Source organism: Halobellus salinus, assembly GCF_014646875.1.
Classification (GTDB): Archaea; Halobacteriota; Halobacteria; order Halobacteriales; family Haloferacaceae; genus Haloquadratum; species Haloquadratum salinum.
This window is the reverse complement of record NZ_BMOC01000015.1, coordinates 1-89217: the sequence shown is the minus strand read 5'-3', so window position 1 is coordinate 89217 and position 89217 is coordinate 1. Positions and strand designations below refer to the sequence as shown.

The 89217-nt window shown below is 68.0% G+C and carries 87 protein-coding genes, 1 tRNA gene and 1 pseudogene; 50 read left to right on the top strand and 39 right to left on the bottom strand.

Going from position 1 to position 89217, the window contains the following annotated elements:
- Positions 1-138: 138 nt before the first annotated feature.
- Entirely contained in the window at positions 139-2022 is a 1884-nt protein-coding gene (locus IEX72_RS11790) for a helicase C-terminal domain-containing protein (RefSeq protein WP_188787595.1), read from the top strand.
- Between the two features lie 57 nt (positions 2023-2079).
- Positions 2080-3069, top strand: a complete 990-nt coding sequence (locus IEX72_RS11785) for a DUF5784 family protein (RefSeq protein WP_188787593.1) — start codon at positions 2080-2082, stop codon at positions 3067-3069.
- A 36-nt stretch (positions 3070-3105) separates the two neighbouring features.
- On the opposite strand, the gene IEX72_RS11780 is transcribed toward IEX72_RS11785, so the two are convergent.
- Positions 3106-3390: a DUF5789 family protein gene (locus IEX72_RS11780; RefSeq protein ID WP_188787591.1), complete on the bottom strand. Its 285-nt coding sequence runs from the start codon at positions 3388-3390 to the stop codon at positions 3106-3108.
- 156 nt (positions 3391-3546) lie between these two features.
- On the opposite strand from IEX72_RS11780, the gene IEX72_RS11775 reads away from it, so the two are divergent.
- Together IEX72_RS11775 and IEX72_RS11770 are read left to right on the top strand one after the other, a co-directional pair.
- The gene (locus tag IEX72_RS11775) at positions 3547-4374 is read left to right on the top strand and encodes a PHP domain-containing protein (protein ID WP_188787589.1); all 828 of its coding nucleotides are present in this window, start codon (positions 3547-3549) and stop codon (positions 4372-4374) included.
- Positions 4375-4438: 64 nt separating this feature from the next.
- Positions 4439-4603, top strand: a complete 165-nt coding sequence (locus IEX72_RS11770) for a DUF6757 family protein (RefSeq protein WP_188787587.1) — start codon at positions 4439-4441, stop codon at positions 4601-4603.
- 325 nt (positions 4604-4928) lie between these two features.
- On the opposite strand, the gene thsA is transcribed toward IEX72_RS11770, so the two are convergent.
- From thsA to eif1A, 4 genes are all read right to left on the bottom strand, one after another.
- Positions 4929-6584: a thermosome subunit alpha gene (gene thsA / locus IEX72_RS11765; RefSeq protein ID WP_188787602.1), complete on the bottom strand. Its 1656-nt coding sequence runs from the start codon at positions 6582-6584 to the stop codon at positions 4929-4931.
- 518 nt (positions 6585-7102) lie between these two features.
- Positions 7103-7645 (bottom strand): KH domain-containing protein, encoded by a 543-nt coding sequence (locus tag IEX72_RS11760; RefSeq protein WP_188787585.1) that lies wholly within the window; start codon positions 7643-7645, stop codon positions 7103-7105.
- A gap of 74 nt (positions 7646-7719) precedes the next feature.
- Positions 7720-8619 (bottom strand): serine/threonine-protein kinase Rio1, encoded by a 900-nt coding sequence (gene rio1 / locus IEX72_RS11755; RefSeq protein WP_188787583.1) that lies wholly within the window; start codon positions 8617-8619, stop codon positions 7720-7722.
- Complete coding sequence (gene eif1A / locus IEX72_RS11750) at positions 8616-8906, bottom strand: translation initiation factor eIF-1A (RefSeq protein WP_188787581.1); 291 nt, start codon at positions 8904-8906, stop codon at positions 8616-8618. The genes rio1 and eif1A overlap by 4 nt, the downstream gene beginning before the upstream one ends.
- A 155-nt stretch (positions 8907-9061) precedes the next feature.
- Here eif1A and IEX72_RS11745 point away from each other — a divergent pair, with 155 nt between their 5' ends.
- Positions 9062-10369: an amidohydrolase gene (locus IEX72_RS11745; RefSeq protein ID WP_188787580.1), complete on the top strand. Its 1308-nt coding sequence runs from the start codon at positions 9062-9064 to the stop codon at positions 10367-10369.
- Positions 10370-10425: 56 nt separating this feature from the next.
- On the opposite strand, the gene IEX72_RS11740 is transcribed toward IEX72_RS11745, so the two are convergent.
- Genes IEX72_RS11740 through IEX72_RS11715 form a run of 6 tightly spaced genes read right to left on the bottom strand, consistent with a single transcriptional unit; the run spans position 10426 to position 19773 of the window.
- Positions 10426-11094: a MinD/ParA family ATP-binding protein gene (locus tag IEX72_RS11740; RefSeq protein ID WP_188787579.1), complete on the bottom strand. Its 669-nt coding sequence runs from the start codon at positions 11092-11094 to the stop codon at positions 10426-10428.
- Entirely contained in the window at positions 11091-11999 is a 909-nt protein-coding gene (locus IEX72_RS11735; protein ID WP_188787578.1) for a DUF7857 domain-containing protein, read from the bottom strand. The genes IEX72_RS11740 and IEX72_RS11735 overlap by 4 nt, the downstream gene beginning before the upstream one ends.
- A gap of 30 nt (positions 12000-12029) precedes the next feature.
- Positions 12030-12959, bottom strand: coding sequence for a DUF7856 family protein (locus IEX72_RS11730; protein WP_188787577.1), 930 nt, complete (start codon positions 12957-12959; stop codon positions 12030-12032).
- A complete protein-coding gene (locus IEX72_RS11725; protein WP_188787576.1) occupies positions 12956-13294 on the bottom strand; it encodes a DUF7855 family protein in 339 nt (112 codons plus the stop codon). Before IEX72_RS11725 ends, IEX72_RS11730 begins: the two co-directional genes overlap by 4 nt.
- A gap of 37 nt (positions 13295-13331) precedes the next feature.
- Positions 13332-13616, bottom strand: a complete 285-nt coding sequence (locus tag IEX72_RS11720) for a DUF7854 family protein (protein WP_188787575.1) — start codon at positions 13614-13616, stop codon at positions 13332-13334.
- A gap of 1 nt (position 13617) precedes the next feature.
- On the bottom strand, positions 13618-19773 hold the full coding sequence (locus tag IEX72_RS11715) for an LAGLIDADG family homing endonuclease (RefSeq protein WP_188787574.1): 6156 nt from the start codon (positions 19771-19773) through the stop codon (positions 13618-13620).
- Between the two features lie 98 nt (positions 19774-19871).
- Here IEX72_RS11715 and IEX72_RS11710 point away from each other — a divergent pair, with 98 nt between their 5' ends.
- The gene (locus tag IEX72_RS11710) at positions 19872-20831 is read left to right on the top strand and encodes a sugar phosphate nucleotidyltransferase (RefSeq protein ID WP_188787573.1); all 960 of its coding nucleotides are present in this window, start codon (positions 19872-19874) and stop codon (positions 20829-20831) included.
- Positions 20832-20858: 27 nt separating this feature from the next.
- Here IEX72_RS11710 and IEX72_RS11705 read toward each other — a convergent pair whose 3' ends face one another.
- The 6 genes from IEX72_RS11705 to IEX72_RS11680 all read right to left on the bottom strand — a co-directional run bounded on the left by IEX72_RS11705 (position 20859) and on the right by IEX72_RS11680 (position 29116).
- Positions 20859-21590, bottom strand: a complete 732-nt coding sequence (locus IEX72_RS11705; RefSeq protein ID WP_188787572.1) for a diphthine--ammonia ligase — start codon at positions 21588-21590, stop codon at positions 20859-20861.
- Between the two features lie 182 nt (positions 21591-21772).
- Positions 21773-22477 carry an HD domain-containing protein gene (locus IEX72_RS11700; RefSeq protein WP_188787571.1) on the bottom strand — a complete coding sequence of 235 codons (705 nt, stop codon included), beginning with the start codon at positions 22475-22477 and terminating at the stop codon, positions 21773-21775.
- Positions 22478-22627: 150 nt separating this feature from the next.
- Positions 22628-25237 (bottom strand): BGTF surface domain-containing protein, encoded by a 2610-nt coding sequence (locus tag IEX72_RS11695; RefSeq protein ID WP_188787570.1) that lies wholly within the window; start codon positions 25235-25237, stop codon positions 22628-22630.
- A 930-nt stretch (positions 25238-26167) separates the two neighbouring features.
- Positions 26168-27415: an ABC transporter permease gene (locus IEX72_RS11690; protein ID WP_188787569.1), complete on the bottom strand. Its 1248-nt coding sequence runs from the start codon at positions 27413-27415 to the stop codon at positions 26168-26170.
- Positions 27402-28307, bottom strand: a complete 906-nt coding sequence (locus IEX72_RS11685) for an ABC transporter ATP-binding protein (protein WP_188787568.1) — start codon at positions 28305-28307, stop codon at positions 27402-27404. The genes IEX72_RS11690 and IEX72_RS11685 overlap by 14 nt, the downstream gene beginning before the upstream one ends.
- Positions 28308-28435: 128 nt before the next feature.
- A complete protein-coding gene (locus IEX72_RS11680) occupies positions 28436-29116 on the bottom strand; it encodes a conditioned medium-induced protein 4 (protein ID WP_188787567.1) in 681 nt (226 codons plus the stop codon).
- A gap of 84 nt (positions 29117-29200) precedes the next feature.
- Between IEX72_RS11680 and IEX72_RS11675 the strand changes: the two genes are divergently transcribed.
- The 3 genes from IEX72_RS11675 to IEX72_RS11665 are packed head-to-tail and all read left to right on the top strand — an operon-like array spanning position 29201 to position 31306.
- A complete protein-coding gene (locus IEX72_RS11675; protein WP_188787566.1) occupies positions 29201-29782 on the top strand; it encodes a biotin transporter BioY in 582 nt (193 codons plus the stop codon).
- A 28-nt stretch (positions 29783-29810) separates the two neighbouring features.
- Entirely contained in the window at positions 29811-30587 is a 777-nt protein-coding gene (locus IEX72_RS11670) for an energy-coupling factor ABC transporter ATP-binding protein (protein ID WP_188787565.1), read from the top strand.
- Positions 30581-31306, top strand: a complete 726-nt coding sequence (locus IEX72_RS11665; RefSeq protein WP_188787564.1) for an energy-coupling factor transporter transmembrane component T family protein — start codon at positions 30581-30583, stop codon at positions 31304-31306. Before IEX72_RS11670 ends, IEX72_RS11665 begins: the two co-directional genes overlap by 7 nt.
- Positions 31307-31338: 32 nt before the next feature.
- Here IEX72_RS11665 and IEX72_RS11660 read toward each other — a convergent pair whose 3' ends face one another.
- Entirely contained in the window at positions 31339-31791 is a 453-nt protein-coding gene (locus IEX72_RS11660) for a ferritin-like domain-containing protein (protein ID WP_188787563.1), read from the bottom strand.
- Between the two features lie 131 nt (positions 31792-31922).
- Here IEX72_RS11660 and IEX72_RS11655 point away from each other — a divergent pair, with 131 nt between their 5' ends.
- From IEX72_RS11655 to IEX72_RS11610, 10 genes are all read left to right on the top strand, one after another.
- A complete protein-coding gene (locus IEX72_RS11655) occupies positions 31923-32075 on the top strand; it encodes a 50S ribosomal protein L39e (RefSeq protein ID WP_188787562.1) in 153 nt (50 codons plus the stop codon).
- Between the two features lie 2 nt (positions 32076-32077).
- Positions 32078-32356, top strand: a complete 279-nt coding sequence (locus IEX72_RS11650; protein ID WP_188787561.1) for a 50S ribosomal protein L31e — start codon at positions 32078-32080, stop codon at positions 32354-32356.
- A 1-nt stretch (position 32357) separates the two neighbouring features.
- Entirely contained in the window at positions 32358-33023 is a 666-nt protein-coding gene (locus IEX72_RS11645; protein WP_188787560.1) for a translation initiation factor IF-6, read from the top strand.
- Between the two features lie 124 nt (positions 33024-33147).
- Complete coding sequence (rpl18a, locus tag IEX72_RS11640; protein ID WP_188787559.1) at positions 33148-33339, top strand: 50S ribosomal protein L18Ae; 192 nt, start codon at positions 33148-33150, stop codon at positions 33337-33339.
- Positions 33339-33791 (top strand): prefoldin subunit alpha, encoded by a 453-nt coding sequence (gene pfdA, locus IEX72_RS11635; protein ID WP_188787600.1) that lies wholly within the window; start codon positions 33339-33341, stop codon positions 33789-33791. Before rpl18a ends, pfdA begins: the two co-directional genes overlap by 1 nt.
- A gap of 7 nt (positions 33792-33798) precedes the next feature.
- Positions 33799-34983 (top strand): signal recognition particle-docking protein FtsY, encoded by a 1185-nt coding sequence (gene ftsY, locus IEX72_RS11630; RefSeq protein WP_188787558.1) that lies wholly within the window; start codon positions 33799-33801, stop codon positions 34981-34983.
- A gap of 246 nt (positions 34984-35229) precedes the next feature.
- Positions 35230-36633, top strand: a complete 1404-nt coding sequence (locus IEX72_RS11625) for a signal recognition particle protein Srp54 (protein WP_188787557.1) — start codon at positions 35230-35232, stop codon at positions 36631-36633.
- A gap of 94 nt (positions 36634-36727) precedes the next feature.
- Positions 36728-37309, top strand: coding sequence for a magnesium transporter (locus IEX72_RS11620; protein WP_188787556.1), 582 nt, complete (start codon positions 36728-36730; stop codon positions 37307-37309).
- Complete coding sequence (locus IEX72_RS11615) at positions 37310-37867, top strand: magnesium transporter (protein WP_188787555.1); 558 nt, start codon at positions 37310-37312, stop codon at positions 37865-37867. It abuts the gene before it with no gap.
- A 70-nt stretch (positions 37868-37937) separates the two neighbouring features.
- Positions 37938-38978: a nucleoside recognition protein gene (locus IEX72_RS11610; protein ID WP_188787554.1), complete on the top strand. Its 1041-nt coding sequence runs from the start codon at positions 37938-37940 to the stop codon at positions 38976-38978.
- Between the two features lie 12 nt (positions 38979-38990).
- Here IEX72_RS11610 and IEX72_RS11605 read toward each other — a convergent pair whose 3' ends face one another.
- Together IEX72_RS11605 and IEX72_RS11600 are read right to left on the bottom strand one after the other, a co-directional pair.
- The gene (locus tag IEX72_RS11605) at positions 38991-39404 is read right to left on the bottom strand and encodes an RNA-binding domain-containing protein (RefSeq protein ID WP_188787553.1); all 414 of its coding nucleotides are present in this window, start codon (positions 39402-39404) and stop codon (positions 38991-38993) included.
- Entirely contained in the window at positions 39401-40072 is a 672-nt protein-coding gene (locus IEX72_RS11600) for an AAA family ATPase (RefSeq protein ID WP_188787552.1), read from the bottom strand. The genes IEX72_RS11605 and IEX72_RS11600 overlap by 4 nt, the downstream gene beginning before the upstream one ends.
- A 110-nt stretch (positions 40073-40182) precedes the next feature.
- On the opposite strand from IEX72_RS11600, the gene IEX72_RS11595 reads away from it, so the two are divergent.
- The 3 genes from IEX72_RS11595 to mdh all read left to right on the top strand — a co-directional run bounded on the left by IEX72_RS11595 (position 40183) and on the right by mdh (position 42034).
- Positions 40183-40256, top strand: a tRNA-Arg gene (locus IEX72_RS11595).
- A 178-nt stretch (positions 40257-40434) separates the two neighbouring features.
- Positions 40435-41064, top strand: coding sequence for a DJ-1/PfpI family protein (locus tag IEX72_RS11590; RefSeq protein ID WP_188787551.1), 630 nt, complete (start codon positions 40435-40437; stop codon positions 41062-41064).
- Between the two features lie 55 nt (positions 41065-41119).
- Positions 41120-42034, top strand: a complete 915-nt coding sequence (gene mdh / locus IEX72_RS11585; protein ID WP_188787550.1) for a malate dehydrogenase — start codon at positions 41120-41122, stop codon at positions 42032-42034.
- A gap of 156 nt (positions 42035-42190) precedes the next feature.
- Here mdh and IEX72_RS11580 read toward each other — a convergent pair whose 3' ends face one another.
- The gene (locus tag IEX72_RS11580) at positions 42191-43924 is read right to left on the bottom strand and encodes an excinuclease ABC subunit C (protein WP_188787549.1); all 1734 of its coding nucleotides are present in this window, start codon (positions 43922-43924) and stop codon (positions 42191-42193) included.
- 74 nt (positions 43925-43998) lie between these two features.
- Between IEX72_RS11580 and IEX72_RS11575 the strand changes: the two genes are divergently transcribed.
- From IEX72_RS11575 to IEX72_RS11565, 3 genes are all read left to right on the top strand, one after another.
- Positions 43999-44274, top strand: coding sequence for a hypothetical protein (locus tag IEX72_RS11575; protein WP_188787548.1), 276 nt, complete (start codon positions 43999-44001; stop codon positions 44272-44274).
- A 99-nt stretch (positions 44275-44373) separates the two neighbouring features.
- Entirely contained in the window at positions 44374-45387 is a 1014-nt protein-coding gene (locus IEX72_RS11570; protein WP_188787547.1) for an ABC transporter ATP-binding protein, read from the top strand.
- On the top strand, positions 45384-46304 hold the full coding sequence (locus IEX72_RS11565; protein ID WP_188787546.1) for an ABC transporter permease: 921 nt from the start codon (positions 45384-45386) through the stop codon (positions 46302-46304). Before IEX72_RS11570 ends, IEX72_RS11565 begins: the two co-directional genes overlap by 4 nt.
- Positions 46305-46322: 18 nt before the next feature.
- Here the strand turns inward: IEX72_RS11565 and IEX72_RS11560 are convergent, their stop codons facing one another.
- Positions 46323-47393, bottom strand: a complete 1071-nt coding sequence (locus tag IEX72_RS11560) for an ATP-binding protein (protein WP_188787545.1) — start codon at positions 47391-47393, stop codon at positions 46323-46325.
- Between the two features lie 320 nt (positions 47394-47713).
- Complete coding sequence (gene ligA / locus IEX72_RS11555; RefSeq protein WP_188787544.1) at positions 47714-49834, bottom strand: NAD-dependent DNA ligase LigA; 2121 nt, start codon at positions 49832-49834, stop codon at positions 47714-47716.
- A 243-nt stretch (positions 49835-50077) separates the two neighbouring features.
- Here ligA and IEX72_RS11550 point away from each other — a divergent pair, with 243 nt between their 5' ends.
- From IEX72_RS11550 to IEX72_RS11530, 5 genes are all read left to right on the top strand, one after another.
- On the top strand, positions 50078-51328 hold the full coding sequence (locus tag IEX72_RS11550; protein WP_188787543.1) for a pyridoxal-phosphate-dependent aminotransferase family protein: 1251 nt from the start codon (positions 50078-50080) through the stop codon (positions 51326-51328).
- A gap of 75 nt (positions 51329-51403) precedes the next feature.
- Positions 51404-52114, top strand: a complete 711-nt coding sequence (locus IEX72_RS11545) for a cupin domain-containing protein (RefSeq protein ID WP_188787542.1) — start codon at positions 51404-51406, stop codon at positions 52112-52114.
- 45 nt (positions 52115-52159) lie between these two features.
- Entirely contained in the window at positions 52160-53542 is a 1383-nt protein-coding gene (locus IEX72_RS11540; protein ID WP_188787599.1) for an O-acetylhomoserine aminocarboxypropyltransferase/cysteine synthase family protein, read from the top strand.
- Positions 53539-54744, top strand: coding sequence for a homoserine O-acetyltransferase MetX (metX, locus tag IEX72_RS11535; protein ID WP_188787541.1), 1206 nt, complete (start codon positions 53539-53541; stop codon positions 54742-54744). The genes IEX72_RS11540 and metX overlap by 4 nt, the downstream gene beginning before the upstream one ends.
- 241 nt (positions 54745-54985) lie before the next feature.
- Positions 54986-55360 carry a hypothetical protein gene (locus tag IEX72_RS11530; protein WP_188787540.1) on the top strand — a complete coding sequence of 125 codons (375 nt, stop codon included), beginning with the start codon at positions 54986-54988 and terminating at the stop codon, positions 55358-55360.
- Positions 55361-55369: 9 nt separating this feature from the next.
- Here IEX72_RS11530 and IEX72_RS11525 read toward each other — a convergent pair whose 3' ends face one another.
- Entirely contained in the window at positions 55370-56743 is a 1374-nt protein-coding gene (locus IEX72_RS11525; RefSeq protein WP_188787597.1) for a cobyrinic acid a,c-diamide synthase, read from the bottom strand.
- Between the two features lie 211 nt (positions 56744-56954).
- Here IEX72_RS11525 and IEX72_RS11520 point away from each other — a divergent pair, with 211 nt between their 5' ends.
- From IEX72_RS11520 to IEX72_RS11510, 3 genes are all read left to right on the top strand, one after another.
- On the top strand, positions 56955-58256 hold the full coding sequence (locus tag IEX72_RS11520; RefSeq protein WP_188787539.1) for an O-acetylhomoserine aminocarboxypropyltransferase/cysteine synthase family protein: 1302 nt from the start codon (positions 56955-56957) through the stop codon (positions 58254-58256).
- A gap of 75 nt (positions 58257-58331) precedes the next feature.
- Positions 58332-58721: a ferredoxin Fer gene (gene fer / locus IEX72_RS11515; protein ID WP_188787538.1), complete on the top strand. Its 390-nt coding sequence runs from the start codon at positions 58332-58334 to the stop codon at positions 58719-58721.
- A 268-nt stretch (positions 58722-58989) separates the two neighbouring features.
- A complete protein-coding gene (locus IEX72_RS11510; RefSeq protein ID WP_188787537.1) occupies positions 58990-59253 on the top strand; it encodes a hypothetical protein in 264 nt (87 codons plus the stop codon).
- A 653-nt stretch (positions 59254-59906) separates the two neighbouring features.
- Here the strand turns inward: IEX72_RS11510 and IEX72_RS11505 are convergent.
- Entirely contained in the window at positions 59907-60380 is a 474-nt protein-coding gene (locus IEX72_RS11505) for a redoxin domain-containing protein (RefSeq protein ID WP_188787536.1), read from the bottom strand.
- 109 nt (positions 60381-60489) lie between these two features.
- Here IEX72_RS11505 and IEX72_RS11500 point away from each other — a divergent pair, with 109 nt between their 5' ends.
- The 4 genes from IEX72_RS11500 to IEX72_RS11485 all read left to right on the top strand — a co-directional run bounded on the left by IEX72_RS11500 (position 60490) and on the right by IEX72_RS11485 (position 63403).
- The gene (locus IEX72_RS11500) at positions 60490-61482 is read left to right on the top strand and encodes an A24 family peptidase (RefSeq protein ID WP_188787535.1); all 993 of its coding nucleotides are present in this window, start codon (positions 60490-60492) and stop codon (positions 61480-61482) included.
- Between the two features lie 86 nt (positions 61483-61568).
- On the top strand, positions 61569-61937 hold the full coding sequence (gene hisI / locus IEX72_RS11495; RefSeq protein ID WP_188787534.1) for a phosphoribosyl-AMP cyclohydrolase: 369 nt from the start codon (positions 61569-61571) through the stop codon (positions 61935-61937).
- Positions 61938-61941: 4 nt separating this feature from the next.
- Entirely contained in the window at positions 61942-63126 is a 1185-nt protein-coding gene (locus IEX72_RS11490) for a DUF7118 family protein (protein WP_188787533.1), read from the top strand.
- A gap of 4 nt (positions 63127-63130) precedes the next feature.
- Positions 63131-63403, top strand: a complete 273-nt coding sequence (locus IEX72_RS11485) for a hypothetical protein (RefSeq protein ID WP_188787532.1) — start codon at positions 63131-63133, stop codon at positions 63401-63403.
- A gap of 5 nt (positions 63404-63408) precedes the next feature.
- On the opposite strand, the gene glmM is transcribed toward IEX72_RS11485, so the two are convergent.
- Positions 63409-64776, bottom strand: a complete 1368-nt coding sequence (gene glmM / locus IEX72_RS11480; protein WP_188787531.1) for a phosphoglucosamine mutase — start codon at positions 64774-64776, stop codon at positions 63409-63411.
- A 95-nt stretch (positions 64777-64871) separates the two neighbouring features.
- Between glmM and hisA the strand changes: the two genes are divergently transcribed.
- Positions 64872-65597, top strand: coding sequence for a 1-(5-phosphoribosyl)-5-[(5-phosphoribosylamino)methylideneamino]imidazole-4-carboxamide isomerase (gene hisA, locus IEX72_RS11475; RefSeq protein WP_188787530.1), 726 nt, complete (start codon positions 64872-64874; stop codon positions 65595-65597).
- A 50-nt stretch (positions 65598-65647) separates the two neighbouring features.
- Here hisA and IEX72_RS11470 read toward each other — a convergent pair whose 3' ends face one another.
- Entirely contained in the window at positions 65648-66643 is a 996-nt protein-coding gene (locus IEX72_RS11470; protein WP_188787529.1) for a tyrosine--tRNA ligase, read from the bottom strand.
- 110 nt (positions 66644-66753) lie between these two features.
- Between IEX72_RS11470 and IEX72_RS11465 the strand changes: the two genes are divergently transcribed.
- The gene (locus IEX72_RS11465) at positions 66754-67071 is read left to right on the top strand and encodes a PLDc N-terminal domain-containing protein (RefSeq protein ID WP_188787528.1); all 318 of its coding nucleotides are present in this window, start codon (positions 66754-66756) and stop codon (positions 67069-67071) included.
- Between the two features lie 17 nt (positions 67072-67088).
- Here the strand turns inward: IEX72_RS11465 and IEX72_RS11460 are convergent, their stop codons facing one another.
- From IEX72_RS11460 to IEX72_RS11450, 3 genes are all read right to left on the bottom strand, one after another.
- On the bottom strand, positions 67089-68018 hold the full coding sequence (locus IEX72_RS11460; protein WP_188787527.1) for a branched-chain amino acid transaminase: 930 nt from the start codon (positions 68016-68018) through the stop codon (positions 67089-67091).
- 116 nt (positions 68019-68134) lie between these two features.
- Positions 68135-68839 carry a 3,4-dihydroxy-2-butanone-4-phosphate synthase gene (gene ribB, locus IEX72_RS11455; protein WP_188787526.1) on the bottom strand — a complete coding sequence of 235 codons (705 nt, stop codon included), beginning with the start codon at positions 68837-68839 and terminating at the stop codon, positions 68135-68137.
- Entirely contained in the window at positions 68836-69546 is a 711-nt protein-coding gene (locus IEX72_RS11450) for a DUF120 domain-containing protein (protein ID WP_188787525.1), read from the bottom strand. The genes ribB and IEX72_RS11450 overlap by 4 nt, the downstream gene beginning before the upstream one ends.
- A gap of 367 nt (positions 69547-69913) precedes the next feature.
- Between IEX72_RS11450 and IEX72_RS11445 the strand changes: the two genes are divergently transcribed.
- A complete protein-coding gene (locus IEX72_RS11445) occupies positions 69914-71128 on the top strand; it encodes a PQQ-dependent sugar dehydrogenase (RefSeq protein WP_188787524.1) in 1215 nt (404 codons plus the stop codon).
- 27 nt (positions 71129-71155) lie between these two features.
- Here the strand turns inward: IEX72_RS11445 and IEX72_RS11440 are convergent, their stop codons facing one another.
- Together IEX72_RS11440 and IEX72_RS11435 are read right to left on the bottom strand one after the other, a co-directional pair.
- Positions 71156-72658, bottom strand: a complete 1503-nt coding sequence (locus IEX72_RS11440) for a sodium:solute symporter family protein (protein WP_188787523.1) — start codon at positions 72656-72658, stop codon at positions 71156-71158.
- A complete protein-coding gene (locus IEX72_RS11435) occupies positions 72651-72878 on the bottom strand; it encodes a DUF3311 domain-containing protein (RefSeq protein ID WP_188787522.1) in 228 nt (75 codons plus the stop codon). Before IEX72_RS11435 ends, IEX72_RS11440 begins: the two co-directional genes overlap by 8 nt.
- Before the next feature lie 264 nt (positions 72879-73142).
- On the opposite strand from IEX72_RS11435, the gene dnaG reads away from it, so the two are divergent.
- The gene (dnaG, locus tag IEX72_RS11430) at positions 73143-74918 is read left to right on the top strand and encodes a DNA primase DnaG (RefSeq protein ID WP_188787521.1); all 1776 of its coding nucleotides are present in this window, start codon (positions 73143-73145) and stop codon (positions 74916-74918) included.
- A gap of 10 nt (positions 74919-74928) precedes the next feature.
- Here the strand turns inward: dnaG and IEX72_RS11425 are convergent, their stop codons facing one another.
- From IEX72_RS11425 to IEX72_RS11415, 3 genes are all read right to left on the bottom strand, one after another.
- Positions 74929-75378 carry a GNAT family N-acetyltransferase gene (locus IEX72_RS11425; RefSeq protein WP_188787520.1) on the bottom strand — a complete coding sequence of 150 codons (450 nt, stop codon included), beginning with the start codon at positions 75376-75378 and terminating at the stop codon, positions 74929-74931.
- Positions 75375-76640, bottom strand: a complete 1266-nt coding sequence (locus IEX72_RS11420; RefSeq protein WP_394354609.1) for a DUF92 domain-containing protein — start codon at positions 76638-76640, stop codon at positions 75375-75377. Before IEX72_RS11420 ends, IEX72_RS11425 begins: the two co-directional genes overlap by 4 nt.
- A 137-nt stretch (positions 76641-76777) precedes the next feature.
- On the bottom strand, positions 76778-77536 hold the full coding sequence (locus IEX72_RS11415) for a potassium channel family protein (protein ID WP_229663824.1): 759 nt from the start codon (positions 77534-77536) through the stop codon (positions 76778-76780).
- A 228-nt stretch (positions 77537-77764) separates the two neighbouring features.
- Between IEX72_RS11415 and IEX72_RS11410 the strand changes: the two genes are divergently transcribed.
- Complete coding sequence (locus tag IEX72_RS11410; protein WP_188787517.1) at positions 77765-78373, top strand: undecaprenyl diphosphate synthase family protein; 609 nt, start codon at positions 77765-77767, stop codon at positions 78371-78373.
- A gap of 182 nt (positions 78374-78555) precedes the next feature.
- Here the strand turns inward: IEX72_RS11410 and uppS are convergent, their stop codons facing one another.
- Positions 78556-79497 (bottom strand): polyprenyl diphosphate synthase, encoded by a 942-nt coding sequence (uppS, locus tag IEX72_RS11405; protein ID WP_188787516.1) that lies wholly within the window; start codon positions 79495-79497, stop codon positions 78556-78558.
- A 316-nt stretch (positions 79498-79813) separates the two neighbouring features.
- Here uppS and serS point away from each other — a divergent pair, with 316 nt between their 5' ends.
- The 3 genes from serS (at position 79814) to IEX72_RS11390 (ending at position 82233) form a co-directional block, all read left to right on the top strand.
- Positions 79814-81196 (top strand): serine--tRNA ligase, encoded by a 1383-nt coding sequence (gene serS / locus IEX72_RS11400; RefSeq protein WP_188787515.1) that lies wholly within the window; start codon positions 79814-79816, stop codon positions 81194-81196.
- A gap of 110 nt (positions 81197-81306) precedes the next feature.
- Complete coding sequence (locus IEX72_RS11395; RefSeq protein WP_188787514.1) at positions 81307-81594, top strand: HalOD1 output domain-containing protein; 288 nt, start codon at positions 81307-81309, stop codon at positions 81592-81594.
- A gap of 66 nt (positions 81595-81660) precedes the next feature.
- Complete coding sequence (locus tag IEX72_RS11390; protein WP_188787513.1) at positions 81661-82233, top strand: DUF367 family protein; 573 nt, start codon at positions 81661-81663, stop codon at positions 82231-82233.
- A gap of 24 nt (positions 82234-82257) precedes the next feature.
- Here IEX72_RS11390 and IEX72_RS11385 read toward each other — a convergent pair.
- Positions 82258-82620, bottom strand: a pseudogene (locus tag IEX72_RS11385) (DUF5518 domain-containing protein).
- 107 nt (positions 82621-82727) lie between these two features.
- Here IEX72_RS11385 and IEX72_RS11380 point away from each other — a divergent pair.
- On the top strand, positions 82728-83702 hold the full coding sequence (locus IEX72_RS11380) for an NOG1 family protein (protein ID WP_188787512.1): 975 nt from the start codon (positions 82728-82730) through the stop codon (positions 83700-83702).
- A 194-nt stretch (positions 83703-83896) separates the two neighbouring features.
- Here the strand turns inward: IEX72_RS11380 and IEX72_RS11375 are convergent, their stop codons facing one another.
- Positions 83897-85216 carry a TIGR00341 family protein gene (locus IEX72_RS11375; RefSeq protein ID WP_188787511.1) on the bottom strand — a complete coding sequence of 440 codons (1320 nt, stop codon included), beginning with the start codon at positions 85214-85216 and terminating at the stop codon, positions 83897-83899.
- A 209-nt stretch (positions 85217-85425) separates the two neighbouring features.
- Here IEX72_RS11375 and IEX72_RS11370 point away from each other — a divergent pair, with 209 nt between their 5' ends.
- Both IEX72_RS11370 and IEX72_RS11365 read left to right on the top strand, forming a co-directional pair.
- Positions 85426-86127 carry a rhomboid family intramembrane serine protease gene (locus tag IEX72_RS11370; RefSeq protein ID WP_188787510.1) on the top strand — a complete coding sequence of 234 codons (702 nt, stop codon included), beginning with the start codon at positions 85426-85428 and terminating at the stop codon, positions 86125-86127.
- 111 nt (positions 86128-86238) lie between these two features.
- Positions 86239-86472: a DUF7385 family protein gene (locus IEX72_RS11365; protein WP_188787509.1), complete on the top strand. Its 234-nt coding sequence runs from the start codon at positions 86239-86241 to the stop codon at positions 86470-86472.
- 42 nt (positions 86473-86514) lie between these two features.
- Here the strand turns inward: IEX72_RS11365 and IEX72_RS11360 are convergent, their stop codons facing one another.
- Positions 86515-87849 (bottom strand): RNB domain-containing ribonuclease, encoded by a 1335-nt coding sequence (locus IEX72_RS11360; RefSeq protein WP_188787508.1) that lies wholly within the window; start codon positions 87847-87849, stop codon positions 86515-86517.
- Positions 87850-87974: 125 nt separating this feature from the next.
- Here IEX72_RS11360 and IEX72_RS11355 point away from each other — a divergent pair, with 125 nt between their 5' ends.
- Entirely contained in the window at positions 87975-88718 is a 744-nt protein-coding gene (locus tag IEX72_RS11355) for an AzlC family ABC transporter permease (RefSeq protein WP_188787507.1), read from the top strand.
- Positions 88718-89053, top strand: coding sequence for an AzlD domain-containing protein (locus IEX72_RS11350; RefSeq protein WP_188787506.1), 336 nt, complete (start codon positions 88718-88720; stop codon positions 89051-89053). The genes IEX72_RS11355 and IEX72_RS11350 overlap by 1 nt, the downstream gene beginning before the upstream one ends.
- Positions 89054-89217: the final 164 nt, after the last annotated feature.

Here is an 89217-nt window from a genome sequence, read left to right as displayed (position 1 = left end):
GTTTGTGCCGTGGAGTGTCGGATTCACGCCCGCGGTGAACGGCGGGACTCTCTCCTTGATTCAGGTAGGGCGACCGGGATCCTCTGGTCGCCGCCCACCGTCTGAAGGTTTTTTATCCGGGAACGGCGGAGACACAGTGTGGACCCGGACCTGATCCCCGAGTCGTTTCCCGCCCCCGAGTTCCGCGGCGCCCAGAGACGGGCGCTGTCGGACATCCGTGACGCCTTCGCCGCGGGCAACGACATCGTGCTCGTGCGCGCGCCGACGGGCTCCGGGAAGTCTCTCCTCGCGCGGGCGGTCGCGGGCGCAGCGGCGACGACCGACGACGTCGCGCCCGCCGACGCGACCGCGGCGTACTACACCACACCGCAGGTCTCCCAGCTTGACGACGTCGCCGCGGACCCGTTGCTTGACGACTTCAACGTGATCCGGGGAAAGTCCAACTACACCTGCATCCTGAACGGCGAGACCGACACGCCGGTCGACCGCGCCCCCTGCGCCCGCCAGGCGGGCTTCGACTGCTCGGTCCGCCACCGGTGTCCGTACTTCTCGGACCGATCGATCGCGTCGAACCGCGCGATCGCGGCGATGACGCTGGCGTACTTCATGCAGACCGCAGGGTCGGAGGTGTTCCGGAAGCGCGACGTCGTGGTGATCGACGAGGCACACGGGCTCGCCGAGTGGGCGGAGATGTACGCGACCGTCGAACTGAAGCCACGAACGGTCCCGGTGTGGGACGACGTTGGGGTTCCGGACGTGACGACCACCGCCGACACCGTTGAGCGCACGATACGGTTCGCGGAGACGCTGGAAGGCGTCTGCAAGCGTGCGAGCGACGACCTGACCGGGAGGCCCGAACTGACGCCCGAGGAGGCCGCCCGCCGCGACCGGCTCCAGGAGCTCCGCTCGGAGCTCACCTGGTTCGTCTCCGACGCCCGCGACCCCGAGAGCCCGACCACGTGGGTCGTCGACCAGCCCGACGGCGAGGGTGGCCCGATCACCATCAAGCCGCTGGATCCCGCGCGATATCTCCACCACACCGTGTGGGACCGCGGCAACAAGTTCGCGCTGCTGTCGGCGACGATTCTGAACAAGGCGGCGTTCTGCCGCGGTGTCGGTCTCGATCCCTCGAACGTCGCCCTCGTCGACGTCGAACACACCTTTCCCGTCGAGAACCGGCCGCTGTACGACGTGACGCGCGGGAAAATGACCTACGAGGAACGCGAGGAGACGCTTCCGAAGGTGGCGAAGGCGCTGGTGCGGATCGCCGCCGCCCACCCCGACGAGAAGGGGCTCGTCCACTGTCACTCCTACGCGATCCAGTCGGAACTCCGGACGCGACTCGCCCGGTTCGGGCTGGGGGGTCGCGTCCGCGCTCACGACCGCCAGAGCCGCGACGCCGCCCTGGAGTCGTGGAAAGCCACCGACGACCCCGACGTCTTCCTGTCGGTGAAGATGGAGGAGGCGTTGGATCTGGCGGGCGACCTGTGCCGGTGGCAGGTGGTCTGCAAGGCGCCGTATCAGAACACCAACGACTCGCGGGTCGCCCGCCGGCTCGAGGAGGGCCAGTGGTCGTGGTACCGCCGGACCGCGCTCCGGACCGTGATCCAAGCGTGCGGCCGGGTGGTCCGCGCGCCCGACGACTACGGCGCGACCTACCTCGCGGACTCGTCGCTTGTGGACCTGTTCGACCGGACCCGCGGGGAGATGCCGGCGTGGTTCCGCGACCAGGTCGACCGGCTGTCGGTACCGGACCTCCCCGACTTCGAGGCAGCCGCCGACGCGGCGGCGTCGTCGCGGCCGGGTCGGAGCCGTGGCTCTCCGGGGTCGACATCCCGGACCGGGCGCGGCTCGGGCGGAAGCGGGCGTCGCGCCGGAAGCGCCGGCCGGAGCGGCCGCGCGGCCGACGGGGACGAGTCCGATGGCGCCTCCGACCGGGGCGGCTCCGGCAGCACCTCCGACGGGGACGGTTCCGACGCCACCTCCGACCACCCGCTGTCGGACGTGTGGGGCGACGGGTAGCGGACGGGAGTCGATCGGAGCCGACAGTATAAACCGCAGGGTGCGCTACAATCGCGTGTGGCACGCCCACTACGTTTCCGACACGCCCCCGGCCGCTGGACCGAAGACCGGGTGGTCGGGCAGGTTTACCGCGATCTCGACCGGAATCTCGGCGCGACCCGTCGCCAGCCGTGGTTCCGACCTCCCGACCGGTACGCGGGCGAGCGCTTCGAGATGGACAACGGCGACACCGCGCTGTTCGTGTGGAACGACACCGAGGCCTACTGGATGGGCAACACCGAAACGCCGGAGGCGCTCTGGCGGACCGAAAAGTACAGTTTCGACAGTGTCCCGGACGACGTCTCGCGGTGGGCGACCCGCGAACTCACCGCCGAACTTCACGAGGAGAGCCCGTGGCTCAAGCCCTACCCGCACCTGTCGTGGTTCTTCCTCCCCGTATTCCTCTCGAAGGACGGCCGGGAGGCGACGCGGGCGTTCTTCTTCGATCACGCCGCCGGGTTCCCCGACGCGACCCGCGAAGAGGCCTTAGAGTTCTACGAGTCGTTCCTCCGGACCCGGGCGCTGGACGACTGGCGGGAGGTGATGGCGGGGAAGCTCGGGACCTCGGAACACCTCGACCTCACCCGGATGACCGCGGCGATGGGTGAGTTCAACGCGGGCCACCTTCTGGTCGAGGCGGGCTACGACATCGAGCCCGAGATCGAGGTGTCGACCGGTCACGCCATCGACTACCGCGCGGAGATGGGCGGGGACGCGGTACTGGTGGAGGTGACCAGACCGACACCGGTGGGGAAACGGCGCGCGGGGACCCCGGTTGCGGCGGTTCGTGACACCGCAGAGACGAAATCTGACGGCCAACTGGAGGCCCACGGCGGCGGTGTCACCCTGTTTGTCGACTGCTCGTCGTTCCCGGACGACGAGTGGCAATCAGTGCTCGGAGAGCGGCCGGAGGTCCACCACCGACCGGCGGTCGTGTTTCGGCTCCGCCCCTCCGGCCGGGTCGAGGGGTACACAAACGGGTCGGTCACCCTTGATATCGGGGTGTGAGTCGACCAGTTCCGAGACGCTGAACAGCGCCGCGTTTCAGAACGAGACCTGGTCGGGACCGTCTTCACCCATCGCGTAGGCGTCCCGGTCGCTGTAGTACCGCCGGCCGATGGCCTCGTGGCCGACCCCACACAGGATCGCCGAGTGCGCGTCGACGGCATTGGTGAACGTTTCGGCGCCCGCACGCTCGAGTACGTCTCCGAGGCGTGCAGTCCCGTTGGGGAGTTCGATTGTCCGATCGCCGTACGCCTTGGTGAGTTCCTCGGTTGTCGCCGGGAACTCGTGGGCATGCATGAGGTCACCGGTTCGGTTCAAGCGCATTACACCTGTCCGTAGTGACCGGAGGTTCTTAATGGTTTTCCATTACAGTATGGGGTGGCCTACCAATACCTAATCCGACCTTAGTTGTCATAATATGGGTTGCGGATCCACCGGGCAGCCCAAAGGATTTACTCCACAGCACCCCACATCCGTTCAGTGACTCACGACGTTCCCGGGTGCGACGACGACCGGCCCGCGGCGGACCTCCACGTCCACACCACCGCCTCCGACGGCACGCTGACCGTGCCGGAACTCCCCAGCGTGGCCCGCGCGAGCGGGCTCGACACCGTTGCAGTCACGGATCACGATCGGATCCACCCGGAACTCAACGCGCCCGTCCAGGAGATCGACGGGGTGACTGTGATCCGGGGGATCGAACTTAGGGTCGACGCCGGCCCCCAGCGCCTCGATCTCCTGGGGTATGGAGTCTCCGAAACCGATACACTCGTGGCGGTGACCGGCCGGATCCAACGGAATCGCAAGCGCCGCGCCGCGGAGATGGTCGATCGGGTGGAAGACCACGTCGGTGTCGAGGTCGCAGTTGAGGTCAGCGAGGGGATCGGCCGCCCCACGATCGCCCGCGCGATCGCCGACAGCGACGCGCCGTACGACTACAGCGGCGCCTTCGAACACCTGATCGGCTCCGACGGCCCCTGCTACGTCGAGCGGGAGATCCCCACGTTCGCCGAGGGCGCCGACGCGCTCCGGGAAGCGTGTGCGGTGGTCGGGTTGGCACACCCGTTCCGATACCCCGACACCGAGGCGGCGCTCGACTGTGCCCGCGGTCTCGACGCTGTCGAGCGGTACTACTCCTACAGCGGGGCGGCCGCAGAACGCGAAGACACAGGGCGCGTCGACGAGGTGGCCGCCGAGGCGGACCTCCACCGGACCGGCGGCTCCGACGCGCACAATCGGACGCTCGGCGTTGCCGGCCCGCCCGCGCCGGCGTTCAATCCCTTCGCCGACCGGCTGAACCTGGTCTGACTCTGTTTTCGACGGCGATAACCGGGGGCGTGGACTTAAACCGCAGTGGGACCCAAAAGAACGTATGCAGTGCCACTACTGCGATCGGGACGCCGCCTACGCCGCCGAGAAAGACGGACTCAAGGTGGGGCTCTGCGAGCGGCACTTCCGGACGCAGGTCGAGTCGCTGGCGGACTCCGAAGAACTGGCCGCGATCAGAGAACAGATCGACATCGACCGGACCGAGTAGCCGTTTTGTTCTGCGGCTACTGTCTGCCGAGCGGGTGCCCGCAGCCGGAACACATGTGACCGATTATAACTCCCGGTGGTACGTCGAGTCGCCCACTTCGGGGCGCTTCGGCGGCGGGCATCGCAGACGCTTCGGCGGTCGTGGAGGGCTGATCGGCCTCGTCGTACGGGGCTTCGGCTGTTCGGTTCGCGAAAGAAAATCGGGTCGTGCGTTCGGCGAGCGGTTCGGGCTACGGTCGTAGGGGGTGAGGCGTTCGTGACCGACGCTTACACCGGCTGCGTCAGGCGACGCCTGAGGGCCTATGGAAAACAGTCTCCGACTGCTTTCACATAGCGCCGCCCATGCCACCCATACCGCCCATACCGCCCATGCCGCCGCCCATACCGCCGCCGGGGGCGCCACCCTCGTCGCCGCCGTCGTCGCTGCCGCCACCCTTGAGGTCACCGGCAGCGATGACGTCGTCGATGCGGAGGATCATCACGGCCGCCTCGGTGGCGGACTCGATAGCCTGCGTCTTGACGCGGAGGGGTTCGACGACGCCGTCGTCCTCCATATTCACGATCTCGCCGGTGTAGGCGTCGAGGCCGGCGGCGAAGTCGCCGTCGGCGTGCTCCTTGCGGAGGTTGACGAGCGACTCGATGGGATCGAGGCCGGCGTTCTCCGCGAGCGTGCGCGGGATGACGTCGAGTGCCTCGGTGAACGCCTCGATGGCGAGTTGCTCGCGGCCGCCGACGGAGCTTGCGAACTCGCCGAGCTTCATGGAGAGTTCGGTCTCGCTCGCGCCGCCGCCGGGCATAACGCGGCCATCCTCCAGCGTCGTCCGGACGACACCCAGGGAGTCGTCGATCGCGCGTTCGAGCTCGTCAACGACGTGCTCGGTCCCACCGCGGAGAATGAGCGTGACGGACTTTGCGTCCTCGACGTCCTCAACGAAAATGCGCTCGTCGCCGCCGATGTCCTTCTGGGCGACGGAGCCGGCGAAGCCGAGGTCGTCGGCCTCGATGTCGTCGAGCGAGCCGACGACGTTACCGCCGGTTGCGCGGGCGAGTCGCGTCAGGTCGGAGGACTTCGCGCGGCGAACCGCCAGAATGCCCTCCTTCGCGAGGTAGTGTTGGGCCATGTCGTCGATGCCGTCGCCGACAAAGACCACGTCGGTGCCGACGTCGACGAGCTGGTCGACCATCTCCTTGAGCTGTTTCTCCTCTTGATCGAGGAACTGCTGGAGCTGGTCGGGGTCGGTGACGTTGACCTCGGCGTCGATCTCGGTTTCGCGGACTTCCAGCGCGCCGTCGAACAGCGCGACGTTGGCGTCCTCGACACCGAAGGGCATGTTCTCGTGGACGCGCTCTTTGTCCACGATGACGCCCTCGACGAGCTCGGAGTTGTCGATCGAGCCGCCGACGACCTTCTCGACGGAGACGTTGTCGATGTCGATGCCGTCGTCGTCGGCGACCGCCAGCACGGCGTCGACGACGAGTTCGGCGAGCAGGTCCTTCGAGGATTCCGCGCCCTTGCCGGTCATCGCCGTCTCGGCGATCTTCCGGAGGGTCTCGGTGTCCTCTTCGGAGACCTCGATGGCGTTGTCTTCGAGGATCTCCTTGGCCTGCTCTGCGGCCTGGCGGTAGCCCTGCGCGATGGTGGTGGCGTGGACGTCCTGGTCGATGAGCTCCTCGGCCTGATCGAGGAGTTCACCGGCCACGACGACCGCGGTCGTGGTCCCGTCGGCGACCTCGTCTTCTTGGGTCTCGGAGACCTCGACGATCATGTTCGCCGCGGGGTGGTCGATGTCCATCTCGCCGAGGATGGTGACGCCGTCGTTGGTGACGACGACGGATCCACCGGAGTCGACGAGCATCTTGTCCATCCCTTTCGGACCGAGTGTGGTCCGTACGGATTCCGCGACCGCCTTGCCGGCGGAGATGTTCATCGACTGGGCGTCTTTACCCTGTGTACGCTGGGAGTCGTCGCCGAGAATGATCATCGGCTGTCCCTGTTGCATTCGCTGAGACATAATCACCCGTTGATTGTTTGTGATTCTATATAAGTGTGTCGTTTGCAGCCACGAAAACCACCGGACGTGCCCGATTAATCCGTGGTAACAATACACAAACCAGACGGTTTATACGTTATATTTGCGCCGGTGGCCGGCTCCCCCGGCGAGGAGGATGTCACTCGTCTCTCGATTCCACGTGCTGATCGCTCGGGGGTCCCCAGTACGTCGTGTGGAGTACGACCATCCGTTCGGCGGCTCCGGTCGGCGGTCGGTCCAGTTTCTCGCTTCGGCGAGCCTTTTCAGAATCCGCTCGCGAGTTTTGCTTTCGAGTTCTGCCACCTGTTCGCCCGCTTACGACGTGATCTAACCTCGGTCATACGCCCTACCCGTCGAGGGCGACGTCGTACTTGCCCGCGACATCTTCGAGGGAGTGAGCGTCGCCGTTCTCCAGTTGCTCGCGGCTCGCCTCAAGGGCTGTGCGGGTCTCCTGTTCCGGCCTCGCCCGGCTATCCGGACTGCCGAACGTCGAACCCTTGTGTGAGTTCGTTGTGTTTCCGCTCGAGGAAGGAGTAGACCGCGCCGTGGGGGGCGCCGTCAAGAATCATACCGACCGCGCGCCGGACCGCGCTGACTTCTTCAGGCTGCCCGATGGCACCGAGGGTCGACCCTTTGATCACGACCTCCGCGCCCGTGAGTTCCTCCATCAACTCGCGGGTGCGGCCGTCCTCGCCGATCAGCCGCCCCTTCTGTCGTCGGAGGTCGTTTTTGTTCCGAGTGTGTGAGTCGAGATCCACTAGCTCGAACGTCCGAAGCTCGTCGTCGAGGATCGATAGCGCCGACTCGGGGGTGAACCCCCGTCCGATCGCCCGCACGATGTCGGGTGCGAGCATCCCGCTCACGGGGTCGCCGACCTGGTCGATCGCGACCGCACCGGACCCGGAGTCGATGTCGAGTCGGACCTCCGCCCGCTGCTCGATCTCCCGCATCGTCTCCCCGCCCTCGCCGATGAGGACACCGATGCGATCCTGCGGAACCTTCACGTGTTGCATACACCGAACTACCCAGTGAGTGGAGTTAAGAACTTTGTTGCGGTGCGCGGGTGGAGTCGACACCGCCCGCAGTCTCAGGCGTCCGGACCGTCGGGCGTCCCGCCCGGTTCGGGCTCGACCACCGTCACGAACTCGTAGAGCTCCGAGTCGTCGGTGTCGATCCCTTGGCGGCCGAAGAACGCCGCAACGTTACGACAGTCCCGCCGGAGGAACTCCTCGGCGTTGGGGTGGTGGACCGTCACTGCCTGTCCCAGGTCGATTACAACGAGTTCGCCGTCGTGGATGATCATGTTGTACTCCGAGAGGTCGCCGTGGACGAGGCCGGCAGCGTGGAGCCGACGCATATACTCACGGACGACCTCGTAGGCGGTCTCGGGGTTCTCGACATCTACCTCCGCCAGCCGGCGGGCCCGCTCCTCCACTAGCCCGACGAGTTCCATCACGAGGACGTTGCGCTCGACCGCGATCGGTCTCGGGACGCGGACGCCCGCCTGCTCGGCGCGCCGGAGGTTCGCGAACTCCTTTTGAGTCCACGCCAGGACGACTTTCTTTTTGTCGCTACCGATTCCCTCGAACCGGGGGTCGCCCTCGAGGTACTCCCGCATCTGCTGGAAGTTCGACGCGTTGATCCGGTAGATCTTGATCGCGACGTCGCGGTCGACCCCGTCGTCGCTGGCGAGCGCCTCGTAGACGTTGGCCTCCTTGCCGGTCGAGATCGGCCCGCCGAAGGCGTCGACGTGGCCGTCCTGGACGAGTTTGTAGATGGCCGCAAAGGTCGCGTCGTCGAAGACCGACTGTTCGACTTTGAACTGGTCGGCGTCGGTCAGCCGCTCGCGAAACTGGCTGAACTCCCGATCCCGGCTCCGGGCGATCCGGTCGGCGTCGGTGTCGGAAACGTCGATCTCCTCCCACTCATCGCCGGGGGCGTTCGCTTCCTCGGGCGCTAAAAATCCGAACTCCTCGTCGTCCGTCACTGAATGTGCCCTTCCTCGCGGAGCTGGTCGGCTTCGGCCTTCTCGTACCGCCAGGTGATGTCACCCTTCTCGTCCTGCCAGTCCCAGGGCTCGACTAACACGACATCGTCCTCGCGGATCCAGATGCGCTTCTGCATCCGGCCGGGGATCCGGGCGGTGCGCTCGACGCTATCGGCACACCGGACCGTCACGCGGTTGGCGCCGAGCATCTCCGTGACGACCGCGAACACCTCGTCGTCCTCGGGCAGCCGGAGGTCACGTCGCGCCTCGTTTCCCTCATCGCTCATACGCGGGCGTTCGTCGCCGGCCGGTTTAAGTTCTGCGAGAGTTGTCGTGATCGACGCTTCGGGGCGGCTCCACGTCGTTGCCGGCGCGGACCCACCGCGCGATGACGGCCGTTCCGACCCGGAGGAATCATACCCCTGCCGTCGGTACCGCGATCATGGCTTCCGACACCCTTCTGGTCGCGGGCGGACAGGTCCTACACCCGGATTTGCGGGTGACTGACGCCGACGTGCTCGTCGACCGCGACGCCGGCCGGATCGAGGCGGTCGGCCCTGACCTCTCGGCCGACCGCGACTTCGACGCGTCGCTCGACGCGACCGACTCCCTGGTGCTTCCCGGGCTGGTCAACGCCCACACCCACGTCGCGATGGCACTGCTCCGTGGGTACGCCGACGACAAGCCGCTCGAGACGTGGCTTCGCGAGGACATCTGGCCGGTGGAGGCGGAGCTCACCGCCGGGGACGTCCGCGCCGGCGCGGAGCTCGGGATCCTGGAGATGATCCGCTCGGGCACCACCGCGTTCGCAGATATGTATTTCCACATCCCAGAGGTCGTCGCGGCGGTCAGGGCCGCGGGGGTCCGTGCGCGGGTCGGCCACGCCGCCGTCACCGTCGGAAAGGACGACGCGGCCGCCCGCGCCGATGTCGAGGAGAGCATCGCCGTCGCCCGTGAGTTCGATGGCGCCGCCGACGGTCGGGTCCGGACCGCGGTGATGCCGCACTCGCTGACAACCGTCTCGGAGCCGTTACTACGGGAGGCGGCCGCGGCGGCGCGCGACAACGGGATCCCGGTGCATTTCCACGCCAACGAAACCGAAGACGAAGTCGATCCCATTGTCGAAGAACGGTCGGTGCGGCCGCTCTCGTACGCCGACGACGCCGGGCTTCTCGCCCCGGACGATTTCCTCGCCCACGCCGTCCACATCGACGAAGCCGAAATCGACCGGCTGGCGGCGACCGGGGCCGCGGTCGTCCACTGCCCGGCGTCGAACATGAAACTCGCCTCCGGGATCGCACCCGTCCAAGAACTGCTCGACGCCGGCGTGACGGTGGCGCTCGGCACCGACGGCGCGGCCTCCAACAACGACCTCGACCTCTTCGACGAACTCCGTGACGCCGCGATGGTCGGAAAACTCGCTGCCGACGACGCCGCGGCGGTCCCCGCGGCGGCGGCGGTCGAGATGGCGACACAGCGCGGTGCGGAGGCAGTGTCGCTACCGGGCGGCCGGATCGAAGTCGGCGCGGCCGCGGACCTTGCGGTCGTCGACCTCGACTCGCCGCATCTCACGCCGCCGCACGATCTGGTGAGCCACCTCGCGTACGCCGCCAGCGGCTCCGATGTCCGTCACACTGTGTGCGACGGGCGAGTCCTGATGCGCGACCGCGAGGTACTGACGCTTGACGAGGAGCGAGTGGTCGAGACCGCCCGGGAGCGGGCGGCCGGTCTGATCTCGCGGGCAACGTAGCGCGGCGCTGCGGCTGTCCAAGCGCCCGCACGCGTCACGCTAGCGGCGCTGCGGGCTTACACCCGCTTCGCTCGGCGGACCGCGTCGGCGACCGTCCCGATCGCGTCGGCCGCTCGGGTCAACGGAGCGGTCCGGACGACGGGCCGGAACGCCTCCAGCGTCCGTGCCACGCGGGGGTCTGCGGGAACGACGACCGCGGGCGCCCCCAGCACCTCCTCAAATGCGGTTTCGGGCGCGCCGTCGACAGCGCGGTTTATGACGACCGCGACGAGGCCGGCGTCGAGTTCCCGGGCGAGTTCCCGCGACCTGACGGCGTCGGCGAGCGCATACTGTCGTGGGGACGCCACAACCACACACGCGTCCGCGATGGCGAGCGGGACGCCGGCGTCGGCCCGCAACCCCGCCGGGCAGTCGACGACAACGTCCCCGTACGCCCGTTCAACCCCACGGAGGACCGCATCGAGCGCCGTCACGTCGGCGGCGCGAGCCCCAGAGAGCGACCGACCACACGGGAGCAACCGGACCGGGCCACACGCCTCACGCACCGCCTCGATCGGCTCAGCGCGACCCGACAGCACGTCGTGGAGGTCGGGGCCAGGGCCGGTCGGGAGGTCCGCCATCCCCAGGTCGGCGTCGACGACGGTGGCGTCCAGCGCTGCACCGAGTTCGACCGACACCGTGGACTTTCCGACCCCGCCTTTGCCGCCGGTGACCGCGAGGATCACCGCCTCCCCCCGGAGTCGGAGTTGCTCGTCCCGTCCGTCCGGAGTGCCTCGGGTTCCCGGAGGCGCCGTGCCCCTGCCGACGTATCCCCGCCGGCCGCGGCGACGAGCGGCGAGACCACCGGTGCCGGTTCCGCCGTAGTCGCTCGCCCGAGGAGATCTTCGAGTCGGTACCGGACCGCGCGGAGCGCGGCGATGTCTCCGTCGAGGTCGTCGGGAAGGTCGGCGACGCCGTCAACGCCGCACCCCTCCAGTACGGCGGCCGCCTCGTCGGCGGTGGCGCCGGCGAGCCGTTCGGCGCGCTCGATCCGGGTTTCGGCCGCATCGAGCCACGCCACAACCGAATCCGGGACGTCGGAGAGATTCGAGTCGGTGCGTTCGTCGGGGCAACGGGCCCGGCGGTCGGCCACCGGAGCGTCAGGGTTGACGGTCGGAGGCGTGGGGACCGCATCCGCCGGTGGGGTCGCCCGCCCGAGCGACCGAACCGCGTCGCTGACGCGGTCGGTCGTCCGCGGTTCGTCCGCGTCTGCGGGGCCGAGAACGTCGAGTGAGACCGGGCCAACACCACGGTCCGGGTCCGAACGCAGACCCGGATCGGCGGGCGCCGCTTCGGCCGCATCGCCGTCTGCGGTCGGACACGCGTACCCGATCCCGACCCGCGAGTCCGCGGGAACCGTCCCCGAGAAGCCGTCCTCGTCCCAGCCAACCGCCGGAACACCCTCCTGGCGTGGCGGGAGCACGGGGCCGTCAAGATCGTTCTCGACGCGGACGCGGACCGCGACGGCGGTGTCGTTACGCAGGGTTACCGCGACGAGCACGCCGCCGGCCGTGGCGGTCGTGGTGACGTCGGCCCGCACCGGCCGTGCGTCCGTGCTGCCGGTCGACGCGTCGGGTGAGTCGGGTGCCACACGGCGGATGGCCGCGGTTCCGTATATAAATTATCGCACCACGGTGTCGCCGCACCCGATCACCAGCGGCGCGTTGAGTCGCGTGGCCGTCGCGTCGGGACCGCCGAGCGCGGTGGCGACCTCAGGGTCGACGATCACGGGGGCACAGAGCGGCGCAATCGCGGCGATCGCGAGGGCGTCGCAGAGGGTGGCGGTGGCGGTGACACCGCCGTCCAGCGCCCCGGAGCGCCCGTTGAGCGCCGACTCGACCCGGCTGCGCGCGTCGTGGAACGCCGGCTCGACGGCGTCGGCGCGCGTCGCTCTGCGGGCGCGCCGGAGGTTTTCGGCTCGGTCTTCGAGCCGGAGCCGATTCTCTCGGGTGTCGCGGGCCTGCCGGGCGCGTTCTTCCAGGGCCGCCAGCCGCTGCGCCGCAGCGACCCGCTCTGTCGACGCCTCTGAGAGCTCCCGTGTCGCTTCCGACAGCGCCGCCTCCGCCTCGGCGACGCCGTCGTCTCGGCTTTCGGTCCCGTCGTCGCGGCGGGCCTCAACCCGGCCCCGGAGGGTCGCAACCCGCTCGCGTAGCCGCTCTGTTGCCGATCCGGCCGCCGCAGCACGGCGTCGCGCCGCCCGCAGGTCGGCGCTGTCGACCGTCGGGACCGACAGCTTCCGGAGCGACTGCTTGACGCCGCCGAGGTCGGTACAGTGGGGTGTATCGACGCCGCGTGCCGCCCCGACCGCAGCGAGGGCGGCGTGTCGATCCACAGTGATCCCGGGCGCGAGGTGGCAGACGTGGCGGTGCACCCGGGTCGGCAGCGGAGCGTGGACGGTCGGCCGGTCCGGTCGCGTCGGACAGCCGGTTCGAATCGCGTCACGGATCGCGGCCGGTGAGATGTCGGCGTCGGCGCCGCGGAGGTCGACGACCGGCCCCTCGAACGTGGACCCGTCCGGGAGCCGCACCAGGACCGCCGGAGCGTCGCTCACAGCTCGCTACCGCGCATGTCGTCCGCGTCGGGGTGGTCGGTCCCGGCCGCGAACCGGCCGTACGGGGTGTGTGGGGAGTCCCGGTGTGCGTAGTCAACGGCGGCCTCGCGGACAGCGTCGGGCGCGTCAGCGAACTCGTTGAACGGCTCGGTTCGCTCGAGTTGAACGTCGCCAGCGTGGCGTTCCCGGAGTCGGCACGCCAGGAACGCCCCGTACTCGGTCTCTCGGAGGAGCGCGGCACGCCCGAACCGACGGACGACGGTCTCCTCGTGGGATCGACACACGTTCCGCAGCGTTTCGCGCGCTCGGCGCGAGTAGGTCACCACAAGCAACACGACACGGAGCGGTCTCCGGCATCGTGTAAAAACCCACCTACACCGGCGAGACCTCGACGTCGAGCGCGGCCGGCTCCTCGTCAAGGAGGTCGGCGATCCGCTCGCGGGCCTCCGGGCGACTCTCGGCGACGACGACCAGCCCGTTGGCCCGTCCGGAGCCGGCCGCCCGGTACGCCCGCACTCCCTCCTCACCCTCGAAGTCAGTGGCGTAGCTGCGTAACACTCCGGCCACGCGCTGCTCTGTCGCTTCCAGGTCGGACTCGCCGTCCTCGAAGTCGCGGAGCGCCTCCTCGATGTTCCTGAGTGCGGAGATGCGGTCCATCCTATGTGGTCCGGAGGTAGTCGGTCCGCGGTTCGTACACCTCGCCTTTCCGACGGAGGTTCTCGATCTCCTGTTCGGCCTTCGACTCATCGAGGCCGAGGTCTTCGCCCGCCCGTGAAACCACCTCCGAGACGGGCGCGCCCTCGTCGTACTCGTCTTCGAGTTCTTCGATCAAGTGTTTGAGGTCTTTGATCCGATCACGCTGGTTCTTCGAGGTCCCCGTCTCGACGATGTCAGCGTCGAACTCACCCGTCTCGGGGTCCATCCCGATGTCGCGGAGGCAGGATTCGACGATCTCGGTGACGCGGACGGCGTCCTCGCGCTTGACCGTGTCCGACAGCCGAAGCCGGGCCGACGCCTCCGACAGCCGCACGAGCGCCTCGAGTTTCCGGGCGGTGACCGGCACCGGCGCGTCCTCGTCGGCGCCCTTCGCGCGGAAGTCGACGTAGAACTGTCGGATTACCTCCTTGGCCTCCTCAGTCATCGTCGGGTAGCACGTCCGTTTGGCGTACGCGATATACTTCCGGAGGAGTTCGGCCTCGATCTCGGGGGTCACCTCCGCCGTCACGCTGTCGATCTCCGACTCGGTGAACTCCGAGTTCGGCACGTTCGTCCGCTGGGTGTGGAGTTCGCCCGCGTAGTTCGTGTTGATGATGTGCTCTGCGAGTTTGGCGTCGGTCTCGGGATCCGGGGAGTCGGTGACGGTGAAGATCAGGTCGAACCGCGAGATCAGGGCGGGTTCGAGGTCGATCTGCTCGCCGATCGGCTCGTACTGGTCGAACCGCCCGTACTTGGGGTTGGCTGCACCGAGCAGCGAACACCGGGATTTGAGGGTGGCGTTGATTCCGGCCTTGGAGACGGAAATGGATTGCTGCTCTAGTGCTTCGTGCATCGCACTACGGTCCTCGGAGTTGTGGACGATCATCCCGTTGGCGACGAAATTGTGGGTTCCGTCAACGGTGAGGTCGTACACTTTCGGCTCCTGCCTACGGGTTTCGATCTCGCTCCGGAGTCTGGCTACCGTTGTGCGTACCGACCTGAGAAGGTCGAACGCCGTCTCCCGAATCGTTCCGAAGTTGTCGACGTCTACGCTTCCGGAGAACCACCGGGAAACAGTCGATCCAGCGACATCTAGTTCGGCTGCGAGCCGCTGGAAAGAAACCTCGTGTCGGTCGAGTTCATCGCGAAGCTCTCCCCACGTCGTTGCCGACAGATCCTTGTTCAGAAGTTCATCGGCCTGATCACACGCGTTCTCCGACGAACACCCGAGGAGATCCGCAAGTTTCCGTTCGAGTACCGGTATCCGAGTGTCCGAGGTCGCTGACGTCACTGGCTCGACGGACTCGACTTTTCTCCACCGGACGTCGCCGTCGATTAGTCCATTGAGTCTTTCGAGGTCGGTACCAGCAACACCGTCCAGAATCGTCTGGAGACGGTCAGCGATCGTGGTTCTGAGAGCATTTTCGTTCCCCCACAGTCTAGATATTTGCTGTTGAGAGTACAAAGAGCCTCGTGCAAGTTCCCGTTGACTGACGTGGTACTCGTCGCACAGGACCTCTAGCTGAGTCCATCCCGTCGAGTCGACGAGGCGTTCTCGGTCCTTTGAGGCCTGTCTTCGGCGTTCTTCGAACGAACGTCGGATCTTTTCGGCGCGGTGAAGCGACGGGTTCGCATCTCCGTTCTCGAAGTTACAGTACGTCGCGTCGTTAATTCCGCATTCGGACTGATATAATCGAAGTTGGTCCCGTAATCGTTCGAGCTGATCACCAAAGTCCGGGAGTACGTCGAGAAGCGCCCTGTCGCCAGTGGTGCGCCGAGTCGCTTCCTCCAGCGCCGACTGTTTCCTATCGAGTGTGAATCCGATATAGCTCTCGTACGCCGCGAGGGAGCTGTCGGAGGTGATGGCGAGAACGTAGAGATCCCGCTTCTCCGAACGGGAGCGGGTCTGAATCTGACTCTGGATCCCGAACTCCGAAAACAGCATTTTCGTTCCGAGCAACAACTCGTAGCTGCTTGAGTAGATCTTGACGGCTCGCTTACCGACAGTGGCTTCGGAGTCGGCGAGTGCACGGATGAACGCTGCCTTGGTTTTGCGACTACTGCGCGTAACCTCGCTGGGGACGCGTTTCCCTTCGTACGTTTCCAGGTTCAGTCCGGCTTCAAGCAGGTCGTCGACGTACACCTTTCCGTGAAGGCGGACGGTCCCAACCCCGTCTGCTCGCTGCTCACTCGGGTGTCGAACTGCCTCAGCGCCGTAGGCCGCGTCACAAACAGACTCGAAGTGGCGGAGCAGCTGCTCCTCGCTGTTTGTAAATCGGATTCCGTAGCTACCCTCTGAATCGTTGCTGTAAACATTACCGTCGCCAGCGATATAACCCAAAATGGCGCCTTTCGACGGTGAAAGGTCGGAATCAGAGTCATATGCTTGCCTATCTGTGTCATTTCGGGCTGCTGGTTCAGCTATTGCTCCTCCATCAGCTGCACGCTCCCGGACCGCTTCTGGAACGTATGCCCAATCGCCGGAATCGAGATCTTCGGCCGCCCGCTCTGTACGTTCACCATCCTCGAACACGAAGAACGGATGATCAGCGGTCGTTTTCACTGACTCGCCACTCTCCAGTGTTACTTGATAAACTTCCGTAGGAGCCTCGTACTCGTGGACTGCTGTAACGGGTCGTTGAACCAACGTTCCATCATCGGCGAGCGTCCAAACGTCTGGAGCGTCTCCACGGATCGTTCGCCCGTTCGAGAGCGATTCGATGGCCCCATCTTCGGCCGCCTGGTACGCCAGCTCTCGGATCGGCCGAATCCCATCGGCAGTATGAACGAGTGTATCGCCCGTGACACACCGCATCTTATCGAGTTCGTCCACAGCCGCGATCCCCTTGTCGGCGAGCACCAGCGCACCGGCCTCCAGCGTCCACTGCTGGCCGTCGCCGAAGTCGTCGCGAACGGCCGCAGCAGTATTGTGTGTGACCAATCCGTTTCCGAGGAAATTGTGCGTCCCGGGAACGGTCAGGTCGAAGACTTCCTTTTCACCGGTGTCGACCGTCTCGACGACTTCATCCCAGGTGAGATCCGCATCCGCGGCTTCCCTGAGTGCGGGCTGTACATCGCCGAGATCGAGCGAGTCGAGTATCTCGTGGGCGCGTGCACGTCCCGGGTTGTCGCCGCGGGTGACGTTCATATAATACTGGCCGCCGCCACCTCCGACTTCGGCGGTCGCCAGCGCGCCGCCGATCGGGATCGTCTCGTCGCGTCGATCCGTCGCACCGACTATCGTCGAAAGCGCAGCCTGTTTTTCACTGGACTCGAAGCCGACCACCTCCGCGTATCGATCGATATTACGCCCGTAGATCGCGAGGTGGTGCTGTACCGACTTGGATTCGATCGTGTATCCGCTAGCCACCGTTGTGGTGCCTCGACGATCGCGGACGCGGCGTCGGGACTCGATGCCGTACGTCTCGAAGACGAGCTGCACCTGCTCGGCGAGGGACTCGCTGATCGTGGAGAACTGGACGCTCGATCCACCGTTCGTCCGCGACGACACCGATCCGTCGGCGTCCATCAGACCACGGAGGAACGCGTCGGCGTGTTCCGCCGTCGTGAGTCGTGGGTCGAGTTCGAGCGAGTCCTTCGGCGATTCCATCCCGAGATTGGAGAAGAACCGCGCGATCGTCCCGCTGTGAAACCGGATACAGGGCACTCGATCCTCCTGTCGTTCGATCTCGACGCGTTTGTCAAAGACCGAATCGATGATCTTCGCGGCGCGTTCGAGCAGTGCCTCGTTACTGTTCGAGATCCGGACCAGCCCGCGGTTCCCATCACGGCGGTCAAGCGCGATGTCACCGTCGCCGAAGACGAGGCCGACGAGGTACAGCAGATCCTCGTCGAACTGTTGTGGAATTCGGATGTCGTCGCCGTGTGCGAGCATCGCGCGACGGACAGTGACATCGCCGTGGCTCGCACCGACCGCATCGAGGATCCGATCGAGCTTTTCGATCGGAATGTAGCGGTTGGACAGCGTATCGTATATGAAATCCTCCGGGAAATTCAGGGCTGCCGCCGCGTCACGAAGCGTCCCGTACGTCTCGGTTAGTTGCTCGCGGAGGAACTCTATCGACTCGTCGGTAAGTCGGAGTTTCTCCTCCGTGTAGTCTATGAACTCGTCGGTCGGAACGGCGGAGCGATCGATGCCGTCGTACTTCGGTGCAGCGACGTAGTCACCCGCACTAACCTCCCGGACAGGTTTCCACTCGATACCGTCCTCACCACAGGTCAGTACGGGCGTGTTCGCCGACGCTTCCAGCGTCTTCCCCCGTCCAGTCTCGATGCGCCGGCAGGGCTTCTCCGGCATCCGCCACACGCGTGAACTCGTCGCCGCATCGACGGTTCCGTCCTCGCGGTCGAAGGTGTAGAGGCCCTGCTCGTACGCTGCCGGCGTCTCGGTCGATACCGGATCCGGGTGTCTTTGCATAGCGAGGTCACGGATCGGGACGAATCCCTCGGAGGTGTGTATCCGGGTGTCGCCGGTCACACAGAGTCCCGCCGACGAACTCCCCTTCCCGGAGGTGTACACGGATCGCGGGGCGATGTTTCGGATGTACTGGAGCATCGCGGAGTTGTGGGAGACGATCCCGTTCGTCAGGTACGAATGCGTTCCCGCGATTTCGAGGTCGTACACCCACTCGTCGTCCGGCTGATACGCCTCGATAGAGACGATCCGATCCGTGGAGACGCCGCCGTCGGTGGCGGCCTTCGTGGGGTCGGAGGTTGCGGCCTCGGGCCGCGTGCGCTGGATCGTAGACCCAGGTGCTGCGATCGACTGGCCTCTTTTTAATTTATCCGCAACAACCGCATCGAATCCTCCACCGTCAGCCACGAACAGCGGATGCGACGGCGTAGCTTCGATCTCCCGACCGCTTGCAGTCCGGATCCGGTACAGTTCGTCGGGCGCTTCGCGCTTCCAGACCTTCGTCGCCCGTTGTGTGGTAAGTGATCCGTCGGATTCCATCGACGGGACATCGAAATCAACAGTGTCCCACACCCCGTCGTCGACCGGTTTCGGATCGTCCAGATTTTCTTCGACCAATTCGCGGATTGGAACCTCCGATCCATCCGCGAGCGTTACCAGCGTGTCACCTGCAACGCACTTCCCCGTACCCGGATCCCCGATGAGAAGCATGTGCAGATCCCCCCGGATCCGCGACCCGTCGGGGAGGTGCTTCGTGACGCCCGAGAACAGCTGGAGGATCATGGCGAGCTTCTCCTCGCGGTAGCCGTAGATCGACGGCGCGACCGAGTCGACCATCATCTCGTGGATGTCGGACTCGTTCGAGAGGTCGACGATCTCGGCGACGTCCTCTTCGGTGATGTTCATGTCCTCGAACTCCTCGTCTTCGATCTCGACCGCGACGCCGTCCATATACAGGTCAAAGATTGGCGTTTTCTCGTTGTTCGAGGTCTGCTGTTCGATGTGGAGCACGCCGGTGAGGGTGACGTGGTCGCCGGCAGTGACCCGCCCGGTCACGTCGTCTTCGAGGTCGACGTCGATGTTCTGCGGCGTCTCGCCACCGCGGAGTCCCTCCGGGCTCTCCTGGACGCGGACCTTCTGGGCGTCCACGAACTCCGATTGATCGAAGTCGACGTGGAACGGCCCCTGGCGTTCACACCCCTGGCACTCGTGTGGCTCCTGGAACCCGCTGTCGCTCTGCGGGATGTAGGTCATCGTCCCGCACCGCTGGCACTCGAAGGCGGCCTCGGTGATCTTCGGCCGGACGTCGGTGGCCTTCCGGACGATCCCCTGGACCGCGATCATCCGGCCGATGTGGTCGTCGTGAACACGGATGTTCCGGATGTCGACCGTCTCGGGGAGGTTCGTGAGCCGGACGTGGGCGCGGCCCAGCTTCACGTCCGCCGGGAGGTCGTACAGCCGGAGGGCTTCCTCGGCGTACTCCTGCATCTGGTCGGGCTTCGCCGCGTAGTCCTCCGCGAGCTCGATGTCGAACGTCGAGAGGTCGTCGTAGTCGACGTAGAGCGACCGCTGTTCGTTGGGGTAGTTCTGCGCGAGCGTCCCGATCTCGTTGCGGTAATACTTCCGGTAGAACTGAATGAAGCGGTCGGTGACGTCCGAGGGGTCCTGGGGGGCCTGCGCCATCGCACAGAGTTAGGGCGCCCCTCCGATAAGAATCTTCGCCAGCGGGTGAGCCCGCAACGTGGGAAACAAACTTGCCACTTCGGGTGGACGACGTAGGTATGAAAGCTGTTGTGCTCGCCGGTGGGTACGCGACCCGGATGTGGCCGATCACCAAGGACCGGCCAAAGATGTTCCTCCCGGTCGGCGAGGGGACTGTCGTCGATATCATTTTCGAGGATCTCGAGGCTGACCCCCGGGTCGATGAGGTGTTCGTGAGCACCAACGAACGGTTTGCCGGGGAGTTCGAGGCGTTCATCGACGACGCGCCATACGAGAAGCCGACGGTCTCCGTGGAGGAGACGGTGGCGGAAGACGAGAAGTTCGGCGTCGTCGGCGCCTTAGCGCAGCTCATCGACCGGGAGGGTGTCGACGACGACCTGGTCGTCGTCGCGGGCGACAACCTCCTCTCGTTCGACGTGAGCGAGTTCGTCGACTTCTTCCAGGAGGCGGCGACGCCGTGTCTGGCGGCCTACGACGTCGGGTCGAAGGAGCGAGCGAAGTCCTACGGACTCGTCCAACTGGACGGCGACCGCGTGACGGAGTTCGAAGAGAAGCCCGACAACCCCCAGAGCACGTTGGTGTCGATCGCGTGTTACGCGTTCCCCGCGGGGACGCTCCCGAAGTTCGACACCTACCTCTCGGACGGCAACAACCCCGACGAACCCGGGTGGTTTCTACAGTGGCTCCAGACGCGCGGCCCCGTCCACGCGTTCACCTTCGACGGCGCGTGGTTCGACATCGGCACTCCCGAGAGCTACCTCGACGCAGTGTCGTGGTATCTCGACGGGGACGCCGTCGTCCACGAGGACGCGACGGTCGAAGACTCCGACCTGGGCGCGAACGTCCACGTGATGGCTGACGTGGAGGTGGCCGGCTCCGAACTGGAACGGACGGTGGTGTTCGGCGGCGCAACGATCCGCGACGCGGACCTCGAAGGGACGATCATCGACGAGCACACCCGCGTCGACGGGATGGAGCTGTCTGAGTCGCTGGTGGGCGCGTACTCGCAGTTGGAGTGACAGAGACGGCGACCGGTCGGTGTGTCGTCACTCCGGGTCGCCGAGGCGTGCGTCGGTCACCCGCACGTGGCCGCGCGTGCCGTCCCACACCGTCTCGTACGCCAGTTCGATCGGGCGGTCCATGTGCGGCCCGTCGGTGACGAGGGTCTCGAACTCGCCGCCTTCGCCCAGAACGTGCACGCCGTGGGCCTCGTTCAATCCGGTCAACTCCGCGAGCGCGTCGGCGTCGAGCCGGCGGCCCAGCCACGACTCGTCGAGACCGCGGGCGGCGACCTGAACGATCCGGATCTCGAAGCCGGCGCCGAGCATCGCCTCGGCAAGTTCCCGCGGGTCGCGCTGCCACAGCGGCGCGAACAGGTCGATCCCAAGCCGGTCGCACATCCCCTGGATCCGGGAGGTCTGGAACTCGCTCTCGACCGCGCCGGCGGTGACACCCACCAAGCCGCCGTCGATGTCGGACCGGAGGTCGGTCAACGCGGCCTCAAGCGGTTCGAGTTCGCGGTCGCCCTGTGCGCCCGCGTCGTCGACGTCGGCCGCGTTGAGGTCGCCTGGATCAACCTCGACTATGTCGATTCCGATGCTCTCGGCGGCGAGCGCCGCGAGCCGTGTCTCGGGGACGTGGTACATGTACGACTCCTCGCCCGGGTGGACAGTCAGGAGGTGTGCGACGTCTAATCCCTCCTCGAGCGCCCGGTAGAGCGCCCACGAGGAGTCCTTCCCACCGGAAAAGAGCGCGACCCAACGGCCGGTGTCTGTCATTGCTGGAGGTACCCGGTGGGGCTACAAACCGCCACCGGTTCGTTGCGCGGGGCGCGGGCGACGGGTCGGGTGGCAGGTCAGGCGAGTCAGGCGGGCTATCGTCGTCAACTGCCGGTCATCGCCGGCCCCGTCTCCGGCGATGACCACCGATTCGGGATCACAGGCGTGTCGAAGCCGCCGTCTCAGTCCGACGATTCCCGGTGGAACTCGCCGGCGTGGTCCATTCCAGTGACCTCGGCCTCAAGCCACTCGCGGAACCACCGGACGCGTTTGAGCCGCTTGTGGACCATGGTTTCGGCGGTGTCGGATTCGACCCTGTTGGCGGCGTCGCGGCCGCGTTCGAGCACCCGTTCGATCATCTCCGCAGCATCCATGTGCGTCCGGGACTCATAGCCCATCCGGAGCAGCACGAGCGCCGTGCCGTTGGCGCCGACCTTATCGAGGATGTCAGCCTCGATGAGGCTCTGAGCCTCCAAGGAGACGTCCGCGAGCGGGCCCTGGTAGGAGTGGTCGGCGACGGTCTGACACACCTGTTCGATGAACGACGTGGGGAACTCGCCGTGACTGTTCAGGTACTCCCGGGCGACGCGGGCACCCTCCTCGGCGTGGACCTCCTGGTCAGCTTCGAGCTTCGAGATGTCGTGAAAGAGCGCAGCGACACGCACGGCGTCCATATCCGCACCTTCGCGCTCGGCGATCTCGACCGCGAGGTCGACGACATTCAGGATGTGGTTGAACCGGTACTCCGCGCTGTGCCAGGGGTACCACCGCATCCGCCCGCCGTCGTCTTCGCTCTCGACGCTTGCGGCGAGGTAGTCGCGGACGAACCGTTTCATTTGGTTGAACTCCGCGTCCGAGACGGTCGACTCCTTGATTTCAACGCCCACGGAACCACCTCCGTTCGGTGCCTGGGGGGCCGGCACGATCCGAGCACGCGTTCGAATTCATTACCGGGTAGAACGGTTCTTCGGTTCTTAGGCGTTACGACAGACGGGACGCCGCGCCCGCAGTCACGCGGCGGGGGGTACCTCCCGGCGCTACCCCCGCCGGGAGACGTAAACAACGACGACCGTCAGTGCGGCGACCGCGACCGCGACGTCGAAGTCGAACAGCCGGTCGCGGATCGATTCGGCGTCGGTGTTGTTGACGGCGGTAGCGAACGCGTCGCCGAGGTACTGTTGTGCGGAGTCGACCACGGATTCGTCGGCGTCGGTCGACTGCGTCGGCGTCGCGGTTGCTGTCGGCTCCGGCGACGGCGTGTCGCGGTCACGGTCGTCGTCGCCGCCACCGCCGCCACCTGCACCGATGCCACCGCCTGCCCCGCCCGCAGCAGCAGTCGTGGTCGGCTGTGCCGTCGGCGTCGACGTGTTCTGTGGGAGGGTCGCCCGAACCTCGCCATCAACCGCGAGGTCGTCGGCCGACACGACCGTGTCAACGGTCGACTGCACGGTGAACGTGTCACCGACGTGCTGGGCGTCGAAGTCGACGGTGGCGTTCCACCCGCCCGCGGGACCGACAGTCGCCCGTGCGGTCTTCAGGAACCGTGGCTCGGTCCCGTTCGAAGACTGAACCCGCAACTCGAACTCGGTTCCCGGTGCGAGGGTGGTCGTGCCCCCGATCGACTGATTCGTGGCATTCGTGACCACGACTGGAGGGTCGGCGTCGACCCGTGCCGCGACGAGGGAGTGGGCCGCAGTAACGCGTCGCTCCGCCGGCGCGAGGTCGGCGAAGGGGCCGCCGTCGTGGACCGTGAACTCGGCCGACAGCGAATCGCCCGGGGCGGGGTCGTCGGGGTCGGCCGATCCGGTCGCAGCCGTGCCGTTCCACGGAACCGCGGCGGGGCCGTCACCCCGGTAGGTCACGAAGTACGTGTCGTTGACCGCGTCGGCGACGACCCGCGCGGTCGTGTTGTTCAACGTGAGGCGGTACGGGTCCTCGTTCGCGGCAGGATTGCGCTGCGTGACGTTCAGTGCGTATCGGTCCGTCGCGTCGGTTCCGGCCAGCTCGAAGAACGCCTCGGTCGTGTCGCCGGAGGTGTTCGCGAGCGCGCCGGCGATGCCCGGCGCGACGACTCGGTGCACCGCCACGTCACCCGTTGCAACCGCGGTGGCGGTGGTGAGACGGCCGCCCTCAACCGCGGCCGAAACCTCGGCCGCGGTTCCGAACGTCGTGTCCGCGGGCGCGACCCAGGTATCGAGCCGCTGTGGGGAAGGCTGCCGCAGTGTGAGCGTCCCGACGCCGGTTTCGGCCGTGCTCGCGTTCGACCCCGGCCGGATCGTCACACCGTACTCGCCAGGCGCGAGCGCCTCCGATGGCGCGCCGCGGTCGTCGGTATCGGCGGCGATGACGGCGTCGGTCGTGTCGGACGCGTTCCCGGCCGGCGCGGTCGCGAAGACGGCACCGCCGTCGTCGGGGAGCGTCGTCAGAGTGGCTGCCGCAGCGGTGTTGAACCGCAGTCGAACGCGCCCGTCACCGTCGCGGTCTTCGACTGTCGCGTTCGCACGGAAGCCGACGTCGGACCCACCGAGCGTCACTGTCGCGGTGTCGGCGTACTGAAATTCGAGATCGAACACTGCCACGTCGCCGGCGTGCTCCGCGACGACGGTCGATCCGAAAGCCGCGGTTCGCGCGTCGGCGTCGACAGCGCGGATCGGGGCGGAGTCGACGCCCGTTCCCGTGACCGCGTCGGTGACGTTGACGGTGTAGTTCCCGGGTCCGGCTCCGGCGAGGGAGTCGGCCCCGAACTCGACGGTGGCGCCGCCGTTACCGCCGAGCGTTCGGTTCCGGCGGTCGACGATCGTGTCGTCTGCGGCCACCAGCGCAACGTCGACCGCTCGCCCGCTGTCGGCCGCGGACACCCGGGCGTCGATACCCTCAGCGGTGGTGATATTCCGGTCCGTGACGCCAACCGACAGCCCCAGCTCCCGGAGAGTGACACCGGTCGTTGCCGCGATGCTGCCGCCCGACGCGGTCGACTCGATGGTGTGCTCGCCGGTCCAGTTCCGCGCGGCGGTGTCGAACGCGAACACCTGGCTCCCGTTGCCGGTCCGGCCGGTGAACACGAACGCGCCGGTGGCGTTGGACACGTCGAACGCGCGGTTTGGCTCGGCAGCGACGAACGCCACGGTCTCGTTGTCGTAGACGTTTGCGTCGTCGCCCTCGGCGACGGTCGCGTCCGTCACGGTCGCGTCGACGGCCCCGGGCGTGATGGTCTCCGCGTCCGCGGAGTCGTTGGCGGCGTCGACCGCGACGGTGACCTCCGCGCGAGCGCCGACCGGTGTCGCCGAGGTTACGACGACCTGTCCGTCGGCGGCTCCATCCGCGTCGAGCACGTACCGATCGGTGACGTTCTCGCCGTCGACCGCGACGGTGATGTTGCCGCCGAGCGTCAGGCCCCCCGAGCCCTCGCCGGCTTGCGAGACGTCCTCGCTGAACGGGACCTCGATCACGCTCTCAGTGTGCGTGAGCGACGTGCCGTTGAGGGAGCCGGTCGAGAGTTCGGTTACGGGCCCGAGGGAGAGTGGGTCGGGGTCACTATCTGTCTCTTTGGATTTCTTTTTTATTGTTGCCTTTGTTACCCGGTTCTCTCCAGCGCTTTCATCAGAATATGTTGCGTTGATACTTCCTTCCTCTGAGATTTGTAACACCCCCTTACCACCCGATTCAGAGACTTGGGTCGTGCCAGAGAATTTACTGTTTTCACTATGCAAAAGCAGGACTGTTTCTCCACGGGTGTATCCAATAACGTCGTTTGAATCAGATGGAGAATTCAGATTTATATCAATAGTCCCGTTATCATTTCGTGATATACTCGAAATAGAACCGGAATTATCAGCATCGTTATCGTAAACAATCTCATATGCTGTGATTTTATTATTGCCATCAACATCAGCGACAGGATATTTTGTCGTGATTGACGTGACTCCGTCTTCAACATCTTCGTTTAATATTGTCTCTTGCCCTTCAGTATCCGATTGAACGTTGACGACATACTCCTCTGTCGTCGAGAGATCGCCGTCCTCAACGGAGACAGTCACCGTATCGCCGTCCGCATACGTCGAGTCGCCGAAGGAGACGGTGCCCTGATCCGCGGCAGCGACGCCCGCAAACGGTCCGATGCTGCCCAGAAGGGCGAGGAGCAGAAGCGATGCGAGTCCGACGGCCTGTAGCCGGCCAGTATGTTGCATCCGATATGCCTACCTGAGCGGGGGCGGGGGAGCAAAACAGGCGCCGGAACCGCGCGACCGGACGCCGGCGCCCGGAAGTGGTGGTCACATTCCGGCGTCGAACGCCGAACCCGTCGGCGGAACCCGCGTCTGGACGACCGTGTGACGGCCGCTGGCAGCGTTGCGACACCGATAGCCGCGGCTCTTGTTGCCCTGCAATCTCCCCGTCGCCCCCGGCTCATCACGTCCGAGTATCAGGCCGAATAAATACCTTATTTTTCTTTTCGATAATTACGATTGGTATGTCGGTCCGGGATATATCTTCAAAAACGGCGCGAAATCGGTCAGCAGTCGGGAGTAGCGAGCCGGGGTCGCAGATTCGCGTGTCGAAATCATGACTGAAATTTGGAGTCACTCGTAGCGCAGCGCGTCGATCGGGTCGACTCGCGAGGCGCGCCACGCGGGGTAGAGCCCGGCGACAATCCCGACGCCGACCCCGACCACGACCGCGAAAATCATCCAATCGACGGCGAGCGTGAGCGCGACGTCCGCGAACCGCGTCGCGCCCCACGCGACCGCGAGCCCGACGGGCACGCCAAGCACCGCGCCGGTGGTGCCCAACAACACCGACTCGGTGAGAAACAGCTGCATCGTGTCGCGGTTGGTCGCGCCGACGGCCTTCATGATCCCGATCTCCTTGGTGCGCTCGGTGACGGAGACGAGGGTGATGTTGGCGATGCCGATGGCGGCGACCACGAGCGAGATCACCGCGATCCCGGTCACGAACCGGGTGATCTGCGAGATCACGTCCTGGATTGCGCCGACGATGTCCTCGCTGGTTTGGACCCGGATCTCGGTCCCATCCGCGAGCAACTGGGCGGCGTCGGAGTCAGTCGTGAGATACGCCTCGGTCCGGTCTTTCACACCGGGGACCGCGTCGGGGGCCGCGACCACCGTGAGTTGCGGATACACGCGGATATCGGCCCCGACGGAGGGGCTCGCGATGACCGTCGCGTAGAACGGATCGACCGGGAGGAAGATCCGGGGCGTATCGTCGCCGAACCCCGAGAGGAAGCCGCCGCGGGTGCCGGAGACAATGCCGACGACCGTGACGTTCCGGGTCTCCCCCGACGCCAGCGCGAGTCGGAGAGTCGAGCCGACGGTGACGTTCTCGTCGAACGACCGGGCGGCGGCCTCGTTGAGAACGGCCTCGTCGGCGCCCGACTCGAACCCGCGCCCGGCGACGGTGTTCGAGTCGGTGAACGTCGCCGGGACTGTCGCGGTCGCCTGCTGCTGTGCCACAGTCTGGTTGCCGTACGTGACCGACGAGAGCCCGACCAGCCCCTGTGGAATCACCGCCGTCACCTCCGGCTGATCACGGATCCGGTCGACGTCGATCCCCGTGAACACCGGGCGGGTGGCGGCGAGTTCCTCGCCCCCGGGGGAGTCGTCGTCGACACTCGCGGGCGCGACGAAGATGTTGTTGGCGTTCGTGTCGCCGATGTCGCCGATGACGGCGGCCTGGACGCTTGCGCCGAACGTCGCGAACGCGACCACCGACGCGATCCCGATCACCATCCCGACGACCGTCAGTCCCGAGCGAAGCCGGTGGGCGCGGATCGACCGGGCCGCGATCCGGAGCGCCTCACGCGGATCCATCCGGCTCCACCCCCGGGTCGCGGGCGGGTGATCCGTCGGCGTCGCCTCCGTCGCGGTCGTCGGTGCCGGTGCGGGCGCCAGTGTCTCCTCCGTCGTGGTCGCCGCCGTCGTAAGGGCGACGGCGCTCGACAGCTTCGATCCGTTCGATCCGGCCGTCCCGGACGTGGACGATCCGCTCTGCGTGTTCGGCGATCCGGCGGGCGTGGGTCACGAGCAGGATGGTGTTTCCCCGGTCGTGGATCTCCGCGAGCAGGCGCATAATCGCCGCACCGGTGTCGGTGTCCACGTTGCCGGTGGGTTCGTCCGCCAGAAGCAGCGACGGATCGGGCGCGAGCGCACGGGCGATCGCGACCCGCTGGCGCTGGCCGCCGGAGAGCTCCGCGGGTTTGTGGTCGTACCGGTCGCCGAGTCCGACGTCATTGAGCACGTCCCGCGCCCGGGCCAGCCGCTTTTCGCGAGGCCACCCGTCGAACACCAGCGGGAGCGACACGTTCTCGACCGCAGTCAGCCGCGGCATCAGGTTGAACGTCTGGAACACGAACCCGATTGCAGTCCCCCGTTTCTCCGCGCGGCGGGTCTCCGAGACCCGTCCCAGGTCGACGCCGTCGACGCGGACGGTCCCGGCATCGGCGGTGTCGAGCCCGCCGACCAGATTGAGAAGCGTCGACTTCCCCGACCCGCTCGGCCCCATCACCGCGGTGTAGGAGCCCTCGTCGAGCGAGACCGACACGTCGTCGAGCGCGGTGACGGTCCCGCCCAGGTTGTAGGTTTTGGTGACCCCGTCGAGTGTGACGAGCGAGTCGGTCCCGAGACCGGCGGCGCCGGCCGACTCCGGCGCCGCGTCACCGCCGGCGTTGCTCTCGGGTACCGGCCCGTCCGGTGGTGGACACATCAGTTGAGGTAGACGCCGGAGCGGGAAAACGCCTCCCCCACCGGGGTGGCCGGGTGCACTTCCCCATCGTGAGGCCCCGCCTGCACTTCCCCATCGTGATGGCCCCGCCATACCCGACCCCCGAACCGCTACAGCGACACGTCGGTCTCGAGGTCCTCGGTGGCTTCCTCGAGGCCGTCGCGGCGGGCGTCGGCAGCGAGACGAGTGGATATCTCCGCGTCAGTGAGGAGATCGGCGAACGCGTCGCGGTACCGGTGGTTCACCCGCCGGGAGGCGAGGTCGGCCGCAACGACCCGGCGGCACCGACTGGCCGTCTCCGGCTCCACGCTCTCCGGAAGCGCCGCCGCGAGCGCCCCGTCGTCGGCGGCAGCCGGCTCGTCGGGTGCAGACGCCTCGGAGACGAGTGCCCGGAGGTCGGCGTACGGGACCGGCGCATCGCGGTCGGCCTCGGCGACGAGGTGGAGATCCAGTCGGGCGCGGAACACCGCGTCGGCGTCGACATCCGCCGACAGCGACTCCGCCACCGCCGCGTCGGCCGCTGCGGACCACGTCGCGGGACCGGCAGCGTCGGTGTCGGGGTCGAAGAACGCCCGCACCACGCGACACAGATCCGATTCGGGGAGGTTCGAATCGAACCCGTCGCGATCGGCCATCTCGCCGACGATGGCCGCGAGCCGCTCGTCGACCGCGTCGTCGTCGGCGTCTCCGGCCGACAGCGACCCGCGAGCGGCGGTCTGGGACTCGGTCACCGCTTCCTCGCCGGTGGTCTCCACGAAGAGGTCCCGGAGGTCGGCGGTCTTTTCGTCCATAGTTGAGGGGCACGGGCGCGTGACCTACAAATGTTGCTGTGGTAAACCGAACGATTAAAACAGGTTTACGAGGTTGGTGTCGGTATGGCGACAGAGACGGAGACGGTCGAGCTCGTCGGGGAGGAGGTCGCGGGCAACGTCGCGCGCGCGGCGCTGTTCGCGGCGCTCACCGGCGCGTTCGCGTACGTATCGTTCCCGAATCCGGTCTCGCCGGTCCCGGTGAGCCTCCAGGTGTTGGGCGTGTTCCTCGCGGGGATCTTCCTCGGTCCCGTCTGGGGCGGCGCCTCTTTGACCTTCTACCTCGCCGCGGGGGCGGCGGGCGCGCCGGTCTTCGCGGGCGGATCGGCGGGGCTCGGCCCGCTGGCTGGGTCGACCGCGGGCTTCCTCTGGTCGTACCCGATCGCGGCGGCGCTGGTCGGGGCCGTTGTCCACGGGTTCGACGGGCTTGCAGACCCGGAGGCAGTCCGGACCGTCCGGCTCGTGACAGCGATGGTCGCCGGGACTGCCGTGATCTACGCGCTGGGGACCGTCGGGTTCGCCGTGGTCCAGGACGTCGGGCTGGTCGAGGCGTTCGTGGTGAGCGCGGTTGCGTTCGTCCCCGTTGAGGCGGTGAAGATCGCCGCCGCTGTGGGGATCGTCCGGAGCGACGCCGCCGCGGCGGCCTGACAGTGTCGCCGATGGATCTGTCCCGCCCGTGATCCGGACCGTCAACCTCGTCCACCGCTACGGCGACGTCGTCGCAGTCGACAGCGTGTCGCTGTCGATCCCGGACGGGGAATGCGTCGTGCTCGCGGGCGCGAACGGGTCCGGGAAGACCACGCTGGTCCGCCATTTCAACGGGCTGCTGGAGTCGGACGAGGGCCGAGTCGAGGTGAACGGTCGCCGCGTCGGAGCGGATCTCGTCGCCGCGCGGACCGCCGTCGGTATCGTGTTCCAGGAGCCGCGGGACCAACTCGTCGCCGCCACCGTCGGCGCCGACGTGGCGTTCGGGCCGGAGAACCTCGGACTCGGTCGCGCGGAGATCGACCGCCGCGTGGCGGCATCGCTGTCGGCAGTGGACCTCGACGGGCGCAAGGGTGTCAGAGTCGGCGAACTCTCCGGCGGGGAGCGCCAGCGGGTCGCGGTCGCCGGCGCGCTCGCTATGGAGCCGGATCATCTCGTCCTCGACGAGCCGTTCACCGGGCTCGACGCGCCGGCGCGGACGTCCGTCGTCGACCGACTCAGGGAACTCAGCGCCTCGGGCACGGGACTGGTAATCGTGACCCACGACCTCCGGGACGTGCTCGACCTCGCGGATCGGGTCGTGGCGATGGCCGAGGGCCGGGTCGTCGTCGATGCACCGCCCGACGAGGCGGCCGCATCGCTGCCGGCGTACGGGGTTCGGGTTCCGGATCCGGCGTGTGGGTCGACGAGCGCCGGCCCCGACGGGGACGGGTCGTCGGACGCGGCACCACGGGACCGACGATGCTGAGCTACACCCCTGGCGACTCCCTCGCCCACCGGCTCGACCCGCGGACGAAACTGCTGGCGCAGGCCGCCTTCGCCGCTGCGGCGTTCGTCTACACCACGCCCCGTGGACTGGCCGGGTTCACGCTCGTCGCGGCCGTGTTCCTCGCTGCCGGGCGGCTCTCTCCGGTTGATGCGATCCGAGGCTACCTCCCCGCGCTGCCGTTTCTGGTCGCTGGGCCGGTTGTCTCGGTCGTTGAGATCCGGCCGTGGAGCGTCGGCGTCGACCCCGGAGCGGCGACCGGCCCGGTGCTTGCGAGCTACCGGGTCCTGCTCGTGCTCGCCGTTTCGGCGGTCTACCTCCACACAACGCCGGTCAGGGAGTCCCGGGCGGCGATCCAACGGCTGGTGCCCGGCCGTCCGGGCCGGCTCCTCGGGGTCGGCGTGGCGCTCGTATTCCGGTTTCTCCCCCTGTTGCGGGCGGATCTCCGACGGGTCCGGGACGCGTCGGCAGCCCGGGTGGGCGGGGAACAGGGGCTGAGAGATCGGATGACGGTCGTCGCCGCGGCGGGGATCCGACGGGCGTTGGGGCGGGCCGACCAACTGGCGCTCGCGCTCCGGGCGCGGTGTTTCGCGTGGAACCCGACGCTTCCGGAACTCCGGTTCGGCCGGGCCGACGCCGTCGGACTTGCCGTCACGGCCGGGCTCGTCGGGGTTGCGGTCGTGGGCGTGGTTCCGGTGTGAGTGCGTCGGCCTGGGGTCGATTGCCTCCTCGACTACTCTCGACTGTACTCCTTCCGGTACCCGCGGAACTCCGTGCGGTGGGCCTCCTCGTCGGCGAGCAGGGTCACCGCGAGATCCTCGGTCACGGGGTCGTCCGCCTCTTCGGCGGCCGAGATAAGCGCCCGGTAGGTCTCGATCGCGCCCTCCTCGGCGTCGAGCACCCCGTCGATGACCGAGAGCACGTCGGTGGTGTCCTCGGGAGGTTGGAGGCTCGTCTGCGTGGCCTCGAACGCGGTCGAGCCCGGTGGGTTCTCGTCGAGTTGCTTCAGCCGGTTGCCCAGCTGTTCGGCGTGGCCGAGTTCCTCCTGGACCTCCTGCTGGAGGGACTCCTTGATCTCCTCGGCGCGGACGCCGTCGAGGACGATGGAGTTGGTCATGTAGTTCATCACGGTCTCGATCTCGTCCTGGTAGGCTTTCTGCAGGAGCCGAACAACCTCGTCTGACATTGCCCCTATACGTACCCCCGCCAGGGGCAAGACGCTACCGACGCGCGACCCCGGAGTCGCAGCTCCCAGTCGAACCGGATCGCCCGCAAAGGAACAGGATTTTATGCGGTGCGGCGGTATGAGCGATCACTATGGGCAACAACTCGAAGGCCAAAAAGAAGCGGCTTGCGAAGCTAGAGCGGCAGAACACGCGGGTCCCCGCGTGGGTGATGATGAAGACCGACATGGACGTCACGCGAAACCCCAAGCGACGCAACTGGCGCCGTAGCGACACGGACGAGTAAGGATGAGTGCAAGCGACTTCGAGGAGCGCGTCGTCACGGTGCCGCTCCGGGATGTCAAAGCCGTTCCCGGCCACGAGCAGGCGGGGCGGGCGATGGCACTGATCCGCGAACACCTCGCGACGCAGTTCAGCGTCGACGAGGACGCAGTCCGGCTGGATCCCTCGCTCAACGAGACGGTGTGGGCTCGTGGGAAGCAGAAGCCCCCGAGCAAGCTCCGCGTTCGCGCCGCCCGGTTCGACGAGGACGGCGAGTCGATCGTCGAGGCGGAGCCGGCCGAATAACGTGCTCCGCGCCTCCTTCGCCGGGTCGCCGTACGTCGGCGTGTTCGCCCGCGCGACGGACCACGTTCTCGTCGTTCGTTCGGATGCCGAGAGCGACGTCGTCGACGCGATGAGCGACGAACTCGGCGTCCCCGCGGTGGCGACGACTGTCGGTGGCTCCGGGACCGCTGGCGCCCTGGTGGTCGGCAACGAGAACGGGCTGCTTGTCACCAGCCGGGCGAAGGAGCGCGAGAAAGAGACCATCGAGTCGGCCGCAGGGGTTCCCGTGACGGAGCTGCCCGGCCGGATCAACGCCGCGGGCAACGTTGTGCTCGCGAACGACTACGGCGCGTACGTCCACCCGGATCTCTCGGACGACGCGGTCGACGCCGTTAAATCGGCGCTTGAGGTCCCCGTTGAGCGCGGCGACATCGCCGACGTTCGGACTGTGGGGACCGCGGCGGTCGCGACCAACCAGGGCGTGCTCTGCCACCCGAAAGCCCGCGAGCCGGAGATCGAGGCGGTCGAAGAGCGGCTCGACGTCCGCGCGGACATCGGGACCGTCAACTACGGCGCCCCGCTGGTCGGGTCGGGCTTGGTCGCCACCGAGGCGGGCTACGTCGCTGGCGAGGATACCACCGGGCCGGAGCTGACCCGGGTCGAGGACGCGCTCGGATATCTGGAGTAGGCTGCGCCCCCGTCGCCGTGCGGCCGTTTCGGTCCCTTAGAGTCGTGTTTTCGTGCCACGATCGGACCGGTTCGGAGCGTACCGAGTAGGAAGATACTTCCCCGTCGCTCGGGAACCACACAGTATGAGTGAGTACGCGGTGAGCGGCCGATTCCAGAGCCGTGACGGCTACAGCAAGTTCGACACGGTCGTCGAGGCGCCGAACGAGAACGTCGCTCGCGAGCGTGTGTACGCGAACATCGGGAGCCAGCACGGGCTCAAGCGCACCCAGATCGAGGTCGACGACGTCGCCGCCGCCGGGGAGGCCACAGCATGATGGGCGGCGGGCAACAGCAGCTCCAGCAGCTCTCCCAGGAGCTTCAGGCCATCGACGAGGAGATCGAAACGCTGCAGTCCGAGATCGACGACCTCCAGACCGAGCAGTCCGACATCAACGACGCAGTCGAGGCGATCGAGACGCTCGACACCGGGTCGACGGTCCAGGTGCCGTTGGGCGGCGGCGCGTACATCCGCGCGGAGATCCAAGACATCGACGAGATCATCGTCGATCTCGGCGGCGACTTCGCGGCCGAGCAGGAGGCCGACGATGCGGTCGACGCCCTGCGGACGAAGCAGGACGCCCTCGACGGCCGAATCGACGACGTCCAAGCGGAGGTCGACGAACTCGAAGCGGAGAGCTCCGAACTCGAACAGCAGGCCCAGCAGATGCAACAGCAGATGCAGCAACAGCAGATGCAGCAACAGCAGATGCAGGGCGACGGCGAGTAGGACCGAGATGTTCGACGGGCTGAAGGACAAACTGGGCAGTTTCCGGGAAGACGTCGAGGAGACCGCAGAAGAGAAAGCCGAGGCGGAAGCAGAAACCGACGCGCCTACCGAAGCCGACGAATCCTCCGAGGGAACCGGCGGGCCGTCCAGCCCGGCCGACAGCGTGGAAGCCGGCGCCGACGAACCGGTTGCGGGCGACGCAGACCTCGCCACCGAGGGCGGCGGCGACCCCGAGGAGGGTGGCGGACTCGCGGCCGACGAGGCCGCGGCAGCCCTCGAAGAGGACGACGACGAGGAGTCAGGCCCCGGCCGGCTCAAGCGCGCGGCGGCGTTCGCCACGGGGAAGATCATCATCGAAGAGGAGGATCTTGAGGATCCCCTGTGGAACCTCGAGATGGCACTCTTAGAGAGCGACGTAGAGATGAACGTCGCCGAGGAGATCCTCGATACGATTCGTGGGAAGATGATCGGCGAAACCCGCGCGCAGGTCGAAACCACCGGCGAACTCGTCGAGGTCGCGCTTCGCGACGCGCTCTACGACGTGATCAGCGTCGGACAGTTCGACTTCGACGAGCGGGTCCAGGATGCTGACAAGCCGGTCACCATCGTCTTCACCGGCGTCAACGGGGTCGGCAAGACCACGAGTATCGCGAAGCTCTCGCGGTACTTCGAGGAGCGGGGACTGGACGTGGTGATGGCCAACGGGGACACCTACCGCGCCGGCGCCAACGAGCAGATCCGCGAGCACGCCGACGCCTTGGCGACGAAGCTCATCAGCCACGAGCAGGGTGGCGACCCCGCAGCCGTGCTCTACGACGCCGTGGAGTACGCCGAGGCCAACGACGTCGACGTCGTGCTCGGCGACACCGCTGGTCGGCTCCACACCTCCGACGACCTCATGGCCCAGTTGGAGAAGATCGACCGCGTGGTCGATCCCGATATGACCCTGTTCGTCGACGAGGCGGTGGCGGGGCAAGACGCCGTCAAGCGCGCAGAGCAGTTCAACGACGCCGCCGAGATCAACGGGACCGTGCTCACGAAGGCCGACGCCGACTCCTCCGGCGGCGCGGCCATCTCGATCGCGTACGTCACCGGCCGCCCAATCCTCTTTTTGGGCGTCGGCCAGGGGTACGACGACATCGAGCGGTTCGACCCCGAGCGGCTGGTCGACCGGCTCGTGGGCGAAGAGTAGGCGGACGATCGGGCGCGGCGCCCCCGCCGCGTCGACTCTCTCGACCACCAGCGCGACGCCCGGCACGATCATCGCGCCGCCACCGAGCCGACGGACCCGTGTCAGCGGCGGGGGCGCGCGGCCGACGCAGCCGCGACGACGCCCAGGTGCGCGGCCGCCGGGCCGGCGTCAGGAGGATCGATAGGCGTGTCGGCGTTCGGGCCCGCAGAAAAAGGCTTTACCCGGGCGGCGGCGTAGACCGGGGTAATGGTACTCGACAACCTCGGGAGTTCCCTCCGCAGCAGTCTCGACAAGCTACAGGGGAAATCCCGCCTCGACGAGGACGACGTCGAGGAGATCATCAAGGAGATCCAGCGGTCGCTCCTGTCGGCCGACGTGGAGGTCACCCTCGTCATGGACCTCTCCGCCTCGATCGAGGAGCGCGCGACCGGCGAGGAGCCGCCCGCCGGCACCTCCGCGCGGGATCACGTCCTCCGGATCGTCTACGAGGAGCTGGTCGACCTGGTGGGCGAGTCGACCGACCTCCCCCTGGAATCACAGACCATCCTGCTCGCGGGGCTCCAGGGGTCGGGAAAGACCACGAGCGCCGCCAAGATGGCGTGGTGGTTCTCGAAGAAGGGGCTCCGGCCGGCCGTGATCCAGACCGACACCTTCCGGCCCGGGGCGTACGACCAAGCCGAGCAGATGTGCGAGCGTGCGGAGGTCTCGTTCTACGGCGACCCCGACGAGGACGATCCCGTCCGGATCGCGCGTGACGGCCTCGAAGCGACCGAAGACGCCGACGTCCACATCGTCGACACTGCGGGGCGGCACGCCCTAGAAGACGACCTGATCGCGGAGATCGAAGAGATCGAAAGCACGGTCGACCCGGACCGCTCGCTGTTGGTGCTCGACGCCGCGATCGGGCAGGGCGCCGAAGAGCAGGCCCGGGAGTTCGACGACGCCATCGGGATCGGCGGCGTCGTCGTCACCAAACTCGACGGGACCGCGAAGGGTGGCGGCGCGCTGACTGCGGTCAACGAAACGGGGTCGTCGATCGCCTTTTTGGGGACCGGCGAGACCGTCCAAGACATCGAGCGCTTCGAGCCCAACGGGTTCATTTCCCGGCTCCTGGGGATGGGCGATCTGAAACAGCTCTCCGAGCGGGTCGAGCGCGCGATGGCCGAGACCGGGGATGAAGAGGACGACTGGGAGCCCGAGGACATCATGGAGGGATCGTTCACCCTCAAAGACATGCAAAAGCAGATGGAAGCCATGAACAAGATGGGTCCCCTTGACCAGGTGATGGACATGATCCCCGGTCTCGGCGGCGGGATGATGGACGAACTCCCCGACGACGCCATGGACGTGACCCAGGATCGGATGCGGGCCTTCGACGTGATCATGGACTCCATGACCGACGACGAACTGGAGAACCCACGGTCGATCGGGGCTTCCCGGGTCCGTCGGATCGCCCGCGGCGCCGGCGAGGACGAGGAGACAGTCCAGGAACTCCTCCAGCAGCACAAGATGATGGAACAGACCATCCAGCAGTTCCAGGGGATGGGTGAAGGAGACATGCAGCGGATGATGAAGAAGATTCAGAACGGCGGTGGCGGCGGGATGGGCGGACTCGGTGGCGGTGGCGGCGGTCTGGGTCCGTTCGGATAGTCAGGTGGGTCGCTGCCGGCATACCCGAGCGCCCCGGCCACAGTCGCCGTCGACAACAGTCCGACTTTTTACCCCGCGCCGTTACCGTGATCGTATGAGCGTCCGGGACGCCGCAAGCGAGGCCTACCGCGAGGCGCTTCCGGCGCTGTCGGCCAGTCTCGTCGGCGGCCTGCTTGCCGGCGTCGTTCTCGGCGGGATGCGGGGGGAACTCCGCGCGGTGCCCGGACTCCTCGTGGTAGTCCCCGCGCTGCTCGCGACCCGCGGTAACGTCTACGGGTCGCTGGGGGCACGGATCTCGACCGCGCTCCATCAGGGCCTGGTTGAGCCGCGGATCCGCGCCGGCGACGAGCGGCTTCGGGCGGCGGTCGCCGCGGCGCTGGCGAACGGCCTGTTGGCGTCGACGTTCGCCGCGGTGGCCGCGTTCGCGATCCTCACTACCCTCGGGGCTCCGGTGGCTCCGCTCCCGGTCCTCGTCGCGATTGCGGTCCTCGCCGGGGTGTTCTCCGGGGTCGCGCTCTCGGCGGTGGTCGTCACGGCGGTCTTCGCCGGCTTCAGGCGCGGCCGCGACCCCGACGCCCTGGTGGGGCCGCTCGTGACCACCACCGGCGACGTGTTCGGCGTGCTCTTTTTGCTCGGCGCGGTCAGGCTGGTGCTGGCCGTCGGCGGGGTGGTGTGAGTGGCCACCGCGTGGACCGTCCGCGCGATCTCGCGGGCGATGCTGCCGGTGTTGCTCGTGTTGACGCTGGTCGAAGTCGGCAGCGGGCTGGTACTCGGGCGGTTCGAGGCCCAACTCCTTCGGTTTCCGAGCCTCCTCGCGCTGATCCCGGTCACCATCGGGAGCGCGGGCAACCTCGGAAGCATTCTCGCCGCGCGGCTCTCGACCGCGTTGCACCTGGGGACGCTGTCGTTCGACCCGACGGACGACCGCCTCGGGGGCAACGCTATCGCGACAGTCGCGCTCGCGCTCACGCTGTTTCCGGCCGTTGGGGTCGGGGCGTGGGGGCTGACCGCGCTCACCGGCGGGACCCGGCTGTCGCCGGCGACAGTGGTCACGATCGCGGTCGCGTCGGGGCTCGTACTCGCGGTGCTCGCCGTTGTGGTCACGGTTACGGTGACCTACATCGCCTACCGGCTCGAACTCGACCCCGACGACGTGGTCATCCCGGTCGTCACCAACGTCTGCGACGTGCTCGGCGTGGTGGTACTCGTCGGCACCGCACAGGTCGTGCTGTGATGGGAGTCGTCGCTGACCGGCGAGGGCTCGAACCGATGCCGATTAGTCGGTGAGGTGTCGACATTGGGGCGTGCAACCGGCCGCGTTTGTCGATGCCGTCTGGCCCGTTCTCGTCGAGGTAGCGCCGCGAGTCGCCCGGATTGCGGCCCTGATCGGCGTCGGGGTGTTTCTCGCGAACGTCGCGGTCGGGTTCGGGGCGGTCGAGGCGGTTGCGACGTTCTCGAAGTACCTCACCCGGCCGGCGAACCTCCCTGACGAGGTCGGGACTGCGATTGTCACGACTGCGGCGTCGACCACGGCGGGCTACGGGATGCTCGCGGACTTCCGGGAGTCGGGGCGGCTCGACGACGTCGAGACGCTGATCGCGGTCACGATGAACACGTTCTTCGGGTTCGTCCAGCACATCTTCACGTTCTACGCCCCGGTGTTGATCCCGATCCTCGGGGTCGAAACGGGGGTGCTCTACGTCGGCGCCCGCGCGGCGATCGCGGCCGCGATCACGGTCGTCGGCGTCGCCGCCGGGGCGGTGTTGTTGCCGCGGGCGCGTGCATCCGGTGGGGCGGTAGACGTGACGACGGACGAACCGGGCGACGACACCGACCGACCCGAGAGTGCGCCGGACGGCGGGGCGCGGGCCGACGGAGCGGACGACCACGAGTCGCCGCGGGTTGTCCTCCGCACGGCCGCCGGGAAGACCTGGCCGAAGCTGAAGCGGATCGTGCCGCGGCTGGCGGTCGTCTACGTGCTGGTCACGCTCCTTGTCGAGACACAGGACCTCCGGTCGGTCACCGGGGTTGCGGAGCCGCTGACCGCGCTACTCGGGCTCCCGGGGGCGGCGCTCCCGGTGATCGCGGTGTTCGCGTTCGACACCACCGCGGGTGCCGCGACCATCGCACCGATGATCGAGGGGACGTTCACCCCCCGGACCGCGGTGGCGACGATGCTGCTCGGGGGGATCATCTCCTTCGCTGTGTCGACGTTCAAGCGGTCGATCCCGTTCCAGTACGGCATCTGGGGGCCGCGGTTCGGATCGAAGGTGATCGCGGTCAACACCGCGCTGAAGATCGTGTTCATCGCGGTCGCGCTGGTGGTGCTGCTCGCGCCGGTGTAGCGGCGGCAGGCGCTACCTGTCGGCGTCGATTGGGGTTCCGTCCTCGGTCGGCGGCGCGACATAATCGATGTACGCCTCCACGTCGGGGTCGTGGACGGTCACCGCGACCTCGATATCACCGAGTTCGTCGGGGTTGCCCACGGCGAAGTTGATCACAGATTTGAACGCGGCCTGTTTCTTCAGCGAGAACCGGAATCCGTCGTCGTCAGCACCTTTGAAGAACTCCCGGCGGGCGGTGTCGAGGATCTCCTGATCGTGGAGGCGCTCGGAGAACCGCTCCAAGGAGTGGGTCTCGCCGACGAGTTCGCCCTCAACGTGATCGAACTCCACATCGGGAAACAGGTTCCGGACAGCGTCTTCGACGCGGTCGGTCACCTCGGTGTCGGTGACCGGCGCGACAACCCGGGCGTCGATCCGGTAGATCACCGCGAGTCACCCCCTGTGGGAGTCGGTGAGTTGTCGCCCGGGGCGTCGGCGTCGGCGTCGGCGTCGGCGTCGGTGTCCGTGTCGACACTGCGGAGGTGGACGTAGTCGCCGCCGGCCACGGCGTCGAGGTCGCCCGCGAGGATCGCTCGGATCCGCTCGCGGTAGGTGCCGAGGGTGTCAGTGTTCTCGACGACGACGTCGGCGCGCTCCATCGCCTCGCCCATACCGAAACCGAGTTCGCGCTCCTCGCGCTGCCGGAGCGCCTCGCGGTTGAGGTCGGTGTCGTCGCGGGCGCGGTCGAGCAGCCGGTCGGCCCGGGTTTCGAACGGTGCCTCGACGCTCACGAGCGAGAACGCGTCGCCGAACGCCTCGCGGAAGCGATCGAGTTCAACCTCGGACCGGAGTCCGTCGACGAGGACGGTGTCCCCGTCTTCCAGTTCCGACTCGATGGTGGGCAGCGAGCGCTCCGCGATGGCCGCGGGGCCGTTCTCCTCCCGCAGCGCGCGTGCGACCTTCCCGTGATGTTCCGCGGGGTCGAGGCCGCGGTCGCGGCAGGCCTCGCGGATCACGTCACCCATCGTGACGACCGGGACGCCGGTCTCGCGGGCGACGGCGGCGGCTTCGCCCTTGCCGCTACCCGGGAGCCCGACGGTGCCGATGACTCTCATTACCTGCGGATTCACGGGTCCCGACCTTACGAGTTCCGTTCGGGGGCGCTGCGGGCGGCGGACTCGGAACCCGTATTCCTTTTCACCCGCCGGCGTGAGGACTCCGACGAGGGCGCGTAGCTCAGTCGGACAGAGCGTCGGACTTCTAATCCGATGGTCGCGGGTTCGAATCCCGTCGCGCCCGTGAAATCAAAGATTCCACTCCCGCGACGACCTCCCACTCGTTTCACTCGTGGGAGTCCCGTCGCGCCCGTACAGCGAGGAACGCAGTGACGAGCGAACCGGCACGCGGGATCCGAACCAGGGAGTAAGCAGGACGGTTCGGCTCGTAGTTTTAGTACGGTCGGGTCAAACCTCCGAATATGCGCGTCCACATCCCGATCTTCGACGGCTTCGACGAACTCGACGCCGTCGGCCCCTACGAGGTGTTCCGGACGGCCGCACAGGTCGGCGCCGACTGTCACGTCTCGCTCGTGACGCTGACCGACCGGGAGGTCGTCACCGCGGCGAAGGGCCTCAGCGTCGTCCCCGACGGCGTCCTCCCGTCGCCGGACGTCGGTGACACGCCGGATCTGCTCGTCGTTCCGGGGGGCGGGTGGAACGACGGCGACGGCGACGGCGACGGCGACGGCGACGTCCGGCGCGAAGTCGAGGCCGGTGACCTGCCGGCAGCGATCCGCGCCCACCGGGAAGCAGGGACCGAGGTGGCGTCGGTCTGCACCGGCGCGATGCTGCTGGAACGCGCCGGCGTGTTGGAGGGCCGGCCCGCGGTGACCCACCGCGGCGCAACCGACGACCTCCGCGCGGCGGGCGTTGAGGTCCGCGACAACCGGGTCGTCGACGCGGGTGCAGTTGTGACGGCCGGCGGGATCACGAGCGGGATCGACCTCGCGCTCCACCTTCTCGACAGGGGATTCGGCGGCAATATCGCCGGGACGGTGGCCGAAGAGTTGGCGCACGACCGGAGCGACGACGTGGCTGTCGTCGGGTGACAGTCACCACACTTCCGAAGCGTTTAATCCGGCGCGTCCGACCATTTCACCGGATATGAGCAAAGTAAGTGTGGTGGGTGCCGCCGGGACGGTCGGCGCCGCGGCCGGGTACAACCTCGCGCTTCGCGACGTCGTGGACGAACTCGTCTTCGTCGACATTCCGGACAAGGAAGACGAGACGATCGGGCAGGCCGCGGACACGAACCACGGGATCGCCTACGACTCGAACACCGAAGTCATTCAGGGCGGCTACGAGGACACCGCGGGGTCGGACGTGGTGGTGATCACCGCAGGCATCCCTCGCCAACCCGGACAGACGCGAATCGACCTCGCGGGCGACAACGCCCCGATCATGGCGGATATCGGGTCGTCGCTCGCGGAGTACAACGACGATTTCGTCTCCGTGACGACCTCGAACCCGGTGGACCTGCTGAACCGCCACCTCTACGAGGCCGGCGACCGCGACCGGCACACGGTGATCGGGTTCGGCGGCCGCCTCGATTCCGCGCGGTTCCGGTACGTGCTGGGCCAGCGCTTCGACATACCCGTTCGGAACGTCGAGGCGACGATTTTGGGCGAACACGGCGACGCGCAGGTCCCCGTCTTCTCGAAAGTCCGCGTCGACGGCGCGGACCCCGAGTTCTCCGCCGACGAGCGCGAGGAGATCCTCGGCGACCTCCAGGAGTCCGCGATGGACGTCATCGAGCGGAAGGGTGCAACGCAGTGGGGGCCCGCGACGGGCGTCGCCCACACCGTTGAGGCTATCCTCCGCGACACGGGCGAGGTGCTGCCGGCGTCGATCCCGCTCGACGGCGAGTTCGGGTACGACAACACGGCAGTAGGGGTTCCCGTCAAGCTCGGTTCCGACGGCGTCGAGGAGGTCGTGGAGTGGGACCTCGACGACTACGAGCACGACCTGCTCGACGAGGCCGCCGAGAAACTCTCAGAGCAGTACGACAAGATCGCGTAGGGCCGCTGCCGCCGCAGTTCGAGCCGACGAGCGTATTTTTATATCCCAGTACGGGGCCAGACCCCGCGTGACGTAGCCACGGCCCCGCGTCGGGCAGCGGTTGCTCGGCACGCCGGCGTGGGGTGTGCGTGTGCCGACTGTCAGCCCCGAAAGAGATCACAGCCGCTCGCTGATCGTCCGCGCCGTCTTCTCCCCCACGCCCGGCACGTCGGTCAGATCTGCGGCCGACGCCGACCGGACGTTCTCGACGCTCCCGAACCGACGGAGCAACGCTTCCCGGGTCTCGGGGCCGACACCGGGGACGTCCTCGAGGACGGTCTGTACCTCGTCGCGGATGGTCTGGTGGTACTGGACGGCGAAGCGGTGCGCCTCGTCGCGGACCCGCTGGAGGAGGTGCAACGCGGGGTCGTCGCTGTCCCAGTCGTGGACGCCGTCGGGCGTGACCACGAGTTCCCGCTCTTTCGCCAGGGCGACCGCCGGAACGTCCCACCCGGTCTCCGAGAGCGCGTCGCGCGCCGCTCCCAACTGCCCGTCGCCACCGTCGATCAAGAGCAGGCCCGGGTCGGGCCTGTCGTCCCGCCCCTCGACGACGCGCTCGGCCCGCCACCGGACGAGTTCGCGCATCGACGCGTAGTCGTCGTTGCCGTCGGAGAGTCGCTTCCGCCGGTAGTCCGACTTCTCGGCGGCACCGTCGACGAAGCAGACGTTGCTCCCGACGACGGCGTCGCCGCCGGCGTGGCTCACGTCGAAGCCCTCGATCCGCGTTGTGGAGGAGAGCCCCAGCCCGTCGGCCAGCGCCCCGACCTCGTCGCCGCGGTGCGGACCGCTCCGGGCGTTCTTCAGCGCCAGATCCACCAGCTTCGCCTCCCGTCCGGCGCCCGGGACGCGGACGTCTACCCCTTCGGCGTTCAGCCACGCGACCACGTCACCGTCATCCGGGCGCTCGGATGTGAGGATGGCGTCGGGAAGCTCCCGCTCGGCGTAGTACTGGGTCAGAAACGCGGTGAGCACGGCTGCCGATCGCTCACCGCCCTCGGGTGCGTCGAGTCGGTGCCGGGACCGGTCGACCAACTGGCCGCGTTCGCTATGGAGCCGTGCGACGGTCGCGGCGTCGCCCTCAACCGCGACGCCGACGACGTCGACCGCGCGGTCGTCGGTATGGGTGGAGACCGCCGCCTCGCCCGCGCCGTGGAACGATTCGACCGCGTCGAGTCGGTCTCTGAGGTTGGCCGCGCGCTCGAACTCCTCGGACTTCGCGGCGGTCGCCATCGCGTCCCGGAGCGGATCCGCCAGCACCCCGGTCTCGCCCTCAAAGAAGCGGATCACCGACTCGACGTCCTCCCCGTACGTCGGCCCGTCGATCTCGCCGGTGCAAGGAGCGGTACAGAGCCCGACTTCGTAGTCGAGACACGGCCGGTCACGACCGGCGTACTTGTGGTCCGAGCACCCGCGGAGGCCGTAGGTCTCCCGGAGCGCCTTCACCACTGTCTCGACCCGACCCTTGTCGGTGAACGGCCCGAAGACGGTCGCGCCGGGGTCGGGATCACGGGTGATCTCGATCCGCGGGATCGGGTGGTCGGTGAGTTGGACCAGCGGGTAGGACTTATCATCTTTCAGCCGGACGTTGTACCGCGGCTGGTGGCGTTTGATCAGGTTCGCCTCCAGGAGGAGCGCCTGCGTCTCGGTGTCGGTGACAGCGATGTCAACCGCCTCAGCACGGGTGACCATCCGGCGGATCCGCTCGCTCCGCGGGTCCGCGTACGACCGGACCCGGTCGCGGAGGTCGACGGCCTTGCCGACGTAGAGCACGTCGTCACCGCCGAGGAACTGGTAGACGCCGGGGCCGGTCGGGAGCTCCGCAGCGCGGCCACGGAGGTCGCTACGGTCCATCGTATCGGCGTAGCGCGTCAAGCGGCTTGAGCGTGACGCGGTAACTATACAGGCGTCGCAGGCGATGGCCGGATATGACCGATGCGGACGCCGTCAGGTGTTGGCTTGTCGAACGGACGTACACCGACCGCGGACTGGTGGATATGACCTACGCGACCCCCGATGGGTCGCAGACCCACCGACGACAGGTGTCGACGGTAATTATGCGACAGCGTGGGTCCGGCACTACCGCCGCCGTTGAGGTGGGCACCGAGGAGTTAGATGCAGTCGACGACGACGATATGCGGGAGCGGTACGCCACGGAGGTCGAACGGATGCGTAGCGGCCACGACCCCGACGACGAGGTGTGAATCCGCGGTGCGGCGAAACCGACTCGAACGCCCGTCAGGGAGTCTCAGACCTGAGTCTTGCACCAAACCGTTTATCCGTGAACCTGCCAACCCTCGGATATGGCTGCCATCGAACTCGACGGGGTGACGAAGCGGTTCGAGGACGTCACCGCCGTCTCTGACCTCTCGCTGACTGTCGAAGAGGGGGAGGTGTTCGGGTTTCTCGGCCCCAACGGCGCGGGGAAGTCGACGACGATCAACCTCCTTCTCGACTTCGTCCGCCCCACCTCGGGAGCGGTGACCGTACTGGGGCACGACGCGAGAGCGGAGAGTATCGCCGTGCGCGAACGCACCGGCGTCCTCCCCGAAGGATTCGACGTGTACGACCGGTTGACCGGGCGCGCCCACGTCGAGTTTGCGGTCGACTCGAAGGAGGTCGACGTCGACTCCGACGCCGTGTTGGAGCGGGTTGGCCTTGCCGACGCCGCCGACCGCAAGGCCGGCGGGTACTCGAAGGGAATGCGCCAGCGCCTCGCACTCGCGATGGCGCTCGTCGGCGATCCAGACCTCCTGATCCTCGACGAGCCCTCTTCGGGGTTGGATCCCGCCGGCGCGAAGGAGATGCGGGAGATCGTGGTCTCGGAGGCCGACCGCGGCACCACGGTCTTTTTTTCGAGTCACATCCTCGAGCAGGTCGAAGCGGTCTGCGACAGGGTGGGGATCCTCCGCGGTGGCGAACTCGTTGCGGTCGACTCCATCGACGGGCTCCGGAGCGCCTCGGACGCCGACGCGACACTGCACATCACCGTCGGCGCGGCGGTCGGCGACGGCCTGCTCGCAGAGCTCCGCGAGCTAACGGGCGTCAGCAGTGTCGACCGTGACGGCGACGACGCGCTCCGTGTGGGGTGTGACAGCGACGCCAAAACGGCGGTCGTCACCACGCTCGAAGACGACGGCATCCCTGTCGATGATTTCAGTACGCAGGAGGCGTCGCTGGAGGACCTGTTTCTCGCGTACACCGAGGACGACGCGGCGGTGGCCGACTCGCCTAACAACGGCGGAGCAGGGGCGAAAGTCGACGATGACCACCCCGAAACGGGGGATCCCACCGGGAACTCGGAGGTGTCCCGATGAGCTGGCAGGCGGTCGCCCGAAAGGAGTTCCGCGACGCGATCCGCTCGCGGTGGCTTCACGGGTCGACACTGTTTTTCGCGCTGTTCATCGGTGGCGCCGCTGCACTGTTTTTCGGCGTGCTCATCGGCCCGGGGAACCGGCAGGTGTCGAGTCTGTTCGGTTTCTTCGCTAACCTTGGGGTGTTCAGCTTCTCGTTCCCCGGACTCCTCGCGCTGGTTTTGGGGTTCATCGCGCTGTCGACGTCGTACGGCTCGATCACCGGCGAGCGCGAGACGGGGTCGATCAAGCTGCTGCTGTCGCTGCCGAACTCCCGGCTCGACGCGATAATCGGGAAGTTCCTCGGTCGGTCGGCGGTGGTGGTCGCCGCCCTGCTGGTCGGGTTCCTGGTCACTTTCGTCGTCCTGATCGCCACCGGAACGCGGCTGGAGCTCGGGTCGTTCGTCCCACAGGTCGCGCTCACCGCACTCTTGGGTATGGCGTTCGTGTCGATCGGGCTCGGGATCTCCGCGCTCGCGGGCTCGAACCGCGAGGCCACGCTGGCGACGATGGGATTGTACCTCGTCTTCGCGGTGCTTTGGGGGTCGGTCTCCGAGGGGGTCCCGAAGCTCAGTAATTACGCCGCCGAGCAGGTGGGAGCGGGCGGCGTCTCGGAGCTTACCCGGGTCAAGATCGGCGTCTTCCTCAAATACCTGAACCCGCTGAAAGCCTACGAAACCCTCGCCGCACAGCTGTACTACGGCGCGGCACAGGCGCGGCTCGTGAGCGCGACGTTCCGCGAACAGAACGCCCTCGGACCGGTGTTACAGGAGTCAGTGCCGTTGTATTTCTCCGGGTGGTTCCTGTTCGGTATCCTCCTGGCGTGGATCGTGGTTCCGGTCGTCGTCGGGTACTGGGCGTTCGATCGCGACGACCTGTAGGTCGGCGGAGCCACTCGATCACTCGGGCGGTTCGCCGTCGCCCCGCGGGAGTTCCACGACGAACCGTGTCCCGCGGGGGTCGGCGTCTTCGATCCACACGTCGCCGCCGTAGCCGGTGACGAGCGTGTAGACCAAAGAGAGTCCGCCGCCCGACCCGTCCGTTCCGGGCTCGAAGACGGTGTCTTTGCGGTCGTCCGGGATTCCCGGGCCGTTGTCGGCGACGGTGAGCCGAACCACGCCCGCACCGGCCGTTACCACAACCGCGACCTGCGGGTCATCGCCGTCGTTGTGTTCGACCGCGTTCTCGAGTAGGTTGTCGACGACCGACCGAACGCCGCTGTTTGCGGTCACAACGGCGGAATCAGGGAGATCCGTCTCCACAGTCACTGTGGCTGTATTGCTAGCTCGTGCGGCCAGTTCGGTGACAACGGGAACGAGGTCAACCGGTTCGAACGCCGGGTCGCCGATGAGCGTGTCCGCGATCACCCTGCTGGTCTCGATCCGGGACAGTGCCTCGTCGGTCTTTTCGATCACGACCGCCGGGTTGCCGCCGCCGTCACCGGGTGAGTCGGACAGGAGGTCGGCGTGGCCGCGAATGACGGTCAAGTCGTTCCGAAGGTCGTGGCGAATGAGGTCGTTGATGAACGCCAACGCGTTGGTTGTCGTCCGGGACCGCCGGGCATCGGTCCGAGCCTGGACGTTGTAGTACCCCGCCGCGAGTCCGGCGATCCCGCCGGCCTCGGCGGCGATCAGGAGCGGGAACACGGGTTCGGCGACGGTTCGACCCTCGGAGAGCCGCACCAGGAAGGTCGCACTCATCACGCCCACAAGTAGGAGGGTCCCCGAGAGCGACCACACGACGGTCTTCCACGTTCCCCACGGTGGGAGCTCCGAACGAAACAGCCAGTACCCGGCGTATGCGAGTCCGAGCGCGGGGGGGCCGTCCAGAAACAGGGCGGCGAGCGGCCCCGCAGACACACCCAACACGGACAGTTCCTGTCCGTGGTGGGAGACCGCAGCGACGAAGAGCACCGCTCCGGCCGCCAGTAGCAGAAGCGGTGACCATTCTCGGGCCTGATCCGGATTCATACGGGCGGAATGTATCGGACACTGCGGTCGCCCACGACTGAACTCGTGGGACTCACACGGTCACAGACCGCGTTCTACCACGACTTCTCGGGGGTTCCGAACTCGTAGCAGTTCGGTTCAGATCCAACATAGGGTGGTTCTCGGCAGGGAGAGCAGGTTTGAGAGCCTCGCTCTTGTTTCGGCACGCGCACTAACGGACAGCGACGTCTTCATTGTTTCGCCTGCTGTCGGCTTCATTCTATGGCCAAGCCGTGAACTTTCGGCTCGCTCCCACTGCGATTGAACGTTCCGGCGTGTCGACGAGCGGCGGCGACGTGGCGTTAGTCCGACCCAGTGGGGGGGTAGCCGATCCCGCGGTCGGCGAGGAGGTCGGCGAAGGCGTCCTCGTCGAGGATTGGGACGCCGGTTTCGGCGGCGTCGTCGCGTTTGGTCCGGCCGGGGTCGTCACCGACCACCAGGTAGTCGGTGTTGCCGGAGACACTCCCTGTGGCGGCGCCGCCGTGGCGCTCGATCAGGTCGGCCGCAGCACCGCGCGTTACCGACAGCGACCCGGTGAAGACGAACGTCACCCCGTCGAGGGCGTCGCCGGCGTCGGTCTCGACCGGTTCGGGATCGACACCGACCTCGCGGAGCCCCGCGACGACCGCCCGGTTCCGGTCGTTTGCGAAGAACCCGCGGATGCGTTCGGCGACTGTCGGGCCGACGTCGTCGACCGCTCGGAGTTCGTCCTCGGTCGCGGCGAGGACGCCGTCGAGGTCGGCGAACACCCGGGCCAGGTTTCCCGCAGTGCTCCCGCCGACCTCCGGGATGCCGAGCGCGACCAGAAAATCGGGAAGCGGCGGCGACCGCGCGGCGTCGACCGCCTCGACCAGGTTCTCGGCGCTCGTTTCGCCCCACCCCTCGAGGTCTGCGAGATCCTCGACCGACAGCCCGTAGAGGTCAGGTAGCGACTCGATCACGCCGGCGTCGACCAACTGCTGCACCCGCTCCTCGCCGAGCCCGTCGATGTCGAGTGCGTCGCGGCTGCCGTAGTGGACCACGGCGCGAACCAGCTGGGCGTCGCACGTCAGTCCGCCGGTGCAGAACGCCAGCGGCCCGTCGCGCTCAACGGGGCTATCGCACACCGGACAGGTCTCGGGGAGCGCAAACGCGCCGTCGGCGCGGTGATCTATCACCGCGGCGACCTCGGGGATCACGTCGCCCGCGCGCCGGACTCGGACCTCGTCGCCGACACCGACACCCAGGCGCTGGATCTCTTCGGGGTTGTGCAGCGACGCTCTGGAGACCGTGACCCCGCCGACGTCCACGGGATCTAGGAGCGCAACGGGGGTGAGCCGCCCGGTCCGGCCCACCTGGACGACGATGTCGGTGACGCGGGTGACGGAGGCCCGCGGCGGGAACTTGTAGGCGAACGCCCACCGGACTGCGCGGCTGGTCGCCCCCAACTCCGCTCTGGCGCCGCGGTCGTCGACCTTGATCACCGTGCCATCGATTTCGTAGTTCAGGTCCTCGCGCTCGGCGAGACGGTCGTCGCGGTAGTCGATCGCGTCCTCGGCACTGTCGACGACCTCGATCCGATCGGCGACGTGGAACCCCCACCCACGGAGCCGCTCCAGCGCCGCACGCTGGGACGGCGGCGTCTCGCTCGCGTCCAAGATGTCGTAGGCGAAACAGTCCAGCGGGCGGTCGGCGACGACCCCAGGATCGAGCTGGCGGAGCGTCCCCGCGGCGGCGTTCCGGGGGTTTGCGAACGGCTCTTCACCCTGTTCGACCCGGTCGCGGTTGTGGTCGTGGAACGCGTCTCGGGGAAAGAACACCTCCCCGCGGACCGCGAGCCGTTCGGGCGGGTCGCCGGCGAGCACCAGCGGGACCGAACGGATCGTCCGGACCTGCGCGGTCACGTCGTCGCCGTAGGCGCCGTCCCCACGGGTCGCCGCCCGGACGTACGCGCCGTCCTCGTAGACGATCTCCACCGAGAGCCCGTCGAACTTGGGCTCACAGACGTAGTTGACGTCGCCAACCGTCGCCCGCACCCGGCGGTCGAACTCTCGGAGGTCTTCGGCCTCCACGGACTGCTGGATCGACAGCATCGGCGCGACGTGTGCGACGGTGTCGAGTTCGTCGAGCGGTTCGCCCCCGACCCGCTGGGTGGGGCTGGCGTCGGTCGGGAGGTCGAACCGCGCTTCCAACGCTCGGAGCCGCGCGAACAGGTCGTCGTAGGCGCGGTCGGAGACCGACGGCTCCGCGAGGACGTAGTACCGCCGGTCGTGCTCACGGATCGCGGCCCTGAGGTCGGCGGCCTGGGCCTCCGCGGCCGCCCGCGACAGCGACTCCACGGGGTCGAACTCGAGGGGCGGATCGCGGAGATACGGGTTGTCGGGGTCGGCGTATACCGGGTCGATCCCGTCGGCGACAGGACGGGGCGAGGGGTCGTCGCTCATCTATCCGAGGCACGAACGGCGCGGGGTTAGATGCTTCGTCGCCGGACGAGGCAGTCAGCGCGAGTAGCGACGCGGTGCTCGTGGAGGTCCCCGGCGCGCTCCGCGCTGGTATCGGCTGATCGGAAGCGGCCGTCGGGACCGGACGACACACGAGAACTGCCGACGGCAGAGAGACCCTGATATGCGAACCGCAGTGTCCCTCAAACCCGTGCCGCTTATGTCCCAGCGCCGTAAGTTCCGAGTATGGACGAGGACTTTCTTCTCCTCAATCCGGGCCCGGTTCCGGTCACCGATGAGGTGTCGGCCGCGATGGACGAGCCGATGGTGTCCCACCGGTCGGCGTCGTTCGAAGCGGTCTACGAGCGCGCACAGGACGGCCTCGACTACGTCTTCGAGGCGTCGACGCTCGACGGAACGGCGACCGAAACCGACGCGGGCGGGACCTCGCTCGTTCTCAACGGCACCGCGTCTATGGGCATGGAGACCGCGGTCGCGAACCTCGTCGGCAGCACGGGACAGAGTCCCGCGAGCGACCGGACACAGTCCGGTACCGCGGGCGACCACGTCGTCGCCCTGGTCAACGGGAAGTTCGGCCGGCGGTTCGCCCGGATCGCCGAGCGCTACGCCGACGTGACGCGCGTGGAGGTGCCGTGGGGCGACTCGATCCCGCTGTCGGATGTCGCCGCCGTCGTCACCGACGACACCGACCTGGTGACCATGGTCCACAACGAGACCAGTACTGGACTCCTGAACCCCGTTGCGGGGGTGGGCCGGATCGCCGACGCCCACGACGCCCGGTTCGTGGTCGACGGCGTCACCTCGATCGGCGGCGACGTGTTCTGTCTCGACCCCTGGAACGTCGACATCGCGATCACCGACGCTCAGAAAGCGCTGGCGGCGCCGCCGGGGATCAGCGCGATGTACGTGACCGAGGAGGTGGTCGACGACCTCGACGGCGAGTCGGCGCCGTTCTACCAGGACCTCGAGTGGCACCTCCGGAAGGCCGAGTCCCACCAGACACCGTTCACCAGCGCCGTGCCGCTGTTCCGCGCGATGGCGGTCGCGGTCGAAGACATCGTCGCCGAGACCATGCCCGCACGGATCCGGCGCCACCGCCGGCAGGCCGCGGCGTTCCGCGCGGGGTTCACCGGGATGGGGCTGGAGCTGTTCGCGAACGCCGAGGACGCCACCGTGCTCTCGAACACCGTGACCGCGGTGTCGCTGCCCGACGCCGTCGCCGGCGACGACGCCGACGCGTTCTTCGACGGCGTCGAGGACCGAAACGTGAGCATCTCCGGGGGCCAGGCCCACCTCGGCGGCACCATCTTCCGGGTGAGCAACATGGGCGGGCTCCCGGACGAGGCCATCCTCCGGGGCGTCCGGGTCGTCGGCGAGGCGATGGCCGACGCGGGCGTCGACGTCGATGTTGATGCCGGGCTGGCAGCGGCCCGCGCGGAACTCGATATAGCGGAGGCCGCACCCGCCGACGACTGAGGGTCGGGAGTCCCCGTGGCTCCTGTTCGAGTCCCGGAGAGACGAGGTTTTCACGCCTGGCGTCCAATCCGGCGTATGTCCACATACGTGACCGGTCGTACCCTCGACGAGCGGGGTGATCCGGTCCCCGGAACGGGGTTCGAGGTGGCGGCGGGGAGCGACCTCGACGACCGGATCGGCCGGCGGGCCGGTCCGATAGCCTCTCACCCGACCCGGTCGGTCTGGGGGATCCCGCTGTCCGACGGCGACGGCCCGATCCGGACGCTCAGCGTCTTCGGTGCGGGGTACGGCGGGCCGCCGGCGCACCACCACGAGCGGAGCGTCGAACGGTTCGCGGTCGAATCCGGGTCGCTGACGGTGACCCTCGACGGCGCCGAGCGGACGGTCCGGGCTGGGGAGTCCGTCACGGTCGACACCGGTGTTGTCCACTCGTTCCGAAACCGGACCGCCGAACGCGCGTTGGTCGAGACGGAGATTCGGTCGCCCGGGCGCCTCCGACAGGTCCTCCCGACACTCGGCGGATTGGCACACGACCGGGCGCGATCGGCCGAGGACCCCCTCCAGCGGGCGCTCGTCGCCGACGCGCTCGACGGCAACACCACGTTTGTTCGCGGCGACGGGGTCGCCGGGGTGGCGGCCCGCGCGCTCGTGCCGGCCGCCCGGCTGGCTGGCTATCGGGCCGCGTACGCGACCTACCTCCAGCCGGGGTTTTGGCGCGCCCACGTCGAACAGCCGACGGCGTCACCCGACTCGGCCGACCGCGGTCCACCGGACCCCGGACCGTAACCGCTGGTTATAAGTCGGCGAGCGAATATGCGTATTACACATACGATGGTCGATGGGTTCCACACCCGGAGTCTGCACGCCGGCCAGACGCCGGACGAAGCGACGGGGGCACGCGCGCCGCCGATCCACCAGACCACCTCCTACGTCTTCGAGGACGCCGACCGCGCGGCCGACCTCTACGCGCTCGACGCCGACGGCGACGTTTACTCCCGGATCTCGAACCCGACCACGCGGACCCTGGAGCAGCGCCTCGCCGCCCTAGAGGGTGGGACCGCCGCGGTCGCGACCGCATCGGGGATGGCCGCACTCGACACCGCAACGAGCGTGCTCGCCGCGGCCGGTGACAACGTCGTCGCCTCCGCGGACATGTACGGCGGGACCGCGACCTACCTCTCCAGGATGGCGACGCGCCGCGGGGTCGACGTCCGCGTCGTCGACACGCTGGATTACGACGCGTACGCCGACGCAATCGACGACGACACCGCCTACGTCCACGTGGAGACGGTCGCGAACCCGTCGCTGAAAACGCCCGACTTCGAGCGACTCGCCGCGGTCGCCCACGAGGGACACGCGCCGCTCGTCGTCGACAACACCTTCGCGACACCCTACCTCTGTCGGCCGATCGAACACGGCGCCGACGTGGTGTGGGAGTCGACCACGAAGTGGATCCACGGGTCGGGTACCACGGTCGGCGGCGTCCTCGTCGACGGCGGGACGTTCCCGTGGGACCGCGCCGACTACGACGAGCTCTCGGGGGAGAACCCCGCCTTCGACGTCGATTTCGTGGAACGGTACGGCGACACCGCCTTCGCCAACGTCGCCCGCCAGCGCGGGCTCCGGACGCTCGGAAACCAGCAGTCGGCGTTCGACGCGTGGCAGACCATCCAGGGGCTGGAGACGCTCCCCCTCCGAATGGCGCGGCACTGCTCGAACGCCCGCGGGGTCGCGGCGTTCCTCCGTGACCACGAGGACGTGGCGTGGGTGTCGTACCCCGGGTTCGGAGACCACCCCACCCACGACAACGCGACCCGATACCTCGGCGTCAACGACGGCGACGGCAGCGACTCGACGGTCGCGACCGGCACCGATGTGGACGGCTACGGCGGGATAGTCACGTTCGGGGTGGCGGCGGGCTACGAGGCGGCAAAGCGGACGTGCGAGGCGACCGACCTAGCGTCGTTCCTCGCGAACATCGGCGACGCGAAGACCCTGATCATCCACCCGGCGTCGACGACCCACGCCCAGTTGAGCGAAGAAGAACAGCGCGCTGCGGGCCTCTCGCCCGAGATGCTCCGGCTGTCGGTCGGGATCGAAGAGCCGGGAGACATCATCGCCGACCTGGACCGGGCGATCCGGACGGCGACGCGGCGGGTGTCCGCCGGGGAGCCGTCGGCGGACGCCGGCGACAGAAACGGGGGAGAGACATGAAGACCGACACCGCCACCGTTTCCCTCGGTCGGTTCGATTTCGCCTCCGGCGACGAGATCGAGAATCTGGAGGTCGCCTACGAGTCCTACGGCGAGTTCGACGGCGACAATGCCGTGCTCGTGTGTCACGCCCTCACCGGCAGCCAGAACGTCGCGGGGTACGGGTCGGAGACGACCGGTCAGGCCCGGGCGTGGTGGAACGACATCGTCGGCCCGGGGAAAGCGATCGACACCAACGACTACTACGTCGTCTGCGCCAACGTTCCTGGTTCCTGTTACGGCACCACCGGGCCGCCGTCGACCGACCCCGAGGGTGACGTCTACGGCACCGATTTCCCGCCGGTGACAGTGGGCGATTGGACCCGCTCGCAGCGCCTCCTGCTCGACGAACTCGGCGTTGGCCGGCTCCACGCGGTGGTCGGCGGCAGCGTCGGCGGGATGAACGTCCTCGACTGGGCGAAGCGGTACCCCGACGACGCCCGATACGTGGTGTCGGTCGCGGGCGCGGCGCGGCTCGGCGCCCAGTGTCTCGCCTTGGACGCCGTCGCGCGCCGCGCGATCACCACCGACCCGAATTGGAACGGCGGCGACTACTACGGCGCCGACGCCGAGCCCAAAGACGGCCTGGCGCTGGCCCGCCAGATCGGCCACATTATGTACCTCTCGAAGGCGTCGATGGAAGGGAAGTTCGGGCGGCGGTCCGCCGGCCGCGACGCCCAGCGGGACTCGTTCCCGTCGGATCCCGCGGCGGCCTTTTTTCCGTACCGCGACGTGGAGTCGTACCTCGACTATCAGGCCGAGACGTTCATCGACCGGTTCGACGCCAACTCGTATCTGTACCTCACCCGCGCCATGGATGACTACGACCTCGCGGAGGGGTACGAGGACGACGCCCGCGCGGTGGCGGCCTTCGAGGGCGAGGCGCTCCTGCTTTCGTTTACCGGCGACTGGCACTTCACCTCCGAGCAGTCCGAGACCGTCGCTGCGGCGTTCCGGGAGACGGGCATCCCCGTCGCCCACCATGTTGTCGAGTCCGATCACGGCCACGACGCGTTCTTGGTCGAACCAGAGAAGGTCGGCCCGCCGCTCCGTGACTTCCTCAGCGACGGCGTTGACGGCCGCGCGGTCCACGACACCGACGAGGCGGGTAACACCGGCGGCGACTTCGCGCCGGTCCACGCGTCGCTTTTCAGCAATCGGTAGCCCGACGCAACGGCCGGCGTGGAGCCGCGTACTCACCGAGTGTGTCGTGCGGATCACGCGGGAGAACGGCGCCAGCGTTGCGCGGGCGGTGTCCCTGTCCGCTGGTGACGCGAAACACCGTCGATCTCGGATCGGCCCGAACGCCGGAGCGAAGCGGCGATGACGGTTCGGTGGCGGACCCGGATGGCCCACGGCCACCAGGACCCGAACGCATTTTCGACTCCGCGTCCACGCACACCGTATGCGATACGCCGACTTCCTCGCCCGGATCACAGGGCTGTGTGTCGCCGTCGCGGGCACCGCGCTCGTCGGACGGGAGTTCCTCGTCGGTATCCCCGGCGGCATCCGGGAGGTCGCCGTTGCCGCGCCCGGGTCCCTCTCGGCGCCGGGAGTCGCGACCGTCGGCATCGGTGCCGCGTTCGTGGCCGCCGGTCTCGCGGTCCTCGCCGGCCGCTGGCGGTGGGTCGCGGTGTCTGTCGGCGGGGTCGCTGCGGTCGTCGCCGTGGCGTCGCTGGCGGTCGGGATCGGGTCGTCGGCCGCGGTGGTCGGAGTCGGTGTCGCCGGACTCGCGCTCCTCTTTGCGGGGGCAGCGAGCGGCGGACCCGCAGTCGGGTGAGCCCCGCGCTCACTCCACGGCGGCGGCGGCCACCCGGTCGAGGAAGGTGTCGACGGCGCCGCTCTCGGGGTGGAGGTGGCAGTACGTCCCGAGCGTCCGGTATTCGGTGAGGCCATCGCGTTCGTCGGCGATTCCCGACCCCCGGTGAACCTCGAACGCGAACCGGGCGTCGCTGTCGACGTCGGCGCTGGAGTAGTGGAACTCGTGGCCGCGGCGGATCTCGCCCGTGGCAGCCGAGAGGCTGTCTCGTTCGGCGCGGAGTTCGACGTGCTCCAGCGCCTGGTAGCGGTCGGCCATCCGGACGTCGGCGGGAAGCACCCCCGCCATCCCGTGGGTGTTGCCGTCGACTGTCGTGAGCGACTCCGACAGCGCCATCAACCCGCCGCACTCCCCAAGAGTCGGGGTTCCGGCCGCCGCCCGCTCGGCGAGGGCCGCCAGTGCTGTGCTGTCGGCGAGCGCCGGTCCGTGGAGTTCGGGGTAGCCACCCGGGAGATAGACGCCGTCACACGCCGGAAGGTCGTCGCCGGCGACCGGCGAAAACGTGACCACGTCGGCGCGCTCCCGGAGGCGTTCGAGCGTGGCGGGGTAGACGAAACAGAAGGCCGGGTCGCGGGCCACCGCGACGGTCGGGCGGCCGTCGTCGCGTGCGGTCGACGGATCACGGGCGGCGCGTGCGGTCGACGGATCACGGGCGGCGCGTGGCCTCGGCTCGTGCTCCGGCCCCACCGGCGATCGCGCGACGTCGAGGAGTCGGTCGGTTCGGATCGTCTCCGCGGCCGCGTCCAGCGCCGCAGGGTCGAGCGGTGCCTCCGTGCCCATCTCCAAGCCGAGGTGGCGGTCGGGGATCACCAGATCCGAGTCGGGCGGGAGCCGTCCGAAGAAGGTGAGCCCCGCCGGAAGCGCGTCACGGATCCCCTCGGCGTGGCGGCCGCCGTGGGCGCGCTGGGCCAGGATGCCCGCGACATCGACGTCGACGCCGGCGTGGGCCGCGTACTCACGGAACCCGTGGGCCGTCGCCGCGACACTCTCCATTCCGGCTTTGGCGTCGACGACCAGCACCACCGGGAGACCCAGCGCCGCCGCCACCATCGCGGTGCTCGAACAGTCGCCGTCGTAGAGCCCCATCACGCCCTCAACGACGCAGATATCGCCGTCGCCACGGGCGTAGTTCCGGCGAAGCCCCTCGGTGCCTTCGAGCCACAGATCGAGCGTCCGCGAGGGGGTCCCGGCGACCTGGGCGTGGTGGCTGGGGTCGATGAAGTCGGGGCCGGCTTTCGCGGGTTGGACGTTGTGGTCGGCTTCCTGAAGCGCCCGGATCACCGCGAGCGTTGCGACGGTCTTGCCGACGCCGGACTGTGTGCCGCCGAGCACAAACTCCTTCATCCGCTCGAACCGTTGGGGAAGCACCAGCAAATGTCTGTCGTCGACGGCCGCGACGGGCCGTTCGAAGTCGGCGTCGACAGCGAGGCGTTCGGGCTGCGCCGGTTCCACCGGTGACTCCGACGGCCGCGCCGCCCGCGGATCGTGCGTCGAAGATACCGGCGGTACTTGTTACCGACGCGCCGGTTAGGTAACCGGTCCGCGAAAGCGAGGTATGGCAGATCAAGAAGACACGCCGCTCGGGTTCGGGACGCGAAGCCTCCACGCCGGACAGGAACCCGACCCCGCCACGGGATCGCGGGCACAGCCGATCCACCAGACGACCTCGTACGTCTTCGACGACGCCGAGGACGCCGCGGGGCAGTTCGCCCTCGAGAAGGAGGGGTTCATCTACTCCCGGCTCATGAACCCAACGGTTGCGACGCTGCAGGAACGGTTGGCGTCGCTGGAGGGCGGGATCGGCGCCGCCGCGACCGCCTCGGGGATGGCTGCGCTCGATCTCGGGACGTTCCTGCTCGCGTCAGCCGGCGACAACGTGGTCACCGCGGCGTCGCTGTACGGCGGCACCTACACCTACTTCACCCACACCGTCGAGCGCCGCGGCGTCACGGCGAAGTTTGTCGACACTCTCGATTACGACGCCTACGAGGAGGCGATCGACGAAGACACCGCCTACGTCCACCTGGAGACGATCGGCAACCCCGCCTTAGTCACACCCGACATTGAGCGGGTCGCCGACATCGCACACGACCACGGCGTCCCGCTGTTCGTCGACAACACCTTCGCGACTCCCTATCTGTGCCGGCCGATCGAGCACGGCGCGGACCTGGTGTGGGACTCGACCACCAAGTGGCTCCACGGCGCGGGTACAACTATCGGCGGGGTCCTCGTCGATGGCGGGTCCTTCGACTGGGCCGACCACGCCGAGAAGTTCCCCGAGATCGGGGCTCCGAACCCCGCGTACCACGGCGTCAACTTCGCAGAGCGGTTCGGTGACGCCGCGTTCACCTACGCCGCGATCGCGAGGGGCCTACGCGACCTCGGGAACGCCCAGTCGCCGTTCGACGCGTGGAACACCCTCCAGAAGCTGGAATCGCTGCCGATGCGGATGGAACGGCACTGCGAGAACGCGATGGCCGTCGCGGAGTTCCTCGAGGATCACGACGCGGTGTCGTGGATCAACTACCCCGGCTTAGAGAGCCACGAGACCCACGCGGAGGCCAGCGAGTACCTCGAGGGCGGCTACGGCGGCATGATCACGTTCGGGCTGGCGGCGGGGTACGACGCCGCCCGCGACACCGTCAACAACGTCGAACTCGCGTCGCTTCTCGCGAACGTCGGCGACGCAAAGACTCTGGTGATTCACCCGGCGTCGACGACGCACCAACAGCTCACCGAGGACGAACAGAACGCTGCGGGTGTCACGTCCGACATGGTCCGGCTGTCGGTCGGGATCGAAGACAAAGAGGACATCATCGCCGATCTCGAGCAGGCCATCGCGGCGGCGACGAGCTGAAGCGGCCGCCGGCCCCTCCGTCGGCCCGGATCGAACAGCAAAGTCTAATGGGATGGCACCACAACAATTCTATTGATGCCTACAGTAGAATACCTGAACTACGAGGTAGTCGAGGACGAGGGCTGGGACATGGACGCCGACGACCTCTTCGAGAAGGCAGATGGCGCCGACCTCGGCGACGAGGACTACGGCACGCTCGAGGTCAACCAGGGCGAGTACATCTTGGAAGCCGCCGAGGCGCAGGGCTATGACTGGCCGTTCTCGTGCCGCGCCGGCGCGTGCGCGAACTGCGCCGCGATCGTCAAGCAGGGCGACATCGATATGGATATGCAGCAGATCCTCTCCGACGAGGAGGTCGAAGACAAGAACGTGCGGCTGACCTGCATCGGGTCGCCCGCCGCCGACGAGGTGCGGATCGTCTACAACGCGAAGCACCTCGACTACCTCCAGAACCGCGTCATCTGAGACACGGCGTCCGCGTTTCCGGACGCTCGCGAGGCTGCAACGCCGCAGTATATCCGTCGTGACGCTTTCCTACCGGCGAACCCCCGTTCGGTGCCGAGGCGCGTGCGGCCGGCGATGTCGACTCAGGCTGCGTCCTCCCACGCTGTCCCGCAGAGCGCCGCGTCCGCCGTCCGCACTCGGTAGACGGGGTCAGTATCACCTCGTGTCTCCTGTCGGCTGCTCCAACAGTCACAAGTGGTTCGGCCGCAATGCGACGTATGAGAATCCGATGGCCGACGATCCACGGGTCGAGTTGTACGAGCGACTGGCCGCGACAGCCGAGTTACCGGTCGATCGCGGGGCGAGCCGGTGGTTGGGAGAGGCCGAGGCGGTTGCCGCCGATGTTCGCGACATCGACGATCCGGCGGTCGTGGCCGATCGGGCGGGCACCGTCGCCGACCTGCTCGGGGAGATCGACGCGACCGGTCACCCCGAAGCCGACGGCCACGTGCGCAAAGCCCGGGAGCTGGCCACCCGGTTGTCGGAGCGGTAGGCCTCGGCGGTCGGGGTGCGGCTCCGCGGGGGACGTTCGAGGGACTCGCCCGGGCAGACGCCTCAGCGGAGACGAAAACGGTATGCAATCCTGGACGGGCGTGCCCGCTGTGTACCCCCTGGAGCGAGAGACGCGCGTACGGAGTATCGCAGGCTAGTACTGCTCGCTCCGTGAAGCGCAGCCTAGTACTGCTCGCTCCGTGAAGCGACGGTCGCGCGAGGGACAGTGAACTACCTCGGGGACAAGCCCCGAGGCTTCACCGTGTTGGGTCAGCACTGCGCCCGCAGGCGAATGTAATTCCCCTCGACCTTCTCTCTGAAGAGTCGGCTGGAATTCACACCCGAACACTTGCTGTGTCCGTGAGGGCCGGCGTCTCCACCCCGCCCGACAACTCCCGTCGCACCGCGCCAAAGCACGGGTCTTGAGAGGAGTCGCATTTCAAATCTTGCTCAGTCAGCATTGGATTACGGTCGTTAATCCGTCTTTGGGGGTTTCTGACTGTACTCGTTGATGCTGGCACATATTGATAAGATCTTCGTGTCGGCTTCACCCGCGGGGTCACATCGTTCGAGAATCTTCGATTCTCGTGATCACGGAAATCGAAGATTTCCGAACGACCCCGATGCACTCGCCTCGACATTCTGTAGACCGTGTCAGGCGTCTTCCACCGCATCGAGGAGCTCGTCGTAGTCTGGTTCGTTGGTCGGGTCGTCGGCGACCCAACTGTACGTGATCGTGCCCTCGTCGTCGATCACGAACACGGCCCGGTTCGCGATCCCGTGGAGGCCGAGTTCTTCGATGTCGATTTCGAGGTCGTAGGCGTCGATGGCCGCGCCGCCCATGTCACTGACGAGGTCGAACTCGATTCCGTGTTCCTCGCGGAACGACCCCTGGGAGAACGGGGAGTCGGCGCTCACGCCGTAGACGGTCGCGCCGGCGTCCTCGAACCGCTCGAGGCGATCCTGGAGCGTGATCATCTCGTTCGTACACGGCGGCGTGAACGCCCCTGGGAAGAACGCCAGAACGACCGGGCCGTCGCCCACTGCGTTGTCGAGGGCGAACGATTCGTGATTACTCGTGCCACGCGTCGCCGAAAACGCCGGTGCTGTGTCTCCGGTTTGAGGCATCAGCTATGTGTCGGAGCGCTCGAGTATTAAATCCTGCACGACCGCCTCCGGCCGCGGTCGGACGGTGTGCAAACACAAGCTACAACACCTCCGGGATCGCTCCCCCTGTATGGTCGCCAGCGTGCCGGACGTTCTCCGGTTGGCCGTGCTCCCGGTGCTCGGGTGGGCCGCGTGGCGGGACGTCAAGATCCGTCGGGTGCCGAGCCGGGCGTGGTACCCACTCGTCGGTCTCGGGGCGCTCCTGCTCGTGTGGGACGCCGTCGGGCACCGCTCGCTGTCGGCGCCGGGCGACGCGCTGTTTTTCGTTCGGGTCGGCATCAGCCTCCTGCTGGTCGCGCCGATCGCGTACCTGTTCTGGCGGCTGGGCGGGTTCGGCGGCGCCGACGCCAAGGCGCTGATCGCGATCTCGGTGCTGCTCCCGACGTTTCCGAGCTACTACTTCGCGGGGTTTAGCCTCCCGGTCGTCGTGACCACCCTGGGCGTTTTCTCCATGACCGTCCTCACGAACACCGTGGTGGTGGCCGCGGGTTATCCCCTCGCGATCCTGGCGCGGAACCTTGCTGACGGGGAGGTGACCGTTCCGGTGGCGCTGTTCGGTCGCCGGACCGATATTTCGGCGCTGCCGACCGCCCACGGCCGGCTGTTCGAGACCACCCAGGGGTACACCCGGAACGGACTCGACATCGACGCTCTCCGCATGTACCTCCGGTGGCGGGGGACGAGCCTAGCGGCCGTCCGGTCGAACCCCGGGTGGGCGCGCGACCCGGCGAGCATCGGCGAGACGCATGATCCGACCGACGGCGCGGTCGGCGCGGTCGGCGACGGCGGCGGCGAAGCCACCCCGCCCGACTCGGACGCCGCGTACGACGCCGACCCGGCGGACCCGTGGGGTGCGGACGCGTTCCTCGACAGCATCGACGGAACGGCGTACGGCACCTCCCCGGAGACACTCCGCGAGGGCCTGGCGGTCGTGACCGAACGCGACGCGGTGTGGGTCTCGCCGGGAATCCCGTTCATCGTCCCGATGTTCGTCGGGACCCTGATCGCGTTCGTCTACGGCGACGTTGTGTTCGGGGTGTTGGGCGCGCTCGGTGTGGTTTGACGGATCGACCCCGCCTCGGTCGCAGACCAAGTCGCCGCGTGAGAGGGGGCAAAAGACCTATCGGCCGGACCCGCCTGGACCTGAGTATGACAGACGACGTCGAGGTGGAGTTCGGCGCGGACGGTCTCGTCCCCGCCGTGGCGCAGGACGCCGACTCCGGCGAGGTGCTCATGCTCGCGTACGTGTCGCCGGAGGCGCTCGAGCGCACAAGAGAGACCGGCCGGGCTCACTACTACTCCCGGAGCCGCGAGGAGCTCTGGGAAAAGGGCGCCACGAGCGGCCACACCCAGGCCGTCGGGGAGATCCGCGTCGACTGCGACGCCGACACCCTCCTGTATCTGGTCGACCAGGCCGGCGGCGCGTGCCACACCGGCCACCGGTCGTGTTTCCACCGCACGGTCAACGGCGACCACGTCGGCGAGCGGGTGTTCGACCCCGACGAGGTGTACGGGTGACCCGATGTCGGGGCTGGATTCGGCAGTAGACGGCGACGACGCGGCGGCCGGCGACGCGGCGGCCCGGGTGGAGGAGGCTGAAACGCGGGCCGAAGATCTCCGGAACGCGAGAGAGCGCCTCTCGGCGGTCGAATCCGAGATCGAGTCGATCGGGGAGGCCGCCGTGGTCGACGCCGCTGACGCCTACCGGAAGGCGGCACAGCTTCTGGACCGCTACGAGGGGTCGGCGACCGGAACCGGCGACTTCCAGGCGTACGTGGAGTTTCAGGACACGTTCCTCGGCCTGGTTGAGGACCGCGACGACACGCCGGCCAGCGACGCGTTTTCGGCCGCCGGGGAGCGGTTGGACCAACGGCGGCTGAGCGAGTCCGACTTCGACGGCGCCCGGGAGGATCTGGAGCCTGCTGCCGCGTACGTCGACCTGCTCGACCGCCGCGAGGACGCCGCGGAGGCGGTCGCGAAGGCCAAACGGGACGCCCGGCTCTGCCGGCGTGCCCTCGACGAGGAGATCGACGAGCGCGCGGCGTGGTTGGCGGTCGGCGAGGCCGACCTCGACGCGCCGGTCGCGGAGCTGACCGATCCGATCGAGGCGTACAACGACGCCGTGGTCGAGGAGTTCGACGAGTTCTACGCGTCGGCGTCGATCGCCGCGGTCGTCGACTTCCTCGACCGCACGGAGGCGTTCCCGCTGGTCGAGTTCCGGTCGCCGCCGCGGGACCTCCGGGAGTTCGCCGCCGAGAGCCCCGACGCCGACGAGCCGATCCCCACCCTGTTGGAGTACGCTGACTACACCGGGTCGAAACTGGACCACTACGCCGAGGACCCCGGACTGCTCCAGACGACCGTCGCGGTCCACCGGACCTACCTCGAGCGCCTCTCGGGGGAGCCCCTAACCGTGTCGCTACCGCCGCCGCCCCGGGAGGAACTCCGGTTCCGGGCCCGCGAACTCGTGTCGCTGCTCGGGCGGTTCGCCGACGAGGAGACGGTCGCGCGGGTGAGGACCGTCCGCGACCTGACTCGGCGGGACGACTACCGGACGCTCCGCCGCGCCACTCGCGCCCACCAGGAGCTTGACGCCGACGAGCTGGCCGCGGTGCAGTCGGGAACCGCGGCGGCCGAACTCGAGCGGCTCCGGGGCGCCCGCGACCGGCTTGTGACCGCGCTTGAGGGGAGGGGCGGCGACGCCTGAGTCGATGCTCGTCGCGGCTGTCACGATCGGTGTCGGGCTCGTGTGTCTGTTGTACGGCGCGCGCTCGCTCCGAGTTGGGCGGGCGGTCCGGCGGCTCGCTGGCTCCGGGCCCGACGACTCCAGCAGCCCCGGAGATGCAACCGACTGGCTGGGGCCGGTCGACGAGGGACCGGTCGAGCCGAGAGAGACGGTTCTGGAACGCGGATCGATCGAGCGCGGCGTCGGACTGCTGGTGCTCGGCGCGGTCTGTCTGTTGTTCGGCATACTCGCCGTATGAACCGGTCAGTCGGCGGCGTCGAGCGCCGCGCGGAGCGGGTCGGCGGCGTCTTCGGCGAGCCCCCGGGCGCGGTCGGCGTTGCGGGCCTCCGCGTAGATCCGAACTTTGGGCTCGGTCCCGGACGGTCGCACCAGCACCCACGCGTCGCCGTAGTCCAACCGGTAGCCGTCTTTGGTGTCGGGGTCGGCGTCGGCCGACGCCGCGAACTCCCGGGCGGCTTCGAGCACGGCGTCGAGTTCAGCGTCCGTATCGTAGGTGAGGTTGATCCGGACGTTCTCGTAGTCGGTGTACGGCGCGACGAGCTCGCTGGCCGGTCGGTCGGCGACGAGTTCCAAGAACTTCGCCCCCGTGTAGGCGCCGTCCCGAACCAGGCGGTGGTCGGTGAAGAAGACCCCGCCGTTGCCCTCGCCCGCGATCGGCACCCGCTCGCCCGCCGCCCGGAGCCCCCGGATCCGGGTGATGATGTTGGTCGACCCGATCGGGGTGAGCTGTAAGTCCGCGCCGACCCGGTCGCAGACGTCCACCAACCGCTGGGAGACGTTCACCGCCGCGACCGCGGTGTCGCCGGGGTCGAGTTCCGCGGCCGCGAGCGCCGCCAGCGACGCCTCCCCCGCCACGAACGCGCCGGTCTCGTCCACGAAGATCGCTCGGTCGGCGTCGCCGTCGTGGGCGATCCCCACGTCCGCGTCGGCAGCGGTCACGAGCGACCGGAGGTCGTCGAGCCGGGAGGCCACCGGCTCGGGCTGTCGACCGGGGAAGAAGCCGTCGGGCGTGGCGTTGACTGTGACGACGTCGCACCCGAGCCGTCGGAAGAACTCCGGGCTGGTCAGCGCGCCCGCGCCGTGGCCGGGGTCAAGCGCGACCGTGAGGTCGGCGTCGGCGATGCCCTCGCGGTCGACGCCGGCGAGCAGGTCCGAAACGTACGCGCGGTTCGCGGCGTCGACCCGGTCAACCGCGCCGACTTCGTCCCACGCCGCGATCGCGAACTCCTCGGCGAGAATGTGCTCTTCGACCCGTTCGAGCCGGTCGACGCCGAGTTCGACCCCGTCGGCGCCGACGAGTTTTACCCCGTTGTACGCCGGGGGGTTGTGGGAAGCGGTGATCACGAGCCCCGGGCGTTCGCGGACGTCGGCGTACCGGACGGCAGCGGGCGTCGGGGTCGGTCCCAACCGGTCGACGTCGACACCGACACTCACGAGCCCGCTCGCGGCGGCGTTCTCGAACATCTCACCGGAGGTCCGCGTGTCGCGGGCCACAAAAACGCGGTCGGCCGACCACGCGGTGCCCGCGGCCTTCGCGATCCGGAGAACGAACTCGGGGGAGAGCCCCTCGCCGACGACGCCCCGGGTACCGCTCGACCCGAACAGTTGCATCGGTTCCTGTTCCGCGTTCCGCGCTCAAAGGTGTACCTCTTCGTCTGTCGATCCAGGCCGGTGCGTTTAGGCCGTCGTCGCACAGAAAGTCGGGTATGCACCAGCCGTTTCCGGAGTTCGAGGTGATCCCCGCGGTGGACATGCAGGACGGCGACGTGGTCCAACTCGTCCAAGGCGAACGCGGGACCGAAACGCGATACGGCGACCCCGTGGCCGCCGCCGAACGGTGGGTCGACGCCGGCGCGGAGACGCTCCACTTGGTCGACCTCGACGGCGCCTTCGACGGCGAGCGGGCCAACGCCGACGCGGTGGAGGCGGTGGTCGACGCCGTCGACGTGTCTGTCCAACTCGGCGGCGGGATCCGGACCGCGGCGGACGCGATCGACCTGCTCGACCGCGGGGTCGAGCGCGTCATCCTCGGCACCGCCGCGGTCGAACACCCGGAACTGGTGGGCGAGATCTCGGAGCGCTACCCCGGTCGGGTGATGGTGAGCCTCGACGCCAAAGGCGGCGAGGTCGTTGTCTCGGGGTGGACCGAGACAACGGGACTGGAGCCCGCCGAAGCCGCTGCGCGGTTCGAAAAGGAGGGTGCGGGGTCGATCCTCTTCACCGACGTCGACGTCGAAGGTCAGCAAGCGGGGGTCCAGACCGGGGTGACGGGCCGCGTGGCCGACGCGGTCGACGTTCCCGTGGTCGCCTCGGGCGGAGTGGCATCGTTGGACGACGTGGCTACCCTCCGCGACGTCGGCGCGGCGGCCGCGGTCGTCGGGACCGCGCTCTACGAAGGGACGTTCACGCTCGCGGCCGCGAAGGACGTGTAGCGGAGAACCGTGGTCGGTGGAGCCGACGCCGACGCCGCCACCGCTCCGACTCAGTCGTGGTCGGACCGGATCCGCTCGCGGCCGGGTGCGATCAGGTCGTTCAGACAGGTCGCGAGCGCCCCTTTCGCGTCGGCGGGGTGGAGTTCGCCGGATTCGAGATCCGTTTCGAGCGCGTCGTAGCTCCCGTAAGTCAGGTTTCCGCCGTACTGGTCCGGGCGCTCGACCACGACCTCCGAAAACCGCGGGAAGACGTGGTACTCGAACAGCTGGAGCACCGGGTTCTCCCGCTCCTCGCCGTTGTCGGTCGGATCGGGGTCGGCGGTGGGCGGGCAGTACGCTTTCTCGACTTTCTTCGCGATGTCGGCGCCGGAGTCCTCCATCGAGATGGAGAGCCCCCCCGAGGAGGACATCTTGCCCACACCGGTGGTGAGGTCCGCGATCAGCGGGGTGTGGAGGCACGTCGGCGCCGATGCGTCAATGCTCGGCAGCGTGTCGCGGGCGAGCATGTGGACCTTCCGCTGTTCCATCCCGCCGATCGCGAGGTCGACGTCGAGGTAGACGATGTCCAGCGCCTGCATGAGCGGGTAGACCGCGTGGGCGACGGTGGCGGTGTCGTCGCCCGCGATCTCCGCCATCGCGCGTTCGGCCCGCGACAGCGACGTCTCGAGTTCCAGGGAGTGGAGATCCAGCACGTACTCCTCGTCGAGTTGGTACTCCGACCCGAGCACGAACTCCGTCCGGTCGGGGTCCAGCCCGTAGGCGACGAACTGCTCCTGCATCCGGGTTGCGGTGTCTCTGATCTCCGCGAACGTGCCCTTGCCGTTGAGGTAGGCGTGGACGTCGGCCAGGAGCACCACCACCTCGAACCCCTCGTCTTGGAGTTCGATCAGCTTGTTCGCGGTGAGCATGTGCCCGACGTGGAGGACGCCGGAGGGCTCGTAGCCGACGTACGCCCGCTTTCCGTCGGGGGCGTCGGCCAACGCGCGTGCCTCCTCGTCGGTGACCACCTCGGCGGCGTTCCGGGTGATCCGGTCGTAGGCGTCCATACCGGTAGGAAGTCGCGACGCCGGCATATGACTTCTGGGATACGGCCGAGGCTGCCGTCGACAGCCTCGACCGGAAAGCGTCATACCGCCGCGGCTCCAACACCAACCCGATGCCAACGACGCGTTCGCCGATCGCCGTGCTGGGCGGGCTGGTCGCCGTCGCCTTCCTCCCACTGCTCGTGATGTGGGTGGTGATCGCCGACGTCGGCACGTTCGCGTACTTCCTCGGGTTCGCGGGCTACTTTCTCGTGGCCCACGTGGTGCTTCCGGGGTGGGTCTACATCGACGCGACCGGGCGGGGAAGCGACTCCGCGACCGCCTGGACCGGGGCCTGTTTTCTCGTGCCGTTTGTCGGGTTCGTGGTCTACTACTTTGTCGGGCAACCCGACGCCGCCTACGAGGTCGATCCGAGCGCCAGAGCGCCGTAATAAAAATGAGTACTGTCCTAGACGTACGTGAACCACTCCTCGTGGGCGTCGGTCCGGCGCTCCACGAGGTCGAAGAAAGCCTGCTGGAGTTCCTTCGTGACGGGCCCGCGGGAGCCGTCGCCGATGGTGACGTTGTCGACCTTCCGGATGGGCGTGACTTCCGCAGCGGTCCCGCTGAAAAAGAGTTCATCGGCGGTGTTGAGTTCCCCGCGGGAGATGCTCGCTTGGTCGTAGACGGTGTAGCCGCGCTCGCGGGCGAGTTCGATCACGGTGTTTCGTGTAATGCCATCGAGGATGCTCTGAGAGAGCCCGGGAGTGTAGATCTCGCCGTCCCGGACCAGAAACAGGTTCTCGCCCGGCCCCTCCGCGACCTGTCCTTCCTTATTCAGGACGATGGCCTCGGTGTAGCCGTTCCGGCGGGCCTCCTCCCCGGCAAGAAGTGAGTTGACGTACAGCCCGGTGGTTTTGGCGTTGGTCGGGACCTGACTGGAGGCGTACTTCCGCCACGAGGAGATCATCACCTCGACGCCACGCTCTAAGGCTTCCTCGCCGAGGTACGTCCCCCACGGCCACGCCGCGATCGCGGTGTCGACGGGGTTCTCTTTCGGGCTCACGCCCAAGGAGCCATAGCCGTAGAACGCCACCGGGCGGATGTAACACGACCGGAGTTGCTCGCGCCGGAGGAGTTCGAGCGTCGCCTCAGTGAGTTCCGCACGCGAGAACGGGACTTCCATATCGTACGGCTTCGCCGACTGGTAGAACCGGTCTAAGTGTTCGTCCCACCGGAAGATCGCGGGGCCGTTCTCGGTGTCGTAACACCGGACCCCCTCGAAGATCCCGGTGCCGTAGTGGAGTGCGTGCGTGAGAACGTGGACAGTCGCGTCGTCCCAGTCGACGAAGTCGCCGTCCTGCCAGATCGTGCCGACGTCCATCTCGTCGAATCCCATATGCCGTCGTTTGCGGCCCGGGGTATAAAATCATACAGGAGCGTCTGCGGTGGGTGAGGCGTCAGTACGGCCGGGCCGGTGGGGCCCAGATCAGCCGCGCGTGCCGGACGAGCGGATCACCCCAACCGGTCGACGATCGCCGCACCCTCGACGTAGACGTACCCGTTACGCTGGGCGTACTCCCGGGCCGCGGTCGGGGTGAGCGCCCCGCCGGAGCCGGCGTCAAGCATCTCACACACCACGGCCGCCGGCGGGAGCCCTGCGGCCGCCGCCACAGCGAGTCCGAGTTCGGTGTGGCCCCGACGGTCGGCCAACAGGTCCGGCGCGCCCCGGAGAACGTGGACGTGACCCGGGGTCCGGAACTCCGTTGCGAACGCCTCGGCGTCGTAGCCGTCGGAGCGCGCCGCCGTGGCCGCGGCGTCGGCCAGTCGGCGGATGGTGAGCGCGCGGTCGTCGTCGGTGATCCCAGTGAACGTCTCGCGGTGGTTTACCGGAAGCGAAAACGACGACCGGTTGTCGTACGCGAGGTCGTGGTCGGCAGCCGCGGGGTGGTCGAGTTCATCCTCCAAGAACGGGAGCCCCGCCGCGTCGGCGACGGCGTCGGAGACGGCGGTGCAGATCAGCCCACCGGCGTCCTCTCGGAGGTGGGCGACCGCGTCGGCGTCCACCGCGCTCGCGGGATAGACGATGTCGGTCTCGCCCTCGCGGTCGGCGGCGTCGTGGATCAGTACCGGGTTCCCATCCTGGAACGCCGCCACCGCCCGGTCGACCGCGCCTCCGTCGGCGGCCTCGGGTCCGATGTCGGCGGTCGTCCGGGTCATTCCGCCGCCTCCACTCGGACGGAGACGACCGTTCCGTCGTCAAGTCCGAGCTCGTCGCGAAGCTTCACCGGCGCGATGATCTCGAGTTGGGTCTCGTCGTGGTGGGTGCGTTCGGGAACGATGATGTGGGCCTCCTCGGCGATTTCGCCGTCGTCTGCGACGGTAGCGGCGTAACACGTTGCGGGGCCGAACGTCCGCTCGTCGTCCTCCCACCCGTCGATCTGGACACCCGGCAGCGACGACACCGCCGACCGCGCGCGCACGCTCTCGTCGTCAAGGTCGACGTTGAGCGTGCCGGGGAACGGCTCGTACCCCAGCCGATCGCGGAACTGTTCGACGTACCCCGAAAGCGAGATGTAGTGCCGGCCCTCGCCCATCCCGCTCGTGATGGTGCCTTCCAGTTCCACGGTCGACGGACTGTCGCCCTCGAAGATCCGGCGGTAGTGGTCGTACTCGCAGTGGAGCGCCGCTTCCCCGGACTCGGTGAGCGAGACCCACTGACCGTCGGCGACCACGTCCCGGTCGAGGTAGCCGGCGGATTCGAGCCGCTGGAGCCGACGGGAGGCGGTCTGGTTCGACGCGTCGAGGCGGCCCGCGAGCCCGGAACAGGAGATCTTGACCGGGCTGGACCGGCCGCCCTCGAGTGCGACGAATTTCAGCGCCGCCAGTTCGTCGTACCCGACGGCGGAGACTGCCGATTCTGACATTGACAGACGTTAGTCTGTGGCCGTGTTAAATATAACGGCTTCGAGATGTATCACAGAAACGGGATAGCGTGTGGGCGAGCGAACGGAGGAGTCATACGGACAGTGTTTCCCAGGCGGCAAAAGCGTTGCCGGCGAGCGGGTTCGCTGCGCGTCCGGTGGTCGGGGCCGAGGCCGCGTCCGGGGCTGCGGTACTGTTCAGATAAGACCGAAAGCGGGGAGAGAGGCTCGGAGATGGCCTCGAAAGCCCCCGCAGCCCCTGTCAGTCCCGCCCGGGGTCGGTTCCTTGATCACGCATCGCTTATTTGAACACTGCCGGCCGGCCTTCCGGCGGCGACAGGTGCTAGTTCAGCGGGCCCGAACAACGGGTATGAACGGCGACCGGCGGCGGTTTCTGCGGACAGGAGTCTCGGCTGGGGTGCTCGCGCTCGGTGGGTGTGCCGCAAGCCCTCCGGTCGACGACGGACGCCCGGCGGGTAGCGACGGACGCGCCGACACCGGGACCGGCGTATCCGACGACAGCCCTCAGTACGAGGTCGAAACAGTCGCTGACGACCTCGCCCAGCCGTGGGGCCTCGCTGTGTCGCCCGACGGGGCGACCTTGGTCACCGAGCGTCCGGGTGGACTTGTCCGCGTCGCCCCCGGCGGCGAGACGCGGCGGATCAACGGCGTCCCCGAGGTGTTCGCCGGCGGCCAAGGCGGGCTGTTGGACGTTGCCGTCCACCCCGGCTACCCCGATCCCGCGTGGGTGTACCTCACCTACTCGGCGGCGAACGACGCGGGCGCGACCACGACGCACCTGGGTCGGGGGCGGCTCAACCCCGATGCGGGCCGGTTGGCGGAGTTTGAGGTGCTCCACGCCGCCGAGCCGTTCGTGAACTCCGACGCGCACTTCGGCTCCCGAGTCGTTTTCGGGGCCGACGGACGGGTCTACGTCACCGTCGGCGACCGCCAGTTCAAGAACTTCGGCCCGGACCACGTCGCCCAGGACCGAACCACTGACCTCGGCGCAGTGCTTCGGTTCGATCCCGACGGGTCGATCCCCGACGACAACCCGTTCGTCGACGACCCCGACGCCCGGGATCCGGTCTTCAGCTACGGCCACCGCAACCCCCAGGGGTTGGCGGTCCACCCCGAGACGGGCGCGCTCTGGGAGCACGAACACGGCGAGCAGGACGGTGACGAGATCAACGTTCTCGAATCCGGCGGCAACTTCGGGTGGCCCATCGCGACCGAGGCGTGCACCTACGGCGGCGGCGACCCCATCGGCGTCTCCCACTCGGAGCGTGGTGACGCGATCGATCCGGTCCACTACTGGCCCTGCGGCTCCGGAGGGTTCCCGCCGTCGGGACTCGCGATCTACGACGGCGCGGCGTCGACGTGGCGGGGTGACCTGTTTGCGGGCAACCTCGCGGGCGGGTATCTCGGCCGGTTCGCCGTTGATAGCCAGGGACCCACCGAGGTCGAACGCCTACTCGACGGTCGGGGGTGGCGGATCCGCGCGGTGGCGGTCGGCCCTGACGACGGGCTTTTGATCGCAGTTGACGCCGACCCCGGGCCGTTGGTTCGGCTGACTCCGGCGTGAGCGGCGGAACGCGACCGTCGGAGGCGGTCAGTCGGCTCCGGTCCCCACCGAGAACCGCTCGGTCCGCTCGCCGACGTCGGGCGCGGTGGCGAGCGACACCCCGATCGTGAGAGCAAGCGACAGCACCATGCCGTAGAGCGCGAAGTCCCAGGTTAGGTATGTCGACCCGAAGACGGTCACGCCGCCGACGGTGGTCGCCGGCACGAACACGTGCGCGAGGTAGTACAGTTGTGACCCTCCGATCCCGGCGAGCATCCCTCGCCGTGTCGTTTTCGGCCAGTACAGCGCCACCAACACCGGAAGCGCAAGCTGGGCGTACCCGCCGAAGGCGGTGTCGCCGACCTGAACCAAGGTTCCGGGTCGGAACAGGCTGGCGACGAACGTCCCGGTCGCGAAAACGGCGACTCCGATCCGGGCGAGCCACGCCTCCCGCTCGTCGTCGGCAGCGGGGTTCACGAACGGCCGGTAGAGGTCGCGGGTGAGATACGATGACCCCGAGAGGAGCATCGAATCCGACGACGACATCATGGCCGCCATCGCGCCGGCGACCACGAGCGCCGCGAACCACGCCGGGGTGTAGGCGTTCAACAGGACGGGAATCACGTTCGCGCCCTCCGGCACCGACACGCCGAGCCCCGCTGCCCACGTTCCGAGCAGGAACGCCGGAACGAAGAGCAGAAGCACCAGCGCCGGCCACAGCGTGAACGATCGCTTCAGCACACGGGCGTCCTTCGCGACGAAGAACCGCTGGTTGATCTGAGGGAACATCGTGACCCCGAACGCGATCGTGACGGCTTGCGCGATCATCCACTGCGGGGAGTAGACCCCGCCGCCCAGCGAGAGGAACTCGGGGCGATTCGTCGCGAGCGACGCCGACACCTCCGGGAGGCCGCCGGCGCTCGACAACACCCACCCGACCGCGACCCACACGATCCCGAGCATAAACACCCCCTGGATGGTGTCGGTCCACGCGACGCCGCGGAGCCCCGCGAGCACGACGTAGCCGATCATAAACAGCGTGATGAGCGCCGCGCCCGCCCAGTAGGGGACCGTGCCGTCGGTCAGCCCGACAATGGCCTCGCCCGCCCCCATCTGCTGGAGCATGACGTAGGGGAACAGCCAGAACAGCGACACCCCCGCCACCAGCGCGCGGAGGCGGTTCGACCCGAAGCGGTCGCCGAGCATCTCCCCGAGGGTGACGTACCCCTCCGCGCGGCCGATGAGCCACTGGCGGTAGCCGATGACGTACCACAGGACCGCAAACAGCAGGCCGTCCATCACCCCCATCACCAGGATCCACTCGGGGCCGGCGGCGTACGCGAGGTTGGGACCGCCGAAGAACGTGAACGCCGACAGCAGCGTCGCGAACGTGGTAAACAGCAGCACCACCGTCCCGATCGACCGCCCCGCGAGGTAGTAGTCCTCGGCGTCGCGGCCGGTCAGTCGGTACGCAGCGGTCCCAACCACGAGCGCGACGACCAGGTACGCCCCGATCACGCTCAGTTGGACCGGGAGCGCCGACTCAGCCATCCGTCCCCTCCCGGTCGATGTCCATCCCGCGGTCCCACGCCCCGCGGGTGAAGCCCGCGAACGCGACCGCTGCGAGCACCATCCACCCGATGTGCCACCACAGCCAGGTTGGCAGCCCCGCCCACGTCGCCGTGGAACCCCACAGGAACCACGGGATTCCGAACGCTACGAGCAGTCCGAAAACGGCTATCCAGAGATAATCGTTCGTCTTTCGCGGCATCGAATCAGACTATGTACTTGGTGCCCGTAAATATTTCTCTTTTAGATTCGAAATTGCGTATCGAAGAAATATTTTCTTCGGAAACGCGCGCCGGATCGACTCGATGCCGCGTCGGGGTGATCGGCCACACACGTTCCGCCGGACCCGCGGGGCGGGGTTCCGGAGTACGACAGTTATTTGCCGGGAGCGGCCCGTATATAAACACGTCATCGGGTTTCCCATGACGCGCACATCACTCACACGCCCCCGCAGGGGGATTCACCAATGGAAGACACCGAAAAATACCTCATTCACGCGGCAATCACGGCGGACGGCGTCGTGGAGCGCTCCGACGTCGTCGGGGCCATCTTCGGGCAGACCGAAGGCCTCCTCGGCGACGACCTGGACCTCCGCGACCTCCAGCAGTCGTCGAAGGTCGGACGCATCGACGTCGAGATCGACTCCCAGAACGGGCAGTCGTTCGGCACGGTCACCATCGCGAGCACCCTTGATCGGGTCAAGACCGCGATCCTCGCCGCCTCACTCGAGACAATCACCCGAGTCGGGCCCTGCCGGGCCACCGTGGAGGTCACCGACATAGAGGACGTCCGGGAGGCAAAGCGCCGGGAGGTGGTCGAGCGCGCGAAGGAACTCCTCTCGGAGTCGTTCGACGAGAGCGTGATGTCCTCCACGGAGATTCTCGACGAAGTCAAAGAGAGCGTCCGGATCGAAGACATAAGCGAGTACGAGGGCCTGCCCGCGGGTCCGCACGTCGGCGAGTCGGACGCGGTCGTCGTGGTGGAGGGTCGCGCGGACGTGCTGACGCTCCTCCGTTACGGCGTCAAGAACGCCGTCGCCGTCGAGGGCACCAACGTCCCCGGCGCGGTGGCGAATCTCACCCAGGACCGAACCACCACCGCGTTTCTGGACGGCGACCGCGGCGGTCGACTCATCCTCCGGGAGTTGGCGCAGGTGGGCGACGTCGACCACGTCGCGTTCGCGCCCGAAGGGCGCTCGGTTGAGGACCTCGAACGCCACGAGGTGTTCGCGGCGCTCAGGGGGAAAGATCCGATCGACGCGGTCGAATCGGACCCATCGCCGCCGACCGACGACGCCGAGGGTGAGCCGCCGGACCCTCACACGGGGTCGCCGACGACTGAGTCGGCGACCCCACCGCCCGGGACTCTGGACGCACAGGAGTACGAGTACGACGCCCGTGACGGGGCGCGGGGCACCCGCCCCGGCGCGGCCGACTCAAATCCACCCGTTGCCGGCGACAGCGAGGAGACCGAGGCGTCAGCCGACGCCACGCTAGCGACCGACGACCCCGACGGGAGAGTTCCGGTGTCGAACGGTGTCGACGGGGCGACCGCGTCCGAGGGATCGGACACGCCGGACGTAACAGACACGTCGGACGCAACAGACACGTCGGACGCAACAGACACGTCGGACGCAACAGACACGCCGGACGCAACAGACACGCCGGACGCGACGGCGTCTGTCGAGCCGGATACAGTCGACGACGCCCCCGAGAACTCGGCTGGCGACGCAGGTCACGACGCAAGCGAAGAGGCCACGGCACCCGACACCAGCCACGTCGACAACGAGCAGGTCGAGGGAGACAACGAGCAGGCCGAGGGCGACAACGAGCGGGTCGAGGGCGGCAACGAGCAGGCCGAGGGCGGCAACGAGCAGGTCGAGGGCGGCAACGAGCAGGTCGAGGGCGACGACGCTGACGGCGCTGGAGTCGAGGGCGCCCGGCGCTCGTTGGCGGACCACGTCAGGGAGGTTGTCGGCGGGAAGCGTGGGACGGTCCGGCTGCTCGACGACGACCTCGCGGCGGTCGCCGAGGCCCCCGCCGGCGACGCGTTCGACGCCATCGCCGACGCCGACCCCGCGCCGTACGCGGCCGTCCTCGACGGTGAGTTCACCCAGCAGCTGCTCGACATCGCGGCACAGCGCGGCGTCAACCACGCGGTCGCCGCCACGACCGGGGAGTTCGTTAAAAAGCCCGTTGGCGTCCGACTCCGGACCGCAGACCAACTCGCGATCCCGAACTGAGGGCTGCTCCTCACCCGGCGTTGTCCGGCACGTCGTAGGCGTACACCACCGCCTCGTCGGAACACCCGTTGACCGACTCGTAGAACGCCGGCCGGCGGTCGATCGGCGCGAATCCGGCGGAGTCGTACAGCGACCGCGCGGGGTCGTTGTCCGCAGCGACCGCGAGCGTCACCCGCGTCCCGGGCGCTTGGCGGGCGACGACGGCGCCTAAGAGTGCTTCGGCGTGGCCCTCGCGGCGGTGATCGGGGTGGACGACCAGTTCCGCGAGATGCGTGTCGCCCTCGCCGATCACGAGGGCGTACCCAACCGGCCGGCCGCCGGGGGCGTCCGCTCCGGTGACGGCGACCAGACACGTCCCCAGCGCCCCAGCCGTCGCGAGCAGTCGTGGCGACGGACCGGCGAGACACGACTGGAGCGCCGCGACCGTGGCCGCGTCGTCAGCGCGTGCAGGTCGGATCACGAAGCCGTGAGAACCACGAGTGCCGCAAGCGCGCTGACGGCCGCCCCGACCAGCGTGGCCGCGAAGTTGACCGCCTCGTTTCCGAACCCGGGCCCCTCAACCGTCGCACCCAGGACGCTGTCGACGGTCATCCCCACCACGCCGCCGGCCGCGACCGCGGCGCCCCCGAGCGTCGAAACGCCGGGGAGGAGTCCGAGCGCGACGCTGGCGACGACCGCCGCGCCGGCCAGTCCGAACACCTCCCCCTGCCAGGTGACGCCGCCGTCGGTCCCGGGCGGCACGCGCTCCAGCGTCGTGATGAGCCGCGGGTTGTCGTAGAGTCCGCCGAGTTCCGAGGAGAGGGTGTCGCTCAGCGCCGCGGCCATAGAGCCCGCGAAGGCGTACTGGAACAGCGTCCCGTCGATCGGGAGCGACCCGCTAGCGGCGAAACAGAGCACACACGCCAGCGCGACAGCGGCGTTCCCGAGGACGTTGCCGGTGCCGCGGGCGCCCTCGTTCTCCTCGGCGATGCCGCGGCGCTTCTTGTCGTCGTACCGGAACTTGGTGGAGAGCGCGCCGATGGCGAAGAAGGTGATGAGCACCGCGAACCACCCGAATCCGCCGAACACGACGACGAGCAGTCCCAACAGGACGCCCGAGAGCATCCCCGCAACCGACGCGGTGCCGAGCGCGTAGGAGGTGTACCCGAGCGCGACCGTGATCGCGAGGCCGGCGGCGACCTCGACCGTCCCGACCCCTGTCGCCAGCCCGTCGAACAACCACAGCAACAGTCCGGTCGACAGCATGACCACGGGATCGTCGCGCTCGAACAGCATCTCCCGGAACAGCGCGGCAACGAGCGTTCCCGCGACCGCGAGGAAGGCAAAGCGGGCAAGCAGGACGGGTGACGACGTCAGCGACGCCACCGCGGCCTGGCCGCCCACACCCGCCGCGCTGCCGCCGGCAGCGAACCCCGCGACCCCCAGAAACGGGTTGTCGGAGGTCTCGGCGACCAGCCGCTTGCCGAGGTTTCCGTACGCGAGTACCAGAACCGCGGCGGCGAAGAGCCCAACCGGGAGCCCGATCTCGGTGGCGAGAATCGCGAGGCCGGCAGCGGCGAGCGCGAAACCGGCCAACCCGTTCAGCCGACCCTCGCGCCTGTCGGCCGGCCGAGCGAAAACGTCGAACAACGGCCCGTCCGTGATGACGAACGCGGCGAGAAGCGCCACGGCGGCGAAGGGGGCGAACGCGGCCCGTTCCAGCACGGGCGCGGCCACCGCCACCGTCCCCACGAGGGCGAAGCCGCCCGCCCGCCGAAGCGTCGGTTGCACGCCTTCGGCTACCCCCGACGCGCACTTAACCCTCCCGACATCGGGCATTTCGCGTCGACGCCGGTGAGTCGGCGCGACCGCACTGCCGGCTATAGCGACGCCGTCACCTGCTCCGCGCTCGCAACTTCCGGTACGATCACCTCGTCTGCGCCCGCGCGCCTGGCGAGCGACTCGTACATCCCGTCGCCGACCCGGACAACGAGCTCAACGGTCGGTGCGATCTGACTCGTCGCCATAGCGGTCTGGATGTTCGCGTTCGAGTCATCGATGGCGCACACGACCGTCGCCGCGCGCTCAACCCCCGCATCGGTCAGCGCGTGTTCTCGACGCGCGTCGGCCTGGACTGCGAGCAGGTCGTCGTTGGCCGCCCGCTGGAACTCCGACTCCTGGCGTTCGATCACCACAACCTCCCGCCCGGCGTCCCGGAGCGCCCGAGCGACGGTCTTGCCGAACGTCCCGTACCCGCAGACGATCGTGTGCTCGTGCGATTCCTCGATCTGTCGTTCCATGTTCATGCGTTTGAGCTCCGTTTGGATCTGCCCGCCGAACGCGGCGGAGAACACCGTCTCGCCGATCCAGAGCCCGCTAACGACAAGCCCCGAGACGATCACGACCGCGTACCCCTTCGCGGCCGTTTCGGGCCCGTCGTGCGCCTGGAAATGTAACTCAAGGCTCGTGGGATCGACGAGCCAGAATAGTGCGTCGACCACGCCGACGCCGTCGAGCGACGAAAACCCGACAACTCCGACAGCGACGACTGCTGCGAACGCAGCCACTGGCCGGAGCAGCCGGCCGACCAGCGGGCGGCGAACCGCGGCCCGAAGGCTCCCTCGGGGTGGCGAGCTCACGCCCCCAAACACCTCACAGTCCGATCCGCTGCACTGAATACGCGTTCTGTCGAGAGATACGCGTCTTTTCTCACGGTGATTGGTCTGTACTCCGGTAGAATATCTGTTCTCGGGTGTGATATTCTTTCTTATGACATTATCGTCCAGTACAGAGCCACCCGCCGGCCGCCACCGACGCCGACGGCTCCAACCCGGAGGCATATATTCCGCAAGCGGCCACAACCGATCGTGAGACTGTACGACCGGTACCTCGCTCTCCGCCACCGGCTCCACGACGCCGACGCGCCCGAGCACGTCGCGGTCGTGATCACCGAACGCGACCTGCTCGAACAGGGGGCGTACGCCACGTTCTCAGCGTTTCTGCGGTGGGCGTTCGAGTACGACGCCACGCGGGTCACCGTCTCGGTGAGCGTGCTCGACGAGGCGGTCGTGCCGACGCTCACCCGTGAACTCAAAGCGATCGACGCCCCCGAGCCGGTGGCGGTCCGGGGGCCGGAAGACACCGAACGCGCCGACGCGCCGATCCGGATCAACATCGGGCTCGGCGGCAAGCGGGAGTTCGCGGCCGCGGTCCGGAGCGTGGCCGAATCCGTCGCTGACGGCGACCTCGCGCCCGAGGACGTTGACGCCGACCGGATCGAGGAGCGGCTGGTGTTCGACGACGAGCCGGACCTGCTTATCAAGACCGGCGCCGAGCGGCTGTCGGACTTTCTGATCTGGCAGTCGGTGTACGCCGAACTCTACTTCACCGACGTGAACTGGCGGGACTTCCGCCGGCGGGACTACCTCCGAGCCGTCTTGGACTACCAGAACAGACAGCGGCGGTTCGGGCGATGACATCCTCCCCGGCGTGAACGCCGGGGTTTCCTCACGCTGGGGGTAGGACGGGTACTGTTCGGTGGATATTGCGGTCGGCGGGGTGGTACAGAGATGAGTGCGATCCCTTCTGTTCCCGCCCGCTGGCGGGGGATCGGCCGGCTGCTGGCTACCCGAACATGGCTGTCGGATCGAACCCGGACTCAGTCAGCACTCTCAACCGGCTCCGAGTCGCGCTGTCGCTCCAACTCCGCGGAGACCTCGCGGGCGCCGGCGGAGGGGAGTTGGCCCCGGAGCCGCCCCGCGACCGCGGTGGCGTCGTTGAGTTCGGTCCCGGCGACTGCCCGCAAGAGTGCGACGGCGCGTTCGGTCCGGGACTGCCGCCAGGACTCCTCGCGGGACTCGTAGGTCCGGAGCCCGCGGAGGAAGTCGGCTTTCGAGAACTCCGGCCAGTAGGGCGCACAGAAGTACGCCGCGGCCTCGTTGCCGTTGGCGTGCCACGGCAGGAAGTTCGAGGTTCGCTCGTCGCCGCCGGTCCGGATGATCAGGTCCACATCCCGGGTGGTGTGTTCCGCCAGCCGTCGTTCGACGGCGTCGGCGTCGACGTCCTCGGGCGCGAGGTCGCCGGCGGCGACGTCTTCGGCGACCTCCCTGGCCGCGCCCAGGAGCTCCGCCCGGCCGCCGTACGCCAGCGCGATATTCAGCCGGAGGCCGTCGTGCGCCGCAGTCCGGGATTCGGCGTACTCGACCGCCTCGCGGACCCGCTGGGGGAGCCGTTCGACGTCGCCGATCGCGCCAATCCGGACGTCGTTGTCGTGGACCCGGTCGGCGTCGGCGAACTCATATAGCTTCGACTCGATAAGGTCGAACAGCGGGTCGAGTTCGTCGTCGGGGCGGTCGAAGTTCTCGGTGGAGAAAGCGTACAGCGTCAGCTCCTCGATCCCGAGTTCCTCGCACCACTCTAAGACCTGCTCGGTTGTTTCGGCGCCCTCGCGGTGGCCGTCAGGGGCGTCGGCGCCGCGTTGCCTGGCGTACCGGCGGTTGCCGTCCTGGATGATCGCGACGTGGGCGGGCGCGGTCCCGAGCTGTTGGCGGAGCATCCGCTCGTACGCGCGAGTGAGACGTCGACGCAGCCAGGTCGCCATACGCGAGCGACTCCGTCGTGGGATATGTGTCTTTTTGTTATCCTCTTTCGATGGCGCGGCGCCGACCCTGTGTACTCATACTGTCGGCTATAGTCGCGTGACGTATTTCGACACCCCGGGGTGTCGAAAATCTTCACGTAGTCATAGCCGACAGTATCAAGCGATGGCCGGCCGGGAACCCGTCGGCGGGTGGGAGCAGAAGGGGCCCGGGGCGTCCGGAAGCGACGATCCCCCAGTTGCGACAGCACCATCCTCACGTGAGTAGATCTCTTACGGATGCGACACGGTTTTGCCGGATCCCGGCGAACCGCCGAGTATGATCGGGAGACAGTTCGTCCGTGAGAACCCGGAGACGGTTCGTGCGGCGCTGGAACAGAAGGGGGTCACCGACGTCGACCTGGATCGGATCCTCGACGTCGACGCGGAGTGGCGCGAACGCAAAGGGCGCGGCGACGACCTCCGTCACGAGCGCAACGAGATCTCCTCGAAGATTGGCGAGTTGAAAGCTGACGGCGATGAGGACGCCGCCCAGGAGGCCATCGAACGCTCCCAGGAGCTCAAAGGCGAACTTGAGGCGGTCGAGGCGCGCGCCGACGAACTCGAAGCCGAATTGGAGGCGGCGCTGCTGGAACTCCCCCAGATCCCCGACGACGACGTGCCGGTCGGCGAGGACGAGTCCGGGAACGTCGAGCGCCGCCGCGAGGGGTTCGACGACCTGCGGTCGCTTCCGGACCCGGTCGTTCCGCACTACGACCTGGGTGAGGACCTCGACATCTTGGACTTCCAGCGGGGCGCGAAGGTCGCCGGCGGCGGCTTCTACTTCACGAAAGGCGACGGCGCGAGGCTGGAGCACGCCCTCGTGCAGTTTATGCTCGATGTCCACCGCGAACAGGGGTACGTCGATGTATTCCCGCCGATTCCAGTCAATTCGCGGTCGATGGTCGGGACCGGGCAGTTCCCCAAGTTCACCGAAGACGCCTACCGGGTCGGCGGCCGCAACGGCGAGCCGTGGGACGACGACGACCTGTGGCTCTGTCCCACCGCAGAGGTTCCGGTGACGAACATGTACCGCGACGAGATCCTGCTCGACGACGACCTCCCGCTGAAGATCCAGGCGTACACCCCGAACTTCCGGCGGGAGGCGGGCGAACACGGCACCGAGACCCGCGGGATCGTGCGTGTCCACCAGTTCAACAAGGTCGAGATGGTGAACTTCGTCCCGCCAGCGGACAGCGAAGGGCGCTTCGAGGGGCTCGTCGACGAGGCCGAGGCGGTGCTCCGTCGGCTCGAGCTCCCCTACCGCATCCTGGAGATGTGTACCGGCGACTTGGGATTCACCCAGCGGAAGAAATACGACATCGAGGTGTGGGCGCCGGGTGACGACCTGGAGGGGGGTCCGGAGCCGGGCGGTCGGTGGCTCGAAGTCTCGTCGGTCTCGAACTTCGGCGCCTTCCAGGCGCGGCGCGCGGGGATCCGGTACCGACCCGAGCGCCACGAGTCCGCCGAACACCTCCACACGCTCAACGGCTCGGGGCTCGCCGTCCCCCGTGTCATGGTCGCAATCCTGGAGTACTACCAGAACGACGACGGGACCGTGACCGTTCCCGAGGCGCTCCGGCCGTACATGGGCGGCGCTGAACTCATCCAGGGCCACACCCCGGTCGGGGAGTCCGCGGTCGGGGACGGCACGCGGGAGTAGCCGGGGTGTTCACGGCTTAACGACGCGTTAACCACTAGATTCGGTTTAATCGGGCAAAAAACCGGTGGAGCTTCGACCTGTTTCTTGTCGGTTCCGCCCGGCCGCTCCGTATGCACAATACGGCTCGGGATGGCAACTGCCACGACGCCGGCGGGTGGGAGACTGTCGCCCACCACGACTTCGGCGGCACGACGGAACTCGACGCGACGATCGCCGAGGCGCTCGGCGGGCAGTGTCCGGAACAGCCGCTGTACGACGCCGTCGACGTCGAGCCCGCAGAGCGGTTCCTCGCGTCTGTCGGCGACGCAGACGCCAGCGTGGTCTTCCGCGTCGCCGGCCACGCCGTCCGGGTGACAGCCGACGGCCGAGTCCAACTCCGACAGCCCCTCTCGGAGTGAACACCCCGCGCCCAGTGTCCGGTCGCCGACGAACGGCTTTTTTGCCCGGCCGGCGTCGGATGCGGTGTGACTGCCGACGATCCGACGGGTGTTGCCGGCGCCGACGGTCCGAGGGTCGAGTCAGCGGACGCCGCGGCTCCGGCGCTTCACGTCCGGTACGAGGGCGACGACGACCCCGAGAAGTGCACGGCGCGGAAACTCGCGCGGTTCGATCTCGTTTCCCTCCACCGGTCGGACCGCAACACCCCGTACGGCGTCGTCCTGAATCCACACGCCGAGCGGGCGGTGTCGCCGGCGGACGCCGATGGGGGCCCACTCGTCGCGCTGGATTGCTCCTGGGAATCCGCGGGCGAGGCGCGGTTCTCCCTCCCCGGGGAGCACCGCGCGCTCCCGTACCTCGTGGCGGCGAACCCGGTCAACTTCGGGCGCCCGATGCGGCTGACCACAGTTGAGGCGTTGGCGGCCGCGCTCACCATCTTCGGCCACCGGGAGCGCGCTGCGACGTTGCTCGCGAAGTTCACCTGGGGACACACGTTCCTGGAACTGAACGACGAACCGCTCCGGCGCTATGCAGCGTGCGAGGACTCGGCCGACGTGGTCGCCGTCCAACAGGAGTACCTCAATCGAGGGACGGAGTGACTCGACTCGGTTCGGGCCGGGCGCTTACCGGCTGAACAGCCCGCCGATCGCGCCGCCGATGGCGCTGTCGATCGCGAACAGGAACGTGATGACGAGGCCGACGAGGAAGATCCCCGCTCCGCCGAGGATCCCGCCGAGGGGCCCGCCCACAAGCCCGATCACTCCGCCGAGTAACGCGGCGAGCACCGAAACTGCGATCCCTGATATCGACCCCGCGACCAGCCCGTTCCACGCGCCGTTGCCAACCCCGCTGGCGAGGTAGCCGGCGACGAATCCGCCGACGAGGCCGGCACCGACCTGTCCGACGACCGGGAGTCACAGGCCGAACGTGCCGACGACGAGCAACGCGACGAACCCGGTCCCGACGGCCCGCCAGTTCGTATCCATACCGACGGGGACGCGTTCGACGGAGAAAACCTTCGCGTATAGCCGGCGAGACTCGTAGACCGCCGAACGGACGCGCTTTTACCGTTCGGCGGTGTAGCGTGCGTACTATGATCTTCGAGTCCCTCCCGACGACGCCCCGGTCGGAGGAACTTCTCGACAAGGCGTTCTCGCGGGCGGCCCGTTCGGGCCGGTCGAAATCCGGGCTCGAAGCCCAGCAGTCCATGCTCCAGACGGCGTCGTCGATTCTCGCCGACAACCTCGAGAACGTGGTCACGCGGTGGCCCGATTTCGGAACCGTCGACACCTTTTATTATGAGCTCGCGGACGCGATTGTCGATGTTGACGAGCTCAGACAGAGCCTCTCGAAGGTGACGTGGGCCAGCCGCCAGGTCTGGCAGCTCCGCGAGGAGTACCAGCCCAAACTCCGGCGGACGGACCCCGACAAGGCGCGAAAACACCGGAAGCAGGCGTTTGCCCGGATGGCCGACGTGGTCGAGGAGGTCGGCGAGGACCTCGAACGGATCGGCGAGGCCCGGGACGCGCTGAAGACCCTCCCCGACATCCGGCCGGACGAGCCTGCGATCGTCGTCGCCGGCTACCCCAACGTCGGGAAGTCGTCGTTCGTCAACCGCGTGACCCGCGCCGATAACGAGATCGCACACTACCCGTTCACCACCCGGGGCGTCCACGTGGGGCATTTCGACCGCGACCGGATCCGTTATCAGATAATCGACACGCCGGGGCTGCTCGACCGGCCCGAGGAGGACCGCAACGACATCGAACGCCAGGCGGTCAGCGCGCTCGAACACCTCGGGGACGCGGTGCTCTTCATCGTCGACGCCAGCGAGGCGTGCGGCTACCCGTTGTCAGCGCAGTTGGCGCTCGGCGACGCCGTCACCGACCGGTTCGAAGAGCGGGACGTGCCGGTGCTCACAGTGAATAACAAGAGCGACCGGTCGCGGGACGTCGACGCCGACTTCCAGATGAGCGTTGAGGCCGACGAGGGCGTCGACAAGGTGCTTGAGGCTGCGGTTGACGCCGCGGCGTGGCGTCCCGACATCCCGCCGTCGCGGCAGGAGTAAGCGGTCGTGTCCGGGATTCGGCGGGCCGCCACGCCGCCGTGGGTCCCTCGGCCGTCTGTAGCGCGGTCCCACAGTCCGCGAGCAACACGGTGCCGCGACCGCCACAGCGCCGGGAAGGTTCATACCGCCCTCTGGACGAGAGTCGCGGTGAATGCGCGCGCGGCACAGGCAGCCCCCCGTGTCGTTCCGCCCCCTCACTCCGGGGGGCGGTCGACCCCAACGTACCTGATCTCCACGCGGATATCCTCGTGGCCGACGGGCCCGATCGGGTCGGGGGCAACCGCGGCCACCCGTTCGCGTATCCCGTTGCCGGCCGCGGGCGGCGACGACGATGGGGGGTACCCGACGGTCACAACCACTAGCCGCGGGGTCTGGAGCGGGAACCCCTCGTAGGTTACCGACAAGTCGATAACGGTTGACTCCGGCGGGAGTTCGGCCTCGATCGCGGCGGTCGCCTCGCTCTCGAAGTCGGCGGTCCGGTACGAACTGTACGTGAACGCCCCGAGCAGTCCGGTGAGGAGCAGGAGGACGATTGCGAGGGCGGCAACGCGCTTGATCGTCGTCGCACGCGCCTCGTCTTCGCGAAACCAGAGCCGCGGCCGGTAGCCGTACCGCCACAACACCACCAGGGCGACGAGGTTGATCGCGAGGACGTTCACGAGTACCAGCACCCCCGAGCCAAGGACCGTCGCGGGTTCGCCCCACGCGATACCGATCCCGACGACCGCGGTCGGCGGGACCAAGGCGGCGGCGATCATTACGCCGACGAGTGCGGAGGAGACGCCCGACGCCAGCGACACCGCCCCCGCGGCGCCGGCCCCCAGCGCGATCACGAGCGAGAGGACGCCGGGCGCGAGTCGCTCGCGGACCTCGCCGATCGCGAACACCTCCGCAGCGGACAGCGGGACCACGTTCGTCGTCCGGATCAGGAGCGCGAACGCCGCGGCGGCGCCGATCGCAACGACACCGCCGAGCGCCTGGAGTTTGATCCCCCGGAGCGCGAGGTCGGCGTCGTCGACGACGGTTCCGGCGCTCGCGGCCATTGCGGGACCAATGAGCGGCGCGATAACCATCGACCCAACCACCACCGCCGGCGAGTCGAGCAGCAGCCCCGCGGTGGCGACGATCGCGCTGAGCGCGGTCATGAGCACGTACGGCCGGACCGTCGGTGCCATCTCGCTCGCGCGGGCCACCAACTCCTCGCGGGCGATCCGGGTGCCGTTTCCGGGGTCTTCGTCGTCGGAGTCGTACCGTCCTTCGAGCGCCTCGAACCGTTCGGAGACGACTGTTTCGGCCTGGATCACGACAGTGTAGGCGTTGCGCTCGATGCCGACCTCGCGGAGCCGATCGAGGATCGGCTCCACCGCCGATGTCGGGAGCGGAAAAGTCACGACCGCGGTGTAGTCCCGCCCGCTGGTCTCGTCGGAGAGCGCGTAGTCGACGTCCTCCTCGTCGAGCACGCCCAGCACGGCCTCCCGTTTTCCGGTCGGAACCATAACCTGAACGAGTCGCACGTCCCCCGGTCACGCCCACCGAACAAGAATCCGGCGGGTGGGGGGTTGAAAGCGAACAGCCGGCACATCGCTCCCCGCGTCGGTGTGCCGGACACCCGCAATCCGACGCGGGGCGGTAGCTACGTCACGAGGGCTTTGGCCGCGGGGTCATATATAAACCTCCGCGACGCCCCAAACGCTCATACGCGCTCGCGTTCCACAGTTCGACGATGCGGCCGGTCTCGCCGTCGACGCTTATCGCCCCCTTCGAGAGCGGGGTCCGGACAGTCGTCGCACAGCACCGGTCGCTGTCGGCGCCGGTCACGGACCTGCTGGCGGTGGTGGTGTGTGGGGTGTACGCGGCCCAAGCGGTCCAGGCCGTCCGGTGGGGGGCACCCTCTGTGTACGTCGCGACCAACTACGCGTACCTCCGCGCGCCGTGGGTGGCGTGGCCGTTGTCGCCGCTGCTCCACGGCGGGCTCGTCCATGTCCTCCCCAACCTCCTCACACTGCTCGTGTTCGGACGGGTCGTCGAGGCCCACCTCACCACCCGCCGGTTCGCGGCGATGGCCGCGGTCGCCGCTGTCGGGTCAATCGCGGCGCTGGCGGGGTGGGGGCTGGCGTTCGGCTCCCGCCCCTACGTCGCGGCGTACGGCATCAGCGGCGTTGTGTTCGCGGCCGGCGGGTTCGCGGTCGTCCACCTGCCGTCCCACGACCGGGTGACGGACCTGGAGCTGCTCGCGGTTCTCTTCGGCGTGTGTGCGGTCGCCCTCGTCGGTGTTGAGGCGGTCGGAGCCGCGGTGTCGCTGTCGCCGGCGAGCGTCAACGTCGGCCACGCGGCCGGACTGCTCGCCGGCCTCGCGACCGCCGCCTTCGTCCGCGACTGTGCGGACGTGCCGGTCGTCGGTCGGTCACACGACGGCAACGGGTGAGGGCGGCGTCGTGAGCGCGAGCGTGATATCGACGGGCCAGGAGACGAACGGAGCGAGTCGGACGGCCCCTCGGGAGTAGAATTATGACGGGTCGACGCGTTCGTTCGGACGATGGAGGACAGCGAGTACGAGGAACTCACCTCGTCGTTGACGCCCCACGAGTCCGCGGGCGGGGTGACGACCTACCGGAACACCGTGAGCATCGCGTGTCCAGCGTGCGGCGATCCCTTCGACGACCTGGTCATCTGTGAGGACGACTACAACAGTTTGGAGCTGAGCATGCTGTTGGACCTCTGTGTAACCACTCACGAGGACGAGGTGCTGCTTTTCACCCACAAGCAGTAGCCCCCCAGCGGGCCACGGCAGCGCCCCGCGGAGCTACGGCGGCTATTCCCGAAGATCGATCCGCTCGGGCGGCAGTCCGCTCTCGTTGACGACGGTGCCGTCGTCGTCGAGGGTGACGACCCCGCGGTTGTTGACCGCGTGGGGATCGAGACCGACCTCCTCTAAGAACTGCTTGTAGAGCCGTTCGGCCGTCTCACCGTCCTTCTGGCGGTCGGACGCGCGGTCGCAGAGCGCAACGAGGTTCTCGGGCACGTCGTTCTCGTGGACAATCCAGTGGTTCAGCAGATCGGAGAGTCGCCGGATCGGCGAGGTGAAGTGGCCGTAGATGTCGAAATTGAGCGCGTAGTGGCCGCCGAAGGGGTCGTTCATATATTTCGCGCGCGGCATCACCTTCAGCACCGCCCGCTGGATCTTGTTCAGCGCGCGCTTCTCGGAGTTCTCTAAGGCGTCGTTGACCGCTTTCCGGGGGTCGTCCCACGACGCGCCGGAGATGTTGACGCCGCCTAAATCGTTGATCTCCCGGAGCGCGTCGTCCCACTGGTCGGGCGTGGGCTGCGGGTGGACCCGGTACATCGCCTCGACGCCGCGGTTCCACATCAGTTCGTGGGTGACGGCCTTGTTGGCCTTCAGCATACACTCTTCGATGATGGTGTGGGCGCGGTCGCGACTCGGGTTCAACACGAGCGATCCGTCCGCTTTCCGCTGTTCGTGGAGGGCCTCGGCGAGGTCGTAGACCAGCGTGTTCTCCTCGTGAAGCGGCGCGTCGGGGTCGTCGAGGCGGTGCTCACACTGAGTGTAGGTCAGCCGCTCGTCGGAGTGGATCACCGACTTGTAGATGTCGACGGACTCGAACGAGAGGGTGTCTTTCGCGATCTCCATCTCCACCGTGTGGGCCAGTCGGTCCTCCTCGGGAACGAGCGAACAGACCGTCTCCGCTAGGATCTGGGGGAGCATGTGCACCGTATAGCCGGGGAGGTAGACTGTGTTCCCGCGCTCGATCGCCTCCGCCCACATCTCGGAGTCGGGGTGTACGTAGTGGCTCACGTCCGCGATGTGGACCCACAGCGTGTAGGTCTCCGCGTCTTCCTGGATACTCAATGCGTCGTCGAAGTCCTGTGCGTCGACCGGGTCGGTGGTCCAGGTGGCCAACTCGCGGAGGTCCTGCCGGTCGGCGAGTTCCGCCTCGATCTCCTCGTGAACGCCCTCGGTCCGGGCTTCCGCCTCCGACCGAACCTCGGGCGGAAACCTGTCGCGGATCTCGAACTCCTCGAAGAGTTCCTCGCGTTTCTCCTGCAGCCGCCGTGCGAGGTCGGGAGAGACCTCGACGGGACCCTGCCCCTCGGGCGTCCCGGCCTGCGATTGTGCGTCGTTCGACATACCGGTTTGTTCTTCGGAGAGGTAGTTAGTGGTGTCGACAGGGACGGGTCGCGTGACTCGACCGCATCGGGAACCACCGTCGGCGAAACAGTAGCGGTTTACTCGCTCCGATCGGACTCCCCGGTGTGTCCCGTTCGTTTCCCCCCGCAGAAGCCCGTCGGGGCCTGCGCGACGTCGCACCCCTCTTGCTCGGCGTGGCCCCGTTCGGGGTCGTTGCCGGGGCGACCGCCGTCGACGCCGGACTGTCGCCGCTGCAGGCCATCGGGCTCTCCGCGGTCGTCTTCGCTGGCGCGTCGCAGTTGGCGGCGATCGAACTCCTCGGCGACAACGCCGCGCTCCTAGTGGTGGTAGCGACCGGCGTGGTGGTCAACCTCCGGATACTCATGTACTCCGCGTCGATCGCGCCGCATTTCCGGTCGTTCCACGCCCGGTGGAAAGCGGTCTGTTCGTACATCCTCACCGACCAGGCGTACGCGCTGTCGGTGGCGCGGTACACCGGTGTCGACGCCGACCTCAGCCCTGCGGCCCGGCGGCAGTATTATCTCGCGGCCGGAGGGTCGCTGTGGGTGGTTTGGCAGGTCTGTACGGTCGTCGGGGTCGTCGTCGGCGCGCGGGTGCCGCCCGCCTGGGGGTTGGAGTTCGCGGTGCCGCTCGTCTTTCTCAGCCTCCTGATTCCGGCGACGACGTCGTGGCCAAAACTCGTCGCGGCGGCGGTCGGCGGTGGGGTCGCGGTGGCGGGGACCGCGCTCGCGATCCCGCTCAACCTCGGGTTGATCGCCGGCGGGGTCGCAGGAGTCGTCGCCGGCGTCCTCGCCGACGGGCGGCTCCCGGGCGACGGGGACGACGCAGGGAGCGGAGGGAGCCACTGATGCCCACGGAGTACGCCTCGGCAACAGTGTGGGGCGTCGTGGTCGCGTTGGGGGTCGCCACCTTCGGGATCCGGGCGTCGTTCGTCTACCTGTTCGGGCGGATCGACGAGGTCCCCGACAGGGTGACGAACGCACTCGAGTTCGTCCCGCCGGCGGTGTTCGCCGCGCTCGCGCTCCCCGCGATCGTCGCGCCGGAGGGGGCGATCGCGATCGTCGGCAACGAGCGGCTCACGGCGGGGGTCCTCGCGAGCGCAGTGGCGTGGTACGTCGAGGACATCCTCGCGACCATCGTCGTGGGGATGGCCGCGCTGTGGCTCCTGCGGTTCGGAATCTGACAGTTCTGAAGCCGGATCCAGTTCCGACGGGGAGGCTACACGACACCGCAGATCAGGCCGGCGCGAACGATTTTCACGACCTCGGCAAGCGGATCGATGACATCCTCCCCGGCGTGAACGCCGGGGTTTCCTCACGCTGGGGGTATCGCTTACCCGCCCACGGA

What these genes read in the sequence shown, in the direction of transcription:
- IEX72_RS11780 (WP_188787591.1), bottom strand. Translation starts at nt 3,390, where the DNA reads ATGCGCTTGAACCGAACCGGTGACCTCATGCATGCCCACGAGTTCCCG.
- IEX72_RS11770 (WP_188787587.1), top strand. Translation starts at nt 4,439, where the DNA reads ATGCAGTGCCACTACTGCGATCGGGACGCCGCCTACGCCGCCGAGAAA.
- thsA (WP_188787602.1), bottom strand. Translation starts at nt 6,584, where the DNA reads ATGATCATTCTCGGCGACGACTCCCAGCGTACACAGGGTAAAGACGCC.
- IEX72_RS11760 (WP_188787585.1), bottom strand. Translation starts at nt 7,645, where the DNA reads ATGCAACACGTGAAGGTTCCGCAGGATCGCATCGGTGTCCTCATCGGC.
- eif1A (WP_188787581.1), bottom strand. Translation starts at nt 8,906, where the DNA reads ATGAGCGATGAGGGAAACGAGGCGCGACGTGACCTCCGGCTGCCCGAG.
- IEX72_RS11745 (WP_188787580.1), top strand. Translation starts at nt 9,062, where the DNA reads ATGGCTTCCGACACCCTTCTGGTCGCGGGCGGACAGGTCCTACACCCG.
- IEX72_RS11720 (WP_188787575.1), bottom strand. Translation starts at nt 13,616, where the DNA reads ATGGACCGCATCTCCGCACTCAGGAACATCGAGGAGGCGCTCCGCGAC.
- IEX72_RS11715 (WP_188787574.1), bottom strand. Translation starts at nt 19,773, where the DNA reads ATGGCGCAGGCCCCCCAGGACCCCTCGGACGTCACCGACCGCTTCATT.
- IEX72_RS11710 (WP_188787573.1), top strand. Translation starts at nt 19,872, where the DNA reads ATGAAAGCTGTTGTGCTCGCCGGTGGGTACGCGACCCGGATGTGGCCG.
- IEX72_RS11705 (WP_188787572.1), bottom strand. Translation starts at nt 21,590, where the DNA reads ATGACAGACACCGGCCGTTGGGTCGCGCTCTTTTCCGGTGGGAAGGAC.
- IEX72_RS11690 (WP_188787569.1), bottom strand. Translation starts at nt 27,415, where the DNA reads ATGGATCCGCGTGAGGCGCTCCGGATCGCGGCCCGGTCGATCCGCGCC.
- IEX72_RS11685 (WP_188787568.1), bottom strand. Translation starts at nt 28,307, where the DNA reads ATGTGTCCACCACCGGACGGGCCGGTACCCGAGAGCAACGCCGGCGGT.
- IEX72_RS11680 (WP_188787567.1), bottom strand. Translation starts at nt 29,116, where the DNA reads ATGGACGAAAAGACCGCCGACCTCCGGGACCTCTTCGTGGAGACCACC.
- IEX72_RS11675 (WP_188787566.1), top strand. Translation starts at nt 29,201, where the DNA reads ATGGCGACAGAGACGGAGACGGTCGAGCTCGTCGGGGAGGAGGTCGCG.
- IEX72_RS11665 (WP_188787564.1), top strand. Translation starts at nt 30,581, where the DNA reads ATGCTGAGCTACACCCCTGGCGACTCCCTCGCCCACCGGCTCGACCCG.
- IEX72_RS11660 (WP_188787563.1), bottom strand. Translation starts at nt 31,791, where the DNA reads ATGTCAGACGAGGTTGTTCGGCTCCTGCAGAAAGCCTACCAGGACGAG.
- IEX72_RS11655 (WP_188787562.1), top strand. Translation starts at nt 31,923, where the DNA reads ATGGGCAACAACTCGAAGGCCAAAAAGAAGCGGCTTGCGAAGCTAGAG.
- IEX72_RS11650 (WP_188787561.1), top strand. Translation starts at nt 32,078, where the DNA reads ATGAGTGCAAGCGACTTCGAGGAGCGCGTCGTCACGGTGCCGCTCCGG.
- rpl18a (WP_188787559.1), top strand. Translation starts at nt 33,148, where the DNA reads ATGAGTGAGTACGCGGTGAGCGGCCGATTCCAGAGCCGTGACGGCTAC.
- pfdA (WP_188787600.1), top strand. Translation starts at nt 33,339, where the DNA reads ATGGGCGGCGGGCAACAGCAGCTCCAGCAGCTCTCCCAGGAGCTTCAG.
- ftsY (WP_188787558.1), top strand. Translation starts at nt 33,799, where the DNA reads ATGTTCGACGGGCTGAAGGACAAACTGGGCAGTTTCCGGGAAGACGTC.
- IEX72_RS11625 (WP_188787557.1), top strand. Translation starts at nt 35,230, where the DNA reads ATGGTACTCGACAACCTCGGGAGTTCCCTCCGCAGCAGTCTCGACAAG.
- IEX72_RS11620 (WP_188787556.1), top strand. Translation starts at nt 36,728, where the DNA reads ATGAGCGTCCGGGACGCCGCAAGCGAGGCCTACCGCGAGGCGCTTCCG.
- IEX72_RS11600 (WP_188787552.1), bottom strand. Translation starts at nt 40,072, where the DNA reads ATGAGAGTCATCGGCACCGTCGGGCTCCCGGGTAGCGGCAAGGGCGAA.
- IEX72_RS11590 (WP_188787551.1), top strand. Translation starts at nt 40,435, where the DNA reads ATGCGCGTCCACATCCCGATCTTCGACGGCTTCGACGAACTCGACGCC.
- mdh (WP_188787550.1), top strand. Translation starts at nt 41,120, where the DNA reads ATGAGCAAAGTAAGTGTGGTGGGTGCCGCCGGGACGGTCGGCGCCGCG.
- IEX72_RS11580 (WP_188787549.1), bottom strand. Translation starts at nt 43,924, where the DNA reads ATGGACCGTAGCGACCTCCGTGGCCGCGCTGCGGAGCTCCCGACCGGC.
- IEX72_RS11575 (WP_188787548.1), top strand. Translation starts at nt 43,999, where the DNA reads ATGACCGATGCGGACGCCGTCAGGTGTTGGCTTGTCGAACGGACGTAC.
- IEX72_RS11570 (WP_188787547.1), top strand. Translation starts at nt 44,374, where the DNA reads ATGGCTGCCATCGAACTCGACGGGGTGACGAAGCGGTTCGAGGACGTC.
- IEX72_RS11565 (WP_188787546.1), top strand. Translation starts at nt 45,384, where the DNA reads ATGAGCTGGCAGGCGGTCGCCCGAAAGGAGTTCCGCGACGCGATCCGC.
- IEX72_RS11560 (WP_188787545.1), bottom strand. Translation starts at nt 47,393, where the DNA reads ATGAATCCGGATCAGGCCCGAGAATGGTCACCGCTTCTGCTACTGGCG.
- ligA (WP_188787544.1), bottom strand. Translation starts at nt 49,834, where the DNA reads ATGAGCGACGACCCCTCGCCCCGTCCTGTCGCCGACGGGATCGACCCG.
- IEX72_RS11550 (WP_188787543.1), top strand. Translation starts at nt 50,078, where the DNA reads ATGGACGAGGACTTTCTTCTCCTCAATCCGGGCCCGGTTCCGGTCACC.
- IEX72_RS11545 (WP_188787542.1), top strand. Translation starts at nt 51,404, where the DNA reads ATGTCCACATACGTGACCGGTCGTACCCTCGACGAGCGGGGTGATCCG.
- IEX72_RS11540 (WP_188787599.1), top strand. Translation starts at nt 52,160, where the DNA reads ATGGTCGATGGGTTCCACACCCGGAGTCTGCACGCCGGCCAGACGCCG.
- metX (WP_188787541.1), top strand. Translation starts at nt 53,539, where the DNA reads ATGAAGACCGACACCGCCACCGTTTCCCTCGGTCGGTTCGATTTCGCC.
- IEX72_RS11530 (WP_188787540.1), top strand. Translation starts at nt 54,986, where the DNA reads ATGCGATACGCCGACTTCCTCGCCCGGATCACAGGGCTGTGTGTCGCC.
- IEX72_RS11525 (WP_188787597.1), bottom strand. Translation starts at nt 56,743, where the DNA reads ATGAAGGAGTTTGTGCTCGGCGGCACACAGTCCGGCGTCGGCAAGACC.
- IEX72_RS11520 (WP_188787539.1), top strand. Translation starts at nt 56,955, where the DNA reads ATGGCAGATCAAGAAGACACGCCGCTCGGGTTCGGGACGCGAAGCCTC.
- fer (WP_188787538.1), top strand. Translation starts at nt 58,332, where the DNA reads ATGCCTACAGTAGAATACCTGAACTACGAGGTAGTCGAGGACGAGGGC.
- IEX72_RS11510 (WP_188787537.1), top strand. Translation starts at nt 58,990, where the DNA reads ATGGCCGACGATCCACGGGTCGAGTTGTACGAGCGACTGGCCGCGACA.
- IEX72_RS11505 (WP_188787536.1), bottom strand. Translation starts at nt 60,380, where the DNA reads ATGCCTCAAACCGGAGACACAGCACCGGCGTTTTCGGCGACGCGTGGC.
- IEX72_RS11500 (WP_188787535.1), top strand. Translation starts at nt 60,490, where the DNA reads ATGGTCGCCAGCGTGCCGGACGTTCTCCGGTTGGCCGTGCTCCCGGTG.
- hisI (WP_188787534.1), top strand. Translation starts at nt 61,569, where the DNA reads ATGACAGACGACGTCGAGGTGGAGTTCGGCGCGGACGGTCTCGTCCCC.
- IEX72_RS11490 (WP_188787533.1), top strand. Translation starts at nt 61,942, where the DNA reads ATGTCGGGGCTGGATTCGGCAGTAGACGGCGACGACGCGGCGGCCGGC.
- IEX72_RS11485 (WP_188787532.1), top strand. Translation starts at nt 63,131, where the DNA reads ATGCTCGTCGCGGCTGTCACGATCGGTGTCGGGCTCGTGTGTCTGTTG.
- glmM (WP_188787531.1), bottom strand. Translation starts at nt 64,776, where the DNA reads ATGCAACTGTTCGGGTCGAGCGGTACCCGGGGCGTCGTCGGCGAGGGG.
- hisA (WP_188787530.1), top strand. Translation starts at nt 64,872, where the DNA reads ATGCACCAGCCGTTTCCGGAGTTCGAGGTGATCCCCGCGGTGGACATG.
- IEX72_RS11470 (WP_188787529.1), bottom strand. Translation starts at nt 66,643, where the DNA reads ATGGACGCCTACGACCGGATCACCCGGAACGCCGCCGAGGTGGTCACC.
- IEX72_RS11465 (WP_188787528.1), top strand. Translation starts at nt 66,754, where the DNA reads ATGCCAACGACGCGTTCGCCGATCGCCGTGCTGGGCGGGCTGGTCGCC.
- IEX72_RS11460 (WP_188787527.1), bottom strand. Translation starts at nt 68,018, where the DNA reads ATGGGATTCGACGAGATGGACGTCGGCACGATCTGGCAGGACGGCGAC.
- ribB (WP_188787526.1), bottom strand. Translation starts at nt 68,839, where the DNA reads ATGACCCGGACGACCGCCGACATCGGACCCGAGGCCGCCGACGGAGGC.
- IEX72_RS11450 (WP_188787525.1), bottom strand. Translation starts at nt 69,546, where the DNA reads ATGTCAGAATCGGCAGTCTCCGCCGTCGGGTACGACGAACTGGCGGCG.
- IEX72_RS11445 (WP_188787524.1), top strand. Translation starts at nt 69,914, where the DNA reads ATGAACGGCGACCGGCGGCGGTTTCTGCGGACAGGAGTCTCGGCTGGG.
- IEX72_RS11440 (WP_188787523.1), bottom strand. Translation starts at nt 72,658, where the DNA reads ATGGCTGAGTCGGCGCTCCCGGTCCAACTGAGCGTGATCGGGGCGTAC.
- IEX72_RS11435 (WP_188787522.1), bottom strand. Translation starts at nt 72,878, where the DNA reads ATGCCGCGAAAGACGAACGATTATCTCTGGATAGCCGTTTTCGGACTG.
- dnaG (WP_188787521.1), top strand. Translation starts at nt 73,143, where the DNA reads ATGGAAGACACCGAAAAATACCTCATTCACGCGGCAATCACGGCGGAC.
- uppS (WP_188787516.1), bottom strand. Translation starts at nt 79,497, where the DNA reads ATGGCGACCTGGCTGCGTCGACGTCTCACTCGCGCGTACGAGCGGATG.
- serS (WP_188787515.1), top strand. Translation starts at nt 79,814, where the DNA reads ATGATCGGGAGACAGTTCGTCCGTGAGAACCCGGAGACGGTTCGTGCG.
- IEX72_RS11395 (WP_188787514.1), top strand. Translation starts at nt 81,307, where the DNA reads ATGCACAATACGGCTCGGGATGGCAACTGCCACGACGCCGGCGGGTGG.
- IEX72_RS11380 (WP_188787512.1), top strand. Translation starts at nt 82,728, where the DNA reads ATGATCTTCGAGTCCCTCCCGACGACGCCCCGGTCGGAGGAACTTCTC.
- IEX72_RS11370 (WP_188787510.1), top strand. Translation starts at nt 85,426, where the DNA reads ATGCGGCCGGTCTCGCCGTCGACGCTTATCGCCCCCTTCGAGAGCGGG.
- IEX72_RS11365 (WP_188787509.1), top strand. Translation starts at nt 86,239, where the DNA reads ATGGAGGACAGCGAGTACGAGGAACTCACCTCGTCGTTGACGCCCCAC.
- IEX72_RS11360 (WP_188787508.1), bottom strand. Translation starts at nt 87,849, where the DNA reads ATGTCGAACGACGCACAATCGCAGGCCGGGACGCCCGAGGGGCAGGGT.
- IEX72_RS11350 (WP_188787506.1), top strand. Translation starts at nt 88,718, where the DNA reads ATGCCCACGGAGTACGCCTCGGCAACAGTGTGGGGCGTCGTGGTCGCG.